The 115,343-nt window shown below is 59.8% G+C and carries 106 protein-coding genes and 5 tRNA genes (1 of these 111 running past the window's edge); 20 read left to right on the plus strand and 91 right to left on the minus strand.

Annotation, left to right across the window (positions count from 1 at the left end; translation table 11 throughout):
* The coding region (locus BMW49_RS02870) for a transposase (protein ID WP_139205691.1) at positions 1 to 202 on the plus strand (202 nt) is incomplete at its 5' end.
* Between the two features lie 659 nt (positions 203 to 861).
* Here BMW49_RS02870 and BMW49_RS02875 read toward each other — a convergent pair.
* From BMW49_RS02875 to BMW49_RS02885, 5 genes are read right to left on the minus strand one after another with little or no spacing between them, the layout of a single operon-like run.
* Positions 862 to 1,254 (minus strand): Imm50 family immunity protein, encoded by a 393-nt coding sequence (locus tag BMW49_RS02875; RefSeq protein WP_167362775.1) that lies wholly within the window; start codon positions 1,252 to 1,254, stop codon positions 862 to 864.
* Positions 1,255 to 1,261: 7 nt separating this feature from the next.
* Entirely contained in the window at positions 1,262 to 4,066 is a 2,805-nt protein-coding gene (locus BMW49_RS02880) for an HNH/endonuclease VII fold putative polymorphic toxin (RefSeq protein WP_083251823.1), read from the minus strand.
* A 22-nt stretch (positions 4,067 to 4,088) separates the two neighbouring features.
* Positions 4,089 to 5,381, minus strand: a complete 1,293-nt coding sequence (locus BMW49_RS24425; RefSeq protein ID WP_139133847.1) for a DUF6531 domain-containing protein — start codon at positions 5,379 to 5,381, stop codon at positions 4,089 to 4,091.
* The gene (locus BMW49_RS24430) at positions 5,375 to 6,028 is read right to left on the minus strand and encodes a hypothetical protein (protein WP_139133846.1); all 654 of its coding nucleotides are present in this window, start codon (positions 6,026 to 6,028) and stop codon (positions 5,375 to 5,377) included. Before BMW49_RS24430 ends, BMW49_RS24425 begins: the two co-directional genes overlap by 7 nt.
* Positions 6,025 to 6,339 (minus strand): 2Fe-2S iron-sulfur cluster-binding protein, encoded by a 315-nt coding sequence (locus tag BMW49_RS02885; RefSeq protein ID WP_069521352.1) that lies wholly within the window; start codon positions 6,337 to 6,339, stop codon positions 6,025 to 6,027. The genes BMW49_RS24430 and BMW49_RS02885 overlap by 4 nt, the downstream gene beginning before the upstream one ends.
* Before the next feature lie 811 nt (positions 6,340 to 7,150).
* Between BMW49_RS02885 and BMW49_RS02890 the strand changes: the two genes are divergently transcribed.
* A complete protein-coding gene (locus tag BMW49_RS02890; protein WP_069521349.1) occupies positions 7,151 to 7,795 on the plus strand; it encodes a type II secretion system protein N in 645 nt (214 codons plus the stop codon).
* 4 nt (positions 7,796 to 7,799) lie between these two features.
* Positions 7,800 to 9,758, plus strand: coding sequence for a type II secretion system secretin GspD (gene gspD / locus BMW49_RS02895; protein ID WP_069521347.1), 1,959 nt, complete (start codon positions 7,800 to 7,802; stop codon positions 9,756 to 9,758).
* 50 nt (positions 9,759 to 9,808) lie between these two features.
* On the opposite strand, the gene BMW49_RS02900 is transcribed toward gspD, so the two are convergent.
* The 15 genes from BMW49_RS02900 to leuC form a co-directional block, all read right to left on the minus strand.
* The gene (locus BMW49_RS02900) at positions 9,809 to 10,585 is read right to left on the minus strand and encodes an SDR family oxidoreductase (protein ID WP_069521359.1); all 777 of its coding nucleotides are present in this window, start codon (positions 10,583 to 10,585) and stop codon (positions 9,809 to 9,811) included.
* Positions 10,586 to 10,614: 29 nt separating this feature from the next.
* The gene (locus BMW49_RS02905; protein WP_069521345.1) at positions 10,615 to 11,826 is read right to left on the minus strand and encodes an O-succinylhomoserine sulfhydrylase; all 1,212 of its coding nucleotides are present in this window, start codon (positions 11,824 to 11,826) and stop codon (positions 10,615 to 10,617) included.
* 95 nt (positions 11,827 to 11,921) lie between these two features.
* Positions 11,922 to 13,430 carry an amidophosphoribosyltransferase gene (gene purF, locus BMW49_RS02910; RefSeq protein WP_069521343.1) on the minus strand — a complete coding sequence of 503 codons (1,509 nt, stop codon included), beginning with the start codon at positions 13,428 to 13,430 and terminating at the stop codon, positions 11,922 to 11,924.
* A 44-nt stretch (positions 13,431 to 13,474) separates the two neighbouring features.
* Positions 13,475 to 14,029, minus strand: a complete 555-nt coding sequence (locus tag BMW49_RS02915; protein WP_069521341.1) for a CvpA family protein — start codon at positions 14,027 to 14,029, stop codon at positions 13,475 to 13,477.
* A 111-nt stretch (positions 14,030 to 14,140) separates the two neighbouring features.
* Positions 14,141 to 14,788: an SPOR domain-containing protein gene (locus tag BMW49_RS02920; RefSeq protein WP_069521338.1), complete on the minus strand. Its 648-nt coding sequence runs from the start codon at positions 14,786 to 14,788 to the stop codon at positions 14,141 to 14,143.
* Positions 14,772 to 16,079: a bifunctional tetrahydrofolate synthase/dihydrofolate synthase gene (gene folC / locus BMW49_RS02925; protein WP_069521336.1), complete on the minus strand. Its 1,308-nt coding sequence runs from the start codon at positions 16,077 to 16,079 to the stop codon at positions 14,772 to 14,774. The genes BMW49_RS02920 and folC overlap by 17 nt, the downstream gene beginning before the upstream one ends.
* Positions 16,076 to 16,960, minus strand: a complete 885-nt coding sequence (gene accD, locus BMW49_RS02930) for an acetyl-CoA carboxylase, carboxyltransferase subunit beta (RefSeq protein WP_069521334.1) — start codon at positions 16,958 to 16,960, stop codon at positions 16,076 to 16,078. Before accD ends, folC begins: the two co-directional genes overlap by 4 nt.
* A gap of 190 nt (positions 16,961 to 17,150) precedes the next feature.
* Positions 17,151 to 17,771 carry a phosphoribosylanthranilate isomerase gene (locus tag BMW49_RS02935; RefSeq protein ID WP_069521332.1) on the minus strand — a complete coding sequence of 207 codons (621 nt, stop codon included), beginning with the start codon at positions 17,769 to 17,771 and terminating at the stop codon, positions 17,151 to 17,153.
* A gap of 45 nt (positions 17,772 to 17,816) precedes the next feature.
* Positions 17,817 to 18,686 (minus strand): tRNA pseudouridine(38-40) synthase TruA, encoded by an 870-nt coding sequence (gene truA / locus BMW49_RS02940; RefSeq protein WP_069521330.1) that lies wholly within the window; start codon positions 18,684 to 18,686, stop codon positions 17,817 to 17,819.
* A gap of 3 nt (positions 18,687 to 18,689) precedes the next feature.
* The gene (locus tag BMW49_RS02945) at positions 18,690 to 21,467 is read right to left on the minus strand and encodes a motility hub landmark protein FimV (protein WP_069521328.1); all 2,778 of its coding nucleotides are present in this window, start codon (positions 21,465 to 21,467) and stop codon (positions 18,690 to 18,692) included.
* A 152-nt stretch (positions 21,468 to 21,619) separates the two neighbouring features.
* Positions 21,620 to 22,630, minus strand: a complete 1,011-nt coding sequence (locus tag BMW49_RS02950; RefSeq protein WP_069521325.1) for an aspartate-semialdehyde dehydrogenase — start codon at positions 22,628 to 22,630, stop codon at positions 21,620 to 21,622.
* Positions 22,631 to 22,767: 137 nt separating this feature from the next.
* Entirely contained in the window at positions 22,768 to 23,880 is a 1,113-nt protein-coding gene (asd, locus tag BMW49_RS02955) for an aspartate-semialdehyde dehydrogenase (RefSeq protein ID WP_069521323.1), read from the minus strand.
* Between the two features lie 54 nt (positions 23,881 to 23,934).
* Positions 23,935 to 25,017, minus strand: coding sequence for a 3-isopropylmalate dehydrogenase (gene leuB, locus BMW49_RS02960; RefSeq protein WP_069521321.1), 1,083 nt, complete (start codon positions 25,015 to 25,017; stop codon positions 23,935 to 23,937).
* Between the two features lie 89 nt (positions 25,018 to 25,106).
* The gene (gene leuD, locus BMW49_RS02965; protein WP_069521319.1) at positions 25,107 to 25,754 is read right to left on the minus strand and encodes a 3-isopropylmalate dehydratase small subunit; all 648 of its coding nucleotides are present in this window, start codon (positions 25,752 to 25,754) and stop codon (positions 25,107 to 25,109) included.
* Between the two features lie 10 nt (positions 25,755 to 25,764).
* Positions 25,765 to 27,192 (minus strand): 3-isopropylmalate dehydratase large subunit, encoded by a 1,428-nt coding sequence (leuC, locus tag BMW49_RS02970; RefSeq protein ID WP_069521317.1) that lies wholly within the window; start codon positions 27,190 to 27,192, stop codon positions 25,765 to 25,767.
* Positions 27,193 to 27,350: 158 nt separating this feature from the next.
* On the opposite strand from leuC, the gene BMW49_RS02975 reads away from it, so the two are divergent.
* Both BMW49_RS02975 and BMW49_RS02980 read left to right on the plus strand, forming a co-directional pair.
* Positions 27,351 to 28,256 (plus strand): LysR family transcriptional regulator, encoded by a 906-nt coding sequence (locus BMW49_RS02975; RefSeq protein ID WP_069521315.1) that lies wholly within the window; start codon positions 27,351 to 27,353, stop codon positions 28,254 to 28,256.
* Between the two features lie 89 nt (positions 28,257 to 28,345).
* The gene (locus tag BMW49_RS02980; protein ID WP_069521358.1) at positions 28,346 to 32,023 is read left to right on the plus strand and encodes a bifunctional diguanylate cyclase/phosphodiesterase; all 3,678 of its coding nucleotides are present in this window, start codon (positions 28,346 to 28,348) and stop codon (positions 32,021 to 32,023) included.
* A gap of 23 nt (positions 32,024 to 32,046) precedes the next feature.
* On the opposite strand, the gene ampC is transcribed toward BMW49_RS02980, so the two are convergent.
* Positions 32,047 to 33,186, minus strand: a complete 1,140-nt coding sequence (gene ampC / locus BMW49_RS02985; protein WP_069521313.1) for a class C beta-lactamase — start codon at positions 33,184 to 33,186, stop codon at positions 32,047 to 32,049.
* Positions 33,187 to 33,378: 192 nt separating this feature from the next.
* Positions 33,379 to 33,825 carry an Hsp20 family protein gene (locus BMW49_RS02990; protein ID WP_069521311.1) on the minus strand — a complete coding sequence of 149 codons (447 nt, stop codon included), beginning with the start codon at positions 33,823 to 33,825 and terminating at the stop codon, positions 33,379 to 33,381.
* 124 nt (positions 33,826 to 33,949) lie between these two features.
* On the opposite strand from BMW49_RS02990, the gene BMW49_RS02995 reads away from it, so the two are divergent.
* A complete protein-coding gene (locus tag BMW49_RS02995; protein ID WP_069521309.1) occupies positions 33,950 to 34,696 on the plus strand; it encodes an SDR family oxidoreductase in 747 nt (248 codons plus the stop codon).
* 89 nt (positions 34,697 to 34,785) lie between these two features.
* Here BMW49_RS02995 and BMW49_RS03000 read toward each other — a convergent pair whose 3' ends face one another.
* Positions 34,786 to 35,766 (minus strand): tRNA dihydrouridine synthase, encoded by a 981-nt coding sequence (locus BMW49_RS03000; RefSeq protein ID WP_069521307.1) that lies wholly within the window; start codon positions 35,764 to 35,766, stop codon positions 34,786 to 34,788.
* 274 nt (positions 35,767 to 36,040) lie between these two features.
* On the opposite strand from BMW49_RS03000, the gene BMW49_RS03005 reads away from it, so the two are divergent.
* The gene (locus BMW49_RS03005; protein WP_139133845.1) at positions 36,041 to 36,337 is read left to right on the plus strand and encodes a hypothetical protein; all 297 of its coding nucleotides are present in this window, start codon (positions 36,041 to 36,043) and stop codon (positions 36,335 to 36,337) included.
* On the opposite strand, the gene BMW49_RS03010 is transcribed toward BMW49_RS03005, so the two are convergent.
* Positions 36,334 to 36,768 carry an acyl-CoA thioesterase gene (locus BMW49_RS03010; protein ID WP_069521303.1) on the minus strand — a complete coding sequence of 145 codons (435 nt, stop codon included), beginning with the start codon at positions 36,766 to 36,768 and terminating at the stop codon, positions 36,334 to 36,336. The genes BMW49_RS03005 and BMW49_RS03010 overlap by 4 nt on opposite strands.
* Before the next feature lie 199 nt (positions 36,769 to 36,967).
* Between BMW49_RS03010 and BMW49_RS03015 the strand changes: the two genes are divergently transcribed.
* Positions 36,968 to 38,830 (plus strand): diguanylate cyclase, encoded by a 1,863-nt coding sequence (locus BMW49_RS03015; protein WP_244168301.1) that lies wholly within the window; start codon positions 36,968 to 36,970, stop codon positions 38,828 to 38,830.
* A 90-nt stretch (positions 38,831 to 38,920) separates the two neighbouring features.
* Here BMW49_RS03015 and BMW49_RS03020 read toward each other — a convergent pair.
* The 6 genes from BMW49_RS03020 to BMW49_RS03045 all read right to left on the minus strand — a co-directional run bounded on the left by BMW49_RS03020 (position 38,921) and on the right by BMW49_RS03045 (position 42,089).
* A tRNA-Glu gene (locus tag BMW49_RS03020) sits at positions 38,921 to 38,996 on the minus strand.
* Positions 38,997 to 39,060: 64 nt separating this feature from the next.
* Positions 39,061 to 39,136: transfer RNA gene (locus tag BMW49_RS03025), tRNA-Ala, on the minus strand.
* Positions 39,137 to 39,187: 51 nt separating this feature from the next.
* Positions 39,188 to 39,263 (minus strand) — tRNA-Glu (locus tag BMW49_RS03030).
* Between the two features lie 63 nt (positions 39,264 to 39,326).
* Positions 39,327 to 39,402: transfer RNA gene (locus BMW49_RS03035), tRNA-Ala, on the minus strand.
* A gap of 145 nt (positions 39,403 to 39,547) precedes the next feature.
* On the minus strand, positions 39,548 to 41,029 hold the full coding sequence (gltX, locus tag BMW49_RS03040; protein WP_069521302.1) for a glutamate--tRNA ligase: 1,482 nt from the start codon (positions 41,027 to 41,029) through the stop codon (positions 39,548 to 39,550).
* Positions 41,030 to 41,168: 139 nt separating this feature from the next.
* Positions 41,169 to 42,089, minus strand: coding sequence for a LysR family transcriptional regulator (locus BMW49_RS03045; protein ID WP_069521300.1), 921 nt, complete (start codon positions 42,087 to 42,089; stop codon positions 41,169 to 41,171).
* Positions 42,090 to 42,198: 109 nt separating this feature from the next.
* On the opposite strand from BMW49_RS03045, the gene BMW49_RS03050 reads away from it, so the two are divergent.
* On the plus strand, positions 42,199 to 43,245 hold the full coding sequence (locus tag BMW49_RS03050; protein ID WP_069521298.1) for an HlyD family secretion protein: 1,047 nt from the start codon (positions 42,199 to 42,201) through the stop codon (positions 43,243 to 43,245).
* A complete protein-coding gene (locus tag BMW49_RS03055) occupies positions 43,235 to 44,785 on the plus strand; it encodes an MDR family MFS transporter (RefSeq protein ID WP_069521296.1) in 1,551 nt (516 codons plus the stop codon). The genes BMW49_RS03050 and BMW49_RS03055 overlap by 11 nt, the downstream gene beginning before the upstream one ends.
* A gap of 165 nt (positions 44,786 to 44,950) precedes the next feature.
* On the opposite strand, the gene uvrB is transcribed toward BMW49_RS03055, so the two are convergent.
* Positions 44,951 to 46,966, minus strand: a complete 2,016-nt coding sequence (gene uvrB, locus BMW49_RS03060; RefSeq protein ID WP_069521293.1) for an excinuclease ABC subunit UvrB — start codon at positions 46,964 to 46,966, stop codon at positions 44,951 to 44,953.
* 298 nt (positions 46,967 to 47,264) lie between these two features.
* Here uvrB and BMW49_RS03065 point away from each other — a divergent pair, with 298 nt between their 5' ends.
* Both BMW49_RS03065 and BMW49_RS03070 read left to right on the plus strand, forming a co-directional pair.
* The gene (locus BMW49_RS03065; protein ID WP_069521291.1) at positions 47,265 to 48,461 is read left to right on the plus strand and encodes an amino acid aminotransferase; all 1,197 of its coding nucleotides are present in this window, start codon (positions 47,265 to 47,267) and stop codon (positions 48,459 to 48,461) included.
* A gap of 67 nt (positions 48,462 to 48,528) precedes the next feature.
* Positions 48,529 to 48,604 (plus strand) — tRNA-Asn (locus BMW49_RS03070).
* A gap of 567 nt (positions 48,605 to 49,171) precedes the next feature.
* Here BMW49_RS03070 and BMW49_RS03075 read toward each other — a convergent pair.
* Positions 49,172 to 49,489: a ComEA family DNA-binding protein gene (locus BMW49_RS03075; protein WP_069515834.1), complete on the minus strand. Its 318-nt coding sequence runs from the start codon at positions 49,487 to 49,489 to the stop codon at positions 49,172 to 49,174.
* Positions 49,490 to 49,679: 190 nt separating this feature from the next.
* On the opposite strand from BMW49_RS03075, the gene BMW49_RS03080 reads away from it, so the two are divergent.
* Entirely contained in the window at positions 49,680 to 51,254 is a 1,575-nt protein-coding gene (locus BMW49_RS03080) for a glycoside hydrolase family 17 protein (RefSeq protein WP_069515835.1), read from the plus strand.
* On the opposite strand, the gene BMW49_RS03085 is transcribed toward BMW49_RS03080, so the two are convergent.
* Positions 51,229 to 51,600: a hypothetical protein gene (locus BMW49_RS03085; protein WP_069515836.1), complete on the minus strand. Its 372-nt coding sequence runs from the start codon at positions 51,598 to 51,600 to the stop codon at positions 51,229 to 51,231. The two genes, BMW49_RS03080 and BMW49_RS03085, sit on opposite strands and share 26 nt — an antisense overlap.
* A gap of 130 nt (positions 51,601 to 51,730) precedes the next feature.
* Here BMW49_RS03085 and BMW49_RS03090 point away from each other — a divergent pair, with 130 nt between their 5' ends.
* From BMW49_RS03090 to BMW49_RS03105, 4 genes are all read left to right on the plus strand, one after another.
* The gene (locus BMW49_RS03090; protein WP_069515837.1) at positions 51,731 to 52,237 is read left to right on the plus strand and encodes a GNAT family N-acetyltransferase; all 507 of its coding nucleotides are present in this window, start codon (positions 51,731 to 51,733) and stop codon (positions 52,235 to 52,237) included.
* Between the two features lie 46 nt (positions 52,238 to 52,283).
* Positions 52,284 to 53,582 (plus strand): alpha/beta hydrolase family protein, encoded by a 1,299-nt coding sequence (locus tag BMW49_RS03095; RefSeq protein ID WP_069515838.1) that lies wholly within the window; start codon positions 52,284 to 52,286, stop codon positions 53,580 to 53,582.
* Between the two features lies 1 nt (position 53,583).
* Positions 53,584 to 54,351 carry an MlaA family lipoprotein gene (locus BMW49_RS03100; protein ID WP_069516206.1) on the plus strand — a complete coding sequence of 256 codons (768 nt, stop codon included), beginning with the start codon at positions 53,584 to 53,586 and terminating at the stop codon, positions 54,349 to 54,351.
* 133 nt (positions 54,352 to 54,484) lie between these two features.
* On the plus strand, positions 54,485 to 55,339 hold the full coding sequence (locus tag BMW49_RS03105) for a pirin family protein (RefSeq protein WP_069515839.1): 855 nt from the start codon (positions 54,485 to 54,487) through the stop codon (positions 55,337 to 55,339).
* A gap of 14 nt (positions 55,340 to 55,353) precedes the next feature.
* Here BMW49_RS03105 and BMW49_RS03110 read toward each other — a convergent pair whose 3' ends face one another.
* The 10 genes from BMW49_RS03110 to ccmA all read right to left on the minus strand — a co-directional run bounded on the left by BMW49_RS03110 (position 55,354) and on the right by ccmA (position 62,595).
* Positions 55,354 to 55,677: a hypothetical protein gene (locus tag BMW49_RS03110; RefSeq protein WP_069515840.1), complete on the minus strand. Its 324-nt coding sequence runs from the start codon at positions 55,675 to 55,677 to the stop codon at positions 55,354 to 55,356.
* The gene (ccmI, locus tag BMW49_RS03115) at positions 55,674 to 56,873 is read right to left on the minus strand and encodes a c-type cytochrome biogenesis protein CcmI (RefSeq protein ID WP_069515841.1); all 1,200 of its coding nucleotides are present in this window, start codon (positions 56,871 to 56,873) and stop codon (positions 55,674 to 55,676) included. The genes BMW49_RS03110 and ccmI overlap by 4 nt, the downstream gene beginning before the upstream one ends.
* Entirely contained in the window at positions 56,873 to 57,355 is a 483-nt protein-coding gene (locus BMW49_RS03120; protein ID WP_069515842.1) for a cytochrome c-type biogenesis protein, read from the minus strand. The genes ccmI and BMW49_RS03120 overlap by 1 nt, the downstream gene beginning before the upstream one ends.
* Positions 57,352 to 57,888 (minus strand): DsbE family thiol:disulfide interchange protein, encoded by a 537-nt coding sequence (locus BMW49_RS03125; RefSeq protein WP_069515843.1) that lies wholly within the window; start codon positions 57,886 to 57,888, stop codon positions 57,352 to 57,354. The genes BMW49_RS03120 and BMW49_RS03125 overlap by 4 nt, the downstream gene beginning before the upstream one ends.
* Entirely contained in the window at positions 57,885 to 59,858 is a 1,974-nt protein-coding gene (locus BMW49_RS03130; protein ID WP_069515844.1) for a heme lyase CcmF/NrfE family subunit, read from the minus strand. Before BMW49_RS03130 ends, BMW49_RS03125 begins: the two co-directional genes overlap by 4 nt.
* A complete protein-coding gene (gene ccmE / locus BMW49_RS03135) occupies positions 59,855 to 60,343 on the minus strand; it encodes a cytochrome c maturation protein CcmE (protein ID WP_069515845.1) in 489 nt (162 codons plus the stop codon). Before ccmE ends, BMW49_RS03130 begins: the two co-directional genes overlap by 4 nt.
* The gene (gene ccmD / locus BMW49_RS03140) at positions 60,340 to 60,516 is read right to left on the minus strand and encodes a heme exporter protein CcmD (protein WP_069515846.1); all 177 of its coding nucleotides are present in this window, start codon (positions 60,514 to 60,516) and stop codon (positions 60,340 to 60,342) included. Before ccmD ends, ccmE begins: the two co-directional genes overlap by 4 nt.
* On the minus strand, positions 60,513 to 61,271 hold the full coding sequence (locus BMW49_RS03145) for a heme ABC transporter permease (RefSeq protein ID WP_170829025.1): 759 nt from the start codon (positions 61,269 to 61,271) through the stop codon (positions 60,513 to 60,515). The genes ccmD and BMW49_RS03145 overlap by 4 nt, the downstream gene beginning before the upstream one ends.
* A gap of 73 nt (positions 61,272 to 61,344) precedes the next feature.
* Positions 61,345 to 62,016, minus strand: coding sequence for a heme exporter protein CcmB (ccmB, locus tag BMW49_RS24955; protein ID WP_069515848.1), 672 nt, complete (start codon positions 62,014 to 62,016; stop codon positions 61,345 to 61,347).
* Complete coding sequence (gene ccmA, locus BMW49_RS24960) at positions 62,017 to 62,595, minus strand: cytochrome c biogenesis heme-transporting ATPase CcmA (protein ID WP_244168307.1); 579 nt, start codon at positions 62,593 to 62,595, stop codon at positions 62,017 to 62,019.
* A 192-nt stretch (positions 62,596 to 62,787) separates the two neighbouring features.
* Between ccmA and fliK the strand changes: the two genes are divergently transcribed.
* Both fliK and BMW49_RS03160 read left to right on the plus strand, forming a co-directional pair.
* A complete protein-coding gene (gene fliK, locus BMW49_RS03155) occupies positions 62,788 to 64,332 on the plus strand; it encodes a flagellar hook-length control protein FliK (protein WP_069515850.1) in 1,545 nt (514 codons plus the stop codon).
* Positions 64,329 to 64,652, plus strand: coding sequence for an EscU/YscU/HrcU family type III secretion system export apparatus switch protein (locus BMW49_RS03160; RefSeq protein WP_069515851.1), 324 nt, complete (start codon positions 64,329 to 64,331; stop codon positions 64,650 to 64,652). Before fliK ends, BMW49_RS03160 begins: the two co-directional genes overlap by 4 nt.
* Positions 64,653 to 64,662: 10 nt before the next feature.
* On the opposite strand, the gene BMW49_RS03165 is transcribed toward BMW49_RS03160, so the two are convergent.
* From BMW49_RS03165 to flhA, 14 genes are all read right to left on the minus strand, one after another.
* The gene (locus BMW49_RS03165; RefSeq protein ID WP_069516208.1) at positions 64,663 to 65,028 is read right to left on the minus strand and encodes a DUF2802 domain-containing protein; all 366 of its coding nucleotides are present in this window, start codon (positions 65,026 to 65,028) and stop codon (positions 64,663 to 64,665) included.
* Positions 65,029 to 65,107: 79 nt separating this feature from the next.
* Positions 65,108 to 65,587: a chemotaxis protein CheW gene (locus tag BMW49_RS03170; protein ID WP_069515852.1), complete on the minus strand. Its 480-nt coding sequence runs from the start codon at positions 65,585 to 65,587 to the stop codon at positions 65,108 to 65,110.
* 101 nt (positions 65,588 to 65,688) lie between these two features.
* Positions 65,689 to 66,522 carry a CheW domain-containing protein gene (locus BMW49_RS03175; RefSeq protein WP_069515853.1) on the minus strand — a complete coding sequence of 278 codons (834 nt, stop codon included), beginning with the start codon at positions 66,520 to 66,522 and terminating at the stop codon, positions 65,689 to 65,691.
* Between the two features lie 88 nt (positions 66,523 to 66,610).
* Positions 66,611 to 67,399 (minus strand): ParA family protein, encoded by a 789-nt coding sequence (locus tag BMW49_RS03180; RefSeq protein ID WP_069515854.1) that lies wholly within the window; start codon positions 67,397 to 67,399, stop codon positions 66,611 to 66,613.
* Between the two features lie 52 nt (positions 67,400 to 67,451).
* A complete protein-coding gene (gene motD, locus BMW49_RS03185; RefSeq protein ID WP_069515855.1) occupies positions 67,452 to 68,321 on the minus strand; it encodes a flagellar motor protein MotD in 870 nt (289 codons plus the stop codon).
* Positions 68,322 to 68,333: 12 nt separating this feature from the next.
* A complete protein-coding gene (locus BMW49_RS03190) occupies positions 68,334 to 69,074 on the minus strand; it encodes a flagellar motor protein (protein WP_069515856.1) in 741 nt (246 codons plus the stop codon).
* A complete protein-coding gene (locus BMW49_RS03195; RefSeq protein ID WP_069515857.1) occupies positions 69,074 to 70,198 on the minus strand; it encodes a protein-glutamate methylesterase/protein-glutamine glutaminase in 1,125 nt (374 codons plus the stop codon). The genes BMW49_RS03190 and BMW49_RS03195 overlap by 1 nt, the downstream gene beginning before the upstream one ends.
* Positions 70,199 to 70,249: 51 nt before the next feature.
* Entirely contained in the window at positions 70,250 to 72,469 is a 2,220-nt protein-coding gene (locus tag BMW49_RS03200) for a chemotaxis protein CheA (RefSeq protein ID WP_069515858.1), read from the minus strand.
* A 10-nt stretch (positions 72,470 to 72,479) separates the two neighbouring features.
* On the minus strand, positions 72,480 to 73,268 hold the full coding sequence (locus BMW49_RS03205; RefSeq protein ID WP_069515859.1) for a protein phosphatase CheZ: 789 nt from the start codon (positions 73,266 to 73,268) through the stop codon (positions 72,480 to 72,482).
* A 19-nt stretch (positions 73,269 to 73,287) separates the two neighbouring features.
* Entirely contained in the window at positions 73,288 to 73,662 is a 375-nt protein-coding gene (locus BMW49_RS03210) for a chemotaxis response regulator CheY (RefSeq protein WP_170829026.1), read from the minus strand.
* A 92-nt stretch (positions 73,663 to 73,754) separates the two neighbouring features.
* A complete protein-coding gene (gene fliA / locus BMW49_RS03215; RefSeq protein WP_083251637.1) occupies positions 73,755 to 74,501 on the minus strand; it encodes an RNA polymerase sigma factor FliA in 747 nt (248 codons plus the stop codon).
* Positions 74,498 to 75,328: a flagellar synthesis regulator FleN gene (gene fleN / locus BMW49_RS03220; protein ID WP_170829021.1), complete on the minus strand. Its 831-nt coding sequence runs from the start codon at positions 75,326 to 75,328 to the stop codon at positions 74,498 to 74,500. Before fleN ends, fliA begins: the two co-directional genes overlap by 4 nt.
* Before the next feature lie 88 nt (positions 75,329 to 75,416).
* A complete protein-coding gene (gene flhF / locus BMW49_RS03225) occupies positions 75,417 to 76,715 on the minus strand; it encodes a flagellar biosynthesis GTPase FlhF (protein WP_069515861.1) in 1,299 nt (432 codons plus the stop codon).
* Between the two features lie 15 nt (positions 76,716 to 76,730).
* On the minus strand, positions 76,731 to 78,860 hold the full coding sequence (gene flhA / locus BMW49_RS03230) for a flagellar biosynthesis protein FlhA (RefSeq protein WP_069515862.1): 2,130 nt from the start codon (positions 78,858 to 78,860) through the stop codon (positions 76,731 to 76,733).
* A gap of 239 nt (positions 78,861 to 79,099) precedes the next feature.
* Here flhA and sodC point away from each other — a divergent pair, with 239 nt between their 5' ends.
* Positions 79,100 to 79,621 (plus strand): superoxide dismutase family protein, encoded by a 522-nt coding sequence (gene sodC / locus BMW49_RS03235; RefSeq protein WP_069515863.1) that lies wholly within the window; start codon positions 79,100 to 79,102, stop codon positions 79,619 to 79,621.
* 56 nt (positions 79,622 to 79,677) lie between these two features.
* Here the strand turns inward: sodC and flhB are convergent, their stop codons facing one another.
* From flhB to BMW49_RS03405, 34 genes are all read right to left on the minus strand, one after another.
* Positions 79,678 to 80,814 (minus strand): flagellar biosynthesis protein FlhB, encoded by a 1,137-nt coding sequence (gene flhB / locus BMW49_RS03240; RefSeq protein WP_069515864.1) that lies wholly within the window; start codon positions 80,812 to 80,814, stop codon positions 79,678 to 79,680.
* A gap of 9 nt (positions 80,815 to 80,823) precedes the next feature.
* Positions 80,824 to 81,600 carry a flagellar biosynthetic protein FliR gene (fliR, locus tag BMW49_RS03245; RefSeq protein WP_069515865.1) on the minus strand — a complete coding sequence of 259 codons (777 nt, stop codon included), beginning with the start codon at positions 81,598 to 81,600 and terminating at the stop codon, positions 80,824 to 80,826.
* A 1-nt stretch (position 81,601) separates the two neighbouring features.
* Positions 81,602 to 81,871: a flagellar biosynthesis protein FliQ gene (fliQ, locus tag BMW49_RS03250; protein ID WP_069515866.1), complete on the minus strand. Its 270-nt coding sequence runs from the start codon at positions 81,869 to 81,871 to the stop codon at positions 81,602 to 81,604.
* Position 81,872: 1 nt separating this feature from the next.
* Positions 81,873 to 82,628, minus strand: a complete 756-nt coding sequence (gene fliP / locus BMW49_RS03255; RefSeq protein ID WP_069515867.1) for a flagellar type III secretion system pore protein FliP — start codon at positions 82,626 to 82,628, stop codon at positions 81,873 to 81,875.
* Complete coding sequence (gene fliO, locus BMW49_RS03260) at positions 82,628 to 83,071, minus strand: flagellar biosynthetic protein FliO (RefSeq protein ID WP_069515868.1); 444 nt, start codon at positions 83,069 to 83,071, stop codon at positions 82,628 to 82,630. The genes fliP and fliO overlap by 1 nt, the downstream gene beginning before the upstream one ends.
* Positions 83,072 to 83,088: 17 nt before the next feature.
* Positions 83,089 to 83,562, minus strand: a complete 474-nt coding sequence (gene fliN, locus BMW49_RS03265; RefSeq protein ID WP_069515869.1) for a flagellar motor switch protein FliN — start codon at positions 83,560 to 83,562, stop codon at positions 83,089 to 83,091.
* A gap of 54 nt (positions 83,563 to 83,616) precedes the next feature.
* Entirely contained in the window at positions 83,617 to 84,588 is a 972-nt protein-coding gene (gene fliM, locus BMW49_RS03270; RefSeq protein WP_069515870.1) for a flagellar motor switch protein FliM, read from the minus strand.
* A gap of 13 nt (positions 84,589 to 84,601) precedes the next feature.
* On the minus strand, positions 84,602 to 85,123 hold the full coding sequence (gene fliL, locus BMW49_RS03275; RefSeq protein WP_069515871.1) for a flagellar basal body-associated protein FliL: 522 nt from the start codon (positions 85,121 to 85,123) through the stop codon (positions 84,602 to 84,604).
* A gap of 222 nt (positions 85,124 to 85,345) precedes the next feature.
* Complete coding sequence (locus BMW49_RS03280) at positions 85,346 to 86,596, minus strand: flagellar hook-length control protein FliK (protein WP_069515872.1); 1,251 nt, start codon at positions 86,594 to 86,596, stop codon at positions 85,346 to 85,348.
* Between the two features lie 152 nt (positions 86,597 to 86,748).
* Positions 86,749 to 87,102 carry an Hpt domain-containing protein gene (locus tag BMW49_RS03285; RefSeq protein ID WP_069515873.1) on the minus strand — a complete coding sequence of 118 codons (354 nt, stop codon included), beginning with the start codon at positions 87,100 to 87,102 and terminating at the stop codon, positions 86,749 to 86,751.
* Positions 87,103 to 87,131: 29 nt separating this feature from the next.
* Positions 87,132 to 88,829: a fused response regulator/phosphatase gene (locus BMW49_RS03290; RefSeq protein WP_069515874.1), complete on the minus strand. Its 1,698-nt coding sequence runs from the start codon at positions 88,827 to 88,829 to the stop codon at positions 87,132 to 87,134.
* Positions 88,830 to 88,831: 2 nt separating this feature from the next.
* Complete coding sequence (locus BMW49_RS03295) at positions 88,832 to 89,137, minus strand: STAS domain-containing protein (protein WP_069515875.1); 306 nt, start codon at positions 89,135 to 89,137, stop codon at positions 88,832 to 88,834.
* 151 nt (positions 89,138 to 89,288) lie between these two features.
* A complete protein-coding gene (gene fliJ, locus BMW49_RS03300) occupies positions 89,289 to 89,732 on the minus strand; it encodes a flagellar export protein FliJ (RefSeq protein WP_069515876.1) in 444 nt (147 codons plus the stop codon).
* A gap of 3 nt (positions 89,733 to 89,735) precedes the next feature.
* Positions 89,736 to 91,091, minus strand: coding sequence for a flagellar protein export ATPase FliI (gene fliI / locus BMW49_RS03305; RefSeq protein WP_069515877.1), 1,356 nt, complete (start codon positions 91,089 to 91,091; stop codon positions 89,736 to 89,738).
* Positions 91,081 to 91,893 carry a flagellar assembly protein FliH gene (gene fliH, locus BMW49_RS03310; RefSeq protein WP_069515878.1) on the minus strand — a complete coding sequence of 271 codons (813 nt, stop codon included), beginning with the start codon at positions 91,891 to 91,893 and terminating at the stop codon, positions 91,081 to 91,083. The genes fliI and fliH overlap by 11 nt, the downstream gene beginning before the upstream one ends.
* A gap of 95 nt (positions 91,894 to 91,988) precedes the next feature.
* Positions 91,989 to 93,005, minus strand: a complete 1,017-nt coding sequence (gene fliG / locus BMW49_RS03315; protein WP_069515879.1) for a flagellar motor switch protein FliG — start codon at positions 93,003 to 93,005, stop codon at positions 91,989 to 91,991.
* On the minus strand, positions 92,998 to 94,800 hold the full coding sequence (gene fliF / locus BMW49_RS03320; RefSeq protein ID WP_069515880.1) for a flagellar basal-body MS-ring/collar protein FliF: 1,803 nt from the start codon (positions 94,798 to 94,800) through the stop codon (positions 92,998 to 93,000). Before fliF ends, fliG begins: the two co-directional genes overlap by 8 nt.
* Positions 94,801 to 94,818: 18 nt before the next feature.
* On the minus strand, positions 94,819 to 95,148 hold the full coding sequence (fliE, locus tag BMW49_RS03325; RefSeq protein WP_069515881.1) for a flagellar hook-basal body complex protein FliE: 330 nt from the start codon (positions 95,146 to 95,148) through the stop codon (positions 94,819 to 94,821).
* A gap of 177 nt (positions 95,149 to 95,325) precedes the next feature.
* A complete protein-coding gene (fleR, locus tag BMW49_RS03330) occupies positions 95,326 to 96,726 on the minus strand; it encodes a sigma-54-dependent response regulator transcription factor FleR (RefSeq protein ID WP_069515882.1) in 1,401 nt (466 codons plus the stop codon).
* Between the two features lie 5 nt (positions 96,727 to 96,731).
* Complete coding sequence (locus tag BMW49_RS03335; protein ID WP_069515883.1) at positions 96,732 to 97,946, minus strand: sensor histidine kinase; 1,215 nt, start codon at positions 97,944 to 97,946, stop codon at positions 96,732 to 96,734.
* Between the two features lie 171 nt (positions 97,947 to 98,117).
* The gene (locus BMW49_RS03340) at positions 98,118 to 99,593 is read right to left on the minus strand and encodes a sigma-54 dependent transcriptional regulator (protein WP_069515884.1); all 1,476 of its coding nucleotides are present in this window, start codon (positions 99,591 to 99,593) and stop codon (positions 98,118 to 98,120) included.
* Between the two features lie 239 nt (positions 99,594 to 99,832).
* The gene (locus tag BMW49_RS03345; RefSeq protein ID WP_069515885.1) at positions 99,833 to 100,126 is read right to left on the minus strand and encodes a flagellar protein FliT; all 294 of its coding nucleotides are present in this window, start codon (positions 100,124 to 100,126) and stop codon (positions 99,833 to 99,835) included.
* 28 nt (positions 100,127 to 100,154) lie between these two features.
* Positions 100,155 to 100,535: a flagellar export chaperone FliS gene (fliS, locus tag BMW49_RS03350; RefSeq protein WP_069515886.1), complete on the minus strand. Its 381-nt coding sequence runs from the start codon at positions 100,533 to 100,535 to the stop codon at positions 100,155 to 100,157.
* Between the two features lie 69 nt (positions 100,536 to 100,604).
* The gene (fliS, locus tag BMW49_RS03355) at positions 100,605 to 100,991 is read right to left on the minus strand and encodes a flagellar export chaperone FliS (protein ID WP_069515887.1); all 387 of its coding nucleotides are present in this window, start codon (positions 100,989 to 100,991) and stop codon (positions 100,605 to 100,607) included.
* Positions 100,992 to 100,994: 3 nt separating this feature from the next.
* Positions 100,995 to 102,377 carry a flagellar filament capping protein FliD gene (fliD, locus tag BMW49_RS03360; protein WP_069515888.1) on the minus strand — a complete coding sequence of 461 codons (1,383 nt, stop codon included), beginning with the start codon at positions 102,375 to 102,377 and terminating at the stop codon, positions 100,995 to 100,997.
* 73 nt (positions 102,378 to 102,450) lie between these two features.
* Positions 102,451 to 102,843, minus strand: coding sequence for a flagellar protein FlaG (locus BMW49_RS03365; RefSeq protein ID WP_069515889.1), 393 nt, complete (start codon positions 102,841 to 102,843; stop codon positions 102,451 to 102,453).
* 70 nt (positions 102,844 to 102,913) lie between these two features.
* Entirely contained in the window at positions 102,914 to 104,113 is a 1,200-nt protein-coding gene (locus BMW49_RS03370; RefSeq protein WP_069515890.1) for a flagellin, read from the minus strand.
* A gap of 270 nt (positions 104,114 to 104,383) precedes the next feature.
* On the minus strand, positions 104,384 to 107,908 hold the full coding sequence (locus tag BMW49_RS03375; RefSeq protein WP_069515891.1) for a glycosyltransferase: 3,525 nt from the start codon (positions 107,906 to 107,908) through the stop codon (positions 104,384 to 104,386).
* A gap of 12 nt (positions 107,909 to 107,920) precedes the next feature.
* Positions 107,921 to 109,210, minus strand: coding sequence for a CDP-glycerol glycerophosphotransferase family protein (locus tag BMW49_RS03380; protein ID WP_244168302.1), 1,290 nt, complete (start codon positions 109,208 to 109,210; stop codon positions 107,921 to 107,923).
* A 25-nt stretch (positions 109,211 to 109,235) separates the two neighbouring features.
* Entirely contained in the window at positions 109,236 to 110,348 is a 1,113-nt protein-coding gene (locus BMW49_RS03385) for a DegT/DnrJ/EryC1/StrS family aminotransferase (RefSeq protein WP_069515892.1), read from the minus strand.
* A gap of 137 nt (positions 110,349 to 110,485) precedes the next feature.
* Entirely contained in the window at positions 110,486 to 111,961 is a 1,476-nt protein-coding gene (locus BMW49_RS03390; protein ID WP_069515893.1) for a glycosyltransferase, read from the minus strand.
* Between the two features lie 20 nt (positions 111,962 to 111,981).
* Positions 111,982 to 113,268, minus strand: a complete 1,287-nt coding sequence (locus BMW49_RS03395; protein WP_069515894.1) for an ATP-grasp domain-containing protein — start codon at positions 113,266 to 113,268, stop codon at positions 111,982 to 111,984.
* A 171-nt stretch (positions 113,269 to 113,439) separates the two neighbouring features.
* On the minus strand, positions 113,440 to 115,059 hold the full coding sequence (locus tag BMW49_RS03400; RefSeq protein WP_139133779.1) for a hypothetical protein: 1,620 nt from the start codon (positions 115,057 to 115,059) through the stop codon (positions 113,440 to 113,442).
* 15 nt (positions 115,060 to 115,074) lie between these two features.
* Positions 115,075 to 115,343, minus strand: the 3' portion of a protein-coding gene (locus BMW49_RS03405) for an adenylyltransferase/cytidyltransferase family protein (RefSeq protein ID WP_069515896.1). The gene runs 190 nt beyond the window's last position; only the last 269 of its 459 coding nucleotides appear in the window; its start codon lies off the right edge, out of view — the gene reads right to left on this strand; the stop codon is at positions 115,075 to 115,077.

Below are 115,343 nucleotides of genomic sequence, written 5' to 3' on the forward strand. Positions count from 1 at the left end.
CAAAATCGAGAAGGCCAAAGCGCAGGTGCGCGCCAAGGTCGAGCACCCGTTCCGGGTGATCAAGCGCCAGTTCGGTTATGTGAAGACGCGCTTCCGTGGCTTGGTGAAGAACACGGCGCAGCTGGTGACGCTGTTCGCCCTGTCGAACCTGTGGATGGCGCGCAGACATTTACTGGCAACAGCAGGAGAGGTGCGTCTGTAATACGGGGGATAGCCGCCGTGAGGCTATCGCAGCGGCTAAGAACACAGAAATGAGCGGGTGATCTGATCGTTTTTGATCGATTTTCCGCTTTCAAAATCAGCGGAGGCTGAAGTCGGCCAGAAATGCATGGCTACTTCAGAGGATCCCTAGGTAAAATAATCCCAGATTGCGCTCAAAAAACTCTTCTGTGTTTACAGCAGGGTGTTCAGAGTTTTCCGGCCCAAGGTATCAATCTTAGCCAGCAGGCCGTATTAAATCTTCCGGCCCCCACACCTGTAGGGACTGCACCAACTTGAACACCCTGCTGGGCAAGGTTGATACTTAAAACCGAAAAAGTCTGAACACCCTGCTGGTGAAATTGATACACCTGAGGCGGATGGATACTCAGCCTCGGCATCCGACGAAACGCCAAGCTTATTAAGTATTGGAGCAGTTGTGCCAAGGGCCAAGAGTGGAGAATCATTGTGGGAATTTAAGTACAGAACTGTTCCGAGAGTGGTAAAGCTACGAAATACGCTTAAATTGTACTAACAAGAAAACACCGGCACGAGGCCGGTGTTAGAGGTATTCAGTTTCGGTACAAAACCGTAGCATACCCACTCAGATTATTTATTAACTAGATAATACCCCCAACTGAACCTGAGGAGTTTTAGTGAAGGCTACTCATCACAGTATGCACTTACACCGTCAATTATCAGATGCTCGGCAGCAATATCTATTTTCATAGCACCACTATCAGCACTTAGGCGAATAGTACCTTTTTCTTCGGTGATATTTAGATCAAGTATGCAATTTGACTGCAAGCCATTAATTTGCAATTCACTCACGCCTACGGCTAGCAACCTTAGTTGAACGCGATTAAACCCAGAGCTCTCCCACTTCTTGGGTGGCTGCTTGGGAAACTCACGTAGGTCAAACCTTAGAAGAACTCTTGGGCCATCACGCTGGATATCAATGCCATGCAGGTTGATACCTTCAAGTGAGGGCATGTCCTGCCCATAAATAGCTTTAAGCGCTGTCGCATCGACAAGATTTTCAGTCCAAATTTCCATTTTTACCTCACCAAGAGTAGTGATTTTGAGTCCCTGGGACAGAGCCAGTACGCGTGTTTTCTGGAGGGCGAACATTAAAGTGAGGCCCCTGATCTCCGACACCTTTCTGTCCAAATTGATGGCCTGCAGAGTGGTCTTGTATCACCACTTTTGTTCCATCTGGCCGTGTATAGGTGTATTCCCGAGTCATCACTGGCTTGCCATCTAAGCCGAGAACCGACGTCCCGCCACGATTAGTCATAGGCACCTTTGTAACTGCATCGGGGTGCTGTGCTCTAGGAATCCCAAGATCTCTTTTTGCCGACCCAAGAGCACCACTCCGACCTAACCCAGCTGGAACAGGGCAATACGCAAGCTCACCCTGTGGGCTAAGACCGCCCCTGAGTCCACCCATAGGACCGAAGCCACCAGCCCCACTAGGGCTGCAAATCATTGCCTCAAATCCCGGGACACACGGAGGGGCAATCGTGCCGCCAAGCTTGGCAAGCCCTAATGGATCGATAAAGTTAACGGGATTGCCTTCTACGTACCCGTAAGTATTGAGTCCGCCCTGCAGCCCAATCGGGTCACTTTCGACGTACCGCCCCGTCTCGGGGTCGTAATCGCGGAAGTAGTTGTAGTGCAGCCCGGTTTCTTGGTCGAAGTACTGACCAGGAAAACGCAAGTTTACGCTCAAACTACCGCTGGCCTGCCCAACACCAAACGCGTCCGACTGCCATTGCCAAACGCTTTGCTGGCTCTGGTTGGTGGCCAGTCGCGGAGTATTGAGGTGGTCGCTGTGCAGGTAGAACGGTGTGCTGCTGGCTATGGCGCCTTGTGCGTTATAAGTCACAGTAAGGCCGGCAATCGGCAGGTTATCCAACCAGATATAGAACTGGCTGCTTTGCCGCTGTCCCACAGGGCTTAGTAACCGCTCTTCCAGCAATTGGCCGTTAGAGCCGTATAAGAAAACTGTAGTGCCACCAGTCATAATCTTGTGTGTACGTTGCCCCAAGGCATTGTAGCGATATTCCGCAACCCTCACGCCGCCGATTTTTACGCGTGCTAGCCGGTTCTGCTGGTCGTATTCTAGTTGCCGCTCAGGACGATCCTGCGTCAGGTTACCAGCTGCATCACTGACTACAGACTTTTCGGCTATTTGAGAGAGTCGGTTGCTGCTGGCTGCATAGCTGTACTGAGTGACGGAGCTTGTTTGCGAGCTTCCATTAACTATGGGCGTCACCGTTTTGCTTATACGGTTACCTGCCGCGTCGTAGGCAAATTTTTGCTGCAAGTTAACTCGTTTTTCTGATGTGAGACGATCCAATGCATCGTAACCGTAGCTCAGATTACCGAAGAGATTGCTCTGCAGGCTTTCGATATTGCTATTGAAATCGTAGCTATAGGCGATATTCCAATTGGCTAACTGCTGACTAACCAATCGGTAATCCTGATCATAGGCTCTCAACAGGCTCAGGCCATTGGCCCAAGTCAGGCTTTTCAAGGGACCGAATGGAAGATACTGAATCTGGCTGGCAAGGGCTGCTGGCTTTCCGTTGCTAACTTGCAACTGAACTTGGCTTATTTGTCCAGCGCTGTTGCGAGCATACAGAATACGAAACCCCATGGGGTAAGTGATACTTACTAGCTGATTAGCATCATCATACTCATAAATCAAGCTATCGTAATAATCCGCCCCTGATAGCTGTACCGAACGTAACTGTTCGGTAAGGTTCCCTCTGCCGTCATAGTGGTAACCAATTACGCCACTAGCGTCTTGAATACCGGTCAATCGCCCCACACCATGGTTGCCTTCAGCTGTCATGTCATAGTGATACCGTACATTTAAGGATGGATTAGCCGGATACTGGCGTAAAACGAGGCGATTAAGCGCATCGTAGGTATAGGCAGTAACTACGCCTCGGGCATCGGTCGTATTGATGACGTTGCCAGCCGTATCGTGGACATAGGTTGTCGCGCCGCTATCAGGACTGATTAGTTTAGTCAGGTTACCCAGTCCGTCATACTCATATCGCGTGATAATACCGCGCGGATCACGTACCTGGGTCAGGTTATCCTGGCTATCGTAAGAAAGTTGAGTTGCGCCATTGAGTGGGTCGGTACTCGATACCAGACGATTGAGTGCGTCGAAGCCACTCGTCGTAGTTGTTTGTTTTGGCGTTTGGCTCATTGTCCGGTTGCTATTGACATCGTAACCATATTTATAAGTTTGCCCACCAGCTCCGACACTTCGCAAAAAGCGCCCTAACTCATCATAGACCCAGGCTTGTTGATGAGTAATATTATTACTGACATCACGTAGACGCTGAGCAGTTCGATTGCCCATGGCATCGTAGTAAAACTCAATTTTTTCCCCGAGCTTATTACTTACGGCTACTAGGCGGCGTGCCGCACTCCAAGTGTACTCCAACCAACTGCCATCACCTCGAGTGACTTTGGTGATCTGACCAATAGTGTCGTACTCGAAATGCGTAGTGCTGCCGACGGTACTGATGGAGGCAAGCCATCCTTGAGGCGTATAACTTAATACAGTAGTCACATTATTGGCATCCAACAGCGCTTGAGGATTGCCGTAAGTGTCAAAATTCGACAACTGGGTAGTATGACCAAGGGGGTTAGTAACCGAGATCAGATGGCCCTGAGCATCATAGCTGTAGGTAGTGATATCCGAGACATCGGACCGAGGGCCATCAACGCTTTTAATTAGACCTAAATCATTATAAGCATAACTCCAAATCTGCTGGGATGCAGATGCGAAGCTCACACATGGGAAAAACAAAAAAATATAAAAGAAATTTTTAAAATTAATCATCTTCTTCCTTGACCTTCAGAGACTATTGGGCCTGAACGATTTCTAGGGACTTCAACTGCCCATTATTCGTATAAAAATAATTAGTGATATTCGACTGAGTAATTATTTTGACAATTTTAGGTAGAGTCGCATGCCACTCATACTTAGTAGCCCTTGAAAGAGACGTTCCATGCGCCTCTGTCTTTAAGGTAAGCTGTGACTTATTATTATAAACATAAGTAGTCTTTAGCCCCCTACCATCAACACTCTCTACAAGATCACCAGAGGCATTATACGCATACTTCGAATTACTGTAGGGGCAGTTCGGGGATGGCTCGCCGATTATCTGAACTATCTTATACCCACCATTAAAAACATCATGAACATACTTTGTCTTCTTTCCCAACGGATTCGTGACAACTGTAGTCTTTGAGTCAACATATTCAACTGAAGTTAAATCCGCTCCACCATTATGCTCACTAGAAACAGCCCTTAGCCTTTCGTCATATTTCCAAGTCGCATATCTCTTACCGTTTTCGTCAATCAAACCTGTTAATAGCCAAGGAAATCTAGCATCTTCGTAGGCATACCTTCTTACCGCTCCATGCTTCGCAACAGACACAAGATTATTTTTAGAATATTCATAAGATATTAAAGTACCGCCTATTGCTGCCGACCTTAGCTGCCGGAAAACATCCTGCGTCAAAGTCATTTTCTTGCCAACCGCATTAGTTATAACTATCGAACTCACACCCGATGGACTATTTACTGCAGCCTGATGGACAAGTGAAACTTTCCGGCCAAAAACATCCGTATACGCCATCAAAACGCCATCCTTGCTAAATAAGTACAACTCACCCTCACCACTTTGATATAGCCAATTCGTACCGCTTCTTGTTAAGCGACCTTTGGCACCAGAATATGCTGTCAATGTTTTTTTTATAAATACGTATCGCTCTCCATTTTCTTTCTCAAAAGTTATAAACGAATCTCCGACATATAACGCGGAAGAGTAATTATGCCTCCACCCTCCATCTAAACTATTATATGTACGATACAATGAAAGAGTCCCATCTGACTGATAGGGTAAATCAACTTCCACCTGAATCTTACTACCATTAAAGATACTTATTGGATTCCCTACAAGGCCACATGGCTGTGGCCCATAGTTATTGTCAGGTGCTGGCATGCTTGGCGAGGGCGGGGGTGGCAATGATAAACTAGTGTCAATAGGCGTGACTTCAACCATCTCACACCCCAAAGAAAACGACGGGAACAATATGGCAAAAAAAAATGCAATTGAACCCTGCTCAATTTTTTTAAAATCTATCAGCATATAATGTCCACATCCGCACTTAAAACACCAACTGGAAATTCGCGTACAGCCACGGCCCCACCACTGAAGTCTTGCTGCCGCATCGATAATATCACTCTATCAAGAAGAGTTATACAACTTAGAGACTCATCACCCAACTCGGGCACCGATAATCTGCAGAGAGAGTCTTGCACCAAATGAATATATGTGAAGTAAATGTCTGATTTCGACAAAATGAATACGCCGTAGCCTTCATTTGGGCAAATCTCTAAAGATCTTGATTTAGAGCTCTTTTTTATTGCAGGTAACTGAAGCCCTAAATTTAGCACACCGTACCCCAATGGCGCTCTGGTTACAAGCAAGCTCTTTCCCGCCGCCCTCTTAAAAGTCTCGTTTTGGACTATTACTACATCACCAATTACCTCCACCCATCCTGAGCTTACAGATAATTTAATATTTATTTTTGAAGCCAATCCAGATTCCAAAGTATTATTATCGGACACCCATTTTGAAAAAAAATTATCGACCTGTTTTTTTATTGAACCAGATAACTTAACAGCCCTCACTTGCTTAACAACAACTTTTTCGCTCACTGCGAAAGCCAACACTGGAGCAAGCGCCACCCCCCCAAGCAAAGATAAAGAGAATTTTCTTCTAGTTATACTCATTTTTCAAATTCCACCTTAGTATCGATATAACAATCACCCAAAGGATATGCAACACAAAGCAGCACCCAACCTTGCACCATTTGATCATCATCAAGAAAGGATTGATCGCTCTGATCGACCGCCCCCGCCCGCACCATACACGCACAAGAGCTACAAGATCCCGCCCGACAACTATTACGAATATCAATGCCCTGCCTTTCTGCTGCTTCTAAAATATACTCATCACCACCACACAAGATGGCACACCCGTCAATACTAATCCTATAATATGGTGTTCCGACCACCACACCAGGCGGTAATTCTAATGGCATTATAATAACTCCTCATACTAACTATTACCTCCCCCTCCAAAATATACACTTCGCAACGGGAGATTGCTTTGTAACAAAGTTATTGTGTCAAATTAATATGAAACGTACAATACTTGACATTGACAAAACTTTATCAACAATAGAGACTCACGTCTCGCATGAGATATTTCTATATGCGTTGCTATAGCGAAACTCTCAACAAGGCCCTCTTTCTTTTATTTTTATTGCGCTGCCAGCCTCGTCTAAGGAAGGCCTTAAGTAGTCATGTGTTTCTTACTGACTTCAGCCGCTGCTTATTTTTGAAATGGGTAAACCGATCAAAAACGATCAGATCGCCGCTCAGTCCGGGTTTAATAGACCACTATAGTCAAACCTCAAGCCCCGGCTAAGCCGGGGGATTACCTTTTTTATTTATGCACATCGCTCAGGACTTATTAGGGAAACTCTGAAAAAGCCATATTTACGAACTGGCAGGTCTATAAGCCGCGTGATTACTTAGCCTTTCTTCATAGCTTCCCTAGATTTTTTGAGGTAGTAGATAAGACTAGCCTCCTAGGTTTTACGAAATTACTGCCATAGGCACTGTAGTTTAGCTACCGTCGCTATTTTAATTCTGTGCACAAATGAAAATTATCCCTTCATCTTCCACAGCCTCCTTGGCGATCGCTTAAGGCATCCATTTGGTGTTCAATGAGCAATGCACACACAGCCTTTGAAAACAGATGCTTTTTTTTGCTAGACACGCTATTGCCTAGCACAAACACTTGAGCTACCAATAAGCCCGCTTGACCTGTAGCTACGGAGCAATGCCTTGCCAGCACCACGCACTCAACGTTTGAAAAATGTGCTGCCCGGACTGATTAGCGCACTCATAGTGATAGCTCTAATAGTCAGCTTGGCCTGGCAGACCAATGATCTTTTGCGCCTAATACGCAGCCCTTTACCCCAGCCCGAAAACCAGATAGCAGTCACCCACAAACAACACGACCCTTCTGCAATCGCTAAGCTGTTCGGCACGCCTATGCAGGCTGAAAGCTACGTGCCACCTGCAACCTCGCTACGTCTAACCTTGCTTGGTAGCTTCGTGCATAGCGATCCTGCGCGATCCAGCGCCATCCTCCAGCAGGATGGCCGGCCAGCACAGCGTTATCTGGTAAACGCTGAACTTGAGTCAGGTGTGCACTTAGTAAAAGTGGATTCTGATCACGTCGAGGTGCTGCGCAACGGGCGACGTGAGCGTCTGAATTTCCCTCAGCGTCAATTGTCCGCTACCGCCGCACCCGCGACAGGCGATACGCTTGAACAACTCGACCAGCTTGAAGCCGATAACCTCGAGACGCTACGCGAACGTATGGAAGCCCTGCGCGAGCAAATGGAAGTCAGTGGGATGCCGAGTACCGATAGCGAACCAGTAGAAGTCGACCCTGCCAATGAATCGTCACCGGAAAGCGAATGACCTGATGCCCCAGATTCTCCCGCGCCTCAGCCTTGCCCTGCTTGCTGCCAGTTTCACGCTTTGCCCGCTGCCCAGTTACGCCGCCATCGAACCGGTGAGCCGCGACAGCCGTCAGGACGAGAGCTGGACCATAAATCTCAAGGGCGCCGACATCCGCGAGTTTATCGATCAGGTGGCGCAGATCAGCGGCCAGACCTTCGTCGTCGACCCGCGGGTCAAAGGCCAGGTCACCGTGGTATCGAGCACGCCCTTGGGCTTGAGCGAGGTTTATCAGCTATTTCTCTCGGTGATGGCGACCCACGGTTACAGCGTGATGGCGCAGGGTGAGCAGGCGCGCATCGTGCCCAATGCCGAAGCCAAGGCTGATGCGAGCCCATCTGGTGCCGGCGCATTCAGCGGGCCGGATCGCCTGGAAACCCGCCTGATTCAGGTGCAACACGGCCCGGCTGCCGAACTGATCCCGCTGATCCGTCCACTGGTGCCGCCCTATGGCCACCTGGCGGCAGTGACCTCGGCCAATGCCATCATCATCAGCGACCGCGCCGCCAATATCGCGCGCATCGAAGACCTGTTGCGTCAACTGGACCAGAAGGGTGAGCACGATTACAGCGTGGTCAACCTGCAGCACGCCTGGGTCATGGACACCGCCGAGGTGCTCAACAACAGCCTGACACGCGGCCAGGGCACAACGGCCGGCGGCGCCCAGGTGATTGCCGACGGCCGCACCAACCGCCTGATTCTCCTTGGCCCACCCGCGGCCCGCGAACGCCTCGCCGCCCTCGCCCGCTCGCTCGACACACCGGCCAGTCGCTCGGCCAATACCCGGGTGATTCGCCTGCGCCACAACGATGCCAAAGCCCTGGCGGAAACCCTGGGGGAAATATCCGAAAGCCTGAAGACTACGGAGGGCACGGCAACGTCTGGCGGCCCCCAGCAAAATGTGCTGATCCGCGCCGATGAAAGCCTCAATGCCCTGGTTATGCTGGCCGAGCCCGACACGGTGGCAATGCTCGAAGACATCGTCCGCCAGCTCGATGTGCCCCGCGCTCAGGTGATGGTCGAAGCGGCCATTGTCGAGGTCTCCGGTGATATCACCGATGCCCTTGGCGTGCAGTGGGCCGTGGATGCACGGGGCAGCACGGGCGGCCTCGGCGGCGTCAATTTCGGCAATACCGGGCTGTCGGTCGGCAGCGTGCTGCAAGCCATCCAGGATGGTGATGGTGACAGCAGCACCCTGAACAACCTGCCTGATGGGGCGATCATCGGCCTGGGCAGCGACAGCTTCGGTGTACTGATCACCGCGCTGTCGGCCAACGCCAAAAGCAACCTGCTGTCCACACCCAGCCTGCTGACCCTGGACAACCAGCAAGCGGAAATCCTCGTCGGCCAGAATGTGCCCTTCCAGACCGGCTCGTTCACCACCAGTTCCTCGGGCGCCGACAACCCCTTCACCACCATCGAGCGCCAGGACATCGGGGTTACGCTCAAAGTCACCCCGCATATCAACGATGGCGCAACCCTGCGCCTGGAGATCGAGCAGGAAATTTCCTCGATTGCGCCATCTACTCAGGGCGTCAACGCGGTAGACCTGATCACCAACAAGCGCTCGATCAAGAGCACCGTGCTCGCCGAGGATGGCCAGGTGATCGTCCTGGGCGGGCTGATCCAGGACGACGTCACCCAGACCGATTCCAAGGTGCCCTTGCTCGGCGATATACCACTGCTGGGACGGCTGTTCCGCTCAAGCCGTGACACCCGTACCAAGCGCAACCTGATGGTTTTTCTGCGGCCCACGGTCGTGCGAGACGGCGCCGGGCTGGCCGCGCTGTCGGGCAAGAAGTACAGCGATATCCGCGTACTCGGCGATGTCCGCGACGGTTATCGACCCGGCATCCTACCGCGCGATCCCAGCCGCCTGTTCGACAAGCAGGGCCCGTCAACCATCGACCTGCGCGAGCAATAACGCAATGACCCCGGCAAGCCGGGGTCATCGAGTCTTCCAGAATCTGGGGTTCAGTCGAGGTACTGCATCTTGCGGCTCATGCCGCCGTCGACCACGAACTCCTGCCCTGTGACGAAGCCGGCCCGTGGCGACAGCAACCAGGCGACCATCGCCGCGACGTCTTCCACCGTGCCCACACGCCCCACCGGGTGCTGGGTATGGTCTTCACTACGTAGCGGCGCGTCGCGCTGGGCACGGCGGTCGCGAGCATCAATCCAGCCCGGGCTGACCGCATTGACCCGTACTTCCGGACCAAGGCTGATCGACAGCGCGTGGGTCAGTGCGACCAGACCGCCCTTGCTCGCCGCATAGGCTTCGCAATCGGCCTCCGACTGGGAGGCACGGGTCGAGGCGATGTTGACGATGGCCCCGCGGTGCGCACGCAGGTATGGCACGCAATGCTTGGCCAGCAACAGGGCACCGGTGAGATTGACTGCCAGGGTGCGGTTCCAGCGCGCCAGGTCGAGGCGTTCGAGCGGCAGGTTGTGCGGCTCGGACAGGCCGGCGTTGCACACCAGCGCATCGAGCCGGCCAAACTGCCCCAGCACTTCGGCCACGGCGACTTGCACCTGACTCTCCTGGCTGACATCCAGGGCCACGAACCAGGCCTGCTCACCCAGCGCCTTGGCCACCCGCGTGCCACGGCTACGGTCGACGTCGGCAAGCACCACATGCCAACCTTCGGCGATCAACCAGGCACTGATGCCCAGACCGATACCCCGCGCCGCCCCCGTAACCAGCGCCACCTTGCCATTCGTGGCACCGGCACGAGTCGGTTGCCAGTCCAGCGCAGCCTGCTCGCCCACCTGGGACTCGCTCACAAGGCTGCCAGGCCGCGGGCCAGGTCGGCCTGCAGATCGGCAACGTCTTCCAGGCCCACAGCCACGCGAATCAGATTATCGCGAATCCCGGCATTGGCCCGCTCGGCCGGCGACAGGCGCCCGTGGGAGGTGGTCGCCGGGTGAGCGATGGTGGTCTTGGTGTCGCCCAGGTTGGTGGTGATCGAGACCACCCGCGTAGCGTCGATAAAGCGCCAGGCGGCTTCGCGCCCGCCCTTGACCTCGAAACTCACCACTGCGCCGAATGCGCTCTGCTGACGTTTGGCCAACTCATGCTGCGGATGGCTCGGCAAACCGGCGTAGTAAACATGCTCGACACCTGGCTGCTGCTCCAGCCACTGGGCCAGATGCAGGGCACTGGCGCAATGGGCCTGCATGCGCACGCGCAAGGTTTCCAGGCCCTTGAGGAAGATCCAGGCGTTGAACGGACTAAGGGTTGGACCGGCGGTGCGCAGGAAGCCGACCACTTCCTTCATCTGCTCGGCACGACCGGCGACCACGCCGCCCATGCTGCGGCCTTGCCCGTCGATGTACTTGGTCGCCGAGTGCATGATGATGTCCGCACCCAACGCCAGGGGCTGCTGCAGGGCTGGGGTGCAGAAGCAGTTGTCCACCGCCAGCAGCGCGCCCTTGGCATGGGCGATATCGGCCAGAGCGGCGATGTCCACCAACTCCGCCAAGGGGTTGGACGGCGACTCGACAAACAGCAGGCGGGTGTTGGGCTTGAATGCCCCACGCCAGGCGTCCAGATCCGCCAGCGGCACGTAGTCCACTTCCACACCAAAGCGCTTGAGGTACTTCTCGAACAGGCTGATGGTCGAGCCGAATACGCTGCGCGAAACCAGTACATGGTCACCGCCGCTGCACAGGCTCATGACAATCGACAGAATCGCCGACATGCCCGATGAGGTGGCCACCGCTTGTTCGGCGCCCTCCAGCGCGGCAATACGCTCCTCAAAGGCGCGCACCGTCGGGTTGGTGTAGCGCGAGTAGACGTTGCCCGGCACCTCGCCGGCGAAGCGCGCCGCAGCATCGGCTGCGGTGCGGAACACATAGCTGGAGGTGGGGTAGATCGCCTCGCTGTGCTCGCCTTCCGGTGAACGATGCTGACCGGCGCGCACCGCCAGGGTGTCGAAACCCACACCGTCGAGATCGCTGTCGAGCCTGCCGGCTTCCCATTCCAGTGTCATATCGCTACCTCATGCTGACCATGGCCCCGACATCCAGGGCTGGTCTTCGATAACATCCCGGATCACCTCCGGGCTACGGTCTTGCTGCTTGCAGCTCAGTTGTTATACAGATCAATGATCGCGCTGACCGCCTGGGACTTGGCCTTGGTCAGGTCATTGCGCGCCTGGTCGATCCTGTTCAGGTAGGCCTCATCGACGTCGCCGGTGACGTACTTGCCATCGAACACCGCGCAGTCGAAGTTGGCAATCTTGATCTTCTTGCTACCACTGACCGCTTCGATCAGGTCCGTCAGGTCCTGATAAATCAGCCAGTCGGCGCCAATCAGCTCGGCAACCTGCTCGGTGCTGCGGTTGTGGGCGATCAGCTCATGGGCGCTGGGCATGTCGATGCCGTACACGTTGGGGTAACGCACCGCCGGCGCAGCCGAGCAGAAATAGACATTCTTCGCCCCGGCTTCGCGGGCCATCTGGATGATCTGCTTACAGGTGGTGCCGCGTACGATGGAGTCATCCACCAGCATCACATTCTTGCCGCGGAATTCCAGTTCAATGGCGTTGAGCTTTTGCCGCACGGATTTCTTGCGCGCCGCCTGGCCCGGCATAATGAAGGTGCGGCCGATATAGCGATTCTTGACGAAGCCTTCGCGGAACTTCACGCCCAGGCGATTGGCCAGTTCCAGCGCGGCAGTACGGCTGGTATCGGGGATCGGGATGACCACATCGATGTCATGTTCCGGACGCTCACGGAGAATCTTGTCGGCCAGCTTCTCGCCCATGCGCAGGCGCGCCTTGTACACCGAGATGCCGTCCATGATCGAATCCGGGCGCGCCAGATAGACATGCTCGAAGATGCACGGCGAGTAGCTCGGGTTGCTCGCACACTGGCGGGTATGCAGCTGGCCGTCTTCGGTGATGTACACCGCTTCGCCCGGTGCCAGGTCACGGATCAGGGTGAAACCAAGCACGTCCAGGGACACGCTCTCGGAGGCGATCATGTACTCCACGCCTTCATCGGTGTGGCGCTGACCGAAGACGATCGGGCGAATACCGTGGGGGTCGCGGAAGCCGACGATGCCGTAGCCGGTGATCATCGCCACCACCGCATAACCGCCCAGGCAACGCTCGTGTACGTCGGTGACCGCGGCAAACACGTCTTCTTCGGTCGGCTGCAGCTTGCCGCGCTGGGCCAACTCGTGGGCGAACACGTTGAGCAGCACTTCCGAATCGGAGTTGGTGTTCACATGGCGCAGATCGGACTCGTAGATTTCCTTGGCCAACTGCTCGACGTTGGTCAGGTTGCCGTTGTGCGCCAGGGTGATGCCATAGGGCGAGTTGACGTAGAACGGCTGCGCCTCGGCCGAGCTGGAGCTACCGGCGGTTGGGTAGCGGACATGGCCAATGCCCATGTGGCCGACCAGACGCTGCATGTGGCGCTGCTGAAACACGTCGCGCACCAGGCCGTTGTCCTTGCGCAGGAACAGCCGGCCCTCATGGCTGGTGACGATACCGGCAGCATCCTGGCCGCGGTGCTGAAGAACGGTGAGCCCGTCATACAGCGCCTGATTGACGTTCGATTTACCGACGATACCGACAATGCCACACATGTGCCGCAACCCCTACTGAGTGAAACAAGCTTAATGCGCGCCGCTCAAGGCAACTTCGGCCCCAAGAGCGCTTCTTTGAACGGCAATTCAGCAGGAGCGCTGATACCGCTGGCGAGCCACTGACTGGACATCCCGAGAATCAGGTTTTTCGACCAGTCCGCAACCATGAGAAAGTGCGGCAGCAGCGTCGATTGCTGCCACCAGGCATCCTGTTGCACCGGCGCCAGGCTGGTCAGCCCGACCGCCACAACGACCAGCAAGGCGCCGCGCGCCGCACCGAACACCATGCCCAGGAAACGATCCGTGCCCGACAGCCCGGTGACGCGGATCAACTCCCCAATCAGGTAATTGATCAACGCACCCACCAGCAGGGTGAACACGAACAACAGTATGCAGGCGGCGATAACACGCGCCGACGGTGTTTCGATAAATTCGCTGAGGTGTACCGAAAGGGCGCCGCCGAACATCCAGGCGACCACCCCGGCAATGATCCAGGTGAGCAGCGACAAGGCCTCTTTGACGAAGCCACGGCTCAAGCTGATCAGGCTTGATACGGCGATGACGGCGATAATCGCCCAATCGACCCAGGTGAATGCCACGTTTCAGGCTACCGACGGAAAAGGCGCTGCATTTTAACAGAGCGCCGGGGTTCGGGTAAGCAAAGGATTGCAGTCATCAGACAAGCTTCTGCTGCAGGCTACCCGGGTGGCTTATCCCTGCTCGGGCTGGAAACGCACGACAAAACCGTTGAGTTTCTGCTGACGGTTAAGCAAGTCACGCAAGCGGTCGGCCTCGGCGCGCTCGATCAAGGGCCCGACGAACACTCGGTTCATCCCGTCGACACTGCGGATATAGGCGTTGTAGCCCTGGGTGCGCAGGGTCTTCTGCAGGGTTTCCGCGCCAGCGCGGCTGGACAGGCTCGCCAGCTGCACCGACCAGCTGACCGGCAGCTTGTTGGCATCCAGACGGCTAGGCGCAGCTACTGGAGCACTTGCAACAGGCGGCGCGGGCGTGGCGGCGGGTGCTGGCTGAGGCGCGGGGGCGGATTGGGAGGCTGGCGCTTCGGCAGCAAGGGCCGAAGTGTCGACCTCGGGGGTCTGCTCAAGCAAATCGCCAATGGGATCGGCGGGATCGGCCGGCACCGGCTCATCGGGCAGCGCCTGCGGGTCTGGCACTAGCGCAGGCTGCATCTCGATCTCAGGCATCGTCGGCACCTGAGGCACGGGCGGTGCATCGACCACCACGCGGCGCAGTTCATCCTCACGCGACAGCAGCATCGGCAGAAAAATCACCGCCAGCGCCACCAGTACCAAGGCACCGACAAAACGCTGCTTCAACCCGTTATCCAGCAAAGCCATCCTGCACGTCCCCTTGGGCATGGCGGGCCAGCCATTCCAGGGCCTCGGCCACGCAGTAGAAAGATCCAAACAGCACGATTTCATCGCCCTCGCCTGCATGCTCGCATTGAGCACGCAGGGCCTCACTTACCGAAGCCCAGGCACTCACTGTAGCGCCCTGCGCCTGCAGGTGAGCCTGCAACTGCTCAACCGGGCGACTCCGCACGGTTGCCAGCGGTACCACAGCCCAGTCGGCAAATACCGTCAGCAGCGGCGCAACCACACCTGCAAGATCCTTGTCAGCCAGCAAACCGAACACGGCATGACGGCGGACCGATTGCGATTGCCTCTGCAGACGTTGCGCCAAATAGTCGGCCGCGTGGGGATTATGCCCAACATCGAGCAGCAGCGTGAGACTCTTGCCCTGCCAATTGAGCGCTCGCCGATCCAGACGGCCAGTGACTCGCGTACTGAGCAAGGCGCGCTGCAAGGACGCTTGCGTCCAGGGCAGATCGAGCAGAGCGTAGGCCTGCAGAGCAAGGGCTGCGTTTTCCATGGGTAATTCGAGCAGCGGCAACCCATTAAGTTGCAGTACCTGCCCTTGCCCATCCAGACCGCGCCAGTCCCAGTGCTGCGTCTTTACATAAAGGTCGTAGTCACGGCCGCGCAGGAACAGGGGTGCATCCAGACTGGCCACGGCCTCGAAAATCGGCAACGGTGGATCGAGATCGCCACACAGCGCTGGCTTACCGGCCCGCAGAATGCCAGCCTTCTCGAAGGCCACCGACTCACGGGTGTCACCCAACCAGTCAGCATGGTCCAGGCCGATGCTGGTAATCAGGGCAAGGTCGGGGTCGAGCAGATTGACCGCATCCAGACGCCCGCCCAAGCCGACTTCCAGGACCACTGCATCCAGATCGGCCCGCTGAAACAGCCAGAAAGCGGCCAGCGTGCCCATCTCGAAATAGGTCAGGGACACCTCGGCACGCGCCGCCTCGACTGCAGCAAAGGCCTCGCACAGCTCAGCATCACTGGCTTCACGGCCATTGAGCATGACCCGCTCGTTGTAGCGCAGCAGGTGGGGCGAGGCATAAACGCCAACCTTGAGCCCCTGTTCACGCAGCAGCGCGGCGATAAACGCGCAGGTCGAGCCTTTGCCATTGGTGCCGGTCACAGTAATGATGCGTGGCGCCAGGCGTGGCAGCGCCAGGCGCTGCAGCACGCTATGCGAGCGTTCCAGCCCCATGTCGATGGCGCTGGGGTGCAACTGCTCCAGATAGGCCAGCCATTCGGCCAGGGAGCCTGGGGTCATGCGCTGACAGCAACAACAGACGGCGATGGCAGGTGCATGAACTGCGCCAGCACACGACCCAGACGGGTACGCAGCTCATGGCGCGGGATGATCATGTCGATGGCGCCGTGTTCAAGCAGGAACTCGCTGCGCTGGAAGCCTTCCGGCAGTTTTTCCCGCACGGTCTGCTCGATAACCCGCGGGCCGGCAAAACCGATCAGCGCCTTGGGCTCGGCCACGATAATGTCACCGAGCATCGCCAGGCTGGCCGAGACACCGCCATACACCGGATCGGTCAATACGGAAACGAAGGGAATGCCTTCCTCACGCAGACGGGCCAGCACTGCCGAGGTCTTGGCCATCTGCATCAGCGAGATCAGCGCTTCCTGCATGCGTGCACCACCCGAGGCGGAGAAACAAACGAACGGGCAACGACGCTCCAGCGCCACGTTAGCCGCCTGCACGAAACGCTCCCCGACGATGGCCCCCATCGAGCCGCCCATAAAGGAGAACTCAAAGGCACAGGCCACCACCGGCATGTTCTGCAAGGTGCCACTCATGGCAATCAAGGCATCCTTTTCACCGGTTTGCTTCTGCGCACCGGCCAGACGGTCCTTGTACTTTTTGCTATCGCGAAACTTCAGACGGTCGACAGGCTCCAGATCGGCGCCGATTTCCTCACGGCCTTCGGCATCGAGGAATATGTTCAGCCGCGCGCGCGCGTCGATACGCATGTGGTGGTTGCACTTCGGGCAGACATCCAGGGTCTTTTCCAGCTCGGGCTTGTAGAGCACCGCTTCACAGGACGGGCACTTGTGCCACAGGCCTTCCGGCACCGAGCTCTTCTTGATTTCGGAACGCATGATCGAGGGGATCAGTTTGTCTACCAACCAGTTGCTCATGCTCTTCATTCTCCAACGCTGGGGTCGACCGCTGACCCGGCGGGCCTTCGATCAGACGAATTCACAATAGCAGCCTTGTTGCGCAGGGACCGTACCTCCCACGCTCGCCACCTGGACTATTCCCGCCGTGCGGGCAACAGCTTAGTGGACGGCGCAGCAAGGGCAGCCGTCACATCGTCGCCGGCGCGACTCAGGCCGATCTCACCGCACGCACAAAAGCACGAATCTTCTCGGCATCCTTGATGCCCTTGCTCAGCTCGACACCGCCACTGACATCCACGCCATAGGGCCGGACCTGGGCAATGGCCACCGCCACGTTCGCCGCATCCAGACCGCCAGCGAGAATGATCGGCCGAGCACTGTCGCGCGGCACCAGCGACCAGTCGAATGCCTCACCGGTACCACCTGGCACCCCTTCAACATAGGTGTCGAGCAAAATACCGGCTGCATCCGCATAGCGCGCCATGGCAGCAGCCAGGTCATCGCCCGGCTTCACCCGCAAGGCCTTGAGGTAGGGCCGCGCGTAACGCGCACAGGTTTCTGGGGTTTCATCACCATGAAACTGCAGCAGATCCAGCGGCACGGCAGCCAGGATATCGCTGAGCTCGCGATGCGTAGCATCGACGAACAGCCCCACCGTGGTCACGAACGGCGGCAAGGCCGCGATAATCGCCTGCGCCTGTGCCACGGTCACGGCCCGCGGGCTCTTGGCATAGAACACCAGGCCGATGGCGTCAGCGCCCGCCTGAGCCGCTGCCAGTGCATCCTCTATACGGGTAATGCCACAGATCTTGCTGCGAACGACGGCCAAAACACAGTACCTACTGATAAAAAATCGATGGTAACAAACACCCGCTCAGGCGTCAGCCGCCACGTCGGGCAGGCCGGAAAGGAAATGCGGCCCGAGGTAACGGGTGGGCAGATCGAACTCGGCAGGATAGTCGACCTGTATCAGGTACAGGCCGTAAGGATGCGCCGTCACCCCACCGGTACGCCGCACCCCGGTTTCCAGCACCTCACGCGCCCACTCGACAGGGCGCTCGCCCGCCCCGATGGTCATCAGTACGCCGGCAATATTGCGCACCATGTGATGCAGAAAGGCGTTGGCGCGGATATCCAGCACGATAAAGCGGCCATGTTGCAGCAGCTCGAGGTGGTGCACGGTCTTGATCGGCGACTTGGCCTGGCACTGCCGCGCACGGAAGGCACTGAAGTCATGGGTGCCCAGAAACGCCTTGGCCGCTTCACGCATACGCGCAAGATCCAGCGGGCGATGGTTCCAGGTCACCTCTTCGGCCATGTGCGCAGGGCGGATCGGGTCGTTGTAGATCACGTAACGATAACGCCGCGCCATGGCGCAGAAGCGCGCATCGAAGTGCCGCGGCATAAAACGCGCCCAGGCCACGCTGATATCGCCCGGCAAATTCATATTGGTGCCCATGATCCAGGCATGCTCGGTGCGCTCGACAGTCGTGTCGAAATGCACGACCTGGCCACTGGCATGCACCAGCGCATCGGTGCGTCCGGCGCAACTGAGGGTGATGGCTGCGCCACCCGCCACCCGCGAGAGCGCTTTCTCCAGGGACTCCTGAATCGACGGCACGCCAGCGCGCTGACGCTGGAAGCCGCGATAGCGCGAGCCTTTGTATTCGATACCCAGGGCGACTTTATAAACGCCAACGGCAGCCGAATCGGCTGCCGCTGTAGAGGTTGTTGCATCAGACATTGATTAAACCAGTTTAGAAATCAGCTCACGTGCTTCCTGCTGCTGACCTTCGTCACCTTCACTGACCACCTCATCGAGGATGTCACGGGCACCTTCGGTGTCCCCCATATCGATGTAGGCACGGGCCAGATCGAGTTTGGTCGCGGTTTCGTCGGTCCCGGAGAGGAAGTCGAAATCATCGTCATCATCCGCATCCAGCCCGGCCGCATAGTCGACAGCTGGCGGCGGCGCATCGGCAGGCGAAGCATCAAGACTCTCGGACAACTGATCCAGCTCGGCGGTCACACTGTCGAGTTGTGCAGCGAAGCTGTCGGCCTTTGGAGCAGCCGGCTCATCATCACCCAGCGAGAGGTCGAAATCGGATGGCAGGTCAAACGCGTCCTCCTCGGCCAGAAGCGAAGGAGTCGGCTCGGCTGCAGCAGCCGGTGCCGGTTCATCATCAAGGCTGAGCAGGAAGTCGTCTTCCTCGGAGGTGTCACCGACACTGCTGTCAAGATCGAGGGTGAAGTCCGCCAGGTCATCGCTGAGTGCAGCATCGCCCTGTACTTCATCATCCAGGGCCAGATCGAAAGCCAGATCATCCGCTGCGGCGGCCGGAGTCGACGGAACCGACAGGTCCAGGTCCGAATCCAGGGACAAGCCATCCAGATCATCCAGCGCGGCATCCGCCGATTTCGGCTGATCGTCATCCAGATCGGATGACAGATCATCCAGACTCAGGTCGAAACCGTCATCCAGATCAGCCGGCGCATTACCGCCCCGAGGCTCATCGAGGGTCAGATCGTCCAGACTGAAGCTATCGAGATCGTCCTGGCTGACTGCGGCAGCAGCGAAGCCTGCGCCGAGCACTGCCATGGCCGGGTAGCGCGCCTTGAGCTGATCGACATCCGCCGCAGCACCACCAATTTCACGCAGCTCATTTTCTTGCCGGGCAAAACCTTCACGGTCGCCCAGCTCGGCATGCACTTCCATCAGTTTCAAACGCAGGTCCGCACGATGCGGCTCGTCGTTGATGGCGTTCTGCAGCAACTCGGCAGCCTGGTTGAAACGACCGTAGGCAATATAGATATCCGCCTCGCCCAGGGCATCGCCGGTTTGCGCTGTAACAGGCGCCTCACTCGACGGCTCGCTGCCCAGGTCATCACTCATACCCTCGAAACTGTCTGCTGGCAGTTCCAGGTCACTGTCATAGGGCGACGCATCACTGCCAGCAAGTTGGCGATCTTCGTGTGCTTCAGCTTCTTTCATGGCATTGCGGCGTGACACCATCATCAACGCGATAAGCAACGCCAACAGGGCAATACCACCGCCAATGCCAAGCAACATGGGGTTGGCAAACAGATCGTCGAGCATACCGCGCTCAGCAACCGGCTCGACTGGAGCGGCGGGCTTGGGCGGAACAACCGGATTAGCAGGCGCTGGCTCGGCAGGTTCTGCCTGTGCGGCAGGTGGTGTCGCAGCATCGGCTGGTGCCGGCGAAGCAGCCTCAGGCTCGGCGTAATTGTAATCCGGCTGCGCCTGCGGTTCTGCTTGCGGCGCCGCGGGGTCAGCAGGCATAGCAGCTTCAGGCTGAGCTTCAGCCGGCGCGGCAGGAGCCGCAGGTGCTTCAGCAGCACCTGCTGGCTCAGCGGTGCTGCCTGGCTGAGCCAGATCAGCCTGCAGCTTGGCGAGCTGATCATCCTTGAGCTGGATCAGGCGCTGCAGCTTATCAAGCTGCCCTTCCAGGTCACCGAGACGGCTCTTGAGTTCGTCATTCTCCCGACGCGTAGAATCCAGGCTCTCCTGAGTGACCGCCAGCTTATCGCTAAGGGCTTTGCTGCCAGCAGCACCGGTATCGCTACCACGAGTGGCGTCACCACTGTCGGCAGCCAGCAACTTGAGGCTGTCCTGAGTCTGAGCCTGAGCAGGAGCGGCCCCTGCTGCACTGCGGCGGGTAGCATCGAGCTGCCGAGCACTGGCCCCTACGGCACGACGCTCACGCCAGGCGGCGTTCTGCTCCGCAACTTGCGCCAGTGCCTCGCGCTGAGTGCGAGCAGTGATCTGTTCGCCCTCAGGCAGACGCAGCACCTGGCCGCTCTTCATCCGATTGATATTGCCGTCAATAAAGGCGCCCGGATTAAGGTCCTGAATCGCCAGCATGGTCTGGTGCACGCTGCCATTACCGCGCGCACGCTGGGCAATTTCCCAGAGTGTGTCGTTCGCAGTGGTCCGGTATTCGCCACCGGGCGCAGCGCTACGGGCTACTGGCGCCGCAGACGGTGCCGGCGCGCTTACAGGCGCACGACTCGCGGCAGGTGCAACCGGTGCAGAGACCGGCGCGCGCGGCGCAGGGGCAGCCACGGGCAACTGCGGCGCAGCAGCTGCTGCGGTCTGCGGGGAATACAACGGTGGATCGAGTAACAGGGTGTATTCACGCAGCAGGCGACCATTGGGCCAGAGCACTTCAACGAGAAAGTTCAAATAAGGTTCACGCACCGGCTTGCTGGACGTCACGCGAATAACGCTTTTGCCATTGGCCTTGATAATCGGTGTGAACTTGAGATCGGTCAGGAAATACTGACGGTCAACGCCCGCCTTGTTGAACTCATCCGGAGACGCCAGGTTAGGCAGCACTTCGTTGGTGGCAAGGTCACGAACCTCGAGCAACTCGATCTCCGCCACCAAGGGCTGGTTGAGAGCCGATTGCAAGGTAACCTCACCCAGCCCCAGCGCATGCGCCATGCCGGACGACAGCGCCGAAGCGGCGGCGATTGCCAGCACCAGTTTGCGAACCCGAACCATAGCGTTATCCCTTGTTTTATCTTTTCTCGAACAGCGAGAGGGGCCTATTGTTCGCTGCCTGTCTCCGTCCTCGGACGGCTCCCCATTCAGCAAACAACTCAGCCAGTATTGACAAGCTCGAAAGATTCTTCAAATTTCTAGGTAAGTATCTTTTACAGATAGTGTTTTATCAATAACTCAGCCAATTGCACAGCATTCAGCGCCGCGCCTTTTCTCACGTTATCAGACGTAATCCACAAATTGAGCTCTGTAGGATCATCAATACCGCCGCGTACCCGGCCAACATAGGGCACATCTTGGCCGACTGCATCGCCGACAACCGTGGGGAAATCCTTCGGTTCTACATATTCCAAAACCGTGGAAGAGGCCAGATGAGCTAACACTGCCTCCATATTCACAGGACCGGCTGCCTGCAGCGAAACACTGATGCTATCGCCAAAGAATACCGGCGCCTGCAAACAGGTGGTCGATACCGGCAGATCGGGCAGCGCCAGCAGTTGCTTGAGCTCCTCCCCCACGCGCCGCTCCAGCACACCATGGCCCTGCTCATCGGGCGCATCGACCTGGGCCAGCAGGTTGAAGGCCATCTGCTGTTCGAACAGACGCGGTTCAAGCGGCCGCCCATTAAGCAGCTCTGCGGTCTGCCGGGCCAGCTCGGCAACGCCTTCACGACCACGACTGGAGACGGCCAGACAGGCGGTAACGGTCAAGCGCCGAACCTCCACCTGCTCACGCAATGCTGCGAGAACAATGGCGACGGCAACGGCCGGCGCACAAGGGCTACTCAATTGATAAGGGGCAACCAACCCGTCGAGTACACTCGCATTGACCTCGGGCACCACCCGCGGCGCCTGTGTCGATGGCAAGGCACCGCTGAGGTCGATGACCTGGCAACCGGCCGCCAGGGCCTTGTCGATATGCGCCAGGGTCACGCTGGGATGGGCGGCGAAAAACACCAGACGCACCCGGGAAAAGTCGAACCCCTCAACGGCGGCGACGCGCAGGTTACGCTCTTTGAACGACAGCGTGCGCCCAGCGGATTCAGCGCCGGCCAGCACGTGTAGCTCGCCAACAGGAAATTCGCGCTCATCGAGCACCTGCACCAGGGTTTCGCCCACACTGCCGGTGGCGCCAATTATTGCGAGATCAAAACGGGGAGTCATGGGGACTTCATTTAGCAAGGAACCAGCTGTGCACTGTATAGAGCACGCCCCCAAATGCAAAGGAGCGGGGGCGTCGAGCAATGGTCAAACCACTCCTCGACACCACCCACCCCTGAGCAAGGCGCCTAGCCGATCATTTAACGCTCCAGCAGGATCCGCAGCATGCGCCGCAGCGGCTCGGCCGCACCCCATAGCAACTGGTCACCCACGGTGAACGCACCGAGGTACTGCGAGCCCATATTGAGTTTGCGCAGACGCCCGACCGGTACGCTCAGGGTCCCCGTCACAGCCGTCGGACCCAGCTCGCGGATGCTCGCTTCACGCTGGTTCGGCACCAGCTTGACCCAGGGGTTGTGCTGGCTGATCAAGCCTTCGATGTCCGACAGCGGCACATCCTTGTTCAGCTTGATGGTCAGCGCCTGGCTGTGGCAGCGCATGGCGCCGATGCGCACGCACAGGCCGTCGACCGGGATCGGGTTCTTGAAGCGGCCGAGGATCTTGTTGGTTTCCGCCTGCCCTTTCCACTCTTCACGGCTCTGGCCGTTCGGCAGTTCCTTGTCGATATAAGGAATCAGGCTGCCAGCCAGGGGCACGCCGAAGTTGTCGACTGGGAACGACTCACCGCGCATGGCTTCGGCTACTTTGCGGTCGATATCCAGAATGGCGCTGGCCGGGTCAGCCAGTTCATCGGCTACCGAGGCGTTGATCGCGCCCATCTGCTTGATCAGCTCGCGCATGTTCTGCGCGCCGGCACCAGAAGCCGCCTGATAGGTCATGGCACTCATCCACTCGACCAGACCAGCCTCGTACAGACCGCCCAGGGCCATCAGCATCAGGCTGACGGTGCAGTTGCCGCCGATATAGTTCTTGGTGCCGGCATCGAGCTGCTGATCGATCACCTTGCGGTTGACCGGATCAAGCACGATGACCGAGCTGTCGTCCATGCGCAGCGACGAGGCGGCGTCGATCCAGTAACCCTGCCAGCCGGCTTCGCGCAGCTTGGGGAAGACTTCGCTGGTGTAGTCGCCACCTTGGCAGGTGAGAATAACGTCCAGGCTTTTCAGCTCGTCAATGCTGTAGGCGTCCTTCAAAGGCGCCGTTTCCTTGCCAATCGCAGGGCCTTGGCCGCCAACATTGGAGGTGGTGAAGAACACCGGCTCGATCAAGTCGAAGTCCTGCTCTTCCAGCATGCGTTGCATCAGCACGGAACCGACCATGCCGCGCCAACCGATCAGACCTACACGTTTCATAACCACTACACCTATATAAGCTGACCGCCGGAACCCTCCGGCGGGCCAAGAAGATTACAGACTACGCAACGCTTCGACTACTGCATCGCCCATCGCCGCCGTGCCGACCTTGGTCGTACCGGCGCTATAGATGTCGCCGGTACGCAGGCCTTGATCCAGCACCTTGCTCACGGCCAGTTCGATAGCATCGGCTGCAGCCGTCTGATTGAAGCTGTAACGCAACATCATCGATACCGACAGAATGGTCGCCAGCGGGTTGGCAATGCCTTGCCCGGCAATATCCGGCGCGCTGCCGTGGCACGGCTCGTACATGCCTTTGTTGTTGGCATCCAGGGACGCCGACGGCAGCATGCCGATGGAGCCGGTGAGCATCGAGGCCTCATCCGAAAGAATGTCGCCGAACATATTGTCGGTGACCATCACGTCGAACTGCTTCGGCGCGCGCACCAGTTGCATGGCGGCGTTGTCGACGTACATGTGGCTCAGTTCGACGTCCGGGTAGTCCTTGGCCACTTCGATCACCACGGCGCGCCACAGCTGGCTGGAGGCCAGGACGTTGGCTTTGTCCACCGAGCAGAGCTTCTTGCCGCGCACGCGGGCCATGTCGAAGCCGACACGGGCGATACGGCGAATTTCACTCTCGCTGTACGGCAGGGTGTCGTAGGCCATGCGCTCGCCGTTTTCCAGCACCTTGCTCTCGCGCGGCTGGCCGAAATAGATGCCGCCGGTCAGCTCACGCACGATCAGAATGTCCAGACCCGCGACGATTTCGCGTTTGAGGCTGGAGGCATCGGCCAGTTGCGGGTAGAGAATCGCCGGACGCAGGTTGCCGAACAGCCCCAGCTGCGAGCGAATCTTCAGCAGGCCGCGCTCCGGACGGATCGCTGGGTCAATGGCGTCCCACTTAGGGCCACCGACAGCGCCGAGTAGAATGGCATCGGCGGCCTTGGCACGGGCCAGAGTTTCATCGGCCAGCGGCACGCCATAACGGTCGATGGCCGCACCACCGAGGTCATCGAAGCTCAGCTCGAAACCCAGGTTGTACTTATCATTGGCCAGGTTCAGCACCTTGACCGCTTCGGCCATGATTTCCGGGCCAATACCGTCGCCGGGGAGAATCAGAATCTGCTTACTCATTGCATCCTCATCAAACCGTAGGGTGCGCCGTGCGCACCAATTAAATAGTGAGTCGTTCGGTGCGCACAGCCTAGGCGGGCCCGCACACCCTACTTGATTGCGCCGAACAGCCAGGGGCTGCGCTGCTGATAGGTGGTTTCAAAGGTCTTGATCGCGTCGCTGTCCTGCAGGGTCAGGCCGATATCGTCCAGGCCATTGAGCAGGCAGTGCTTGCGGAAAGCATCGACCTCGAAGCTGTACTGCACGCCATCCGGGCGGGTCACGGTTTGCCCGGCCAGGTCGACAGTCAGCTGGTAGCCAACCGTGGCTTCGGCCTGCTGAAACAGCGCATCGACCTCGTCTTCGTTGAGGATGATCGGCAGCAGACCATTCTTGAAGCTGTTGTTGAAGAAGATATCGGCAAAGCTCGGCGCGATGATCGTACGAAAACCGTACTCCTCAAGCGCCCAGGGCGCGTGCTCGCGGGATGAACCACAACCGAAGTTTTCCCGCGCCAGCAGCACGCTGGCGCCCTGATAACGCGGGAAGTTGAGTACGAAGTCCTGGTTCACCGGACGCTTGGAGTTGTCCTGATTGGGCTGGCCGACATCATGGTAGCGCCACTCATCGAACAGGTTCGGGCCAAAGCCGGTGCGCTTGATCGACTTCAAGAACTGCTTGGGGATGATCTGGTCCGTGTCGACGTTGGCCCGATCCAGTGGAGCGACCAGGCCGGTGTGTTGAGTAAAGGCTTTCATCGTCAGCTCCTTAGGCCTGGATCAATTCGCGCACATCGATAAAGCGACCGGTCACCGCCGCGGCGGCGGCCATCGCCGGGCTGACCAGGTGAGTACGCCCACCGGCGCCCTGGCGGCCCTCGAAGTTGCGGTTGGAGGTGGAGGCGCAATGCTCGCCACTGCCGAGTTTGTCCGGGTTCATCGCCAGGCACATGGAGCAGCCCGGCTCGCGCCATTCAAAACCGGCTTCAATAAAGATGTGGTGCAAACCTTCTTTCTCCGCCTGGGCTTTGACCAAGCCGGAGCCCGGCACCACCATTGCCTGCTTGATGGTGCTGGCGACCTTGCGGCCCTTGGCCACTTCAGCGGCGGCGCGCAAATCTTCGATGCGCGAGTTGGTGCAGGAGCCGATAAATACCCGATCCAGCTGGATATCGGTGATCGCCTGATTGGCCTGCAAGCCCATGTATTTCAGGGCGCGGGTAATCGAATCCTTCTTCACCGGGTCGTTTTCGGCGGCCGGATCCGGCACATTCTGGTCAACCGCCAGAACCATTTCAGGCGAAGTGCCCCAGCTAACCTGCGGCTTGATGTCTTCGGCGCGCAGCTCAACCACGGTGTCGAAATGCGCATCGGCGTCGGACACCAGATCTTGCCACTGCGCCACAGCCTTGGCCCAATCTGCGCCCTTGGGTGCGAACGGGCGGCCTTCGACGTAGGCGATGGTTTTCTCATCTACCGCCACCAGGCCAACACGGGCACCGGCTTCGATGGACATGTTGCAGATGGTCATGCGCCCTTCCAGGGACAGTTCGCGGATCGCACTACCGGCGAACTCCAACGCGTGACCGTTGCCACCGGCAGTACCGATCTTGCCAATTATCGCAAGGACGATGTCCTTGGCTGTGACGCCGAACGGCAGCTTGCCTTCAACACGCACTTGCATGTTCTTCATTTTCTTCGCCACCAGACACTGGGTGGCGAGCACGTGCTCGACCTCCGAGGTGCCGATGCCATGGGCCAGCGCACCGAATGCACCATGGGTCGAAGTGTGCGAATCGCCGCAGACCACGGTCATGCCCGGCAGGGTGGCGCCCTGCTCCGGGCCGACGACGTGGACGATGCCCTGGCGGATATCGTTCATCTTGAACTCAAGGATGCCGAAGTCATCGCAGTTCTCGTCCAGGGTTTGCACCTGAATGCGCGACACTTCATCGGCGATGGCTTCCAGGCCACCCTGACGCTCGGCCTTGGTGGTCGGCACGTTGTGATCCGGGGTGGCGATGTTGGCGTCGATGCGCCAAGGCTTGCGACCCGCCAGGCGCAGCCCTTCGAAAGCCTGGGGCGAGGTCACTTCGTGAAGGATATGCCGGTCGATGTAGATCAGCGACGAGCCATCGTCGCGGCGCTTCACTTCGTGCATTTCCCAGAGCTTGTCGTACAGCGTTTTGCCGGCCATCAGCGGGTCCTCATCAGCGTATTTCTATGCCTGGGCGAATAGCCCTTTGGCTTATGGGGTAATCCTATGGGTGCTAGTGAAATTACTCAAATTCATATTTTTTATTCAAAGGATTCCTGGTAGGAATAGAGCACCTTCATCACAGCGCGCACTCGACCATGGACCTCGCCACACTCAAAGCCTTTATCGCCATCGCCGAGCTGGGCAGTTTTTCCGAGGCAGCTGAACGTCTGCACCTGACCCAGCCGGCCGTCAGCAAACGCATCGCCAGCCTGGAGCAGCAACTTGATGTGCGCCTGTTCGACCGCCTGGGCCGCGAGGTGGGCTTGACCGAGGCCGGCCGCGCCCTGCAGCCGCGGGCTTACCAGATTCTCAATGTGCTCGATGATACGCGCCGTGCACTGACCAACCTGAATGGCGAGATCAGCGGTCGCCTGACATTGGCCACCAGCCACCATATTGGCCTGCACCGCTTGCCACCGTTGCTGCGCGCCTTCACCCGGGCGCACCCGCAAGTGGCGCTGGATATCCAGTTCCTCGACTCCGAGGTGGCTTATGAAGAAGTCCTGCATGGCCGCGCCGAGCTGGCGGTGATCACCTTGGCTCCGGAAACCCGCGAGCCGGTGCATGCGGTGGCCGTGTGGGACGACCCCCTGGATTTCGTCGCTGCCCCCGAACATCCGCTGGCCCGCGCCGCCTCGATCAGCCTGGCCGATGTCGCCCAACACCCGGCCGTATTTCCCGGTGGCAACACCTTCACCCACCATATCGTTCGGCGCCTGTTCGAGGCTCAGGGCCTGAGCCCGAATATCGCCATGAGCACCAATTACCTGGAGACCATCAAGATGATGGTTTCCATTGGCCTGGCCTGGAGTGTGCTGCCGCGCACCATGCTCGATGAACAAGTCGCGCGTCTGCCTCTACCCGGCATCCAGTTGCGGCGGCAACTGGGCTACATTTCGCATACCGAGCGAACCCTGTCGAATGCAGCTCGCGCATTTATGCGCTTGCTCGATGAGCATGCCGATTGTCTTGCACAGGCGCCGACACCGGGGCTAACGTGAGGCCATAACGATAAGAAAGGCCCCCACGATGCATGCACACTTTCCCTATGCCCGGGTTCGACAGCCACTGCGCGCAGAAAGGTATGGCCATGGCCAATTCCAGTGACACCCCACCACTGCCCCATATTCCCGCGCTCGACCCTGCGGCATTCGAGCAAAGCTGGGGGGACGCCCCTCGCCTGCTGGCGGCGCTCAATGGCGCCCACCTGGGCGCCTGGTTCTGGGATGTGGACAGCGGCCGGGTAAGCTGGTCCCGTGGCGCGCAGGCGCTTTTCGGGCTGGATGCTGCACAGCCGCTGACCGAGACGGTCGATTATATCGCCCTTATTCCGGAAGACGAGCGCACCGAAGTCCTGGAGAAATTCCAGGCAGTGCTGCGGGGTGAACCCACGCCAATTCCCCTGCAGCATCGCATTCGCTGGCCCGACGGTAGCCTGCATTGGCTGGAAATCAGCGGCAGCCTGCAAACGATGCAAGACGGCAAGGCGCAGATGTTCGGGGTAATCCGCGACATCACCGCACAGCAAGAACGCGCCCAGGCGCTGCAGAACTCCGAGCAACGCTTTGCTGACCTGTTCAATCTGAGCCCCGACGTGATGCTTCTGGTGAAGTACGACTCCGGGGTTATCGTTGAGGCCAACCGTAACTTCAGCAGCACATTTGGCTGGTCGACCCAAGAGGTCCTCGGTCGCACCACGCTGGAGCTGGATATCTGGGTGCATACGTCACAGCGTGACCAGTTACGACGAACCATTCTCGACAGCGCAGAACCCGTACTGCAGGAAGTGCAACTGCGCGCCAAAGACCAGCGCGTGCTGGACGGGGTAATGTCCAGCCAATACATCACCCTCGATGGCCAGGGCCATATTCTCAGCTCGTTTCTCGACACCACTGAGCGTAAGCGCGCCGAAGAAGCCCTGCGCATCAGTGAGGAAAAATTCTGCCAGGCGTTCAAGCATACTCCCGATGCAGTGGTGATCACGGAAAAGGCCACGGGGCGCTTCATCGAGATCAACGCCGGTTTCGAGCGACAATTCGGTTGGAGCAGCGCCGAAACACTGGGCCGCACATCCCTGGAAATGGGCTTATGGACGGACCCTGGCGACCGCCTGCGCATGCTCGACGCCATCGACCGAGACGCTCTGGACGCGCTCGAAGTGCGCATGTTCAGGCGCGATGGCAGCCTGAGCAGCAACCTTATGGCAGGGGGTGAGATCGAACTGGACGGGCGCACTTGCCTGGTCCTGACGGTACGCGACATCACCCGTCAGCGCGCTCAGGAGCGCGCTCTACAGGAGAGCCAGGAGCGCCTCACCCTGGCCCTGGAGTCCGCCGACCTGGGCACCTGGGAATGGCATATCCCCAGCGATCAACTATTCGCCTCAGCGCGCGCCTCGTGCCTGCACGGCTTGGCCCAAACGCCCTATAACGGCGACTTTCGAACCTTCTTCGCCAATGTACCCATGGCCGATCGGCACGCCCTGCGCCAAGCCTACGACGAGTTGGTTCAGGGGGTTCGCCAGGATTACCAGGTGACCTACCGCACGCTGGATAACGAGCAGCACAGCCATTACTTGGAAAGCACGGCCAAACTGTATTGCGATGGCCAGGGCCAGCCTTTGCGCATGGCCGGCATTCTTACCGACATCACCGAGAGAGTGATTCGTCAGCAGCGTCTGAAGGACTCCGAAGAGAAGTTCATCACCCTGTTCCAGGCCAGCCCCGACCCAATTGCCGTTACCACTATCGATCAGGGCCAAATCCTGGAAATCAACCCGAGCTTCACCCAGGCCTTTGGCTGGCAACCTGCCGAGGCGATCGGGCGTAGCGTGCTGGACCTGAATTTCTGGGCAGACTTGCAGCAGCGCCCTGCACTCTACGCAAAATTCAAAGCCTGCCAGGGGCTCGACAATGAAGTGGCAGAATTTCGTGATCGCCAGGGTCGCACCTTTACCTGCGTGGTGTCCTGTCGACCGATCGAGGTCGCGGGCCAATCGTGCATTCTGACCACCTTTCGCGATATCACTGAGCGCCAACGAGCGGAGGCAGCGCTCAAGGCCAGTCAGGAGAAATTCTTCAAGGCCTTTCAGTCCAGCCCGGACGCCATCACCATTACCGAGCGTGATACCGGCCACTACCTGGAGGTCAACGAAGGCTTCACGCGACTGACCGGCTACTGCGCCGATGAAGTGCTCGGACGGACAGTCCACGAGTTGAATATCTGGGCCGATCCAAACCAACGCCAGTTGATCCTCGACACCCTGCAACGCGACGGCCGTGTCCATCACTTGGAAGTTATGGGCCGTGACCGTCATGGCGGTCTCCTGCACGTCGAGGTCTCGGTGGAGCAGATCGAACTCGACAACCAGGCCTGCCTGCTGCTGACCGCACGGGATATCAGCGCACTCAAGGCTGCCCAGGCTCAGGTGCAACATCTGGCCTATCACGATTCACTGACCAACCTGCCCAACCGCGCCCTGCTGATGGACCGCCTGACCCAGCAGATCTCCCTGCTCAAGCGTCATGAACTGCGCGGTGCCCTGCTATTTCTGGACCTGGACCATTTCAAACACATCAACGACTCGCTGGGTCATCCGGTCGGCGATGCCGTGCTCAAGCTGGTCACCGCACGCCTGGAAGCCAGCGTTCGCCTGGAAGACACGGTGGCCCGCCTGGGCGGCGATGAGTTCGTGGTGCTGCTCTCCGGCCTGGAAGGCCGGCGGGCCGATGTCACCCGCCAGGCCCGCAGCGTCGCGGAAAAACTGCGCAAGCTGCTGGCCGAACCCATGCTGTTTGACGGTCATCGCCTACAAGTGACGCCCAGCATCGGTATTGCCCTGATCCCCGACCACGGCGCCACTCCGGCCGACCTGCTCAAGCGCGCCGACATCGCGCTCTACCGCGCCAAGGACTCAGGCCGCAATACCATCGAGGTCTTTCGCAGCACCATGCAGGAAGCGGCCAGCGAACGCTTGCGCCTGGAGAACGACCTGCGTCTAGCCCTGGCCCGCGGTGAGTTCGAGCTGTATTTCCAGCCCCAGGTTGATGCCCGCAGTGGCCAGGTGATCGGCGCCGAAGCCCTGCTGCGCTGGCAGCACCCGAGCCTGGGGCAGCAGTCACCAGCCTCGTTCATTCACGTGCTCGAAGAAAGCGGGCTGATCCTGGAAGTGGGCGGCTGGGTCCTGGCCGAGGCCTGCCACGCCTGCGCAGAGTTGATTGGCGCGGGCCTGATCCATAAAACTGATTTCAGCCTCTGCGTGAACATCAGCCCGCGACAGTTCCGCCAGAGCGACTTCGTCGAGCGGGTCGAAAACAGCCTGCGCAGCAGCGCACTGCCGCCGGCCATGCTGAAACTGGAAATCACCGAAGGCATCGTCATTCAGAACATCGACGACACCATCGCCAAAATGAACCGCCTGAAGAAAGTGGGCGTCAGTTTCGCCATGGATGACTTCGGCACCGGTTACAGCTCGCTGACCTATCTCAAGCGCTTGCCGGTGGATGTATTGAAGATCGACCAGTCCTTCGTTCGCGATGCCACCCACGACGCCAACGATGCCGAGATCATCCGCGCCATCGTCGCCATGGCGCGCAGCCTCGGGCTATCGATGATTGCCGAAGGCGTGGAGCAGCAGGACCAACTGGACTTTCTCGAACAGCAAGGCTGCCATCTCTACCAGGGCTACCTGTTCAGCAAACCCCTGCCCCTGGGCGAGTTTCACGCATTGCTCGCGCATATGCGCCAGCGGCCGAGGCGGGACGGCTGAAACCAACGCGCCCCGCTCGATCTTCAGCGCTGCAGCGCCTCGACGATCTGCAGCGCGAGCCGCACCCGCTCGGCATTCGGGTAATTGCGATTGGCAAGTAGCACCAGACCGATGTCACGCGCCGGCAACAGCAGAACATAAGCAGCAAAACCATTGGTCGAACCGGTCTTGTTCAGGAGCAGATCACCTGCGGCCGGCATCGGCGTGGCGAAAGGTTCCACTGCCTGGGGCTGCAATGCCATCTCCGTGGAATTTCCGGCTTGCAGCTGCTGCAGACTGATGGGGTAGTCATAGCGCTCCCAACCCAGCGCCTGAGTCATGTCGCCAACCCGGTAATAACCTCGATGAGTGGCACTGATGGCCTGCGCCAACGGCCCAGCCAATCGGCTCGGCTGCAGGTTGGCCTCGATAAAACGCAGCATGTCGGCGCTGCTGGATTTCACCCCATAGGCCTCGCCATCAAGCATGCCCGGCTGCACGCGCACGGCCATGTTCTCGCGATAGCCCCAGGCATAGCGCGCCATCTGCTGCGGCGGCACCTGCACATAGCTTTCATTCATAGCCAATGGCGCGAGCACCTGCTCCTGCAATACCTGCGCAAAGGGCGCGCCGAGGCTGGCAGCCGCCAGATGACCGAACAGCCCAATGCTGGGGTTGGAATACAGCCGCTGGCTGCCGGCGGCGTAGGCTGGCTGCCAGTTCCGGTAGTAATCGAACATCTGTTGTCGACTGCTCACGCCATCCGGGAATTGCAGGGGCAAGCCCCCTGCGGTGTAAGTGGCCAACGCCAACAGGCTGATACGGTCGAAGGCGCTGCCGGACAAGGCTGGCAGGTGCTGACTGGCGGTATCGCTCAGGCGCAGCGCACCACTGGCTTGTGCATAGGCACCGAGGGTCGCGGTAAGCAGTTTACTGACCGAGCCCAGCTCGAACAGCGTGTGACGGTCTACGGGCGCGCCGCTTTCGAGGGAGGCAACGCCATACTCAAAGAAGTGCTGCTGCCCAGCGTGACTGATGGCCACAGCCATGCCGGGAATTGCATAGGTCTGCATAAGCGGGCGGATACGGCTATCGAGCTGGTCCTGCAGTGGGCTGGCAACGGCAGCTTGACTAGCAAGCCCCAGGCTAAGGGCAGCCAGCAGCAGGCGACGCGAAAAAGACATGATTATTCCTGGTCATTTTATCGGTGGCAGGCAGGCTGGGCGCTAGCGCTCCTGGCTCCGCATAGCGAAAGGGTACCAGCCAGTTGCCTGATTACGAACCCTGGGCATTTAGGTTTACCCCATAGGCCTGACCATCTGCGCAAACGAAAACGGCACCCCGTGGGGTGCCGCTTTCAATCGCCTGGAAGCGCTTTAGCCCTGCAGGGCCGGCCGGGCGCCTTCGATGGGAATGCGCTTGGCCTTGGCCTCTTCCGGTACGATCCGCACCAGGTCGATATTCAGCAGGCCATTGACCAGGCTGGCGGATTTGACCTCGATATGGTCCGCGAGGCGGAACGACAGCTTGAACGCACGCTGGGCGATGCCCTGGTACAGGTAAGTGACGTTTTCGCTCGCGTCACTGCGCTTGCCGCCAGTAACGGTCAGTACACCGCGCTCGACCTGCAGGTCCAGGTCGTCGTCCTGGAAGCCAGCGGCAGCTACGACAATCCGGTACTGGTCGTCAGCATGCTTCTCGACGTTGTAGGGTGGGTAGCTGCTGCCGCTTTCATTGCGCATGGCCGACTCGAACAGGTCATTGAAACGGTCGAAGCCAATCGACTGGCGGAACAGCGGGGTCATGGAAAATGCAGTGCTCATGATGTTCTCCTGGTTTCTCAGCGAGTGATTAGGGGACCCGACTTCGGCATCCCACAGCAGTGAAAATGTGGACCGCGAAGCACATTTCAAGCGCCTGAAAAAATTTCTTACAGGGAGCGATTCGATGCACAAGGTCATGCTGATTACCGGCGCCAGTCGCGGCATTGGTGCCGCCACCGCCAGGCTGGCAGCAGCCCAGGGCTATGCGCTGTGCCTGAACTACCAACGGCAACAGGCGGCGGCCGAGGCGCTGGTGAGCGAGATCACCCAGGCCGGCGGCCAGGCCATTGCCGTACAGGCCGATGTAGCCGATGAAGATCAGGTGAAGCGGCTATTTGCCCGCCTTGATCAACACTTTGGCCGCCTTGATGTGCTGGTCAACAACGCCGGAATCCTGGAAACCCAAATGCGCCTGGAGCAGATGGACCTGGCGCGCTGGCAGCGAGTATTCGCCACCAATGTATTTGGCAGCTTTCTCTGCTGCCGTGAGGCGATCAAGCGCATGTCGGCTCGTCAGGGCGGTAACGGCGGCGCTATCGTCAATGTCTCATCGATTGCCGCACGGCTCGGCGCGCCAGGGGAATATATCGACTACGCCGCCGCCAAAGGCGCAATTGACAGTATGACCCTGGGTCTGGCCAAGGAAACCGCCGCCGAAGGGATCAGGGTCAACGCGGTGCGCCCAGGCGTGATCGACACCGAAATTCATACCAGCGGCGGTGAACCAGGGCGGGTTGCCCGCGTCAGCCAGAACGTCCCCATGGGTCGTGGCGGCCTGACCAGCGAAGTGGCCGAGGCCATTCTCTGGCTCGCCAGCGAGCAGGCGTCCTATACCAGCGGGGCGCTGCTGGATGTCGGCGGCGGGCGCTGAAACACGTAGGGTGGATGACGCTTTTTCATCCACCATGTGTCGAGGTCATGGTGGATCGGTACAGCGTGATCCACCCTACGAACTACTTGCTAGGCGCTCGCCTGCTCGGCGCGCTCAGAGCCGATAAAGTCGATGCCGAGCAAGCTGTCAATGCGCAGGCAGTCGTTTTCGCGGCGTAACAGGTTGAACAGCTCGGTGGCCTCGGGGTAGCTGCGGGTCAGCATGGCCAGCCACTGTTTGAGACGACCGGGCGCATAACGCGGCGAGATCTTGCGCCGTGCCTGCAACCAGAAGTCTGCCAGCAGGGGCTGCAGCTCGGCCCAGGTCATCGGCACAACGGGCTGCCCTGCCCGCGCGACTGCGATCTGTCGGGCCAGATCCGGCCGGGCGACCAAACCACGCCCAAGCATGAAGTCGTCAACACCACTGACCTCACGGCACCGTCGCCAGTCATCCAGTGTCCAGACCTCACCATTGGCATACACAGGCACCTTCACCACCTCCTGCACCCGCGCCACCCACTCCCAATGAGCCGGTGGCTTGTAGCCTTCGACCTTGGTCCGCGCGTGCACGACGATTTGCGCTGCGCCGCCTTCGGCCAGCGCCTGGGCACAGGCCAGGGCGTAGTCCTTGTGATCGAAACCCAGGCGCATCTTCGCCGTTACCGGCACCTGAGCAGGCACCGCACGGCGCACTTCACGAACGATGGCATGGAGCAGTTCGGGCTCCTTGAGCAACACCGCGCCGCCCCGCGACTTGTTGACCGTTTTCGCCGGGCAGCCGAAGTTGAGATCGATCACCGGTGCCCCAAGGGTGCAGGCGTAGGCCGCGTTATCGGCCAGGCAGGCGGGGTCAGAACCGAGAAACTGCACCCGCACCGGCGTGCCGGCGGCGGTTTGCGCACCACTGAACAACTCGGGAGCGAGCTTCTGGTAACTGCTGGCCGGCAGCACCCGCTCGGTGACACGAATGAACTCGGTGACACACCAATCGATGCCGCCCACCCGGGTCAGCACATCGCGCAGGATTTCATCGACCAACCCTTCCATGGGGGCCAAGGCGATCTGCATACAGAAGTCTCTCGAAGGGGTTGAAGCGCGGGGAACGCAAAGGGGGTTGGGGTCTGTTGCCGTTTCGTCACAAGCCGCGAACGAAACGGTAACAGACCCTAGTGTAAACACCGCACTGTCAGCAGGGAACGCCCAAAGTGGGTATGGGTCAAAGCCGTATCCAGCCAGGAGAGCAACCGCCATGCTCCGTACCGCTTTGTCCTGCTGCCTGCTGATAGCAGCCACCTGTAGCGCTGCGAGCGAGCCGCCACCTATACCTTTAGCCCAAGACCCCGTGCCTGCTCAGAGCGCTCGCCTGCTGCTCAGCCGCGACGCCAACGCCCCCACTGCCTGCGATGTCGAAGTGTTGCTGGGAGAGCGGCAAATCGTGACCCTGGCCTTGGATACGCACACCGAACTGGAGTTGCCGCCAGGCGAATATGCCACTCAACTGCGTCTGTCACGCGCGGGCTACTGCGGCACCCTGAACCTGGGTAGCAATCAGTCGATCCTGATCAACCCAGGCGAGCGCCGCCACCTGCAGGTAATCTACAACGACGATGGACTGTTCCTCGCCCCGGCCGACGGTTAGCTCGGTTGTAGCGCCCGACCGTACCCCTCGACAAACTCGGCGGGCATGCGCTTCGGTCGGCCGCTCGATAATTCGATGCAGACAAAGGTCGTCCTGGCCCGCAGTAGAGTCACGCCATCCTCGGGGCGCACTAACTGAAAACAGCGATCCATTTTCAGACGCTGATCCGATTCGACGATCCAGGTCGCCATCTGCAGCGCCTGCCCCTCATAGGCACTAGCCAGGTAGTCGATCTCGTGACGCACTACGGCCATCGCCCGGTCAAGACGTCGGTACTCGGCCAGGTCCAGCCCTAGAAACTGCGAATGACGCCAGGCGCAGCGCTCCAGCCAACTGACATAGACCGCGTTGTTGGCGTGGCCAAGGCCGTCGATGTCATCGGCAGTCACCTCAATATCGATGACGAAAGGTGTGGCGAGGTCCCAGTTCATGCAGGCTCCGTTGGCTCACCAACAAGCAGGCGAGCAAAAAAGATAAGGTCGTCGTCAAAGCGCCATGCCGTGATTAAACCAGCCCAGCCAAGGCTTGTCGGCCCCTTATGGTATTGGCGCAGCCTATAGCTATCGCGCGCGCCAGATGCGGGCGATAATGTTTATCAACGACATGTCGCCTTCCGCTTGAGAATACCCTGTGCATGTAGCCGTCCGCATTCTGCTGCTGGTATGCCTGCCCCTGCTCGCCCAGGCGGGGCAACTGAGCGCACCACTGGCCGGAGAGCGCCTACTACCTGGTCCGTTTATGCAGGTGTGGGAAGACCGTAGCGGCCAAGCAGAAATGCCTCAGGTGCGCGCCCTGCCCGCATCGGCCTGGCAACCGGTAGCACGCCGCGATGCCAGCTTTGGCTATAGCAGAAGCGCCTTCTGGCTGCGGCTGAACGTGCACAATCCAGCCCCACAGGCGGGTGACTGGATACTGCTGGTCGGCAACCCACTCCTCGACCAACTTGATGTCTATGGCCTCGACGACACACGCGTGTACCGCGCTGGCGACCAGCGCCCATTCGCCGAACGCTGGATTGCCCACCGTCAATTGGCTCTACCCCTGCACCTGCAAGCAGGCGAAACTCGCGAACTGCTGCTGCGCATGCGCAGCGAAGGCTCGGCCAACCTGAGCGCCAGCCTGATGAGCCGCGCCACCTTCGAACACCACGAACAGCGCCATTTACTGTTACAGGGGCTGTTCTTCGGCGCGCTGGCGGTGATGGTCATTTACAACCTGTCGATCTTCGTCATCACCCGCGACCGCAACTACCTCTGGTACAGCCTGTTCGTCAGCAGCTTCGCCCTCTATCAATTCATTCAGCTCGGCTTTGCCCTGCAGTGGCTGTGGCCAAACGCCCTGGCCTGGCACCAATTGAGCTTCCCGCTGAGCTCAGCCTTGGCGACCCTGATGGCGATCATCTTCACTTACGGCGTACTCGATCTGAAGCATTGCCATCGCCTGTACAGCTATACCTGCTGGGTGCTGACCATCGCCGCTGTGCTGGTGATCGGCATGGCGCTCATAGGCCCTTATCGGCTTGCCTTGATGGGCAGTTTCGCCTTGCTCGGAGCCTGTTCTATAGCCGCCTGGGGCGTGACTCTGCTGCGCTGGCGAGCGGGTTATCGACCGGCGCGCTTATTCGCACTTGGCTGGTCGATGCTGATCATTGCCAGCCTGTTCAGCATCCTCAGCGGCACTGGCATCCTGCCCTACTCGCTGGTCACCCTGCAGGCACAGCAGATCGGCAGTCTGGTGGAGTTGGTGATCTTCTCCATCGCCCTGGCCAGCCGCATTCGCGAAAGCCAGCAAGCCCAGGCTCTGGCTCAGGCCCAGTTGTTCGATAAGGAGCGCCAATTACGCCAGGAACAGGAGCGCAGCCTGTCCCTGCAGCGGCGCACCAACGAACAGCTGGAGCAGCGCGTTACCGAGCGCACCCGCGAGCTGGAACAGGCCATGCAAGCACTGGCCAGCGCCAATCAACAGCTCAATGAGCAGAACCGTCGCGACAGCCTGACCGGCCTGCTCAACCGCATGACCTTCAACAACGAACTCGACCGCGCTCTGGCCCGCGCCACCCGCAGCCAAACCTCGGTCGCCATCCTGATGATGGATCTGGACTTCTTCAAACAGGTCAATGACCACTACGGTCACCTGGCTGGCGACGCCTGTTTGCAGCACACCGCCTGGCGACTGGAGCAACGCCTGCGTACAGGGGATTTGCTGGCACGCTTTGGCGGCGAGGAATTCGTCGCGCTGCTCGACCATACCAGTGCAGCGGGGGCCCAGGCACTTGCCGAGCAACTCTGCGAAGACCTGGCCGCACACCCCTGCCTGTATGACGGGCAGAGCATCGCCCTGAGCCTGAGCATTGGTGTCTGCGCCGGTATTCCGCGTAGTGCAACGCAGCGTGACCTGTACCTGCGCCGCGCCGACCAGGCCCTGTATCAAGCCAAAAGCGCTGGCCGTAACCGGGTCGAGCGTGCGCCCGCCCCGGCCCTGAACGAGACCTGAGCGCCGCAGGCAGCGGAAAAGAGGAACCCTGAAAAAACAAAAGGGCTATTCCGAAGAATGACCCTTTAAAAACCCGCAGAGCGGGTAAACTGGCGTCCCCTAGGGGACTCGAACCCCTGTTACCGCCGTGAAAGGGCGGTGTCCTAGGCCACTAGACGAAGGGGACGAAACCTTCGAGAAACAAAGCCAGCTTTACGCTGGCCCCGTGGCAGTTGTTACTGCTACAAAATTGGTGGAGATAAACGGGATCGAACCGTTGACCTCTTGCATGCCATGCAAGCGCTCTCCCAGCTGAGCTATACCCCCAGATTTATCGCCTCTCGGCTCACAACCCAAACCAGCGCTGCTTTTTGAAACTGGCGTCCCCTAGGGGACTCGAACCCCTGTTACCGCCGTGAAAGGGCGGTGTCCTAGGCCACTAGACGAAGGGGACGTAACCCTTCTACAACCAACCAGCTGCTGGAGCTGATTGTGGCAAGCCTTGCGGCTTTGAAGATGGTGGAGCTAAACGGGATCGAACCGTTGACCTCTTGCATGCCATGCAAGCGCTCTCCCAGCTGAGCTATAGCCCCATCTCAAGGACGGGGCGCATGTTAAGAGCGCGCCCCACTGCTGTCAACATTATTTTTACTTACACCCTCATTTTTTATGCTGACAGAACAACCACTTACCCCATTGCGGCGCACTAAAACGACGGCCGGACGGGCGTTCGACCGCTTAGCCAATGGCCGGCAGCAGCTTTTCCCACTCCTTGTTTTCCTTCTTCGACACGCCACCGAGCAGCTCGATAGCCTGACGCAGGCGGAAACGGGTCAGGTCCGGACCGAGGATTTCCATGGCATCGAGTACCGAGACCGAACTGGCCTGCCCGGTGATGGCGGCAAACATCAGCGGCATGGCATCGCGCAGCTTCAGCTCCAGGTGTTCGACCACGGCCTGGATGCAGGCGGTGATCTTGTCCTTTTCCCACTGCCGCAGGGCTTCAAGCTTCCACAGGATCAATTGCATGACCTGGCGTACCTGATCGGCCGATAGCTTCTTGTGCTCGAAAAGCGTGGCATCCAGGACCAGGCCACCAGCAAAGAAGAAGCTGGCCAAAGGTGCAATCTGGCTGAAGGTTTCCACCCGCCCCTGCACGTGCGGAGCGATCTGCATCAGGTAGTTGCTGTTGAACGCCCACTTCTGCGCCCCGGCAGCAAACTCCTCGACACTCAGTTCACGCATCCACTGGCCGTTGAGCCAGGACAGCTTCTCCAGGTCGAAGATCGGCCCGCCAAGGGATACACGGTTGATGTCGAAATGCTCGACCATCTCATCGAGGCTGAATTTCTCGCGTTCATCCGGCATCGACCAGCCCATGCGCCCGAGGTAGTTGAGCATGGCCTGCGGCAGGAAGCCCATGCGCTCGTAGAACGTGATGCTGGTGGGGTTCTTGCGCTTGGACAGCTTGCTCTTGTCCGGGTTACGCAGCAGCGGCATATAGCACAGCTGCGGCTTGTCCCAGCCGAAGTACTCGTACAGCAGGATCAGCTTGGGCGCCGACGGCAGCCACTCTTCACCACGCAGCACATGGGTGATGCCCATCAGATGATCATCGACCACGTTGGCCAGGAAGTAGGTCGGCAGGCCATCGGTCTTCATCAGCACCTGCATGTCCATGCGATCCCAGGGGATCTCCACTTCGCCACGCAGCATATCCGGCACCACACAGACGCCTTCGGTCGGCACCTTCATACGCACTACATTCGGTTCGCCAGCCGCCAGGCGCTGCTGCACTTCTTCAGCGGACAGGTGCATGCAATGGCCGTCGTAACGCGGCGTCTGCTTGGCTTCGGTCTGCTCGGCGCGCAGCTTGTCCAGGCGTTCTGCACTGCAGAAGCAATGGAAGGCATGGCCCTTGTCGACCAGCTCGGCCGTGTACTGCTTGTAGATATGCCCACGCTCGCTCTGCCGATACGGACCGTGCGGGCCGCCCACATCGGGGCCTTCACTCCACTCGATACCCAGCCAGCGCAGGGCATCGAAAATCTGCTGCTCAGACTCACGGGTAGAACGGACCTGGTCGGTGTCCTCGATGCGCAGGATAAATTCACCCCCGTGCTGACGGGCAAAACACAGGTTGAACAGGGCGATATAGGCAGTGCCTACATGGGGGTCGCCGGTTGGCGAAGGAGCGATACGGGTACGGACGGTGGTCATCAAGACTCTCGGCAAAAGGAGGCAGAGCAAAACCGGACCTGCCATCGGCTGACGGGCAGACTGCCGGCCTGGCACCCACGGTTACCACAGCATCGCGCGGCAAGCGCGCAGTACCGGGCGTCGGTGGGCGACACAGACGTTAGGGCACAGATATTAACAGGCCGGCGGCACTCGGCTCCAGCAACCGGCCCTCCTCCACAGGCATGGCCTGCATGAGAAAGTCGAGGAAGGTCTTCACTTTCATGGCTTGAAAACGCCTAGAGGGATAAACCGCATACACCTCACCAATGGGCATGCGCGCCCCAGGCAATAACTCAATCAGCCTGCCGTCACGAATCGCTTCCTCGCTGATCATCACCGGCAGGCTGGCAATCCCGGCGCCGGCCAGCGCCGCCTCCCGCGCAAAGGTGATGTTGTTGCTGGTCAATACGCGGCGGCAGGCAATCTGGGCATCGAGCAACGGCCAATGGCGCGGCGAATCGTTCGGCAACAGGATCGCCCGGTGCCCGGCCAGTTCACTTACCTGTCGTGGTGTGCCGTGGCGTTTCAAGTAATCAGGGCTGGCACACAAGCGCCGAGCGGTCTGGAACAGACGACGGGCAATCAGCGTGGAATCCTGGGGCGCACCCACCAAAATGGCGATATCTACGCCCTCCTCTACCGGATCGACATGCCGCGATGTCAATTCGACCTCGGCATCAATCTGCGGGTACTGGCGCATAAACGCGCCCAACACCCGACCAAGAAACAACTGGCCGAATTCGATGGGTGCGGTGATGCGCAGTAAACCGGAGGGCGCCTGCTGCAATTGCATGACGGCCTGCTCGGCCTCGGCAAAGTCCAGCATGATCTGCCGGCAGCGCTCGTAGTAGGCCTGCCCGACTTCCGTCAGGCGCAGTTTGCGGGTCGTGCGGTTAAGCAGGCGCACCCCCAAGCGCTCCTCGAGCAAGGCGATGCGCCGGCTGACCGTGGATTTCTGCATCCCCAAGCCTTGAGCCGCGAGCGTGAAGCTGTGGCACTCAACCACCCGGGTAAAGATCAGCGCGTCATCCAGCCCCATGATTGTTCCCCTCAAGCAACAAAGTTTCCGAATTCTAAAGGCTGCAGGCGCGCAAGGAACACTGATAAGTTTACTTACATTTTAGCCATCTGCGACGAGCCACCCATTCATGCCCGCCCAACTCCGCCGCCGCTTATTCCTGTTCTTCGCCGTCATCGGCTTACTGGCCGCCGCGCTTTTTATCCACTGGTATCTGGTCGATCGCCTGATCGAGGACACCGACAACGCCTATGTGCAGGGCGAGATTACCCGTGTCTCCAGCCAGTTGGGCGCGCGTATCGACAAGGTCCTGGTCGGCGACAACCAGCATGTCGAGCAAGGTGAGTTGCTTGTGGTGCTCGAAGCCGGTGACTTCCAGCTTGCTGTCGAGCGGGCTCAGGCCACCCTGGAAACCCGCGAGGCCGAGCACTTGCAGGCGCAGAGCAAACTCGACCAGCAGGCCAGCCTGATTGCCGCGAGCCAGGCCGATGTCGCCGCCAGCCAGGCCACCCTGGGCCGCTCCCAGGTGGACCTGTCCCGCGCGCAGACCCTGCGCAAACCCGGCTACGTCTCCGAGGAGCGTGTTACCACCCTGACTGCCGACAGCCGGGTGGCGCGCTCCCAAGTGGCCAAGGCCGAAGCTGATCTGCAGGCTCAACGCCAACAGATCGGCAGCTTGCAAGCCGAACTCAAGCGCCTCGATGCCCAAGTGCGCAGCGCCCGTGTCGACCTGGCCCAGGCCCGACTGAACCTTGAACGCAGCGAAATCCGTGCGCCGATCAGTGGTTTTATTGGCCAACGCGCTGCGCGTCCGGGCCAGTACGTCCAGGCAGGCGCCTACCTGTTGTCGGTGGTACCGGATCAGGACATCTGGATTCAGGCCAACTTCAAGGAAACCCAGATCGGCCACATGCACGCTGGGCAGCGTGCCGAACTGACCTTCGACAGCTTCCCCGATACCCCCATCGAAGGCCGAGTAGACAGCCTGTTCGCGGCTTCAGGCGCGCAGTTCAGCCTGCTGCCGCCGGACAATGCCACCGGCAACTTCACCAAGGTGGTACAACGCATTCCGGTCAAGTTGACCTTTGCTGCCGACAACCCGCTCAAGGGCCTGATTCGTCCGGGCATGTCGGTCGAGGTAGCGATCACTATCGGCGCTGATGCCAATGGCGGCTGACGCATTACGGCGCCCTACCGGCGAGCCCAGCCTGCGCGACTGGATCGCGGTAATGAGCGCCATGCTCGGCGCGTTTATGGCCGTGCTGGATATTCAGATCACCAACTCCTCGCTCAAGGATATCCAGGGGGCACTGGCAGCCACGCTGGAGGAAGGCTCGTGGATTTCCACCTCCTACCTGGTGGCGGAGATCATCATGATCCCGCTGACCGCCTGGCTGGTGCAGCTGCTCTCGGCCCGCCGATTGGCGACCTGGGTATCCATCGGCTTTCTTCTTTCGTCACTGCTGTGCTCGATGGCCTGGAGCCTGGAGAGCATGATCGTGTTCCGCGCGATGCAGGGTTTTACCGGCGGTGCACTGATCCCGCTGGCCTTCACCCTGACCCTTATCAAGCTGCCGGAGCATCATCGCGCCAAAGGCATGGCGCTGTTCGCCCTGACCGCGACCTTCGCCCCCTCGATTGGCCCAACCCTGGGCGGCTGGCTGACAGAGAATTTCGGCTGGGAATATATCTTCTACATCAATGTACCGCCCGGCCTGCTGATGATCGCCGGCATGCTCTATGGCCTGGAGAAGAAACCGCCACACTGGGACATGCTCAAGCGTACGGATTATGCCGGCATCCTGACCATGGCTGTGGGGCTGGGGTGCCTGCAGGTATTTCTTGAGGAAGGGCACCGCAAGGACTGGCTGGAGTCCAGCCTGATCGCCGGCCTGGGCAGTATCGCCAGCATCAGCCTGGGGCTGTTCGTCATCCTTCAGCTGTCGCGCCCCAACCCGTTGATCAACCTGGGCGTACTGCGCGAGCGCAATTTCGGCCTGTCGAGTATCTCCAGCCTGGGGCTGGGCATGGGCCTGTACGGCTCGATCTATGTATTGCCGCTGTACCTGGCGCAGATCCAGGGTTACAACGCCCTGCAGATCGGCGAAGTGATCATGTGGATGGGCGTACCTCAGCTGTTCCTGATCCCGCTGGTGCCGCTGATGATGAAAAAGGTCTCACCGAAATGGCTGTGCGCCCTGGGCTTTGGCCTGTTCGGCCTGGCGAGCTTCCTGTCCGGCGTGCTCAACCCGGACTTTGCCGGTGAGCAGTTCAAGCATATCCAGATCATCCGCGCCCTGGGTCAGCCGCTGGTGATGGTGACCATCTCGCTGATCGCCACAGCGTATATCCTGCCCCAAGATGCCGGCTCAGCCTCGAGCCTGTTCAATATCCTGCGCAACCTCGGCGGTGCCATTGGTATCGCCCTGCTCTCAACCCTGCTCGACGCACGGGCCAAGGTGTATTTCGACTACCTGCGCGAAGCGCTGGTACCGACCAACCCCCAGGTGGCCGAGCGCCTCGCCAGCCTGACCAACAGCTTGGGCAGCGAACAGGCCGCCCTGGCCCGACTCAGCGAGATCACCCACCAGCAGGCCTCGATCATGGCCTATAACGATGCCTTCCACTGCATCGGCATCGTCCTTGGTGTGAGCATGCTCGCGGTGCTGCTGACCCGACGCCTGCCCAGCAACGCTTCGGGCACCGCCGCGCACTAGGAGCCGGTACCGAACAATGCCCCAACTAGCTGACGCGTCCTGTAGGAGCGAAGGGGGCGCCTAGCCTTTATTCGCGATAAATCGTTAAAGCGCTACGGGTTTCGCGGCTAAAGCGGAGCGCCACCCCCCCCTCCTGCGCATCGACATTTCATGGTTGACGTGACACTAGACCTGCAGCAAGCGGTCGCGCAGCTTCTGGATCTCATCTCGCAACTGAGCCGCGGCCTCGAACTCCAGGTCCCGCGCCAGCTGGTACATCTTCTCTTCGAGCTGGCGGATACGCTTGGTGATCTCGCTGGGCGAACGCAGTTCGTTCTCGTAGCGCGCGCTTTCCTCGGCGGCCTGGGCCATGCCTTTGCGCTTCTTGCTGCGCGAGCCGGGCACGGTGGCGCCCTCGAGGATGTCCTGAACATCCTTGAACACGCCTTTTGGGGTGATGCCATTGGCTTCGTTGAAGGCAATTTGCTTGTTACGCCGGCGCTCGGTCTCACCCATGGCGCGCTCCATCGAACCAGTCATGCGGTCGGCATAGAGAATCGCTCGGCCGTTGAGGTTGCGCGCGGCGCGGCCGATGGTCTGGATCAGCGAACGCTCGCTACGCAGAAAACCTTCCTTGTCCGCATCGAGAATCGCCACCAGCGACACCTCCGGCATATCCAGGCCTTCACGCAGCAGGTTGATGCCCACCAGCACATCGAAGGCTCCGATGCGCAGGTCGCGGATGATCTCTACCCGCTCCACGGTGTCGATGTCCGAGTGCAGGTAACGCACCTTGACCCCGTGATCGCTCAGGTAATCGGTGAGGTCTTCGGCCATGCGCTTGGTCAGGGTGGTGACCAGCACCCGCTCCTCCAGCGCCACGCGCTTGGCGATTTCTGACAGCAAATCATCGACCTGGGTCCGCGCGGGGCGCACTTCGATCTGCGGGTCGACCAGCCCCGTGGGCCGCACCACCTGCTCGACCACACGGCCAGCGTGATCAGCCTCGTAAGGCCCCGGCGTAGCGGAGACAAAAATGGTCTGTGGGCTCGCCGACTCCCACTCCTCGAAGCGCATCGGTCGGTTATCCAGTGCCGAGGGCAGGCGAAAGCCGTACTCGACCAGGGTTTCCTTGCGTGAACGGTCGCCCTTGTACATGGCGCCAACCTGCGGCACCGATACGTGGGACTCGTCGATCACCAGCAGCGCCTGGTCCGGCAGGTAGTCATACAGCGTCGGTGGCGGCTGACCGGAATCACGCCCGGACAGATAACGCGAGTAGTTTTCGATGCCGTTGCAGTAACCCAGCTCGAGAATCATCTCCAGATCGAAGCGGGTGCGCTGCTCCAAACGCTGCGCCTCCACCAGCTTGTTGTTACTGCGCAGGTACTCCAGGCGCTCGACCAACTCGACCTTGATCTTCTCGATCGCCTCCAGCAGCACCTCACGCGGCGTCACGTAATGGCTCTTGGGGTAAAAGGTGAAACGCGGCAGTTTGCGAATCACCTCGCCGGTCAGCGGGTCGAAGGCCGAGAGGCTTTCCACCTCGTCATCGAAGAGTTCGATGCGAACCGCTTCCAGGTCCGATTCGGCCGGGAAGATGTCGATCACATCGCCACGCACACGGAAGGTGGCGCGGGCAAAGTCCATGTCGTTACGGGTGTATTGCAGGTCGGCCAGGCGCCGCAGCAGCGCGCGCTGGTCCATCTTGTCGCCGCGATCGACGTGCAGGACCATCTTCAGGTACGACTCGGGGCTACCCAGGCCGTAGATGCACGAGACCGTGGTGACGATGATCGCATCGGGTCGCTCCAGCAGCGCCTTGGTCGCCGACAAGCGCATCTGCTCGATATGGTCGTTGATCGACGCATCCTTCTCGATAAAGGTGTCGGACGACGGCACATAGGCTTCCGGCTGGTAATAGTCGTAGTAGGAAACAAAGTACTCGACTGCATTGTTCGGGAAGAACGCCTTGAACTCGCCGTACAACTGAGCGGCCAGGGTCTTGTTCGGCGCCAGCACCAGGGTCGGGCGCTGCACCTGGGCGATCACATTGGCGATGCTGAACGTCTTGCCGGAGCCAGTCACGCCCAGCAGGGTCTGGTGCGACAGCCCCGCCTCCAGGCCCTCGACCAGTTGCCGGATCGCCTCTGGCTGATCGCCAGCCGGCTGAAAACGCGTGACCAGTTGAAACTGCGACATAAGTACCTCGACAAACGGCTGTGACGCCCCGAACAAGTCGGCGTCAAACCTGGCGAAAAGCATGCGCCCGCTGTCGCGGCGCACGATCCGGGCCGTTATACTACCGGGCCATTTACGCAACCCCTAGCACGCATTGAGCGCGGGCGGTGGTGTAGCGTCGCAGCCGGGCTTGCCGCCATAGGCGGACAAATCCCGTTTTCCGGCGTATCACTGTGCCTGTCCTGATTCGATGAGCATGCCGCGCCATAGTTGCAGGGATTGTTTGCCACTCACCTCCTCTCCTCGAGCTGCCGCATCCATGAGTCTGTTCTCTGCCGTCGAAATGGCTCCGCGCGACCCCATCCTGGGCCTCAACGAAGCATTCAACGCCGACCCCCGCACGACCAAGGTCAACCTTGGCGTGGGCGTCTACACCAATGAAGAAGGCCGCATCCCGCTGATGCGCGCGGTGGCTGCAGCAGAGACGACCCTGACGGCGGCCCATGCCCCGCGCGGTTATCTGCCGATCGAAGGCATCGCAGCCTATGACCAGGCCGTGCAGACCCTGCTGTTCGGGCGTCAGTCCAGCCTGATTGCCGATGGCCGAGTGATCACCACCCAGGCCCTGGGCGGCACTGGCGCGCTGAAAATCGGCGCTGACTTCCTCAAGCGCCTGCTGCCCGATGCCGTGGTGGCGATCAGCGACCCGAGCTGGGAAAACCACCGCGCGCTGTTCGAGTCCGCCGGCTTCCCGGTGCACAACTACCGTTATTACGACGCCTTCAGTAACGGCGTGAACCGCGGCGGTCTGCTCGAAGACCTGCGCAACCTGCCCGCCCGCTCGATCGTCGTGCTGCACGCCTGCTGCCACAACCCGACCGGTGTCGACCTGCAACCGGAAGACTGGGCCGCGGTACTGGACGTGCTGCGCGAGCGCGAGCATGTGCCCTTCCTGGATATCGCCTATCAGGGCTTCGGCGATGGCATCGAAGAGGACGCCGCCGCTGTGCGCCTGTTCGCCGAGTCGGAGCTGACCTTCTTTGTCTCCAGCTCCTTCTCCAAATCCTTTTCGCTGTATGGCGAGCGGGTCGGCGCCCTGTCCATCGTCACCGGCTCGCGCGAAGAGACCGGCCGCGTGCTGTCGCAGGTCAAGCGGGTCATTCGCACCAACTACTCCAACCCACCGACCCACGGCGCCAGCGTTGTCGCAACCATCCTCAACAGCCCGGAACTGCGGGCGATGTGGGAAGCCGAGCTGGGTGAAATGCGCGAGCGCATCCGCACCATGCGCCTGGCCATGGTCGCGCAACTCGGCGAGCTCGGTGCGCGCCGCGACTTCGGTTTCGTGGCGCAGCAACGCGGTATGTTTTCCTACTCGGGCCTGACGACTGAACAGGTCGAACGCCTGAAAAGCGAATTCGGCATCTACGCCGTGGGCACCGGTCGCATCTGCGTCGCCGCGCTCAACCAGCGCAACCTGCCCTTCGTCACCCAGGCGATTGCCGAGGTGATCTGAGACGGCTCAGGGGAAGTCTTGCGCAGCTTGACTTCCCCTTCTTAATCAGTAGGATACGCGTCGTTGTTCCGCGATAGCTCAGTCGGTAGAGCAAATGACTGTTAATCATTGGGTCCCAGGTTCGAGTCCTGGTCGCGGAGCCAAATTCAAGAACCCAGCCTAACCGCTGGGTTTTTTATTGCCTGCGGACTCTCACCTGGGACTACGTCCCAGTTTATTCGCTACGCTCACCCCTTCGGGGCCGCGCTGAAGCGCGTTCAGCTGCGCTGTCGAGTCCTGGTCGCGGAGCCAAATTCAAAGCCTCGGTACATACCGGGGCTTTTTTGTATACGCCGGACTCTCACCTGGGACTGCGTCCCAGGTTATTCGCTACGCTCACCCCTTCGGGGCCGCGCTGAAGCGCGTTCAGCTGCGCTGTCGAGTCCTGGTCGCGGAGCCAAATTCAAAGCCTCGGTACATACCGGGGCTTTTTTGTATACGCCGGACTCTCACCTGGGACTACGTCCCAGGTTATTCGCTACGCTCACCCCTTCGGGGCTGCTGCTCCGTAGGGTGCGCTGTGCGCACCAAGCATCTACCAGGCGCCAGTGGTGCGCACGGCGCACCCTACCCGCCCCATGTAAGACTTAACAAAAAGCCCAGCCTTACGGCTGGGCTTGCAGGTTTCGGTGTAAAGGCATCGCCTTGACGGCGATGCCATCTGCTTATTATCAGTTGACGCTAAGCTTGTCGCGGTTGCGTTCCAGGATCGACTCACCGATCCCTTTTACTTCCAGCAACTCGTCCACCGACACGAAAGTGCCATTGGCTTCGCGGTAGTCAACGATGGCTTGTGCCTTCTTCTCACCCACACCGCTGAGCTCGCGCTGCAGAGTAGGTGCATCGGCCGTATTGAGGTTGACCTTGGTCGTTACAGCTTGCGTCTGTTCAACAGACGTCGAAGGCGGGGTCGCTGCTTCTGCAGAAACGGCCACAGAAGCGCCGGCGAGCAGAGCAAAAAGTACGGAGGGAAAAACGGAAGTACGCATGGGTTAAGTCCTTTTATCGAGTCGAAAACGCGCCACCACGTCGCTCGCGGTGGCGTCCTTGCACCGCACTTGTAAAATTAACCAACTTGCCGCGCTTGTCAAATAACGCAGCCGGACGGTCCAGCAGAGCACTCACAGACGCCTGCGAATCCGCTAAGATGCAGCCCCCGCCCACCACGTCCGATGACCTATGCCCAGCCTTTCCCGTGCAGCCCTGCTCACTTATTTCTGTGCCTGCCTGACAGCTCTCGCGCTGCTCGGTGCGCTTTGGTACGGCATTGGTAAACCGGTTCAGTTGGCGGATGCCGCGACACCGACGCACAAACTGCAGTGCGCCTCCTATACGCCGTTCGACAAAGACCAGTCACCCTTCGACCAGCCCCTGCAGATCCGCCCAGAGCGAATGGATGCGGACCTGGCGCAACTGGCAGAACGCTTTACCTGCCTGCGGACTTACTCGGTTACCGGGCTTGAACCGCTGCCGGAACTGGCACGCAAGCATGGCCTGACCCTGATGATCGGCGCCTGGGTAAGCCGTAACCCGCAGGATACGGCGATCGAAATCGCCGGAGCGATCAAGGCCGCCAACACTTATCCGGATATCGTCACCCAGGTGATCGTCGGTAACGAGGCGCTGCTGCGCAAGGAAGTAACCGCTCAGCAACTGGTGGCCTTGATCGAGCAGGTCAAGGCCGCTGTCGCCCAACCGGTGACTTACGCCGATGTCTGGGAGTTCTGGCTCAAGCATCCCGAAGTCGCCCCTGCAGTGGACTTTCTCACCATTCACCTGTTGCCTTACTGGGAAGACAATCCGGCGGGTATCGACAGTGCCCTGCATGAGGTGCAGCAGGTGCGCCAGGTATTCGGTACGCGCTTCGCACCCAAGGACATCCTGATTGGCGAAACCGGCTGGCCCAGCGAAGGGCGTCAGCGTGAAACCGCGGTGCCGAGCCGCGTCAATCAAGCCACCTTTATTCGTGGCTTCGTTGCCATGGCCGAGGCGAATGGCTGGCGGTATAACCTGATCGAAGCCTACGACCAGCCGTGGAAGCGCGTCAGCGAGGGTGCGGTGGGCGGTTTCTGGGGGCTTTACGATGCCGATCGCGAGGATAAATCGATCCTGGCCGGCCCGGTGTCCAACCTCCCCCACTGGCCGCGCTGGCTGATACTCAGTGCTGCACTCTTCGTGTTGACCCTGGCGCTGGCCGGACGTCCCACCTCAGTGCGCAGTGCCTGGCAGACGCCCGCCCTCGCGGCACTGACTGCTGCCAGCATTGGCGTATGGAGTGAACTGGCCTGGGTCACCAGCCGCTTTGTCGGTGAATGGGCCTGGGCGGCAGCGCTGCTGAGTCTGAACCTGATCGTACTGGCCCACAGCAGCCTCGCCCTGCAGGCCCAGCAGGGCTGGCGCCAGCGCCTGTACGACTGGTTGCAAGCGCGTGCCGGCTGGTGGTTGCTGGCCGCCGGGTTTGCCGGCGCGGTGATGATGCTCGCACTGGTAGTCGATGCACGCTACCGCAGCTTCCCTAGCGCTGCCCTGCTGCTGCCGGCGCTGGTCTACGCCTTGCGCCCAGTCAACGCGGCGCGACGGGAGACTGCGTTGCTGGCTCTGCTGATCGGTGCAGGAATCCCGTTGCAGCTGTATGTCGAGACCCTGGAAAACCTGCAGGCCCTTGGCTGGGCGCTGGTCAGTGCCATTCTGGTAAGCGCTTTGTGGCGCAGCTTGCGCAAAGCGCCTTTCACGCCTGTACGCGAGGCGCTCTGACCAGGCGCAACAGCGCCAGTACCACAGCGAACACCGCCATGCTGGCGGTGTACAGCACCATAGCGGGCAGGCTAGCCAGCAAGGCCGGCACTGCCAGTGCGCGGCCTAACCGGCCTGGCAGGACGAACGCCAACACGGCCAGGACCAGCGCTGTCCAGGCCAGGACGCGCAAATGGATCAGCCAGCCGAAGGTCGCGCGCACCTGACAGGCCAGCGTAGCGGGGTCAGTCACACACAGACCGACCCAGCGGTCCTCTTCCATCAAGCCGTAACGCAAGCCATAGCTGGCAGCCAGACACAGGGCGACAGCCACGGACAACAGAATCAGGGACAGACGGCGAGACATGCGGCACTCCAGGAGCGGAAAAAGTTGCCCAGAGTAAACGCCTGCCCTCATGAAGCAAACCCTCTTGCACGACTTGCTCCGCTTACCTGTGCGGGGCATGCTCACAGCGCCCACAAACCAAGGACTTACCATGCCTCGCCTCAGCATCCGCCCCGCTACGCCCGACGATGTCGCCCTGATCCTGACATTTATTCAGGAGCTGGCCGACTACGAGAGACTCAGCGATCAGGTCGTGGCCACACCCGAGCAGTTGCATAACCATCTGTTCGGCACGCGTCCCTTCGCCGAAGTGCTGATCGGCGAAGTAGATGGCAATCCGAGCGGTTTCGCCCTGTTCTTCCACAACTACTCGACCTTTCTCAGCAAACCGGGTATCTACCTTGAGGATCTGTTCGTGCGCGAGTCGGCGCGTGGGTCAGGCCTTGGCAAGGCGCTGCTGATCCACTTGGCCGCACTGGCGTTGGCACGGGGCTGTGGCCGCCTGGAATGGTCGGTGCTGGACTGGAACGAACCCGCCATCGGCTTCTATGAACGCCTGGGGGCATGTGCCCAGGATGGGTGGACGGTCTATCGACTGACCGGTGAGGCTTTAGAAAATGCTGGCCAAATGGCACTCCGCTCGCCGGACGCTGTCTGATTTGCGCTGACCCACCCGTACGCTCCTGTCTCGAAGGGACTTCCCCATGCAGTACTTCTCCCGTCTCGCCCTGTTGCTCGGCGGCTTGCTACTCGGTACGCCATTATTGGCGGCGGATATCGATGCCGAAACCTATGGCTATCCGATAACCAATCCGTTTGAAGCGACCATCGCCACGACGCCTCCTGAGCTGCGCCCCACGCTACCGGCCGATGCCGATATTCGTCAGGACGACTATCAGTTACGCCTGCGCCCGGAACGCGAGTTCGAGCTGCCGGAAAACTTCTGGCCGGTTACCCGTATGCGCTACCGCCTCGCCGAGCAGAAGGGAGAAGCACCGCTTATTTTCCTTATCGCCGGTACCGGTGCGCATTACGCCAGTAGCACCAACGAATACCTGAAAAAGCTGTTCTACGGCGCGGGTTACCATGTTGTGCAACTGTCCTCACCGACCAGCTATGACTTCATGGCCTCCGCCTCGCGTTTCGCCACACCGGGCCTGAGCAGCGACGATGCCGATGACCTCTACCGTGCCATGCAAGCCGTGCGAGCCAACCATCCAAGCTTGCAGGTCAGTGACTACTACCTGAGTGGTTACAGCCTGGGCGCCCTGCATGCTGCCTTTGTCAGCAAGCTCGATGAAACCCGGCGTAGCTTCAACTTCAAGCGCGTACTGCTGCTCAACCCACCGGTGAACCTGTACACCTCGATCAGCAACCTCGACCGCCTGGTGCAGACCCAGGTTGAAGGCATCAGCAACAGCACCACCTTCTATGAGTTGGTACTGGGCAAACTGACCCGTTACTTCCGCGAAAAGGGTTACGTCGACATCAACGACGCCCTGCTTTATGACTTTCAGCAATCGCCACAGCAGCTCTCCGACGAGCAGATGGCCATGCTGATTGGCACCTCATTCCGCTTTTCCTCCGCCGATATCGCCTTCACTTCGGACCTGATCAACCGCCGCGGCCTGATCACCCCGGTCAACTACCCGATCGAGCAAGGTACCAGCCTGACACCCTTCTTCGAGCGGGCGCTGCAGTGCGACTTCGACTGCTACATGACCGAACAGCTGATCCCCATGTGGCGCGCACGCTATGACGGCGGCACGCTCAACCAGTTGATCAACCAGGTGAGCCTGTATGGTCTCGAGGACTACCTGAAAACCAGCAGCAAGATCGCCGTGATGCACAACGCCGACGACGTCATTCTCGGCCCAGGCGATATCGGCTTTTTGCGTAATACCTTTGGTGACCGCCTGACGCTTTACCCCTTGGGCGGCCATTGCGGCAACCTCAACTATCGCGTCAACAGCGACGCCATGCTGGAGTTCTTCCGTGGCTAAGATCGACAAGAAAGCACTCTGGCTGACCCTGCTACTGGTCAGCGGTTTTGCCCAGGCCGAGCAAGAGGTAGACCCGGACGGCTTCAAGCAGCCGCTGAAGAACCTGACATTCAACCCCGGCCTTGATCAGCGCGAGTTCGAGCGCTCGACCTTTGGCGCCCTGAATGTCTACGACCCGCTGGAGTCCTGGAACCGCCGCGTCTACCACTTCAACTACCGCTTTGACGAGTGGGTTTTCTTGCCAGTGGTCGATGGCTATCGCTACGTCACGCCAACCCTGGTGCAGAAAGGCGTGAGTAATTTCTTCAGCAACCTGGGCGATGTGCCGAACCTGCTCAACAGCTTGCTGCAACTCAAAGGCAAGCGTGCCCTCGATACCACCGGACGCCTGCTGATCAACACCACCCTCGGCGTGGCAGGCCTGTGGGACCCGGCTACACGCATGGGGCTGATGAAGCAGGATGAAGACTTCGGGCAGACCCTCGGTCACTACGGCGTCGGTGACGGCCCTTACCTGATGCTGCCCCTGCTCGGCCCCTCCAACCTGCGCGACACCGGCGGTTTGGTGGTGGATTTCTCTGCCGAAAACCAGGTCAACCTGCTTAATGTGGCCGAGGCCAGTCGCAACCATCCGGAAATTACCCTGCTGGAAGTGGTCGACCAGCGCTCGACGGTCAACTTCCGCTATGGCCAACTCAACTCGCCGTTCGAGTACGAGAAGATCCGCTTCTTCTATACCGAATCGCGCAAGCTGCGCATCGCTGATTGAAACCTTGACGGCAAGCCGAGCTGATCGGCCTGCCGTCAACTTCGATCCATTCGATAGTATTGCCCAGCATTCAGCATCAATTGATCCAACTACCTGGTTTAGGATGGCCTCTGACTGATTCTGGAGGCTTCTCATGAACACCTTGCGCCATGTTCTGGCCATACAAGCGGGCCAACCTGCATCCGACGGTGCAGGCGTACGCCTGAATCGGGTGATCGGCGCTGCCGGCCTGGAACGCTTCGATCCCTTTCTGATGCTCGACGAGTTTTCCAGTGACGACCCGGACGACTACATTGCCGGGTTCCCGTCGCACCCTCACCGCGGCTTCGAGACTGTCACCTATATGCTCGAAGGGCGCATGCGCCATCAGGATCACCTGGGCAATGTCGGTGAGCTGGAGCCCGGTGGCGTGCAATGGATGACCGCTGCACGCGGCATCATCCACAGCGAAATGCCCATGCAGGAACAAGGTGCGATGCGTGGCTTTCAGCTGTGGCTGAACCTGCCGGCTCAGGACAAACTCGACGAGCCGGGCTATCGCGATATCCCCGCGGCGCAGATTCCCGAGGTACGCACCCAGCACGGCGTCACGGCGCGCGTCATCGCCGGGCACTTCGACGATGGCCAAGAGTCCATCGCCGGTGCCGTGCAGCGCCCATACACCGAGCCGCAGCTGTTCGATCTGCAGATGAGTGCCGGCAGCCAGTTGGCCCCACGTCTGGCCCAGGGTCTGCGGGTCATGCTCTACGTCTACGAAGGCCAGTTGCAATTACCCGGTCACCACGCCCAAGCGATTCCCGCAGGGCGTCTGGTACGGCTGTCCGACAGTGGCGAGTTGCACCTGGCCAGTAGCGAAGGTGCACGCGTGCTGCTGATTGCCGGGCGCCCGCTGCACGAGCCCATCGTGCAGTACGGCCCCTTTGTGATGAACACCCGCGAAGAAGTGGAACAGGCGCTGCGGGATTTCCGCGATGGGGTGTTGGCCTGAAGGCCGACCCCAAATTAACGCGCGTAGCGGCGATAAAGCCCTGGCGGAATGGCGGTACTGTCAGTCGCCTGCCAGGGCCCGGTGGCCTGGGTGGACCAGTACCAGCCGCTATCCCAGCGGTAATAGGTGCGCTCGCGGTAGAACAGATCCGGGTAGCCGTCGATCACATACACCGTCAATGCCCCATCCCAATGGCTCTGCACGCCGGGCGGCGGGGCAAAGCGCGGATGCGACTTGCTTGCGGGCGGCACAGGTACCTCAGGCGTCGGAGCCTGCACTGCGCAGCCGGCAACCCCGAGCAGGGTAGCAATCAGTACAAGCGCCTTGGCAGAGGTCATGGTGTGTCTGCTGTATCAATGATCAAGGTCGGTGCCTGGCCCGCATCGCTGGCCAGGGGCTCACTGCGGCCGACCCACTCGCCGCGGGTCGCATCGCCACTGCGCGAAATACGCGCCACCAGTTCGACCTGGGGAAAGCCGGACAGTTTCAACTGCGGCATCATCGCATCGGCATCCGACAGGCTGACCTCGGCCGGCAGTTCGGCGACACTCAGGCGCTTGACCGCCAGCGGCATCGGCGGGCCGGACAGTGCGCGGGCGAAGACAAACACACTGTCACCCGGCTGCACCTGCGCACGCACGGCATCACCCAACTCGACCCGCACCCGCAGCGCGGCCGCTTCGGCCTGCGGAGCTTGCTCGGCCGACGCTGGAGCCAAGCGTTCACGGGCACGGGCAATGCCGCCCTGAATCGCCATGCGCGAAGGGTCCTGCTCCGGCAGCGCAGCGACCAACTGCTCCCAGTAGTCGATGGCCGCGGCAAACTGCTCGCTTTCGTAAGCCACGATCCCCAGCAGGCCGAGACTGGTCACTTCTGCCGGGTCGGCCTTCAGCGCCTCATCGGTCAGGGCCTTCAGCTGCGGCGTCCATTGCTTGTCGCCAGCGAAATACAGCGCCTGCGCCCACTGCCCCAGCAATTCGGGCTCACGCCCTGCCAGGGCGACGGCTTTCTCGAAGGCGCTGGCCGCTTCGGCGGAACGCTCCTGAGCCATATAGGTGCGACCGAGGAAATACCAGCCTTCGGCGGACTCCGGGTTGCTCTTCACCGACTCTTCCAGACGCGCCGTCATTTCCTCGATCGACTTCGGCTGGGCAGCCAGGGTTTGCGCCCGCTCGACCTGATCAATCGCCCCCCAATGCATGTACAGGCCATAGCCAAGCAGCGGCATGGCCAGCGCCACGATCAGCGGAACGGTGGCCCCCAGCACGCCCACACGCGCTTTGCTCTCGGCGCCCTCGGTGTCGGCCAACAGTTCACGGGCCGCTTCATCACGCCCGCTGGTGTATTGCGCCTCGCTGAGCACACCGGCATCGCGCTGGCTTTGCAGCTCGCGCAGGCGCTCCTGGTAAAGGGTCACGTTGAGGGCGGTACGGTCTTCCTCAGCCTGGACACCGCGCCCACGCACCACAGGAAGCAACAGAAACGCCAGGGCTGTCAGCAACAGCAAACCGGCGCACAACCAGAATTCGATCATCAGTCTTTCTTATCCGAAGGCGTGGGATTGAGCAGCGAGGCCAGGCGATCCTGTTCATCCTGCGACAGGCCAACGTCTACTTCGCCGCGGGCACGACGGCGACGCAGCACGATGACCCCGAGCAGCACAAAACCGCCGAGCAGTAAGGCACCCGGGCCGTACCAGAGCAGTAGAGTGCGTGCCGTGACTGGCGGCTTGTAGAGCACGAAGTCGCCATAGCGCGAGACCAGGTAATCGATGATCTGCGCATCACTCTGCCCTTCTTCGAGCTTGGCGTAGACCTGAGCACGCAGGTCCATGGCAATGGGCGCATCGGAGTCGGCAATGTTCTGGTTCTGACACTTGGGGCAGCGCAGCTCTTCGACCAGGGTGCGATAACGCTGGCGATCAGCCTCGCTGGCGAACTCGAACGTATCGATTGCCGCATGCGCCACACCGAGCGCGGCCAAGCCAAGCAGCAGGGCTGCTGCAAAACGCTTCATGGGGTGACCTCATCGACCAGCGCCTGATACAGCGGCGCCAGTTTCTCGCGCCAGACCCGCTCGTCAATCACGCCGACGAACTTGTGGCGAATGATGCCGTCCTTGTCGATCAGGAAGGTTTCCGGCGCGCCGTACACCCCCAGATCCAGCCCCAGAGAGCCGCGGGCATCCTCGATATTCAACTGATAGGGGTCGTGAAACTCGGCCAGCCACTTACGGGCGCTGGCGTTGTCATCCTTGTAATTCACCCCGTAGATGCGCACCCCGGCTTCGGCCAGCTTGTTCAGCACTGGATGCTCCACCCGGCAAGCAACACACCAGGTTGCCCAGACATTGACCAAGGCGGGCTGGCCGATGATGTCGCGCTGGGTCAGGGTCCGATCACCCTCCACCGCTGGCAGGGAGAATGCCGGAAAGGGTTTATCGATCAGCGCCGACGGCAGCTCGGACGGGTCCATAAACAGGCCACGGTAGAGAAACACTGCCACACCGAGAAACAGCACCAGGGGCAGCAGCAGAATCAGGCGTCTCATGCGCGTGCCCCCTCAAGGTTAAGCGCGTCACGCACCCGTGTGCGCACCTTCATGCGGTAGCGTTTGTCTGCCGCGGCCAGCAGCCCGCCGAAGCCCATCAGCAAGGCACCGAACCAGATCCAACGGACAAACGGTTTGATATGCACGCGCACCGCCCAGGCACCGTTATCCAGCGGCTCGCCAAGGGCGACGAACAGGTCACGGGTGATGCCGGCATCGATGCCAGCCTCGGTCATCATCGACTGCTGCACGGTGTACAAGCGCTTCTCGGGGTGCAGCACGGCAATCTGCCGACCGTCTTCGAGGATCCGCACGGTGCCTTTGTCCGAGGTGAAGTTGGGCCCTTCATGGTGCTCGGCACCTTCAAATACGAAGCTGTAGCCACCAATATCCACCGAGTCACCCGGTGCCATGCGCATATCGCGCTCGAAGCTGCCAAGGCTGGTCAGCACCACACCCAGGGCGCAAATGGCCATACCCAAATGCGCCATCTGCATGCCCCAGTAGCTGCGCGTCAGGCTCGGCAAGCCTTTGCGCAAACCTTTATGGCGCGTCTTGTCGTGAATATCGCGCACACCCGCCAACACCACCCACCCTGCCAGCAACCAGACGGCCAAGGCAGCCCAGTGGAAGTCTCCAGCCAACAGGGTCGCGACCACGGCCAGCGCCACACTGGCGATCAGCACCGGGCTGAGCATGCCGAGCAGCCAGCGCACTGGCGTGTCCTTCCAGCGCACCAGCACGCCTACGCCAATCATGGCCATCAGCAGGCCCATCAGCGGCACGAACAGCGCGTTGAAGTATGGCGGGCCGACGGACAGCTTGGTCCCGCTCAAGGCATCGAGCGCCAGCGGGTAGAGCGTGCCGAGCAGAATCATCGCCGCCGCCACCACGAGAATCAGGTTATTGACCAGCAACAGTGTCTCGCGCGACCACAGGGCAAAGCCCACCTGGCTTTTTACGATAGGTGCACGCAAGGCGAACAGCGCCAGCGAGCTACCGACCACAATCAGCAGGAAGGCGAGAATAAACACGCCACGCTCGGGATCGCTGGCGAACGCATGCACCGAGGTCAGCACGCCGGAGCGCACCAGGAAGGTCCCGAGCAGGCTCAGGCTGAAGGCGGCAATCGCCAGCAGCACGGTCCAGCTCTTGAACACCCCACGCTTCTCGGTCACGGCCAGGGAGTGGATCAGCGCGGTGCCAACCAGCCAGGGCATGAAGGAAGCGTTTTCCACCGGGTCCCAGAACCACCAGCCGCCCCAGCCGAGCTCGTAATAGGCCCACCAGGAGCCCAGGGCGATACCGATGCCGAGGAAGGCCCAGGCCACCGTGGTCCAGGGCCGCGACCAGCGCGCCCAGGCCGCATCCAGCTTGCCGCCGAGCAGTGCGGCAATGGCAAAGGCGAAGGCGACCGAGAAGCCCACGTAGCCCATATAGAGCATCGGCGGGTGGACGATCAGGCCAAAGTCCTGCAACAGCGGATTGAGGTCGCGGCCATCCACCGGGGTGTTGAACAGCAGACGCTCGAAGGGGTTGGAAGTGACGATCAGAAACAGCAGGAAGCCGATGCTGATCATGCCCATCACACCCAGCACCCGCGCCAGCATCTCCTCGGGCAACTGCCGCGAGAAGATCGCCACTGCAAAAGTCCAGCCGGCCAGGATCAAGCCCCAGAGCAGCAGCGAGCCTTCATGGGCACCCCATACGGCGCTGAACTTGTAGTACCAGGGCAAGGCACTGTTGGAGTTGTTGGCCACATAGGCCACGGAGAAATCGTCGACCATAAAGGCATAGGTCAGGCAGGCAAAGGAGAACAGCAGGAAGCTGAACTGCCCCCAGGCCGCCGGCTGCGCCAGGCCCATCCACTGCCGGTCGCCACGCCAGGCGCCGATCATCGGCAGGGTCGCCTGTACCAGCGCCATGCACAGCGCCAGGATCATCGCCAGGTGGCCGAGTTCGGGAATCATTGTGCGTACCCCTGCTTGGCCGAGTCTTGCGCGGCCTTGGCTGCATCGTGTTGTTGCTTCATGCCGCTTTTTTCCAGCGCCTGCATGACTTCAGGAGGCATGTAGTTCTCGTCATGCTTGGCCAGCACCTCATCGGCGATCAGCACGTTCTGGCTGTCCAGCTTACCCATGGCGACAATGCCCTGCCCTTCACGGAACAGGTCCGGGAGGATGCCGCTGTAACGGATGGTCACGCGTTGCGCACCGTCGGTGACGACGAAATCGGTATCCAGCGAATTGCCGGAGCGCTTCACCGAGCCCTCCTCCACCAGACCACCGGCACGGATGCGCGTGTCCTGCGGCGCTTCGCCTGTGGCGATCTGGGTCGGTGTGTAGAACAGGTTGATGTTCTGCTGCAGGGCACTCAGCGCAAGGGCGACGGCAATGCCGACACCAGCGAGAATCGCCAGCACGATATACAGGCGTTTCTTGCGGACAGGGTTCACTTCGACTCCTCCCGGCGCAAACGACGCGCCTCGTCTTGCAGATAACGACGCCGCGCCATAATCGGCAGCGCCACATTCAACCCTAATACTGCGAGGCTGATGGCATAAGCACTCCACACGTACAGGCCGTGATTGCCCATGGCGAGAAACTCGCCGAACGATGCGAAACTCATGGGGTTTTCTCCAACTGCGCGCGGATCTCGGCCTGCGCCCAACTGCTGCGTGCCTCGCGCTTGAGCACCTCGAGTCGCATGCGCAGCAGCAGCACCGCGCCAAACAGGCAGTAGAAGCCGAGAACCATGATCAGCAGCGGCATCCACATCTCGAACGGCATCGCCGGCTTGGCCACCACGCTGAACGTGGCCGGCTGGTGCAGGGTGTTCCACCACTCCACCGAGTATTTGATGATCGGAATATTCACCACCCCGACGATGGCCAGGACCGCGCAAGCCTTGGCCGCGCTGTCGCGGTTGGTGATGGCGTTGCCCAGGGCAATCACGCCGAAATACAAAAACAGCAGGATCAGCATCGAGGTCAGGCGAGCGTCCCATACCCAGTAGGTGCCCCAGGTCGGCTTGCCCCAGATGGCACCGGTCAGTAGCGCGATAAAGGTCATCCAGGCCCCGAACGGCGCCGCCTGCTGCAAGGCGACATCGGCCAGCTTCATCTTCCAGACCAGGCCGACCAGCCCAGCAACGGCCAGCATCACGTAGATCGACTGGGCGAGAAAGGCTGCCGGAACGTGGATATAGATAATGCGAAAGCTATTGCCCTGCTGATAATCCGGCGGCGCGAATGCCAGCCCCCAGACCAGGCCAACAGCGATCAGCAATACCGCAGCAACGGCCAGCCAGGGCAGCCAACGGCCGCTGATCTGGTAAAACCATTTGGGCGAGCCCAGTTTGTGAAACCACGTCCAGTTCATCAGGTCACTCATCAGTGCATGGTCGAACGTCACTGCGCGTTGCGCGATGCGTCCACTGGCCTTGTCGGCCTATTGTCTACTCTGCGACGCTGATCGTCAGACCGGCGCCGATTGCAAAAGGTGTCAGGGTTACCGCCAGCGCGGCCAGACTGGCCAGCCACAGCAGGTAACCGCTGGTCGGCAATCCCTGCAGACTGGCTTGCAGCGCCCCACTGCCGAGAATCAGCACCGGGATGTACAGCGGTAGGATCAACAGCGCGAGGAGCAAGCCGCCGCGTTTGAGGCCGACCGTAAGCGCCGCACCGACGGCCCCCAGCAGGCTCAGCACAGGGGTGCCCAGCAGCAGCGAGAGCAGTAGCACCGGCAGGCAGCGCACCGGCAGGCCGAGCATCAACGCCAGCAAAGGTGCCAGCAGCACCAGCGCCAACCCCGAGAAAAGCCAGTGTGCCAGCACTTTAGCCAACACCAGAAGAGGCAGAGGGTGCGACGAAAGGACCCACTGCTCGAGCGAGCCGTCCTCGAAATCACTGCGGAAAAGCCCGTCCAGCGAGAGCAGCACGGCCAATAGCGCCGCCACCCAGATCAGCCCTGGCGACAGGGTTTGCAACAATTGCTTTTCCGGACCGACCGCCAGCGGGAACAGCGCGATGACAATCGAGAAGAACACCAGGGGGTTGGCCAACTCAGCCGGACGGCGGAACAACAGGCGTGCCTCACGGCGCATCAACAGAAAAAATACACCACTCATTCAGGCCACCCGCCCCAGATCCAGTTCGCGGTAGCCAGCAGGCTTCAGGGTCAGGCTGTGGTGGGTCGTCAACACCACACTGCCGCCTGCCTCGCAATGCGCGGCCAGGTGCTGTTCAAGCTGCGCCACAGCCGCTTTGTCCAGCGCCGTAAAAGGCTCATCGAGCACCCACAAACGCGGCCCATCCAGGTACAGTCGAGCCAGGGCCACACGGCGCTGCTGACCGGCCGACAGGGTATGACAGGGAACATCCTCGAAACCTTTCAGGCCGATTGCCGCCAACGCCTGCCAGATAGCACTGCGCGTGGCAGGGTGATGCAGGGCACACAACCAGGCGAGATTTTCTTCCGCGCTTAACAAACCTTTGATACCTGGCGCATGTCCGATCCATAGAAGATTGCGCGCCAGTTCGCTACGCTGACCAGCCAGTGGCTGCCCATTTAGAAGAATGTCCCCGCTGGTGGGTTGCATCAGCCCCGCCAGAAGGCGCAGCAGGCTGGTCTTGCCGCTGCCATTGGGCCCACTGACCTGAAGCATTTCACCGGCGCCGAGACGCAGGTCGAGGTTCTCGAACAGCATCCGCCAGTCCCGCTCGCAGGCAAGGGCGGCCGCTTCAAGAAGGGGGATGGTCAAGGCATGGGTACCTTATGCTGTTCAAGTCGGCAGAGTCTTGGCCGCTATACTGACGCATGCTGACCCGGACGGGGCGGCATTATACATGCCGTACCCTGTGCCCCGCAGTGGCCTTTTTCGACAGGTTGTAACCCGCCGATGAGTGAAATCAGCACACCGCGCGCCCTACCGCCGGTCTCCCCGAGCAATCGTCCGAACCCGGTTGCCAACGAGCTTGCGGTGAAGTTGCTGCAGCCCCTCGATGGCCTTATGGCCAGCGGTGAGAGCGCCAAGGCAGAAGTCGTCGGCCTCAAGGAAGTGGCGCAGAACTTCCAGTTGCTGCTGCGCCTGACCCTGGACAGTGGCCGCCAGGCGACCCTCACCGCCACCAGCACTCGACCACTCTTCGAAGGCACCACCCTGGCGGTTACCGCCCTCTCCGACACGCGCCTGGCGGTCAGCCTGTTGGCCGGCGGCGACCCGGCGCTGACCCGGCTCGACCTGAGCCAGCTGCCCAGCGGCACGCTGCTGCAGGCCAAGGTACTGAGCAGCGAGCTGGCCAACCCTGGGACTGCAGGTCAAGCGATCTACAAGGTGCTGGCCAACCTGCTTAACACCCCACTGGCCGGCAGCAAGCTTGCCCTGGAAACCCCACTGGCACTGGTCCCCGGCAGCCTGCTCAGCGCACGGGTAGATGACAGCCAGGCACTCACCTTTCTGCCCCTGAGCAGCCGCCTGGGCCAGCTCGAACTCAGCCAGCAGCTCGGCGGCCAACTGGCGCGCCAAGGCTCGCTCGACGGCTTGTTCAAGGCATTGCAGAGCATAGGTAACCAGAACGGTCTACCCGATGGTTTGCGCGGCAGTATCGACAAGCTTCTCGGCGCCCTGCCCGACGCGGGCCAATTGAGCACGGCCAAGGGCCTGGGCAAGGCACTCGAAGACAGCGGCCTGCTGCTCGAGCAAAAACTTCTCGGCGGGCAGAGCGCCAGCCTGCCAACCGACCTCAAGGCCAACCTGCTGCGCCTGATCGGCCAACTGATGCCCAACCTGGGCAGCGCCTCGCCGTTGGCGCCGGGCAACCTGGGCGGCACCCTGGCTCAGGCGCTGCCGGTGTTTGCCCGCAATGCCCTGGGAGCTCTCGGCCAGGGGACGCCACGCCAGCAAGCGCTGAGTTTCCCCCTGCCCTCTCGGCTGCTAGCCGACCTGGAAGGCGAAGCCGATCTGGAAACCCTGCTCAAACTGGCCGCCGCCGCCGTCTCACGTCTGCAGACCCACCAGCTGTCCAGCCTGGCACAGACCCAGGTCGGCCCCGATGGCAATCTGTTGACCACCTGGCAACTGGAGTTGCCCATGCGCAATCAGCAGGAACTGGTGCCGATCCAGTTGAAAATCCAGCGCGACGAGCCCCAGGAGAGCACCAAGGATGAACCTCGTGAAGCGTTCTGGCGTGTCGAGCTGGCCTTTGACCTCGACCCGCTCGGCCCCCTGCAGGTCCAGGTGCAGTTGATGCGTGGCAACCTGTCCAGCCAGTTGTGGGCCGAACGGGCGAGCACGGCACGGCTGATTGATGCTGAACTGGATAACCTGCGCGAGCGTTTCACCAGCGCCGGGCTCACGGTCAGTGAACTGGCCTGCCGCCAGGGCGTGCCCCCCCAAGGTCCCCGCACGACCCTGGAACAACGCTGGGTGGATGAAACCGCATGAAACAGCCGACACCACGCCAGGCCATTGCCCTCAATTACGACGGGCAGAACGCTCCGGTGCTCAGCGCAAAGGGCGATGACGAACTGGCCGAAGCGATCCTCGCGATCGCCCGTGAGTACGAAGTGCCGATCTATGAGAATGCCGACCTGGTGCGTCTGCTGGCGCGGCTGGAATTGGGCGAAGCGATTCCCGAACAGCTCTACCGCTGCATCGCTGAAATCATTGCCTTTGCCTGGTATTTGAAGGGCAAGTCGCCCAAGGGTTTTACCGGGGAGCGCGACGTCGCCCCGCCCCTGCGACGCTTGAAGGCACCGCAGTAAAGAGCAAGACTCAGGATTTTTGCAGGCGTGACTGGTGTAACCGGCTAATGAGTTCGGCCTCGGCCTTGCTCAGGCCACAGGACTGGGTCAGGTCGTCGACACTGGCCCCCAGGCCAACCAGCCGCGCAGCCTGGGTAAAGGACAGGCTGCTGGGGTCACGCTGCTCAATCTGGTTGAGCTTGTCCGGTAGCGGCGCGACGGTGCGGCGCAACTCATACAACTCCTCACCCATGCGCACACTGCCTGTGAGATAGGTATCCAGGCGCTTGGCCAGATCCTTGATGCGCTGGTCGCGCTGAGCATCGCGCTCAGCCTGCAAACGCGCGGCGAGGCGTTGCTGTTGCATCAACCAGACACAAGCCATCGCCAGCCCCATGCAGACCAGGCCCAGCGCCACGAGTGCAATAACCAGCGGGATCACGCGCGCGCCCCCACAGCCTGCACTCGTGCCGGCATCAGATGCTCTCCAGCTCGGACCACTCTTCCTCGCTCATCATCTTGTCCAACTCAACCAGAATCAGCAGCTCGCCGTTCTTGTTGCACACGCCCTGAATGAACTTGGCCGACTCATCGTTACCGACGTTAGGCGCGGTTTCGACTTCGGACTGCCGCAGATAGACCACTTCGGCGACGCTGTCGACCAGGATGCCGACCACCTGCTTGTCCGCCTCGATGATCACGATACGGGTGTTGTCGGTCACATCCGCCGAGTCCAGACCAAAGCGCTGACGGGTGTCGATCACCGTGACTACGTTACCGCGCAGGTTGATGATACCCAGCACATAACTCGGCGCCCCAGGCACCGGCGCGATCTCGGTGTAGCGCAGCACTTCCTGTACCTGCATCACGTTGATGCCATAGGTTTCATTGTCCAGGCGGAAGGTGACCCATTGCAGAATCGGATCTTCAGCGCCTTGAGCAGAACTTTTCTTCATGTCCCTAGCCTCGTCATTGACCGCATGGTGCGGCGTGAGCGGGTTGGCCCGCTGTCTTTACCTGTTCTATACCACGCGAGCCGCTAAGGCGCGCGCATCATTCAATGCAGCTGTCCCTTAGCCATACGCTTGGCCGCGCCGCTGGCGATCAGCTCGGCCAGAGCAGCGACGTCGAGTAATGCACACATGTGCTCGATTACCGTACCGGCCAACCAGGGGCGCTGGGTACGCTGGCTGCGCCACTTGATCTCAGCAGGGTCCAGACGAATCGAACGACTGACCTGATGCACGGCCAGCCCCCACTCGTAGCCTTGCACGGAGATCACGTACTGCAAACCTTCGCGGAAATCATCACGATAACGATCCGGCATGACCCAACGGGCCGTGTCCAGCACTTTCAGATTTCCGCTCTGCGACGGCAGTATGCCGAGAAACCAGTCCGGCTGACCAAACAGTGGGGTCAGGTCCTGGCCAGCCAACGGATAGATCGAGCCGAGGCATACCAGCGGCACCGCCAGGGTCAGGCCAGCGACATCGAATAGCAGGCACTCGAAAGGCTCTTGCGCCCACTCGGGGCGACCGTCGAGACGCAACGGAGCCGCAACCGTGCCCTCAACCGGCAGCGGGCTCAACTGTACCAAGGGCTCAATCAGAGGCGTAGCCGCGGCCGAGGCTTGCACCTCTACCGCGATGCGTGCGACCGGGCTTGGCGGCTGCAGCGTAACAACCTGAGCGGACGGTGCTGGGGCGGGCACAACTATTTGTGGGTGAGCCTCCATATGCGCATCACGCACTTGTTCTTCAAGCACCGCCGCCTCGAACTCATCCAGGCCGACACTTTCAGCCAGCTCAATGGCGGCCTCCTGCAGCAAACCGTCAAGGTAGGACTGCAGTGCCAGTTGCGGGCGTGTAGCGGTGGCAAGGGGACGACTCATTGGGGCATTCCGCGCGAAGTTTCTGTACAGGCTATCGGCCAGAGTCCCTCGAGACTTGAGGACCCAATATCAGCATAGACGCTCATGCTCAGGCTACCTGCGCCGATGGCTGTTGTGCCACTAGGTGCTTGAGCAATGCCCGATAGGCGATAACGCCACGGCTGTTGCTATCGAAACGTGAAGGCGTAACACCGGCCCGGCTGGCATCGCGCAACCGCGTATCCACAGGGATGTAGGCCGGCCACAGGTGCTCGGGATAGGCCGCACGCAACGCTCGCAACGTGCTCATGGATGCCTGGGTACGGCGATCGAAGAGTGTCGGCACAATGGTGTAGGGCAGTGCCTGCTTGCGCGAACGGTTGATCATCGCCAGCGTGCTGACCATTCGCTCCAGCCCCTTGACCGCCAGAAACTCGGTCTGCACCGGGATCACCAACTGCTGGCTGGCCGCCAGGGCATTGACCATCAACACCCCGAGCAGCGGAGGACTGTCGATAACCGCGTGATCAAAGTCCTGCCACAGCTGCGCCAGGCTTTTCGCGATCACTAGCCCCAGACCACTCTGACCGGGCGACTGACGCTCAAGAGTAGCCAGCGCAGTACTTGATGGCAGCAGCGAGATCCGCTCGTGACTGGTGGGCAACAACAATTGCCCAGGTAAACCCTGCGGTACCGCGCCCTGGTGCTGAAAAAGGTCGAAACAGCTATTTTCCAGAGCATCCGGGTCATGCCCAAAGTAGCTGGTCATCGACCCGTGGGGGTCCAGATCGACCACGACCACGCGCTTGCCAGCATCGGCCAGCAATCCGGCAAGGGCAATGGTACTGGTGGTTTTGCCGACTCCACCTTTTTGATTGGCTACAGCCCAGACTCTCATGATTTCATCCTCCCGGACGGAACAACCCCGACCGAGACATGGCGCCAGCCCTTCATGGAACTGGTGACGGGGGATTGACGGTACCCGCTTGCGGGACCTGTGCGTCAGGCGTCGCTGCAGGTTGTGTGCCAGCGCGCCGCAGTGCCGCATCCGGCTGCGCGTTACCACTGCCGACGCCACTCACACTGCGCCGTATATCCAGGTTACGCGATACCACTAAAACCACTCGACGGTTGCGTGCCCGGCCTTCAGCGGTGGCGTTGTCAGCAACCGGCTGAAACTCACCATACCCCACTGCCGCCATGCGACTGGGTTTAACCCCGTCCAGGGTGAGCATACGCACGATACTCGCCGCCCGCGCCGTCGACAGCTCCCAGTTGGTTGGAAACTGCGCGGTCTGAATGGGCAGGTTATCGGTGAAACCCTCTACATGCACCGGATTTTCATAAGGTGCCAGAATTTTGGCTATCTTTTCGATAATGTCGAATGCCGCATTGTTCGGCAAGGCATCACCACTGGAAAACAGCAAACTGGAACTGAGCTCGATCTCGATCCACAACTCATTGCCGCGCACGGTCAACTGATCGCTGGCGATCAGATCGCCGAAGGCTTCTCGAACACTGTCAGCGATGTTCTGCAGAGTGTCGGAAGCAGCGCCCTGACTCTGTTCCTCGACCAGCGAACGGTCAGGCTCGGTAGTGCGCGGGCGCTCTTCGCCGATCGGGATCGGCTTGATCGCACGGTCCGGCTGGTTGAAAACGCCCGTCAGGCTTTCCGAGAGAATTTTATATTTGCCGTCATTGATCGAGGAAATCGAGTACATGACAACGAAAAAAGCGAATAGCAGCGTGATGAAGTCAGCGTAGGACACCAGCCAACGCTCGTGGTTTTCATGCTCTTCCTGGTGACGGCGACGGGCCATGTTTCACTCCATTCAATCCATGAAACCTTGCAGTTTCAATTCAATGGAGCGCGGGTTCTCGCCTTCGGCAATCGACAGAATGCCTTCGAGGAGCATTTCCCGGTAGCAGGACTGACGCAGGGCCAGCGCCTTGAGCTTGCTGCCAATCGGTAACAGCAGCAAGTTCGCAAAACCGACACCGTAAATGGTCGCGACGAAGGCCACGGCGATACCACTGCCAAGCATGCTCGGATCAGCCAGGTTACCCATCACGTGAATCAAACCCATCACCGCACCGATGATGCCAATGGTCGGCGCATAGCCGCCCATGCATTCAAAGACCTTGGCGGCCTGGATATCACGGCTTTCCTGAGTGTACATATCAACCTCAAGGATGCTGCGAATGGCTTCAGGCTCGGCGCCATCGACCAGCAACTGAAGCCCTTTGCGCGCATAGGGATCGGCCTCGACATCGGCGACGGCCTCAAGGCCAAGCAAGCCCTCCTTTCGCGCAGTCATGCTCCAGGCAACCACTCGATTGATCCCGCCCTGCAGGTCGACCCGCGGCGGAAAGAAAATCCAGCGCAAGATCGCCAGCGCGCGCTTGAACGCACTGATGGGTGTTTGCAGAAAAGCAGCACCCAAGGTGCCGCCAATCACGATGAGCGCCGCTGGGCCATTGAGCAGTGCACCAACATGGCCGCCCTCAAGGTAATTGCCTCCCAGGATCGCCACGAACGCGAGTATGACCCCGATGAGACTCAGTACATCCATCAGATACAGGTCTCAGCCAGGTGCCGGCCGATGTGATCGAGAGGATAGACCGCATCAGCCAGATTGGCCTTCACCACGGCCATCGGCATGCCGTAGATCACACAACTGGCTTCGTCCTGCGCCCACACCTGACTGCCGCCCTGCTTGAGCAAGCGCGCACCTTCACGTCCGTCAGCGCCCATGCCGGTCAGCACCACGGCGAGCACCTTGTCGTTATACGACTTGGCAGCCGAACCGAAGGTGATATCAACGCAGGGCTTGTAATTCAGCCGCTCGTCACCGGGAAGAATTTTGATCACGCCACGTCCATCGATCATCATCTGCTTACCGCCCGGGGCCAGCAGCGCCAGACCAGGCCGCAGCACATCACCGTCTTCAGCCTCCTTGACACTGATACGGCAGAGCTTGTCCAGACGCTCAGCAAAGGCCTTGGTAAAGGCGGCAGGCATGTGCTGGATCAGCACGATGGGCGCAGGAAAATTCGCCGGCAATTGGGTCAGTACCCGCTGCAAGGCAACCGGCCCACCAGTCGAGGTGCCGATAGCGACCAGCTTATAGGCCTTGCGTTTGGGGGCTGGGCTGGTGCTGGAAGAGGCTGAACTCGAGGGTGCGGGCGCAGCAGCATTAGTCGGGCTGCTGACAGGGCGTGTCAGCGCCGCAGGCGCTGGCGGCTTTCCCACGACGGGCGCGCTCGACGGCATCGGCGCACTGCTGATACTGCGTCTGTTGCTACGGGCAATGCTGTGGACCTTCTCGCACAACAGCTGTTTGACCTTCTCCGGGTTGCGCGAAATATCCTCGAAATTCTTCGGCAGGAAATCCACGGCACCGGCATCCAGCGCATCCAGGGTCACTCGAGCGCCTTCATGGGTCAGCGAGGAAAACATCAACACCGGGGTCGGGCAACGCTGCATGATCGTCCGCACGGCCGTGATGCCATCCATCATGGGCATCTCGTAATCCATGGTAATCACATCGGGCTTGAGTGCGAGGGCCTGGTCAATGGCCTCGCGCCCGTTGGTAGCAGTGCCCACGACCTGGATATTCGGATCGGCGGAGAGAATTTCCGAGACGCGCCGGCGAAAGAAGCCCGAATCGTCCACCACCAGAACCTTGACAGCCATAAACACTCCTAAAGCGCACCTGGCTGATACCAGGCACGCGAACAATCACAATCAGATACGTCGCGCCGCGTAGCGCTTGAGCATGCTCGGTACGTCGAGAATCAAAGCAATGCGACCATCACCGGTAATAGTAGCGCCCGACATCCCTGGCGTGCCCTGCAGCATCTTGCCAAGCGGCTTGATCACCACCTCCTCCTGGCCGACCAACTGGTCGACCACGAAGCCGATGCGCTGGCTGCCGACAGTCAGAATCACCACATGGCCTTCGTGCTGTTCCTCGTGGGCAGCGCCACTGACCAGCCAGCGCTTGAGGTAGAACAGTGGCAGAGCCTTGTCGCGCACGATCACCACTTCCTGGCCATCGACCACGTTGGTACGCGACAGATCCAGATGGAAAATCTCGTTGACGTTGACCAGCGGGAAGGCGAACGCCTGGTTAGCCAGCATGACCATCAGGGTCGGCATGATCGCCAGGGTCAGCGGCACCTTGATGATGATCTTCGAGCCCTGGCCCTTGACCGAGAACACATTGACCGTGCCATTGAGCTGGGAAATCTTGGTCTTGACCACATCCATGCCGACGCCGCGCCCCGACACATCTGAAATCTCGGTCTTGGTCGAGAAGCCCGGCGCGAAAATCAGGTTGTAGCACTCGAACTCATTCAGCCGATCGGCCGCATCCTTGTCGAGCAGGCCTTTCTCCACCGCCTTGGCACGCAACACATCAGCGTTCATCCCCTTGCCGTCATCGGAAATCGACAACAGGATGTGGTCACCTTCCTGCTCGGCCGAAAGAATCACACGCCCGCCCCGGGATTTGCCGGAGGCTTCGCGTTCTTCAGGTGTTTCGATGCCATGGTCGACGGCGTTGCGCACCAAGTGGACCAAGGGGTCGGCCAGCGCTTCGACCAGGTTCTTGTCGAGGTCGGTTTCTTCGCCAACCAGCTCCAGATTGATCTCTTTCTTGAGCTGGCGCGCCAGATCGCGAACCAGTCGTGGGAATCGACCGAAAACCTTCTTGATCGGCTGCATGCGGGTCTTCATCACCGCCGTTTGCAGATCGGCGGTTACCACATCGAGGTTGGACACAGCCTTGGACATGGCCTCGTCGCCATTATTGGCGCCAAGACGTACCAGCCGATTACGCACCAGGACCAGCTCGCCCACCATGTTCATGATTTCATCGAGGCGCGCCGTATCGACCCTTACCGTGGTTTCCGCTTCACTGGCTACCGGTTTCTCGGCAGGCGCAGCGGCTGCGGGAGCCCGAGCAGGTTCAGGACGGGGCTCTGCCTTGGCCGCAGGACGTGCGACCGCTTTGGCCGAAACAGGCGCAGGCGCGACTTCGATCGGCTTGATGGCTTCGGGCTCGACAAACTTGCCCTTGCCATGCAACTGGTCGAGGAGTGACTCGAACTCGTCGTCGGTAATTTCGTCAGTCGCGCCGGCAGTTGCTACTGCACTCACAGCCGGCTCAGTTGGCGACGTGACCTCGGGAACTACGAACTGCCCCTTGCCATGCAACTGATCAAGTAACGATTCAAATTCATCATCGGTGATTTCATCGCCGCCAGCCCCCGCAGCAGCAGGCGCTGCAACGACAGGTTCGGGCACCACCGACGATTCAGCAGAGGCGGTAGCAAACTGGCCTTTACCATGCAACTGATCGAGCAACGACTCAAACTCATCGTCGGTGATCTCATCGCCCGCGGCTGCGGGGGCCTCGGCAGGCACCGCCGCAGGCGTATCGCCCAGGGCATCGAGCAGTTTCTCGAATTCGTTGTCTGTGATATCCGCACTGGCTTCAGCTGTCTCGACGACCGGAGCAGCCGCTACAGGTGCCGGAGTCGCTGCCACGGGCGCCGCAGGTGCTGCAGCGCTTGCCGGCTCCGCGAACCGCGCCAGGGCCGCCAACAGCTCAGGAGTAGCCGGTGTCGGCTCAACCCGCTCACGGACTTCGGTAAACATACTGTTGACTGCATCCAGCGCTTCGAGCACGACGTCCATCAGCTCGGAGTCAACACGCCGCTCACCCTTGCGCAGGATGTCGAAGACATTTTCAGCAATGTGGCAACACTCGACCAGCTCATTGAGCTGCAAGAACCCGGCACCACCCTTGACGGTATGAAAACCACGAAAGATGGCGTTCAACAGGTTCATGTCATCCGGGCGGTTTTCCAACTCCACCAACTGCTCGGATAACAGTTCGAGAATCTCGCCGGCCTCCACCAGGAAGTCCTGGAGAATCTCTTCATCGGCGCCGAAGCTCATAGACGTGCTCCTAAAATCCTAGGCTGGACAGCAGATCATCGACGTCGTCTTGATTGGATGCGACGTCATCACGCTTATCGGCATGAATCTGCGGACCTTCACCATGAGACGGCTGTTTTTCTTTTACTTGTTCGGCACGCAAAATGGAGTGGTCATGCTTGATGCCGGCAAAACGATCGACCTGACTGGCCATCAGCACCAGCTTCAGCAGGTTGCTTTCCACATCGGTGACCAACTGAGTGACACGCTTGATCACCTGGCCGGTAAGGTCCTGGTAGTCCTGAGCCAGCAAGATATCGTTCAGGTGCCCAGACAGCTTGGCGCCATCACGCTCACTGCGCGCCAGGAATAACTCCATACGCTTGGCCAGCTCGCGAAACGCTTCGGCACTCAGTTCGCGCCGCATAAAACGCCCCCAGTCAGCACTCAGGCTGCTGGCCTCGCTGCTCAGGTCGTTAACCAGCGGGGCACTCTGCTCAACCAGGTCCATGGTTCGATTGGCCGCTTTCTCGGTCATCGTCACCACATAGTTCAAGCGTTCGGTAGCGTCGGATATCTGCGACACTTCTTTGGCATGCGGCACACGAGGATCAAGTTGGAAATTGACGATGGCGCTGTGCAGCTCGCGCGTCAGCTTACCGACTTCAAGGTACAAGCCATGGTCGCGTGCTTTGTTGAGCTCATTGATCATCTGCACCGCTTCGCCAAAGTTACCCCTCTCGAGGCTATCGACTAGCTGGCGTGCATTGTTTTTCAGGGTCGACTCAAGGTCGTCCTGGGGGAAAGCATCGTGTTCCATAGCAACCTCGCGGCGAACATCAGCCGTTGACCCGCTCGAAGATTTTCTCGATCTTTTCCTTCAACACCTGAGCGGTGAAGGGCTTGACCACGTAACCATTCACCCCGGCTTGAGCCGCCTCGATGATCTGATCACGCTTGGCTTCGGCGGTCACCATCAGCACCGGCAGGTGCTTCAGACGCTCGTCGGCGCGCACTGCGCGCAGCAGGTCTATGCCTGTCATGCCAGGCATGTTCCAGTCCGTCACCAGAAAATCGAAACTGCCGCTTTGCAGCATTGGCAGTGCCGTGGTGCCGTCATCGGCTTCCGCCGTATTGGTGAACCCCAAGTCACGCAAGAGGTTCTTGATGATCCGTCGCATCGTTGAAAAGTCATCAACGATGAGGATTTTCATGTTCTTGTCCAAGTCGACCTCCGTACAGTCCCAAACGCAGCCAGCAGCCTGGCGACGCCCTTAATCGTGAAACCGGCCTGCAATATAGCTGTTCAGCGCGCCCGCCACTCGCCGAGCCGTGCACGCAAGCGCGCGGCGCATTGACTGTGTAACTGACTGACCCGCGATTCGCTGACCCCCAGTACCTCGCCGATTTCCTTGAGGTTCAGCTCTTCGTCGTAATACAGCGACAACACCAGTTGCTCACGCTCCGGCAGATTGGCAATCGCATCGACCAGTGCAGCCTGGAAGCGCTGGTCTTCCAGCTCCCGCGCCGGTTCGAGTTGATTGCTGCTGGCGTCTTCACGCAAACCCGTGTGCTCGCCATCCTGTAGCAAGTCGTCGAAACTGAACAACCGACTGCCCAAAGTGTCGCCAAGAATGCCGTAGTAATCTTCGAGACTCAATTGGAGTTCGGCCGCAACCTCTTGATCTTTAGCGTCTCGACCGGTTCTGGCCTCAATTATTCTGATCGCATCACTGACCATGCGGCTGTTTCGATGCACCGAACGAGGGGCCCAGTCACCTTTGCGCACCTCATCAAGCATAGACCCACGAATACGGATACCGGCAAAGGTTTCGAAACTGGCGCCCTTTCCAGCGTCATATTTCTTTGAAGCTTCAAGCAAGCCGATCATGCCGGCCTGGATCAAATCATCCACCTGCACACTGGCTGGCAAGCGCGCCAGCAGGTGATAGGCAATGCGTTTGACCAGCGGCCCGTAGCGCTCGATCAACTGGTGCTGCGAATCCTGCGCCTGCGCCTTGCTGTACATACGGAGTCCAGAAGCTGGGGTCATACAGCCGTGTCTGCTGCCGGTTGCTGCACCAGGCGTTCAACGAAAAATTCCAGGTGGCCGCGCGGGTTGGCCGGAAGGGGCCAGGCGTCGACTTTCTGGGCAATCGCCTTGAAGGCCAATGCACATTTGGAACGTGGAAATGCTTCATACACTGCACGCTGCTTCTGCACCGCCTTACGCACCGACTCGTCGTAAGGAACAGCACCGACATACTGCAGCGCCACATCGAGGAAGCGGTCAGTCACTTTAGTCAGCTTAGCAAAGAGATTGCGACCTTCCTGCGGACTGTGCGCCATATTCGCCAGTACCCGAAAACGGCTCATGCCATGGTCGCGGTTGAGCAGCTTGATCAGGGCGTAGGCGTCGGTGATCGAGGTGGGCTCATCGCACACTACCACCAGTACCTCCTGGGCCGCGCGCACGAAGCTGACGACCGAGTCGCCGATACCAGCGGCGGTGTCGATGATCAGCACGTCGATGTTGTCACTCAGATCGCTGAACGCCTGAATCAGCCCGGCATGCTGCATGGGCGACAACTGCACCATGCTTTGTGTGCCCGAGGCGGCAGGGACAATACGGATACCGCCAGGCCCCTGCAGAATCACGTCACGCAGCTCACACTCGCCACTGATGACATCCGCCAGGGTGCGCTTGGCGCTCAGCCCCAGCAGCACGTCGACGTTAGCCAAGCCAAGGTCGGCGTCCATCAGCATCACGCGCCGGCCGAGTTCAGCCAGAGCCAGCGACAGATTCACCGACACATTGGTCTTGCCGACGCCACCCTTGCCGCCGGTCACCGCAATCACCTGTACGGGATGCATACCCATGTTATCTACACACCTTGTCTAACTTCGACTGGAACCATGGAACAGACAACCCTGCCCACCCCATGCCACGGAAAAGCCGCAGCAGCCATCAACCGGCGCGGCGCGCCGGATTCTGGTACAGACCGGCAAACATGTCGGCCATTGTATCTTCACTTGGCGCTTCAGCACTCTGCAGACCTACCGCGCGACTGACCAATTGGTGGCTGCGTGGCAGATGCAGGTCATCCGGAATTCGCGGACCATCTGCCAGATAGGCTACCGGTAGACGCTGACCGATAGCCAGACTTAATACCTCGCCCAGGCTACTGGCTTCGTCCAGCTTGGTCAGGATGCAACCGCTCAAGCCACAGCGCTTGTAACTATGGTAGGCGGCTTTGAGCACCTGGCTCTGGCTGGTTGCAGCCAAAACCAGATAATTTTTCGCATTGATACCGCGGCTGGCCAGCGCCTCGAGCTGCAGACGCAACGCCGGATCATTGGCCGGCAGCCCGGCGGTGTCGATCAGCACCACACGCTTGCGCGCCAGCGGTGCCAGGGCCTGGGTCAGGGACTGGCCAGGGTCGACCAGGGTCACGGGGACATCCAGGATACGCCCCAGGGTCTTGATTTGCTCCTGGGCGCCGATGCGGTAGCTGTCCATGCTGACCAGGGCAATGTTGTGAGCACCGAACTTGAGTACATAACGGGCTGCCATCTTGGCCAAGGTGGTGGTCTTGCCCATGCCGGCCGGGCCAACCAGAGCGATCACACCACCCGCCTCCAGCGGCTCCTCCTTCTGCACCTGAATGGCATGCGCCAGATGGGCCAGCACCATGCGCCAGGCCTGGCGCGGCTCACTGATGCGTGCAACGCGTTCAAGCAATACGCGCGACAGCTCAGCGGGCAAGCCCATACGCTGCAGGCGACGCCAGAGATTGGCCTGTTGCGGACGCCGGGTCTGCAACTGCCCCCAGGCCATCGAGCCCAGCTGGACTTCAATCAGCTCGCGCAGGCCGTGCAGCTCACTGCGCATGGCATCCAAAGCACCCTGGTCGGCCGCGCCTGCGGCTGACTTCGGCGAGCACATGGCAGCGGCCAGCGGCTCAAGCGGCAGGCTGGGCTCTGCGCCAAACAGTTGGCGGTCCTTACCGGCATGGCTCTGCGCACGGGTCGCCAGTTCAGCCTGGGCCGTGGCGATACGCGATTGGGTCTTGCGCAACTCAGCCTCGAGTGCCGGATTCGGCTCGCGACTGGGGGCAGCAGGCACCTGGTAATCGAGGGCAGCCGTCAGCTCGACGCCGCCGGCAACCCGGCGATTGCCGATGATCGAGGCGTCGGCACCCAATTCATCGCGCACCAGCTTCATGGCGATCCGCATATCGGCAGCGAAAAAGCGTTTGACCTGCATGGCCTGTGACCTCGGTTAGTTCTGGCCCACCGTCGCAACGATGGTGACCTGCTTGTTGTCCGGAATTTCCTGGTACGCCAATACGTGCATGCTCGGCACCGCAAGACGCGCAAACCGCGAGAGCATCGCCCGGACCGGACCGGCTACCAGCAGGATCACTGGTTTGCCGAGCATCTCCTGACGCTGCGCCGCTTCCACCAGGGAACGCTGCAGCTTCTCGGCCATGCCGGGCTCCAGGAGAATCCCCTCCTCAGCGCCCTGACCGGCCTTCTGAATACTATTGAGCAATATCTGTTCCAACCTGGGTTCCAGGGTGATCACAGGCAGCTCCGGCTCTAGTCCCACAATGCTTTGCACAATTGCGCGGGCCAGCGACACACGCACCACAGCGACCATCGCGGCGGGATCTTGACTCTTGGGCGCTACGTTGGCGATGGCTTCGGCGATGGTGCGAATATCGCGTACCGGCACCTGCTCCTGCAGCAAGGCTTGCAGCACCTTGAGCAGGGTCGACAGCGAGACCAGCCCCGGCACCAGCTCATCAGCCAGCTTCGGCGAGCTCTTGGCCAGCAGCTGCATCAGTTGCTGAACCTCTTCATGGCCCAGCAGTTCGTGGGCGTGTTTGTGCAGAATCTGATTGAGATGAGTGGCTACCACCGTACTGGCGTCGACCACGGTATAACCGAGCGACTGCGCCTGATCACGCTGCGAGGCGTCGATCCATACTGCGTCCAGGCCGAAGGCAGGGTCCTTGGCGGCAACACCATTGAGCGTGCCAAACACCTGACCGGGGTTGATCGCCAGCTCGCGGTCCGGGAACACCTCGGCCTCAGCCACGCTGACGCCCATCAGGGTCAGGCGGTAGGCGTTGGGCTGCAGGTCGAGGTTGTCACGGATGTGTACCGAGGGCATGAGAAAGCCCATTTCCTGGGACAGTTTCTTGCGTACCCCTTTGATCCGCGCCAGCAGCTGCCCACCCTGGTTACGATCGACCAGCGGGATCAGGCGATAGCCCACCTCGAGGCCGACCATATCGACCGGCACCACATCATCCCAGCCCAGTTCCTTGACCTCTTGCGCACGCTGCGCCGGTAGCAGGTCCTGCTGACGCTGAACTTCCTTGACCTCTTCTTCCTTGCCCTTGCGCTGCTTGTTGGCGATCCAGTAAGCCGCACCGGCAGCCACCAGCCCGAGGCTGATGAACGAGAAATGCGGCATGCCCGGCACCAGGCCCATGGCGATCATGATCGAGGCCGTTACTGCCAACGCACGCGGCGACGCGAACATCTGGCGGTTGACTTGCGCGCCCATGTCTTCGGAGCTGGATACCCGCGTCACCATGATCGCAGCAGCCGTGGACAGCAGCAGCGAAGGAATTTGCGCCACCAGCCCGTCACCGATGGTCAGCAGCGTGTAGATGCGCCCGGCGTCGGCAAAACTCAGGTCGTGCTGCATGATGCCGATGAGGATGCCGCCGATCAGGTTGATGAACAGGATCAACAGACCCGCCACGGCATCGCCGCGCACGAACTTGCTGGCACCGTCCATGGAACCGTAGAAATCGGCTTCCTGGGAGACTTCGCTGCGACGCTTCTTGGCTTCTGCCTGATCGATAAGGCCGGCATTGAGGTCGGCATCGATGGCCATCTGCTTGCCTGGCATGGCGTCCAGGGTAAAGCGTGCGCTGACTTCGGAGATGCGCCCGGCGCCTTTGGTGACCACCACGAAGTTGATGATCATGAGGATCGCGAACACCACGATACCAACCACGTAGTTGCCGCCGATCACCACCTCACCGAAGGCCTGAATGACCTTGCCCGCGGCGTCGTGACCATCCTGACCATTGAGCAATACCACCCGTGTCGAGGCCACGTTGAGCGCCAGGCGCAGCAAGGTGGCGGCGAGCAGGATGGTGGGGAATACCGCGAAATCCAGCGGCCGCAGCGCATAGATACTGACCAGCAGGACGACGATCGACAGCGCAATGCTGAAGGTGAAGAGTACGTCGAGCAGAAACGGCGGAATCGGCAGCATGACCATGCCGAGCATGACCAGCAGCATCAGCGGAATGCCGAGGTTACCGTCGCGCAACCCGGACAGGTTACTGCGTACGTTTCCGACCAATTGCGTGCGATCTACTGCCACGTGCTACCCCGGTATCCATTCAAACTTTTGACGCCTTAAGCGCCCTTGCCCGGAGGTTTGCAAGAAGCTGTCCAAGTTTGCCTTGAGCGGCGGATGCCATTGCCACGAATGAGGCGAACCCTCAGACGCGCTGAAAGTCCGAGACCTAGGGTCTGTCCCGTTTCGTCGCAAGCCGCGTTGCCGCGAACGAAACGGGAACAGACCCTAAGACGTGTCATTCATCAACGCAGGAGATCCCCATGCAACCTTGGATCATCGCAGCATTCGCCGGTCTCACCACTCTCAGCGCCCAGGCCGCCAGCCTGGATGTCACCCTGCACCGGGTCAGCGCGGAGGGCCAAGGGCCTTCGGTAGGCACCCTGCATATCGAACAGAGTCCCTACGGGCTGGTCTTCACCCCTAAGCTGCATGACCTGGAGCCCGGCGTGCATGGTTTCCATCTGCATGCACAACCGAGCTGCGAGGCGGCGGAGAAAGACGGTCAACTGTCAGCAGCCGAAGCCGCTGGAGGGCACTGGGACCCGCAGGCGACCGGGAAACACGACGAGCCCTGGGGTGACGGCCACCTCGGCGACCTGCCTGCCCTTCTGGTAAGCGCAGATGACAACGCCACTCAACCGGTGCTGGCACCACGCATCAAGACACTGGATGAGGTACGCAATCTGGCGGTGATGGTGCACGCCGGCGGCGACAATCATGCCGACCACCCCAAGCCCCTGGGCGGTGGAGGCGCGCGCGTTGCCTGCGGGGTGATTCGATAGGGTCTGTTGCCGTTTCGTCGCAAGCCGCGTTGCCGGGAACGAAATGGCAACAGACCCTACTCGTCGCGGCGTAAATCCGGCGGAATTGGCAGGTCGGGCAAGGGACCGGGACGCTTGGCCTTGCCTGCCTGGTACTGACGAATCTGATAGACGTATGCCAGCACCTGCGCCACGGCCAGGTACAGGCCTGCAGGAATCTCCTGGTCCAGCTCCGTGGAATAGAACACCGCCCGCGCCAGGGCTGGAGACTCCAGTAGCATCACCTTGTGCTCCTGGCCAATCTCACGAATTTTCAGGGCGGTGAAGTCACTGCCCTTGGCCAGCAGCACCGGCGCATTGCCTTTTGTCGGGTCATATTTCAGGGCCACGGCAAAGTGGGTCGGGTTGGTGATGATCACGTCAGCCTCGGGCACGGCCTGCATCATGCGCCGGTCGGCCATTTCACGCTGCAACTGACGGATACGCTGTTTGACCTCCGGCTTGCCCTCGCTGTCCTTGTACTCGTCACGCACTTCCTGCTTGGTCATCATCAGCTTCTGTTTGTTGTCCCAGAGCTGAAACGGCACATCGACTGCTGCGATAAGAATCAGCCCCAGGGATATCCACAGAGCACTCCAGCCAACCACCTGAGCAGCGTGCATGATCGCTGACTCGAGTGGCTCATGGGCGATAGCCAGCAAGTCGTCGCGGTCCATCGCCAGCACCACCAGCGCGACCACAAGGATGACCGTGAACTTGCCCAGGGCCTTGAGCAACTCCACCAACGCCTTGACCGAGAACATGCGCTTGAGCCCGGCCAACGGGTTCATACGGCTGAATTTCGGCGCCATGGCCTTGGCCGAGAACAGCCAGCCACCCAAGCCGATAGGGCCGATGATCGAGGCGATGAACAGCACAACGATCAAGGGGGCAATGGCTTCCAGCGCCATGTAACTGGCCCCCAGCAAGCCGGTGGTCATGCTGCTCTCGTCCATGATCGCGCTGCGGGTAAGCGAGAAGCTGCCGCGCATGATTTCCAGCATCGAATTGCCCAGGCTGCCGCCGGTGGCGAGCAGCGCGCCCACACCAGCCAAGGTCACGACCAGTGTGTTGAGCTCACGCGAACGGGCGATCTGGCCCTTGTCACGCGACTCGCGCAGGCGTTTCTCTGTGGGTTCCTCGCTTTTGTCTGCACCACTTTCCGACTCTGCCATGGCTGGCTCCTATGGAATCCGCGCCATCTCGCGCAGCAGTTGCAAGGCTTCGGTGGCGAAGACCTGATACTGGGAGAGGATATCGGCCATACCAATCCAGACAATGACCAGCCCGAGCACCAGAGTCAGTGGAAAACCGATGGAAAAGATATTCAGCTGGGGCGCGGCGCGGGTCATCACGCCGAAGGCAATGTTGACGATCAGCAATGCCGTCACGGCCGGCAGCACCAGAATCAACGCAACACCGAACACCCAACCCAGCTTGGTGGCGATCTCCCAGTAATGCTCGACCATCAGCCCACTGCCGACCGGCAGCGTGACGAAACTCTCGGCCAGTATCTCGAACACCACCAGATGACCGTTCATCGCCAGAAACAGCAAGGTCACCAGCATCAGAAAGAACTGCCCGATCACCGCCACAGAAACGCCGTTGGCCGGGTCGACCATGGAGGCAAAACCCAGCCCCATCTGCATGGCCACGATCTGCCCGGCAACCACGAAGGTCTGGAAGAACAACTGCAGAACAAAGCCGAACATCACCCCTATGAGAATCTCCTGGGCGATCATCAGGAACGTCTGCAGGTTGATCGCATCCACCACCGGCATCGGCGGCAGATTGGGCACCAGCACCACGCAGATGGCCAGGGCAAAATACATGCGCACGCGCATTGGCACCAGTTGAGTACCGATGATCGGCATCACCATAAGCATCGCGGCGATGCGAAACAGGGGCAGCATGAACGCACCGACCCAGCCGCCAATCTGGGTATTGCTGAGCTCGAACATGTCAGCCGATCAGCATGGGGATATTCATGATCAGGCCTCGCGTGTACTCGATCATCGTCGCCGCCAACCAGGGCCCGGCGACGATCAAGGTAACCAGGATCACCAGCAAACGCGGCAAAAAGCTCAAGGTCTGCTCGTTGATCTGTGTGGCGGCCTGGAACATGGCCACCATCAGGCCAACCAGCAGGCTGGGCATCACCATCAAGGCAACGATGACTGCGGTCAGCCAGAGGGCTTCACGAAACAGGTCAACGGCGACTTCCGGGGTCATCTCAGATACCTCCGAAACTGGCGGCGAGCGTGCCCATGATCAGCGCCCAACCATCGATAAGCACGAACAGCATGATCTTGAACGGCAGCGACACGATCAGCGGCGACAGCATCATCATACCCATCGCCATGAGAATACTGGCCACCACCAGGTCGATCACCAGAAACGGAATGAAGATCATGAAGCCGATCTGAAACGCCGTCTTTAACTCCGAGGTCACGAATGACGGAATCAGGATGGTCAGCGGCGTGTCCTCCGGGCGAAGAATATCGGTGCGTTTGGACAGCCGCACGAACAACTCCAGATCGCTTTCTCGGGTTTGCGCCAGCATGAAGTTCTTGATCGGCCCCTCGGCGCGGGTGATCGCCTCCTGCGCCGGCAACTGCTCGTTCAGGTATGGCTGCAACGCCTCGCGGTTAATCTGATCGAACACCGGGGCCATGATGAACATCGTCAGAAACAGGGCCAGGCCAATGAGAATCTGGTTCGACGGTGTCTGCTGCAGCCCGAGTGCCTGACGCAGAATGGAAAAGACGATGATGATGCGGGTAAAACTGGTCATCAGCATGACGAATGCCGGGATGAACCCCAGCGCGGTCATGATCAGCAGAATCTGCAGACTGACCGAATACTCCTGCTGCCCCTCGGTATCGGTACTCAGGGTGATGGCCGGAATCGACAGCGGGTTGTCTGCGCTGAACGCCAGTGTCGGCACCAGCAGCAACAGAGCAGGCAGCAGCAGGCGCAACCAAGGCATCACGATTTATCCTTCTGATCCTTGCCCAGCAACTCCATCAGACGCTGAGCGAATTCGGTCGAGGCGGGCTCCGCATCGGGTAGGTGCACCGGCTCTGCCATAACGTGCAATGGGCTGATACGCCCGGCGGTCAACCCAAGCAACACCTGCTCATGACCGACCTGCACCAGCAGCAGTCGCTCGCGTGGACCAAGGGCCTGGCTGGCGACAATCTTGATGACCTGCCCGCCCCGTGGGGTGATCTGCTGCACGCGGCGCATCAGCCACGCCAACAAGAAGATCAGCCCCACCACCAACCCCAGCCCCAACAACAATTGGAGCAACTGGCCGGTAATACCGCTGCCAACCGACGGCAACGTCTGCGCAGCCTGGGTAACCGGCTCGGCGGCGAAGCTCTGCAGGGATACGAACGACAACGGGATAGCAGTGAGGCGTTTGAACATGGCGGGCTCGGTTGGCGTTAGCGCAGTTTCTTGATGCGTTCACTCGGGCTGATGACATCGGTCAGGCGGATGCCGAACTTCTCGTTGACCACGACCACCTCACCATGGGCGATCAGCGTGCCGTTGACCAGCACGTCGAGCGGTTCACCGGCCAGACGGTCGAGCTCGACCACCGATCCCTGATTGAGCTGCAGCAGGTTGCGAATGGTGATGTTGGTGTTGCCGACTTCCATCGAGATCGACACCGGGATGTCCAGAATGACGTCCAGGTTAGGGCCGTCCAGGCTTACCGGCTGATTGAATTTCGGCGCACTGCCGAACTCCTCCATGGGTGCGCGGGGCGCTGCTGGCGCCGCGGCTTCGCCGGCAGCGAGCATGGCGTCGATATCGTCCTGGCCTGCCGCGTCATCACCTGCCTCAGAGAGTGCCGCAGCCCACTCATCGGCGAGCGCCTGCTCCTCGGGGGAGGTGTTTTCGTTTTCGTCTGCCATCGTCGTTCCTCGGCTGGCGGGTAGCGGTTTCAGTAGGCGCGGATGCGCCTGTAATTAGCGGTGGCGATCAATCGGCTCGAGCACCTGGAGCGCCAGGTTGCCCTTGTGTGCGCCGAGCTTGACCTTGAAGGTGGGAACACCGTTGGCCCGCATGATCACATCCTCAGGCAGCTCTACCGGGATCACATCCCCGGGCTGCATATGCAGAATGTCGCGCAGCCTGAGCTGGCGTCTGACCACGGTGGCGCCCAGAGGTACGCTGACGTCCAAAATGTCTTCACGCAGCGCCTTGATCCAACGCTCGTCCTGGTCATCCACATCGGACTGAAAGCCGGCGTCGAGCATCTCGCGGATGGGTTCGATCATCGAATAAGGCATGGTTACATGGAGGTCGCCACCGCCACCATCGAGTTCGATGTGAAAGGTCGACACCACAATCACTTCGCTGGGGCTGACGATGTTGGCCAACGCAGGGTTGACCTCAGAACCCACGTACTCGAAGTTGATATCCATCACGGCGGCCCAGGCTTCCTTCAGGTCGATAAACGCCTGATCGAGCACCATACGCACTACTCGCAGCTCGGTGGGCGTGAACTCCCGCCCCTCGATCTTCGCGTGGCGCCCATCGCCGCCAAAAAAGTTGTCCACCAGCTTGAACACCAGCTTGGCATCGAGAATGAACAGCCCGGTGCCGCGCAACGGCTTCATCTTCACCAGGTTAAGGCTGGTGGGCACGTACAGCGAGTGTACGTACTCGCCGAATTTCATGACCTGCACACCACCGACGGCGACATCAGCCGAGCGCCGCAGCAGGTTGAACATGCTGATACGGGTGTAGCGGGCGAAGCGTTCGTTGATCATCTCCAGGGTCGGCATGCGCCCACGGACGATGCGGTCCTGGCTGGTCAGGTCGTACTGTTTGACCGAGCCAGGTTCAGCGGCCTCCTCAGGCTCGACCAGGCCATCGTCCACCCCATGCAGCAGCGCGTCGATTTCGTCCTGGGAAAGCAGGTCTTGCACAGCCATGTTCGACCCTCGCCTACTGCAACACTAGATTGGTGAACAGTACCTGCTCGACCGCCAGCTTGCCGGTTTCCTTCTGCGCCAGCTCCTGCACGCTGGCGGTGGCTTGCTGACGTAGCATTTCCTTGCCGACAGGGGTGATCAGTGATTCGAAATCCTGGCTGGAAAACAGCATCACCAGGCGGTTGCGCAGCACCGGCATATGCACCTTGAGTGCGTCCAGGGCAGCCTGGTCACGGGCCATCAAGGCCACACTGACTTGCATGTAACGCGCCCGCCCCTTGTGGTTGAAGTTGACCACGAAGGCCGGCACCAGCTCTTCATAGATGGCAGTCTGTTTGACCGGCTCCTGACTTTCGACCGCTTCCGGTACTTCGGCCTCAGGCGCCGACTTGTTCAAAAAGAACCAGGTAGCCCCCACCGAAATACCGATTGCCAGCAAAAGACCGACGACGATCAGAATGATGAGTTTCATCTTGCCCGCAGGTTTGCCCTCGGCAGCCGCTGCCGGGTCTTGCGGTGCACTTTTCTTAGCCATGCCAATAATCCGTCACTGATCGGAGTTCGATCGGTTTTCAAAGGGTCAGGAGCAAGGGTTGTGCCAGCTCTTCGACGCATGCATCAGGCTCTCACAACGCCGCGGCGGCGCGCAGCCAGATCAACACATCCATACCGCCTGAACGCATTCGCCCGGCGCTCTTGCGAGGCCGGGCGAATGCAGTTTAGAACAGAGCGACGATGGACTACAGAAGGTTCTGTCTCAAGCGTAAAAGTCCACCATGCCGCGACCGCCGCTGATGCTCGAACGCATCTCCGCCAGCGGCCCCAGGCTGTCATCTTCAAGTTGCACCAACCCATCGCCGCCGCCATTGCGCTGCCCCTTGCCCGAGTCGCCTTCCTGCCCTTGCCAACCGCGGTTGAGCGACTGGTCAGAAACGTTGACGTCCGCCAGGTTCATACCCTGCTGGGTAAAGAGCTCACGCAGGCGATGCATCTGGCTGTCGAGCGCTTCACGCACGCCGGCATGGGCACTGGCAAAGGTCACCTGGGTCTGGTCCTGATTGACGCTGATACGCACCTCCAGGCGCCCCAGCTCCTGCGGATCAAGCTGGATCTCGGCAGACTTGAGGTTCTGGCTCGACATCAGCATCACCCGGTCGACCACCGCCTCACTCCAGCCTGTCTGCTGCATCGGCACAGGCTGCCCGGCCAGCGGTACGCGAGGCGTTTGGGTCACCTGCTGATTCACTGCCTGACTCAGGGCACTGAGCTTGCTGACGAAATTTTCCGGCGCCGTATCGACCGAGCTCTCCTTGAGCGCCTCAAGCCCCACCGCGCTCAGTTCCAGAGCCGGCTCTTCGAGCACATTGGCGACATCGCTGGTTTTTTGCGCCCCCATCGCGGCCATGGCCGAGGCGAAGCCCTGACCAGTGGTCAAGGTGGTCTGCTTGGCAGACTCGCCACTGCCCTCTTTGGCCAACGCCTCTGCCGCCCTGGCCTTGGCGCCCTGCTCAAGCGCCATCTGCACAGCAGGCAGCTGATTGAGCGCATCGATTTCCGGATCGAAGCTGGCTTCGGTGAGACTGGCCGGCCCACTGCTGGCGAGCGTACCCGGCTGGGTGGACAGCATGCCTTCTTCCGTCAGTGTCGTCGCAGGGTCGACATCGACCGCCGGCGTCTGCCCCAACAAGCTCAACAGTAACGCGGGGTCTTCGACCACGGGGTCCGGCTGCAGCTCACTCGGCAAGGCATTGCCGCTATCGGCAAGTACCGGCTCCTCGGCGGCAGGGTCGGCTGGGGCGGCCTCTTCGGCCGCGCTGTCGCGCGACTCGGCCTTGGCGGCATCATCATTGCGCTGCGCCGCCTTGGCCTGACGCTCCTTGGCATACACATCAGCAAAGCTGGAAGACTCGTTCTTACGGGGCTCGGGCGCTTTGGCGGCGTTGTTGGGCGCTGCCGGACGCGGTTTTATTTCGGGCGCCGACTTGAGCAGCAGATCGGGGACGGACATGGACACTCTCCACACGGGGCTCGGTTCGTGCGGAGGGTTTTGCAAAGGGCGGGCCAACTTGCCGGGAGCCAATCTGATGGTTGGCAGCGCTGCAGCATTGCGGGAGGTCTTGAGTGTTTGCCGCCTACCCGGCGGCCCACTGTCACAGGCTATCAGTGGCGATAACGCTGGCGCTCGGATTTGAAAAGAATCCGCACGATGGCGAATTCTCGCTCGATTTGTTCGAGCAGTGCAGGCGCCACACTCAACTCCTCACAGCGACCGGCTTCCTCGAGCTGGCGGCACAAACCCGCCAGCAAGGTAGCACCCATGTTGCTGCAGCTACCCTTGAAGCTATGCGCCGCCAAGCGGATCGCCTGGGGATCACTGGCCTGCTGTGCCTCACGCAATACGCGCAGACGTTCCTCGGAGTCGGCCAGAAAGGTATCGAGCAGAACCGGGTACTCGTCTTCCATCACGTCCTGCAAGGCAACCAGCACGTCGCTGTCGAGGTGGGGATCAGACACCAGGTCACTCCATGAGCCAAGGGTCTGGATTATGCCTCAAGCCGCCAGGAAAACTCCACGCTCACACCGCGGCCACCGGCAGGCCAGGTGCAGCGCTCGCTGAGCTGACGAACCAGGGCCAGCCCACGACCACTGAAGCGCTCCGGCTGCGCCTGGCGAGCCATAACAGCCTGGCCGTCGAAACCCGGACCACTGTCGTCGACCAGTAGCGTCAGACGACCACCACCCGGCTCGGGACAAATCCGCAGATCAAACCGCACATAGCCCTCGACCAGTTCGGCCAGACGCTCCGTGCGCAGCCGGTAGTAATCGGCAAACCCACGGGCATCGGCTTTCATCGCAGAGTCCAGACCCAGCACTCCATGCTCCAGGGCATTGGCATAGAGCTCGGTCAACACACTGAAAAGCGCGCCAGCCTGCAGCCGCAGGCCGGGCACTTCGAGCAGTAACTGCAAAACCTGAGGTACCGGATTGTGGCGGCGCAAGGTTGCCCCCCGGTACTCGAAGGTAGCCGACCAGTCCAACGGCGCATTTTCTACGCTGCCGCCCTGGGGTACGGGCGGACGCCCCAGACTCGAGGACTCGACCACGCCAATCTCGACCAGGCTGATATCGTCTTGCTGGGTACCGCGAAAACGGATGAGCGCTGCCTGGATTTCGTCAAAGAGGGCCTGGTCATCACGGTTAGCGGCAAGCACCTCGAGCAGGCGCTGCTCGCCAAATAGCTCACCCTCGGCGTTGCTGCCCTCCAGCACACCATCGGACAACAGCAGCACCCGGTCGCCCATCTCGAGCGGATAGACCTCCAGCGCATCATTGAAAGAGCGCGCATCGCGCACCCCTAGAGGCAGATGCCGCGACACCAGAGGCGTGTGCTCACGGCCATCGCCGCGCAGCAGATAACCATCCGGCAAGCCGCCCGCCCAGACCTCCACGACCTTGCGCTGAAAACTGATGTTGAGCAGGGTCGCACAGCAGAACATGCCCATCGGCAGAATGCGCTTGAGCTTGGCATTGACCTCGCGTAGCACCTCGCGCAGTGAGTGCCCCTTGGCCGTCATGCCATAGAACGCCTCGGCCAGCGGCATGGCACCAATGGCCGCTGGCAAGCCATGGCCGGTGAAATCGCCCAGCAGCACGTGCATATCGCCAGACGGCTGAAAGGCGGCCAGCAGCAGGTCACCGTTGAACAGTGCGTAAGGCGACTGCAGGTAACGCACATTGGGCGCATCCAGACAGCCGGCATGCGCCACCTTGTCGAATACCGCTTTGGCTGCACGCTGCTCATCGAGTAGAAACGCATTGTTGCGGGCAATCAGATCGCGCTGCTGCAGCACGGTCTCCTGCAGCCGCCGCAAGCGATCCATGGCGTTGATCTTGGCCTCCAGGATCACCCGGTTGTAGGGCTTTGCCAGGAAATCATCGCCGCCAGCTTCCAGACAGCGCACCAGCGCTTCACCTTCGGTCAGCGAGGTGAGAAAGATGATCGGCACCAGCGCTTCGCCGGCCAATAGTTTGATCCGCCGAGCCGCCTCAAAACCGTCCATGATGGGCATCAACGCGTCCATCAGAACCAACTGCGGCCGCTCCTGCTCGAACAGCGCCAGTGCTTCCAGGCCATTGGCTACCGTCAGCACGCGATGGCCCTGACGACTGACGATGGTCGAAAGCAGCATGCGGTCAGCGGCGCTGTCCTCGGCGATGAGGATAGACAAACGCGCAGACACGATCAGGCGATCTTGAATAGCTGTTCGAAGTTGGAAATGGCGAGAATCTTGCGGACATCAGGGTTGCAGTGCTCCAGACGAATCTGCGCATGGTCACCGCCGGCATGGTCACGCAGCAGGAGCAGCATGCCCAATGCGGAGCTGTCGAGATAGGTCGTGCCCTTGAGATCAACCACGTAGCGCTTGGGGCGCTGGTTGATACGCTCGTAGGCATCGCGAAACTCTTGGTGGGCACCAAAATCGAAACGTCCCTGAATCACAATGGTCAGCTCTTGCCCATCTGCCGAGGGCTGCGAGGTGATGGCCATACACACTCCTTAATCTGTTCTATTCAACCGTCAATGGCGGGGCGCATGGAGCAGCGCCGTGGTTGCAGTGTAGCGCGGCCAATGACTGTCGGCGCGCTTGAAGATTTAGCACCCCATAGCCAGGAGGGCAAACGCTTTTAAGCATAGGCTCCTAATAGCGCGGGGGCAGGCGCTGCGCCAACTCATCAAGCAGCTTCTGCTCGCGCTTGTCTTCCGCGATACGCGCCTCGTCCCGGTAGCGCTGCACCAGCTTGCGCAACCCCTCCAGCCGCGCATACTGCTGCTGCCACTGCGCACGCGCTTTCTCCAGATTGCCACGGTGCCAGGCCAGGGTGCGCCGCTGCTGACCGATGGCGACTTCCAGTTGCGAAAGAAAACGCTGGTAGTTGATCAGCCACTCGCCGGACACCCCACGCTGACCTTCATTGATCCACTGCTGCTGATAGTCGCCGCGAAAGCGCTCCAACTCGCCCAGCTTGCCTTCGGCCTGACCAACCAGGCCCTGGTGATGGCCCAGCTGCAGGGCCGCTTCGCGCTCGGCACGCTCAGCCATATCGACCACAGGTGCCAAACGCGCGGCACGACTCTGCGCCATGGCTTAAGCCGCGCCGCCGGTAACGGTTGCCGCCAGCAGTGCACTGCTCTGCTCAAGGCTTTCGCTCTCATGCAGGCCCTGGCGCAGATAGCGCACCATGCTCGGCATGCGCGCAATGGCCAGGTCGGTGTCGGCATCACCACCCGGTACATAGGCGCCAACGCTGATCAGGTCGCGACTCTGCTGATAGCGCGACCACAGCTGCTTGAAACGCTGCGAATGCTTGAGGTGATCGGCACTGACGACCTGCGGCATGACCCGGCTGATCGAGGCTTCGATATCGATGGCCGGGTAATGCCCCTCCTCGGCCAGCCGCCGCGACAGCACGATGTGCCCGTCGAGCACCCCGCGCGCCGCATCGGCAATCGGATCCTGCTGGTCATCACCCTCACTGAGCACGGTGTAAAACGCGGTGATCGAGCCACCGCCCTGCTCCGCATTGCCGGCGCGCTCGACCAGCTTTGGCAGCCGCGCGAACACCGAAGGTGGATAACCCTTGGTCGCTGGCGGCTCGCCGATGGCCAGGGCAATCTCTCGCTGCGCCTGGGCAAAGCGGGTGAGCGAATCCATCAGCAACAGCACATTGAGACCCTTGTCGCGGAAATACTCGGCGATGCGTGTGCAGTACATGGCCGCGCGCAAGCGCATCAGTGGCGCATCGTCAGCTGGCGAGGCAACCACCACCGAACGGGTGAGGCCTTCCTCACCGAGAATCTCGTCGATGAACTCCTTGACCTCACGGCCCCGCTCACCGATCAGCCCCACCACGATGATGTCGGCGTCGGTGAAGCGCGTCATCATGCCAAGCAACACACTCTTGCCCACCCCGGTACCGGCGAACAGACCCAGGCGCTGGCCGCGGCCGACGGTCAGCAGACCATTGATGCTGCGAATACCGACATTGAGCGGTTCGCTGATCGGGTTGCGCTTCAGCGGGTTGATGGTTGGACCATCCATCGGCACCCAGTCCTCGGCCTTCATACCGCCCTTACCATCGAGCGCACGCCCGGTGCCATCAAGCACCCGACCGAGCATGGAGCGGCCCATGGGCAGGCGCCCGGTATCCGGCAACGGCACCACGCGGGCGCCAGGGGCGATACCGGCGAGACTGCCCACCGGCATCAGGAAGATCTTGCCATTGGAAAAGCCCATCACCTCGGCCTCGACCTGCACCGGGTGATAGCTATCATCGTTGATCACCAGGCAGCGACTGCCCAAGGCGGCGCGCAGGCCTTCAGCCTCCAGGGTAAGGCCCACCATACGCAGCAGGCGGCCTTCGACCACGGGCTGGCCGGGCAGGCTGATGCTGTCACGGTAGACCGAAAGGCGCTTGGCGAAGCTGGTGCGTTCAAGGCGCATCGGCAGGCTCGGCGGCTGGGGCGTCGAGATCGACCTGCAGATCGGCATCTGGCGGCGCCGTGGCATGTTCGCGCTGCTGATCGAACAGTTGCTTGAGCGCTTGGGTCAGGCGGGTTTCGACACTGGCATCGATGCGGCTGTGTTCACTCTCCACGCGGCATCCGCCAGGCAGCAAGCTGTCATCCTCAAGGATGCGCCAGCTTTCTTCGTGGCGCTCACGCAGCGCCTTGACCCGCTCGAAGTCCTGGGGATTGAGGTGGATACGCACATTTTCTGCGCCCATGGGCAACAGCTTCAGGGCTTCGCGCAACACTTGGCGGATTTGACTGGAGTCGATGACCAGCTCGCGCTGGATCACTTCGCGGGTCATGTGGCCCACCAGCTCGACCAATGAGGCTTCAAGCTGGCGGTCCTGCTCGGCGATTGGCTCGAACAGTTGGCGCATCAGGGTTTCCAAGGCTGTCAGGCGCGGTGCCAGAGCCGCCTCGCCTTCCTGACGGGCCTTGAGCTGGCCGGCATGGAAGCCGTCCTTCTCGCCGGCGGCGAAACCTTCGTTGTAAGCATCCTGGCGGATCGCTTCAAGCTCATCGAGTGTCAGCGGTTTGACATCTTCGAGCTGCACCTCCTCGCTGTCGGCTGGCCGCTCGGGCTGTGGCTCCTCGGGGGCGGCATCGACCTGCAGCGGTGCGTCATCCGGCGGCGCTTCACCGCTGTCGGCGTCGAAGCTGGGCAGCGCCCAACGGTCAAAACCGGCGATGTCCTTGGCGCGAATCAGGTCGCTGGACGCGTCCTTGGAAGCCATGTCGGGGATCCCCCAGGGTCAGTAAAAACGGTCGGGGCAAGCAGTCTGCCGGGGCGCCATTGTGCCAGAGCAACCGGCGCCGTGGCAGCGCCAGGTCAGACCATCTCCTCGCCGCCCTTGCCGCCCAGAACGATCTCGCCCGCCTCGGCCATGCGCCGGGCGATGGTGAGGATTTCCTTCTGCGCCGTTTCCACGTCGCTGACCCGCACCGGGCCTTTGGCTTCGAGGTCGTCGCGCAGCAACTCGGCAGCGCGCTTGGACATGTTCTTGAAGACCTTCTCCTTGATCGCTTCGTCCGCCCCCTTGAGAGCCAGCACCAGCACGTCGGAGGAGACTTCGCGCAACAGCGCCTGGATGCCGCGGTCGTCGACATCGGCCAGGTTGTCGAAGACGAACATCAGGTCCTCGATTTGCGACGACAGGTCGGCATCCACTTCGCGGATCGAGTCCATCAACTGGCCTTCAACCGAGCTGTCGAGGTAGTTCATGATGTCAGCGGCGCGCTTGACCCCGCCCATAGTCGCCCGGGTGGTACTGGCACTACCGGAGAACTGTTTCTCGAGGATCTGGTTGAGTTCCTTGAGCGCCGCCGGTTGCACGGTATTGAGCGATGACACACGCAGAACGATGTCCAGGCGCACCTTATGGTCGAAATGGCCGAGCACTTCACCGGCCTGATCCGGGTCCAGGTAAGCCACGACGATGGCCTGAATTTGCGGGTGTTCGTAACGGATGACATCGGCCACGGCGCGCGGCTCCATCCATTTGAGGCTGTCCAGGCCGCTGGTGCTGCCGCCGAGCAGGATGCGGTCGATCAGGTTGCCGGCTTTGTCCTCGCCCAGGGCCTGGGTGAGCATCTTGCGGATGTAGCCATCGGCCCCGACACCCAGGCTGGTCTGATCGCCGACGATTTCGACGAACTCGCCCATGACCTGCTCGACCTGCTCGCGGTGAATGTTGCGCATGCCGGCCATGGCCACGCCTACGCGCTGCACTTCCTTTGGCCCGAGATGGCGCAGGACCTGCGCGGCGTCGGTTTCACCGAGCGAAAGCAGGAGGATGGCGGCCTTTTCGACCTTGCTCATCTTGGCAACAGTGCGGTTATCACTCATCGGCGTTGATCCACTCTTTCACGACCTGGGCCACGCGGCCCGGATCTTCGGCGACCAGGCTCTTGATCGCGTTCAATTGGGCATCATACCCCTCGCTCGGGCTCGGGAGCAGGATGTTTTGCGGGCCGCCGAGGCTGACGCGATCAGCTGACAGTTCGCCGTCCAGACCACCCATTTCACCCAGATCGATATCGCCATCACGCCCACCTGCCGCCAGCTCTTTGCCGCCACCAGGATTGGCGATGTTCTTCATCACCGGGCGCAACACGAACCATACCAGAATGAAGATTAGCAGCGCCGGCACCAATTGCTTCAGCCCGCCCATGGCCATCAGGAACAGCTCATTCTGGTACCAGGGCAGGTCAAGAAACTCTTCGCCGCGCTCGGCCGAGAATGGCGTATTGATCACGCTGACGCTGTCGCCACGGCTGGCATCGAAGCCGACCGAGTCCTGCACCAGACGGGTGAAGCGGGCAAGATCATCACTGCTCCAGGGCGCACGAGTCGCCTCCCCTGTGGCCGGGTCGACACGTACCTGGTCATCGACCACCACCGCCACTGACAGGCGACGCAGGCGGCCTTGCTGCTGGCGGGTGTAGCTGATCGAACGATCCAGCTCAAAGTTGCGCGTGGACTGGTCGCGTTTGTCTGCCGGATACGGCGCGAGCATCGGCTGGCCAGTGGCCGGATCGACCACCTGCGCGCCGTTGGCATCAAGCAACGGCTGGCCCGGGGCAATCGCGCCAGGGGGCGCTGCGGCTGCACCGGCCTGTTGCGGCGCGGCTGCAGCACCCGGTGGCTGGTTAGCAAGCGCTCCGGGCACACCCTGGGGCGGCTGGCTGCTGGTACGCTGCTCGGTAACCTGCTGCTCGCTGCGCAGCGCCGGCTGATCAGGGTTGAAGCTCTCGGAGGTGGACTCCACGGCGCTGAAATCGACATCCGCCGAGACCTCAGCTTTGTAGCGGCCGCTGCCCAGCACCGGCTGCAGAATGTTGTGTACGCGCTGGGTGAACAGGCTCTCCATACGGCGGCTGTAATCGAACTGCTTGCCGGCCATGGTCAGCTCGGACAGCTCCTGTTGATCGGACAGCAGGTTGCCTTTCTGATCGACCACCGTGACCTGGGACTTTTCCAGTTCAGGCACGCTGGTGGCCACCAGGTTGACGATGGCCATCACCTGACTGGGCTCCAGGCCACGACCGGCATACAGCTCGACCAGCACCGAGGCGCTCGGTTTGCGCTCATCGCGCACAAACACCGAACTTTTCGGAATGGCCAGGTGCACACGGGCACCCTTGACGTTGTTCAAACTCGATACGGTGCGCGCTAACTCACCTTCGAGACCACGACGGTAGCGGGTCGCCTCCATGAACTGGCTGGTGCCCAGACCCTGCTCCTGGTCGAGGATCTCGAAGCCGACGGTCTTGTCGCTGGGCGCAACGCCGGCTGCTGCCAGGCGCATCCGCGCACGGGCTAGGTCATCGGCCTTGACCAGCAATGCCCCGGAATTGGGTTCGACGGTGTAGGTAATGTCGGCTGCCTGCAGGGTCTGCATCACCTGAGATGCATCCATGCCATCGAGACTGCCGTATAGCGGTCGGTAGTCCGGCTGCTGCGACCAGAGCACCACAGCGAAACCGATCGCCACGCTGGCAGCCAGGCCAACCAGCAGGCCGATCTGGCGCAGCATCGACATGTCGGACAGGTTCTCGAGGAACGTCAGCCCGAACAACGGCTTCTTCGGTTGGTCGTTACCGGTAGTAGCCGGCATGTTGGCGGCGAGTGCGTCAGCCATGATTGAAAACCCCTACCCTTAAACCGGCATCTGCATAATGTCTTGGTACGCCTGGACCAGCTTGTTGCGCACCTGGGTCATGGCCTGCATCGACACGCTGGCTTTCTGCGAAGCAATCATAACGTCGGTCAGGTCGATGCCGCTGTTGCCCATCTCGAATGCCTTGGCCAGTTCACCGGAGGCCTGCTGGGTTTCATGCACCTTGTTCACCGCCTGCCCGAGCATGTCGGAGAAGCTCGGAGCACCAGGCTCAGGCGCGCTCACGGCAGGCGTATGACGCGCCATGGCATCGGCCTGCATGGAGCGCATCTCCAGCATCAGACGATTGAATTCAATACCTTGGCTCATGACCTTTCCTCCACTGGCCGCAGTTTTTTGACGCAGTGCGGCGCGATAAGTGGATATTTGCAACAAGGGTGCCAGATACGCGAAAGCCCCGCAGTGCGGGGCTTTCGTCAATTAGCAGAAAAAACCTTGGAACCTCAGGGAATCACCCGCAGTCTGCCGCGCCTGACTTCCGTCACCTCAGCTGGCGTAGAGGTAAGCCTCGACATCCATCCCGGCATCACGCATCTGCGCCAGCTTGTAACGCAGGGTACGCGGGCTGATACCCAGCCGCTCAGCAGCCTCCTTGCGCCGGCCGCGCTCGGCCCGCAAGGTATCAACGATCATCTGAAACTCATGCCGGCGCAGGTCTTCGCCAAGGGCGCCGGCCTCCATCACAGCCGCACTATCAGCACTTGGCACGCTCGCCACAGCCGTCAAAAGTGGCGTGACTGGTGCACAGGCAAAACCGATGGGCGCAGTCAGGCATAGATCCTCAGGCTGAATCAGGCCACCCTGCTGCAGAATCAAGGCCCGCTGAATGGCGTTATCCAACTCACGCACGTTGCCCGGCCAGGCGTAGGCGACCAGGCTGGCCTGGGCTTGTGGCGACAGGCGAATCGGCGCGTGATTCATCTTGCGCGCATGCTTGGCCAGCAGTCGCTCGGCCAGCGGTACGATATCCGCCGGGCGCTCCCGCAGCGGTCGCCAGGCCAGAGGGAACACCGACAAGCGATAGAACAGGTCCTCCCGGAAGCGCCCTGCTGCGACCTCGGCAGCCAGGTCACGGTTGCTGGTCGCCAGCACACGGATATCCAGGCTGATCGGCTTGCGTGCGCCCACCCGCTCCACTTCACGCTCTTGCAACACGCGCAATAGCTTGGCCTGCAGGCCAAGGGGCATTTCGGAAATCTCATCGAGCAGCAACGTGCCGCCATCGGCCAGTTCGAACTTGCCCGGCGCACTGGCGATGGCCCCGGTAAAGGCGCCCTTCTCATGACCGAACAGCGTCGCTTCGAGCATATTGTCGGGAATCGCCGCGCAATTGATCGCAATGAAGGGCCCACCGGTGCGCGGCGATTGCTCATGGATAAAGCGCGCCAGCACTTCCTTGCCAGTCCCGGACTCGCCAGTAATCAGCACAGTGGAATCGCTTTGCGCCACACGGCTGGCCAACGCCAACAACTGCTGACTGGCGAGCTCACAGGCCACCGGCCCTTCCAGCTCACCCTGCGGCAAGCGACCCAGGGCGTGGCGGTCCACCAGCGCCAGCAGCGCCTTGGGCTCGAACGGCTTGACCAGGTAATCCGCAGCGCCTTGGCGTATCGCATCCACCGCTCGCTCGACTGCACCGAACGCCGTCATCAGCAGCACTGGTAATTGCGGCTGGCGCCGGCGAATCAGCCCCAACAACTGGTGACCGTCCATGCCGGGCATATTGACGTCACTGATCACCAGGCTGAACACCTCTTCACCCAGCGCCAGCAAAGCGGCTTCTGCACAATCCACCGCACGGTAGGCATGCCCACCCAGCGACAGGGTGTCGCCAAGCGCTTCGCGCAGCGCGCGGTCATCTTCGACCAGCAAGACTTTGGCAGCCATGACGGTTACTCCGGATTAATCAATGAGGCCGCGTCAAGCAGCGGCAGAGTCAACAGGGCGCAGGTACCACGCCCCGGCCGGGACTGCAGATGCAGCTCGCCGCGGTGAGCGCGGGCGACGGCCTTGACCACCGCCAGTCCCAGACCGGTCCCGGTGGCGCGAGTGGTGAAAAAGGGCTCGCCGAGGCGCGCCAACGTAGCCGCATCCATCCCCGGGCCGTTGTCGCTGATGCAGATACGCAAGTTGTCGCCACGCCGATAGAGGTGCACCTTGAGCCCGACCTGAGGGCCACCGGCCTGGATGGCATTCTCCAAGAGGTTCAGCAAGGTGCCGACCAGGGTGTCGCGATTGCACAACAGCCCGCCATCGCGCACGTCGCACTGCCAGCGCACCGGCAGGCCGGCCACATGGGTTTCCGCGGCTGAGCGCAAGGCATCGCACAAGGCCGAAGGCGTTAAGCGATCCGGCAGCGGCAGGTCACCGCGGGCGAACACCAGCATGTCGCGGACCTGGTGCTCAAGTTCGTGCAAACGCTCTTTGAGACGCCCGGCAAAGCGTTGCTGTTGTTCGACCGGCAATGCCTGCTCATGCAGGTGGCTGGCGTAAAGCATGGCCGCCGACAGCGGTGTGCGAATCTGATGAGCTAAAGAGGCCACCATGCGCCCCAGCGCAGATAAGCGCTCATGGCGCGACAACTGATCCTGCAGGCGACGGGTTTCCGTCAGGTCATTGAGCAGAATCAACTGACCCGGCTCGCCATGCAGCGAGCGCGTAGCGATTGACAGTCGACGCCCATCTTTCAGTGACACCTCATGACCATCGTCATCGCGTGGGGCGAAATTACGGGCAATCACTTCACGCCAGAGCATGCCGACCAGGGGCCGGCCGAGTAGCTGACAGGCAACCGGGTTGGCCTCGCGCACCACACCCTGCCCATCGATCACGATAACCCCGCCTGGCAACAGGTCCAGCAGGCTCTGCAGGCGATGGGCAATGCGCTCCTTCTCCGCCAGCTCCTGCATGCGCTGGGCACTCACCAGCGCCAGTTGCCCCTTGAGCTCGGACACCCGCGACTCAAGCAGGCTGTAAGACTCGCTGAGCTGCGTGGACATCTGACTGAACCGCGCAAAGGCATGCTCCAGATGAACACGCTCGCCCGACTCGGCCGGTGGCACAGGTAATGGCGTGGGAACAGCGCTGGGTAGGGCGTGGCGGGTCATGGCATCTCTCTCGCGCAGCGAGCCGTCAGGGGACAGTCAGTTGCTAGAGAGATAGCAATACCCGTGCCTAAAAAATAATTCTTATTTTTCAGTATCTTAATAAAAAAGCCGGGACTTTCGTCAAAGTCCCGGCTCTTTTCCAGCAGTCGGCGCCAAGGCACTGACTCGCGATCAGTCGTCGAACTGCCCTTCTTCGTCACGCCGGCTCATGCCGTACTTGCGCATCTTCTCCACCAGCGTGGTGCGGCGAATCCGCAGGCGCTCTGCTGCACGAGCGACCACGCCGCCGGCATCGTCAAGTGCTTGTTGAATCAACCCCTGCTCCAGCCCACCCAGGTAGTCTTTCAGGTCCAGCCCTTCGGGTGGCAGCATTGCCGGCGTGTCGATGCCTGGCAGGCCGGCGACGATGGCCGCACGCTCTTCCAGCTCATCACGCAGGCTGGCAGCCAGGTGTTCATCTTCGTCATCGACATGGCGGAATTTCTTCGGCAACTCGCCGACGCCAATCACCCCGTAGGGATGCATGATCGCCATGCGTTCCACCAGGTTGGCCAGCTCACGGACGTTACCGGCCCAGTCGTGGCGGCACAGCGACATGATGGCCGCCGAATTGAAGCGGATGGAGCCACGCTTTTCATGCTCCATGCGCGAGATCAGTTCGTTCATCAACAGCGGAATGTCTTCGATACGCTCGCGCAGCGGCGCCATCTCGATGGGGAAAACGTTGAGGCGGTAGTACAGGTCCTCGCGGAAGCTGCCATCCTCAATCATCTTCTCCAGGTCTTTATGGGTCGCGGCGATGATGCGCACGTCGGCACTCTGGGTCTTGTTGCTGCCCACCCGCTCGAACGTCCGCTCTTGCAGCACGCGCAGCAGCTTGACCTGCATCGGCAGCGGCATGTCACCAATTTCGTCGAGAAACAGGGTACCGCCATTGGCCAGCTCAAAGCGTCCAGCGCGACTGGTGATGGCACCGGTAAACGCACCTTTCTCATGACCGAACAGCTCGCTTTCCAGCAACTCCGCGGGAATCGCCCCGCAGTTGACCGGCACAAAAGGCGCTTCACGGCGCTTGGAGTGATAGTGCAGGTTGCGCGCCACCACTTCCTTGCCAGTTCCCGACTCCCCAAGAATCAGTACGCTGGCGTCGGTATCGGCGACCTGCTGCATCATCTGCCGCACGTGCTGAATCGCACGGCTGGTGCCGACCAGACTGCGAAACAGATTGGGCTCACGATGGCGGCCGCGCTCACGGGCCTGGTCGTACATCTCCCGGTAAACCTGGGCGCGATGCAGGGAGTCGAGGAGTTTGTTGTAACTGGGCGGCATGTCCAGGCTGGCCAGCACACGCCGACGGATGTCTTCCGGCCATTCTGCGGCCGCTTGCATGTCCATCATCAGTATCGGGAGGAACTCATCCCAGGCACCGATCTGCTTGATCAGCTCCAGCGCGCCACCGCGCAGTTGCACATCGCCTAGCAATACGCTGAGCACGCCGCGGCTGGACGGCAAGTCTGCAGTGGCCTCATGCCAATCCTCACTCCCGCATGCTAGATATTCTTCGCCAAGAAAATTCAAAATGACCGTCAGATCACGACGGCGCTCACGGTTGTCGTCAATCAGTAGGATTTTGGTTTCACGCCACATAATGTCTGGTCTATCCGGGGGGCTGAACGAAGGTCTGCGAAGTCATGGGACTGCTGCGCCGGCATTTAGCCAGTAGTAAAGTCAATTTTTTGGACGCAGTCAAATTTATGGCGTGCTTTGGTTTCACCATTTTGCTTGATCGCTAGGCGTATCCACAAAAAATTGGGGATGAGGCACAAGAAAGATGGCAGACGAATCAGCGAGCCCGACGAGCGCGGGCCGGGAACTGACCACGCGACTCAACCGAATAGTTGGTAGACCTTGGCACCCTGCTGCGCCTGATTAAGCTGCACCAACTCACCCGCCAGGCGTTGTTGTTCAGACTGGCACAGAGTCACCAGCTCACGATAAAGATCGAGCAACTCCTGCATCCGGGCACGCAGCGCAATCTCATCGGCAGGATCAATCATCGACTCATCAATCGCCTGGCGGCACTGCACGTCCAACTCGGCAATCGCTGCCCAATCTCGGCTAGCCAGGGCATCACGCAGTGCAGTACCGGTATCTTGCAAACGCTGGACAGAGGTTGTCATCGAAAAGCTCCCAAATGGCTCTGGCGACTTATTGGCTAATAGCGTCCCAGCCGGATTTTACATCGCGCAGCAGGTCCGCAACTTCGTCGAGCGGCTCAGGCACATTCTTCACATTGGCTTCGATCAGGCGGGACACCATGTACTCGTACAAGCTGTCCAGATTAGCCGCCAACTCGCCTCCAGCATTGAGATCCAGGCCATTGCGCAGACCACCGATAATACCAATGGCTTTACCAATCAGCTCACCCTTGAGGGCAATCTGACCGCGCTCCATAGCACCGCGAGCCTGGGCCAGCCGTGTCAGGCCACCCTCCATGAGCATTTGAATCAGACGGTGCGGGGTCGCCTCAACGGCCTGGGCGTGGGTGTTCACATGCTGGTATTGGCGCAGGGCTGTCATTGCGTTCATTGTCACGTCTCGCTGTGCTGGGCTGCTGATACTGGTGTATCGACGCCCAGCCAGGAAACTTTAGCGCATTCAGCTCGCAGATGGCTCTACTTCGGCCTCTATCGCCGTCCACGCTTCCTGGAGTTGAACCAGCAGGGCTTCGACTTCTTCAAGACTGCCTGCCTCGCGCTCAATCGCCACGCCTGCCAGACAACGGGTCATGTAGGCATAGAGCGCATCGAGATTCTCGGCAATCTCACCACCAAGCTGCTTGTCCAGGCTGGCCTGCAATACGCCAAGAATCGTGATGGTGGTACCCACCGCCAGCCCGCGCACCTCGCTGTTGCCCTCGGCTTGCGCCTGACGCGCCAGCTTGACACGCTCAATGGCGCCGTCGAGCAGCAATGCAACGGCACGGTACTGCGAGACATCCTGGCTGGTTTTGACTTTCTTGTAGGTATCGATCGGCTTATTCATGAATCAGCTCCTCTCTCTCACGACACCTGGCAGATTGGACAATGCGCTGCCCAACGAGTCGCTGGTTCGGGTCAATTGCCCGATCAAGCTATCCATGGCGTTATATTGCGAATAGAGGCGCGCCTGAATCGCGGCCACGCGAGTTTCCAGATCGGCTTTCTGTTCTTTGATATCAGCATCAGTTTTTTGCAGGCCGCTGATGCGCTGCTCTAAAACACCACCACTCTTGACATAACCATCAACACGATCACTGAGGCGATTCATCAGCCCGTTATCACCAGTGATAAATGACCCAACCGCATCAAAGTTATCCTCAAGAGCCGCGGTGAGCTTGGTATCGTCGATGGCCAGCTTGCCGTCTTTTTGCGTGGTAATGCCCAGATCGGCCAGCGCACGGAACGGATCGCCGCCTTGGCCTGCAGCAGTATTGCTTAGCTCAGAACGCAACCCATTGAGCACATTACGCACCGTAGAGTCGCCAAGCAGGGCACCTGTCAACGGCTCGCCACTCTCACCAACCTTGGTGAAGCTGGTCAGGCTATTGGTCGTTGTGATGAGCTTGTTGTAGGCGTCAACGAACTTCTTCAGGCTGTCCTTGACCGCTGTTGTATTCTCACCCACGGTCAGGGTCGTACTCACCCCTTCCTCAGCTTTGACCAATGTGAAGGTCACCCCCTCGATCGCGCCACTGACCGCATTGGTAGCGCTTTCCAGAGACAAACCATCGATCTTGAACTTGGCGTTCTGCGCCTCGCTGAGCGCAGCCGGCCTATTGGTCACCAGCCCTTGCAGGTCGGCACCCGACGCCGCCAGGGTCAGATCATTACCGGCGCCGGTCTTGTTGGACGAGAGCACCAACTGTGAGGTGCCATTAGCCGGATCGCTGATGATGTTGGCACTGATGCCCTTTTCATTGAGCTGGGTATTGATGGCATCGCGGACTTCCTTGAGCGTTGCGCCCGCAGCGACGTCGACATCAAAACTGTCAGCACCCAGACCGATAGTCAGCTTACCGCCAGAGGCAAAGGCGAGGTTCGAATCCCCAGTGAGACTGCCAGAAGCAATCTTGGACGCACTGGCAAGCTGCTCAACCTCGACTCGATAAGTTCCGGTGAGCGCAGTTTTTTCGGCACTTGCAGTAAGACGGGTCGCGTCAGAGGACGAGGCCTTTCGGGTACCAAACAGACTGGCATCATTCAGACCATCGGCCGCTGTCTGAAACTCACTCAGGGCACTTTTGAAAGAGCCCAACGAGGTAATCTGCGTTGTCGTCTTGGTTGTCAGTCGCGCCAGCTGCGCATCTTTAGGCGCGCGCTCGGCCGCCACGGACGCCTTGACGATCGAGTCAATATCGATGCCCGATCCTATACCTGTGATACCAGCCATGTTAGTTGCCTCGCCAAAGGGTTGACACCCTATTCCTGTTACCTAACGGTAAACAAGTTTCATGCCATTGCACTCACGCCTCAGCCTTGAACAGCAGGCTGCGGACCTCCGTGAGGTTCTCGGCCAGCTTGAGCGCTTCCTCCGATGGAATCTGGCGAATCACATCACCCGAGTTTGCATCGGTCACTTTGACCACGACCCGGCCATTGCCATCGTCGAGGGAAAAATTGAGATCGCGTCGCACAGACTGCACGAACTCCTGGATGTTGTTCATGGCCGTTTCCAGCTCAGCCCGGGTCGCCGGCTGTTCAGCCTGCTCCTTATCGGCTGCAACTTTGGCCTGCGCAGTGTCAGCATTTGCCGATAGAGCACTGCCTTTCTCAGCACTTTCCGATGATCGTGGTTTGACCGCTTCCGGCGCCAGGCCACTCTGTTTCATCGCATCACGTATCGAACCAATGTCCATAGTCTTTTCCTCAAAAAGAGGGAATGGGGAGGCAGGTTACCCTGGCTCCCCATCGATGCTACCCCGAAGCTTAGCCCAGCAGGCTAAGCACAGCCTGCGGCAACTGGTTGGCCTGGGCCAGGATCGCCGTACCTGCCTGCTGCAGGATCTGGTTCTTGGTCAGGTTAGCCGTTTCCGCTGCGAAGTCAGTATCCTGAATTCGACCGCGGGCTGCCGATACGTTTTCCGAGATATTCTGCAGGTTACCAATGGTGTTCTCGAAGCGGTTCTGTACCGCACCAAGATCAGCTCGCTGGGCATCGATCGCCTGGATGGCATCGTCGATTACGATGACCGCTTTCTGCGAACCGATCACGTCGGTGATGTCAATGTCGTCGACCAGGTTGCCGCTTGTCACTTCAGCGACATCAATATCAGTACCAGTGCCCGAGGCAGATGCAGTTTTCGCAGCATCTACGGTAGCGCCAGAACCGAAGCTCAGCGACTCAATTTGACCGGCTTCAGAACCGGAGCCCAACGAAGTTACCAGATCGATGCTGCCGCTTTCATTGACGAACGCACCAACCCCGATGTTTGCGTCGTTGATTACAGTTGCGAGAGCCTGAACTTGCTCGGCCTGAGTAGCACCACTGGCGAAGGTCGCACTGAAGGTGCGTGCCTCACCGCCGACCATGGTGATCGATACAGCGATGGCACCGGAAGCCGATGCAGTACCAGTAGCAACGCTGCTAGCAGTGATCGAACCCGAGCTGAAAGTACCTTCCAGCGACTCGGTGCTCATTTCGTCGATCTTGACGCTGATGGTTTCGTTCGCAGCACTACCAACCTGGAAGGTGGTGGTCTCGAAGGAACCGTCAAGCAACTTCTTGCCACCGAAGGTGGTGGTGTTGGAAATACGGTTCAGCTCTTTCTTCAGCTCGGTCACTTCCGAGTTCAGGGCTTTACGCTCTTCATCGCTGTTCGAGCCGTTGGCCGATTGCAGGGAGAGGTCACGCATACGCTGCAAAATGCTGGTGGACTGCTGAAGTGCGCCTTCCGCGGTCTGCGCCATCGAAATGCCGTCGTTGGAGTTCTTCACCGCAACGTTGAGGCCGTTGATCTGGCTGCTCAGGCGGTTGGAGATCTGCAGGCCGGCCGCATCGTCCTTGGCGCTGTTGATACGCGAACCGGTAGACAGACGCTGCAAGGAGGTGTCCAGGGCCTTGGAAGAAGTGTTCAGATTGCGCTGAGTGTTGAGGGACGCAATGTTCGTGTTGACTGTAAGAGCCATGATGTATGTCCTCCATCGGACCTAGCTTAGTTGCCTGAGGCTGCGAAACCCGGTCCTGCAGTTCTCAGGCAGCCATTGAGTTCGCGTTCGTATTACTTATCGGCTTGTGTGGCAGGAGCTTTAGGGCGGAGTGAAAATTTTTTTCTTCCCACCTTGACAGCGCCACCACCCCCTTAATCCACGTCAGCTCTATCGGCACAATCAGCCCTAGCTTTAGCCATTGCTTAAAACGCATCAGGCCGCTCGTAAGCGGCCTGATGCGTTTGCAGATCAATCGGGAAGCCAGGCCGTTCGCCAGACTTGCAGGCTATCGCCCTCAAGCATCCAGTCACGCTGCACTGCGCTGCGTAGCGCATCGCCCGCCTGTGCACAAGCGTCGAGGTCGGCCAGGTGCATACGTATGGCATCCACCCAATCACGGAAACGGTTCTTGACCCGCGTCACGGGTAATCCATCCTGATAACAGCGCACATCACTGCAGATCACCGGGAAACCGCAAGCCCCGTACTCCAGCAGACGCAGGTTACTTTTACATTCGTTGAACAGGTTCTGCTCTACAGGCGCCAAGGCCAGATCAAGATTCAGACTCGCCAGGGCCTGCGGGTAGCGGTTTATTTCAACCCCGGCATGCACTTCCTTCATATAGGGACGCAGTTTGTCAGGGCACATGCCGAAAAATACCCAGTCGACCTCGCCAGCCAGCTCACTGACCACGTCAGCAATCATCTCAAGATCGCCGGTATGACTCGAACCGCCCGCCCAGCCGACGCGCGGTCGCGCAGAAACCCGGCGCTTGCTCTGCAAACCACCCCACCACTGCACGGGCAGGCGGTTTTCGATCACCCGAATATCCGCATGTAAATCCGCGAACGCCTCGGCCAGAGGCGCGGTGGACACGACAAACCGATCGACATAGGCCAGGCCGCGACGCAAGGATTTGAGAATGTCCTTGGGCATATGTTGGCGGTGAGCATTTTTTAGCGGCAGGTTGGGCAGGTAATCGTCGAGCTCGTAAACCTTGAAGGCCTTGGAAAAGGCTTTCACCCGGCGCATCGCTTCCAAGCGCGCCTCACCGATCTGACGCTGCAGCAGCACTGCATCGGGCTCGTAGCGTTCCAGGTCAGCCACATGCAACAAGCCCACCGACAAGGCACCATCGATCAACCCCGCCTGCTTCATCGCCGAGAAGGGCTGGATAACCCGATAGTTGCCGCACCCGTAGAGATCCGCCGGGTGCGCAAGGATGGTCGGAACCGGCCGCCAGGCTTGTAGCGGTCGCCAGGCCAATTGGGGGTCGGCCAGCTTGAACCCTTGCTCGACTTGCAGGGAAAGCCCGGCATTGTAGGCAGGATCGCGCGCCAGAATGGGCAGCCAGCGAGCATACATCGCGTCTTCCTGCTCGTGGCTGGCGGATGCAGAACGCTCACTGTCGATCAATAGCTGCACCCGGGGCGTCCAGACATTCAGGTAGCCGGCCTGCCGCGCCTTGAGACACAGATCGACATCGCTCCAGCGCGCCATCAATGGATCTTGGTCAAAACCGCCCAGCTCGACAAAAAGCTCACGACGGATCATCAGGCACTCACCGCTCAGCGCCGAGTAATTCTGCTCGACCTGCAGCCGCTGCATGTAACCTGCTGCATCATGCTCCAAACCCTCAAATGCCCGCCCGGCAGGCCCGAGCAAGCCGAGCAGTAAACCAGCGTGATGAATACGTCCGTCTGCCGACAACAGTTTCGCCCCCACCGCACCGACCTCCGGCCGTAGCGCGTGATTGAGCAATTGCCGTAACCAGTCACCATCGACAACAGCAGACCCGGCATCCAGCCACAGCAACACCTCGCCACGGACATAATCAATCGCTGCATTGCACGCCAGTTGGCGTGATGTATCGCCACTGAACTGCAAGACGCGGATGCGCTCTTCGCCAATCTGCTCGATTGCCTTCAGCCACTCGAGCGTGGCCTGCTCCTCGCTGCCCAGATCCAGCAGGAGGATCTCGTAGTGCGGGTAATCGGTGTTCTCCAGCACGGTTTCCACACAGCGCTGCACCCGCACCAGCTGATCCTTGAGCGGGACCAGGATGCTGACCAGAGGGTGTTGATCGTGACCATATTCAAGCTGATAGCGCCCCGCTTGAGACGACGCCACCTGCGGCTGCTGATAACCACGGGCCTGCAGGTGACGCTCAATCACCTCACGCTCCTGCGGGCTGTCCCGTAGGGCAAACGCGTCAGCAGCCAGCAACGGCTCGCTGACATGGCCCAAGCCATTCAAGCCGCGCTGCTCAATCAAACGCAGGATGTATTCCAGCTCAAAAGCTTCGTCAAACTGCACATTGAAGCCGCCCAACGCCAGCAACTCATCCCGGCGAAACAGCCAGTGGCGCGCGGTACTGGCAGGAAAGCTCAGCAACAGATCAAGGTTGAAGTCAGGACGCAGGGCAACACCCACCTCGCCATCGTCCCCACGCACCAGCTCATCACCATAAAGCGCAACGCACGCTTCATTGCCAATCAGCTCCAGGGCCGTCATCAGCAAGCCACTGCTGGTGAACGTCACTCCGCTTTCAGCGAGCAGGCACCAGTGCACGGGTAGCGCTTGTATGACGCGGTTGAGCGTCTCGACCGTGGAAGCCGAGTTGGTAGGGATAATCGTAAGCGAACGACCAGGCAAGGCTGACAGGCCCGCCAGCGAGACAACCTGAACGTCGATATTGCGATAGAGATTGGACTCTTCGAGGCTGACCAGGCTGCGTTCCAGCGCCTGCGTATCACCAGTACGATCCAGCAAGAGCACACCAAAACGTGGGCCGCCGCCATGGGACTGCAGGCGCTGCTCGATCAATGGCATCTGTTCTGGTGACGGTTTGCGTGCGGCGAGCCAGGCACTCAGTGACGTACCGCTCTGCCCGGCCGCTTTGTATATTGCTGCGAGTATGTCCAGGGGTTTGAACACACGCGTTTTCAGCCGGGTGATAGGCGCCACCTGGACCATGCGTGTCTTGCTGCCGCTGCGGTACCAACCGAGGTCGCGAATACCCTGGCGAAAATCCTGGTGCCCCTTATCGCCGACACCAGGCTTGTCGCGGCCCAGCTGACTGAACTGATCACGGGATACGCGAAAGTCTGTCAGTGGCCGAGCGAGCATGGCCAAATGGCCGCGTTTGAATAGCTTTACATACAGCGCCAGGTCAGCGACCCAGGTCACCCGCACACCATTGAGCACCGACAGCTGATCACCGAAGTCGAGCAAGTCGTTACGGCGGCAGAGCACGGTGCTGGGCTCACCGATGAAGTTGATGGTGTGGTCGGCGAGAAAGGAAATCAGGTCTTCGCCATTGATGACGACATCGTCCCGAAAGGGATACACCGTCGCCAGGGTATCGGGCAATGGGTTGCCCTCTTCATCCACCCGGCGGCGGCGCGAGCTGGCGATAGCAATTCCCGGATCGTCCTGCATGACGGCGACCAGCGAGGCGATACAGTCAGGGTGCAGCATGTCGTCGTCGTGCAGAATCTTGACGTACTCACCGCTGGCCAGCGCGACTGCACGCGCCGTGCTACGGGTTTCCCACAACCGAGTTTCGTTACGTTGGTACTGAATGGGGAAGTCAGCAAAAGGCCGGAAAGCATCGACAACATCCTGCACTTCATCCGAGCGGGCATCGTCACAAATGATCAATTCAAGCGGCCGATACGTCTGCCGCTGAAGACTCTCAAGCGCCTCCGTCAGATAAATGCCCTTGTAGGCTGGCATGACGACGCTGACCAGCGGATTACCCGCGTTGCTCATGTTCTCTGCCACTTACTGCCCCTTTGCCGTTAGTGCTTTCAGGCGCTCCACCACTCGCGCGGAATTACGGTCATCCTGAAAGTTGAAGAATAGTTTCTTGATCATCTGATAGCGGTCGCTTTCGACCTGCTGTGCACAGGACAGCTCTCGGTCCAGTGCCTCAAGGAGGTGACTAAAATCACTGACCACAGGTCCTGGAAAGGCTATTGCCATGTCGTAGAGCAGGCCGTTCTGCTGGGTCTGGTAGTGCTCAAGGTCATAGGCAAAGCTCAGCACTGGTTTATCGATGTAAAGCGCATCGATATAGACAGACGAATAATCGGTCACCACCACATCCGACTCGCGCAGCACGGGCGCAATCTCCTGAATCGCCCCATGCCCCAAATCGATGATGGTCTCGGCATCGATAAAGCGCTCCATATTGAATAGCTGCTCACCTTTGCGGAAATAGTGCATACGAAAGCCGAAGATCGCATTGTGCTTGACCATCAAAGCACGTAACTGCGCGATCTCATCATCGCTGAACTGGTAGCACTGAGAGGCCGTCACCTCACTGTCGCGGAACGTCGGCGCATAGGTAATCAAGCGCCGGCTGCCTTTCCAACGACGTATGACGTCGACATCGTCACGCAGAAAGCCAGGCAAATCCGCATAGGCCATGCGCAGGAAATCATTGCGTGGAAGGCCGGTAATCCATAGGCGGGAATACTCGATGGGATAAAACATCGCTGCCATGGCATAACTGTCGACGTCTGACGAACAGACCAGTCCGTCATAGTGCGCACGCTCAAGGCGTCGATAGTTAGTGCGGTCGGCACGCTTCTGTAACTCGGGACTGACCAGGGCGAACAATCGTTTGAGCGGAATACCGTGCCAGAGATTAATCACTATTCGACGAGTGAGATTGGCCCTTAACACGGAGAAACCACCGTCGAGCCAGCGCCAGGAGATATCCATAGCAATAGAATTAGTCAGTACATAGACCCCGCAGCGTGACAATTGCAGCAAGCCGGACAGCGTCTGCAACTCGATCAAACGGGTATTAGGCCCCAACTCCAGTCGTAACGACGCAGCGTCACAGCCCCTGCAAAAAATCAGCTTGCAGATACCGGGATCGTTTTTCACTTCCTCGTAAACCGCTCGGGCATTTTCGACAAACTGATTTGTTTTCAGCGGATGAACAAAAAACGCCCACCGCTCACAACGCTTGGGTACAAATCTATCGAAAATAGCCCACAGAGGCAGAATAAGACGCTCGACCAATACCTTTGAAGCGATGACCTGACGCCAGAAACCACTCAACTGAACAGACACTCCATCGCGTGACTCATACCTCGCTTGCCGCAATGACAAGCTCACAAATCAGTCGTACGTCAGCCAGAGACAAATCCGGATAAATAGGCAAACAAAGCACACGTTGAGCCACATCGGAAGCCACAGGTAGATTGGCAGAAGCGGCCGAAGGTAAACCCCGGTACATCGGAAACTCGCTAATCAGCGGATAAAAATATCGACGAACCATGACACCCTGCGCGCGCAAACGCTGAAACAGCACGTCCCTCGTCTCAGGATAGTCATCATCAATCAGAACCGGAAAATAGGCATTGTTCGCAACCCCTTTGGTGAAGGGCGTAGGGCATCTGACGCCAACCACGGGATCTAACAGTGAGCGATAAAGCGCTGCGATGGCTCGCCTACGCTCTAGCGCCTGGTCGATGTGTTTGAGTTGAAGAAGGCCGAAGGCTGCGTTGATCTCACTCATCTTGCCGTTGATCCCTGGGGCAACGACTGTGGTTTCGTTGACGAATCCGAAGTTTTTCAAGTTATTGATGCGTTCACGCGTCTTGGCATCGGGGCAGATGATCGCCCCCCCTTCGAAGGTGTTGAATACTTTGGTCGCATGAAAGCTCAGTACGCTGAGGTCGCCATGCCGCAGAACGCTTCCTCCTTCGTCACGAACAGCAAAAGCATGGGCCGCATCGTAGATCACTCGCAGGTTGTATATGTCAGCGATGCGGGCTATCTCTTCGACATTACAAGGCGTGCCATAGCAATGCACCGGCATGATCGCAGTAGTCTGAGGCGTAATGGCTGCCTCGATCTTGGCAGGATCCAGGTTCATGGTGAGCGGATCAATGTCTACAAAAACGGGCTTTATGCCATTCCAAAGCAAAGAGTGCGCCGTTGCCACGAACGAATAAGGCGTGGTGATCACTTCTCCGCTGATACGCAATGCCTGCAACGCGGTAACAAGCCCCAAAGTGCCATTGGCAAACAACGCAATGTGCTCAACCCCAAGGTAATCGCAAAGTTCACGCTCCAGCGCCTTATGCATGCTGCCGCCATTGGTCAGAATGCGGCTGTGCCAGATTTCCTCCAGATAGGGAAGAAACTCCTCTAGCGGCGGTAACAATGGACTGGTGACGGGAATGCTTTTCATAGGCTGGCCATAAGACGTGGAGTCTTCAGTTGAAAAAACCTAGGGCTGGAAGGCGTCATAAAAATGACATCAGCTTCCCGGTAATTGCCCGATGTGGACTCTTGTGCAAGCAACATACCCACTCCTGCATTGACTGATCAGGGAGTGCGCAAGCTGACCCCCCCCATTGGCGCAGAATAGAGCAACTGATAGCCATTGTCGGCATTCAACGGTAGAACGGCCGCACCTGAATCGGTCAAAAGCTGCCCCCCGAGACGGTACTGACCATTACCGACGCTACTGCGGTAACGCAAAACAAGCCCGTATAAGGAACCACTTCGCGCGCTATTTAATTGCACACTAAATATGTACATGCCAGGCCCTTTGAGTCCACGGGATTGAAATGTAATTTCAGCGCTACCGTCTAATGACTGCATGGCAAACTCGACCTCACAATGCGCCATGATCGTATCGTGTATTTCCAGCTCAAGCGTCAATTGCGAGCTGTTCAGCGACCACCCCCCCACTCGAAAAAAACCGATCGTGGGAAAGTCTATGCGAGAGGTCTCAGGTGACAAGCCTAGCTCAGGATTATCGAGAAAGGGTTGTTGCCAGTAACCGTGGCCATCAATCGCCAGGACGTGACCATGGAACGGCAGAGCCAACAGATAACAGAGCCCAGCGACCTCATCACGCTTGATCAGCTCCAGATAGAGCACACGTCGAACACCTAATGCACGGTAATCGAGATCTCCGAACAGACTTAGCAAGCGCTGAATGGCGGTGATGAATACGCGACGAAACTCAGGTGAACGAATGATCGCATTGATGACTTGCAGCGCTCGCTGCAGATTAGTCACGGCGATCAACCGACGGTATGTCTCTGCGGCGGGTATGCCATCGAAGTCGTGCCACTCGATCTCCACAGAACGAATGCGATCAAGAAAGTTAGATACCTGCGTGGTGCTCTGGGTGATGGAAGCACCTGCACCGACAGGGCGAGTGCGCCACTTATAGACCAGTGCAGTAATGATTGAAGTCCTGCGACTATAAAAGTAGGCCTTGTGTACAAACTCGCGATCGGCATAGAGCAACCCCGGCACCATACCCAGACCGTATTCGCGCAGGAACGCCAGGCGAAAGATCTTGTTCCAGTAGAAGCCGTCATGCAGCAGTTCGGGGAACTCATCAACTGAGGAGATACGCCGATGCTGACTCCAGACCAAAGGCTCGTAAAGAAACCCGGCTGCAGAATGCTGGTCGTCGATCAAGCGCGTGGCCCGACCGATGACGATGTCCGCGCTACTGGCTAAGGCTTCGGCAATCAGCAGGCTATAGCCTTCCTCAGTAACCACATCGTCGGAATCGACCAGCGCCACATAATCGCCACGCGCCAGGGAAATCCCCAGATTGCCGACTACGGCTCCACCCCCATTGGTTTGAGTCAGGCAGCGGAAGTTTGCATGGCGCTGCTCATAGTGACGACAGATTGCAAGGCTATCATCGGTACTGCTGTCATCAATGGCGATGATCTCCACGTTTCGATAGTTCTGGCCAAGCAACGAATCGAAACAGGCCGGTAGATATTCAGCGGTGTTGTACACCAGTACTACGATGGAAAGCAGCGGTTGCATTGGGCTTCTCCAAGGACAGCTCAGGCACGCCAATCCAAGAGTTGTTCGACAGCATCCAGATCAAACACGGGAATGCCTACCTGGCGACTGACATCCAAGCGTTCCCGATAGGAGTCATCAATAAACAGAACGCCCTGGCGACGCTCAATCACATCACTCTTAGGTGAACCATCGACGATATGGATAATCTGGCTGAACAAGTGCTCACTGATTTTGTACTGCGCCAACGTAGCCCGCGGGCACTGGGCATGCCTGGTGATCAGGATGACAGAGACCTGTTGATTTACCCACTGATACAGTAATGCCATCAGTAGTGTATTCACCGATCCCTTGATGATCAGCGTGTCATCCAGATCGAGGTAAACGCAGTCATATTGCAGGCCCGTCCTGAAACGGCTCTGTAAGGCGCGATCCATCTCAAGAGGATAATCCTGGGGCAATACCTCAAATGCCAACCCGGCATAGGCGTAAACACTGAGTAGCGGATAGTTTATTCCTAGATTGCGAGATAGCCCCATCGAGCCAGCTATTCGCGGGGCGATTTCAAGTAATTTATAGCGCCCCTGCACATCGCACTTGATCTGGAAGAACCAAGCCCCTTTAAAACAAAAAGTACTCGCGATACTGTCGGCGATCCGTTCAACTGACTGCGCAAGTCGAACCGGACGCGTACGCACACTAATACCGGACTTGACACGACTCCGCTCGCGAGGTGAAAAGTGCAACAGGCGCCCCGCTGAATCACTAATACAATCGACCGTATACTCAGCCCCTGGCAGATACTCGGAGAACACATACTCGATGCCGCAATCCAGCAATTGCTGATGACGCTGATAGTCATGCACGACTTCAGCGCCTTGGGAGCCTTGCCCAACAGCTGGCTTGGCAAAAATGGGATAGGTATCGGAAAGGCCGCTAATGTCTGCTGGGATAAAATCAAACCCGGCCTCGCTCAATCGAGCATAGGTGCTGTTCTTATTTCGACAGACTCCTGCAACCGCAGCACTCGGCACAGCAGCCGTTGCCAACAGCGTATCGCGACACTCGGCCAACTTGAGAACCACACTGTCGTGAGCGGGTAGAATCATGTCGATCCCCCACTCCTGAATCAACTCATTCAACTGCTCAATGAAGTCCGGCGACTGTACGTGCGCATCAATCTGACGGTAGCGGAGGTAGGCGAACGCTCCGTGGTCGGACACCGATGAAGCGCCATACAGCTCTACGGCTTTGCTGTACTTCAGCGCAGCGTGAATCTCCAGGCCAATTTCCGAGCCGCAGGGGAAAACCAGAACTTTAATTGCCACACGCTTTACCTGTAGGGATGGTCTGAAAAATCCTTTCTCGAAAAATACAGCCCTGCAACCATCCAGGTCGCAGGGCGATGATTTCGCGCAGCAGAGACTTTTTCAGCGTTTCCTTAGAGTCCAAAAAGCAAACGACCCTCGAATGAGAAGAACAACGGTCCAGCGCATGCATCAATTGACAAACCGACTGTGCGACGCCCACAGGCGCGTCAGGTACTGCGCGGGCGTAAGCTGCAGGATCTCCGATAATACCGCATCCGTCTCCACGCCCCAGGCCGCGGCACACTTTTGCACGAAGACGAAGTTGCTGACCGGATCGTGGATGGAAAGCGCGGGGAAGATGTTGAAATCTTGACGACCATAGCCGCCGGCGTAGCCAATATTAAGGTAAAAGTTCATGTTGAAAACCTTAACCTGTCTCGGCTGAAAACGTAGGATATCCATCAGGGTACGCTGAATCGCACTAGGCGCACCGAACAAAAAGGGACTGTCGAAGCTCCAGGCACGCAAGTGCTCACGAATTGGCAATCGCACGTTTTTCAACCACTCGAAACGCGCTAGATCGAACTCCTCAACAACCATACATTGCAGACTGTTATCAGACTCAAGATAACGTTGATGCAAATTCAAAGTAGTGCTGCCGTAGTAACTGATATCGGTGCGCGACCCAAATTGAACGGGGTTCAACTGAAGCTCGGCACGATGGTTGAAACGAATGACCAGATCAAAACTGTCGATATCCTGGCCATTGTCGAGCCCGACATCAGCTGGCCCAACAATAGCAATACTCTTACCTGAGATCAGTGAAGCGAAAGCATGATTTTCATTAAGTCGAAGGTAAGCACTATCCATAGTGGGCTGACGGTAAAGCTCAGAAACAGCCAGGACTTTGCTCAGTGCACTGTTCGCACTCGCATCAACCTGCTCCAAGAGATCACGTACAAAAATTTCAACCTGTGTAGCATCACGCTCATTGTCGTGGGCAACCCTGAACAGCTGTTCGACCAAACTGGGAATACGCGAATCACCGAAAGCAGCTATGCGCGTGATGAACGCCTGACGGTAGTCGACGTACAGGTCGGTGAATCCATGCATGAGCAGCAGTCGAGCGTAGAAATGCAGGTAACCGGTGGGAATCTCATCAATCACAAACGGATGAATTCGCAAAAAACCTGCTAGCTTGCCGACAGCTGCGACCACAGGCTCTGTCCGCAATGCAGCGAGTTGCCGGTCATGATTCTTGAATACCTCAACCAGTTGCTGATGAACAAGCAGAAAATCATACTTGATCGAAGCATCCCAGCCAGACAGCCTTATGACCCATTCGAAGCCTGCCAGTTGACGGGAAAAAATACAGGCATTCTTAAAGAGGCTAGCCTCAGCAATCGCACAGCGCTGCAGTTGCTCGGTAGGCAACGCCGAGACTTGCATCATGAGCAGTGCTTGCCAACGATAGTAACTAAGGGCGAATGGCCACTCAGCTGGATTACAAGAACGCAGTTGCTCAAGGTGCTCGTACGCCGATGCCCAGCGCTCGGCCTGGTAAAGTTTTAGCGCTTGCCGATAACGATTACGCGCCTGCAAATCAGCGTTCTCTGCATAACGTCGCAACCCCTCTTCTATTACTGCTTCATGCTGATCCCACTCATCAAGCATTTCACAGCACTTGGCCAAGGCGTTGAGCTGCGCGCTCTGAAGCACAGCGCCCGATCGGTATGATGTTTGCCAGTAAGTGAAAGCCTCTCTCCAATGGTGGGCGTGCATTAGCTCGTAGGCCTGTTTATCCGTCACTACATACGCCCCCATTCAGTCCATACCTCGGCGCAGGGACTTGAGCAGCTCGAACATGTCCGCCAGGTCCTGTTCCTTTTCCAATACACGTTTGAGCGAGGTGCGCAGCTCGGTGGAGGACACGCCTTGGGTGCGCTCGAGATAGGCAACATCGCACAGCGTCTTCAGCTCATCGAAGCGTCCTGCCCAGTCGCCGCCCATGGCGAAGAGCCCCACAGCGTATTGTTCGATATCGGCGGCCTTTTGTCCCCAGGTGTGCTCAGGAATGACCAGGTCTACACACC

Origin of the sequence: Pseudomonas cuatrocienegasensis, from assembly GCF_900110925.1 — a bacterium.
Lineage (GTDB): Bacteria > Pseudomonadota > Gammaproteobacteria > Pseudomonadales > Pseudomonadaceae > Aquipseudomonas > Aquipseudomonas cuatrocienegasensis.

Bases quoted from the DNA above. Each gene is read 5' to 3' on its own strand.
- BMW49_RS03000 (WP_069521307.1), bottom strand. From the start codon at position 35,766: ATGCAGATCGCCTTGGCCCCCATGGAAGGGTTGGTCGATGAAATCCTG.
- BMW49_RS24425 (WP_139133847.1), bottom strand. From the start codon at position 5,381: ATGCTGATAGATTTTAAAAAAATTGAGCAGGGTTCAATTGCATTTTTT.
- BMW49_RS02990 (WP_069521311.1), bottom strand. From the start codon at position 33,825: ATGAGCACTGCATTTTCCATGACCCCGCTGTTCCGCCAGTCGATTGGC.
- fliE (WP_069515881.1), bottom strand. From the start codon at position 95,148: ATGAGCCAAGGTATTGAATTCAATCGTCTGATGCTGGAGATGCGCTCC.
- BMW49_RS03335 (WP_069515883.1), bottom strand. From the start codon at position 97,946: ATGACCCGCCACGCCCTACCCAGCGCTGTTCCCACGCCATTACCTGTG.
- flhF (WP_069515861.1), bottom strand. From the start codon at position 76,715: ATGCAGGTCAAACGCTTTTTCGCTGCCGATATGCGGATCGCCATGAAG.
- BMW49_RS03340 (WP_069515884.1), bottom strand. From the start codon at position 99,593: ATGTGGCGTGAAACCAAAATCCTACTGATTGACGACAACCGTGAGCGC.
- fliM (WP_069515870.1), bottom strand. From the start codon at position 84,588: ATGGCTGTGCAAGACCTGCTTTCCCAGGACGAAATCGACGCGCTGCTG.
- BMW49_RS03050 (WP_069521298.1), top strand. From the start codon at position 42,199: ATGCCCGCCCAACTCCGCCGCCGCTTATTCCTGTTCTTCGCCGTCATC.
- ccmA (WP_244168307.1), bottom strand. From the start codon at position 62,595: ATGCTGTTCGAGAACCTCGACCTGCGTCTCGGCGCCGGTGAAATGCTT.
- fliS (WP_069515886.1), bottom strand. From the start codon at position 100,535: ATGAACGCAATGACAGCCCTGCGCCAATACCAGCATGTGAACACCCAC.
- fliJ (WP_069515876.1), bottom strand. From the start codon at position 89,732: ATGGCGCAGAGTCGTGCCGCGCGTTTGGCACCTGTGGTCGATATGGCT.
- BMW49_RS03385 (WP_069515892.1), bottom strand. From the start codon at position 110,348: ATGAAAAGCATTCCCGTCACCAGTCCATTGTTACCGCCGCTAGAGGAG.
- gspD (WP_069521347.1), top strand. From the start codon at position 7,800: ATGCCCCAGATTCTCCCGCGCCTCAGCCTTGCCCTGCTTGCTGCCAGT.
- BMW49_RS03010 (WP_069521303.1), bottom strand. From the start codon at position 36,768: ATGAACTGGGACCTCGCCACACCTTTCGTCATCGATATTGAGGTGACT.
- ccmB (WP_069515848.1), bottom strand. From the start codon at position 62,016: ATGAGTGGTGTATTTTTTCTGTTGATGCGCCGTGAGGCACGCCTGTTG.
- BMW49_RS02975 (WP_069521315.1), top strand. From the start codon at position 27,351: ATGGACCTCGCCACACTCAAAGCCTTTATCGCCATCGCCGAGCTGGGC.
- BMW49_RS03200 (WP_069515858.1), bottom strand. From the start codon at position 72,469: ATGAGCTTCGGCGCCGATGAAGAGATTCTCCAGGACTTCCTGGTGGAG.
- fliK (WP_069515850.1), top strand. From the start codon at position 62,788: ATGAGTGAAATCAGCACACCGCGCGCCCTACCGCCGGTCTCCCCGAGC.
- fliO (WP_069515868.1), bottom strand. From the start codon at position 83,071: ATGTTCAAACGCCTCACTGCTATCCCGTTGTCGTTCGTATCCCTGCAG.
- BMW49_RS03090 (WP_069515837.1), top strand. From the start codon at position 51,731: ATGCCTCGCCTCAGCATCCGCCCCGCTACGCCCGACGATGTCGCCCTG.
- purF (WP_069521343.1), bottom strand. From the start codon at position 13,430: ATGTGTGGCATTGTCGGTATCGTCGGTAAATCGAACGTCAATCAGGCG.
- fliL (WP_069515871.1), bottom strand. From the start codon at position 85,123: ATGGCTAAGAAAAGTGCACCGCAAGACCCGGCAGCGGCTGCCGAGGGC.
- BMW49_RS03080 (WP_069515835.1), top strand. From the start codon at position 49,680: ATGCCCAGCCTTTCCCGTGCAGCCCTGCTCACTTATTTCTGTGCCTGC.
- uvrB (WP_069521293.1), bottom strand. From the start codon at position 46,966: ATGTCGCAGTTTCAACTGGTCACGCGTTTTCAGCCGGCTGGCGATCAG.
- fliA (WP_083251637.1), bottom strand. From the start codon at position 74,501: ATGACCCCAGCTTCTGGACTCCGTATGTACAGCAAGGCGCAGGCGCAG.
- BMW49_RS03370 (WP_069515890.1), bottom strand. From the start codon at position 104,113: ATGGCTCTTACAGTCAACACGAACATTGCGTCCCTCAACACTCAGCGC.
- BMW49_RS03375 (WP_069515891.1), bottom strand. From the start codon at position 107,908: ATGAGCAACGCGGGTAATCCGCTGGTCAGCGTCGTCATGCCAGCCTAC.
- BMW49_RS03205 (WP_069515859.1), bottom strand. From the start codon at position 73,268: ATGGAACACGATGCTTTCCCCCAGGACGACCTTGAGTCGACCCTGAAA.
- folC (WP_069521336.1), bottom strand. From the start codon at position 16,079: ATGACCCCAGGCTCCCTGGCCGAATGGCTGGCCTATCTGGAGCAGTTG.
- fliS (WP_069515887.1), bottom strand. From the start codon at position 100,991: ATGAATAAGCCGATCGATACCTACAAGAAAGTCAAAACCAGCCAGGAT.
- fliH (WP_069515878.1), bottom strand. From the start codon at position 91,893: ATGGCTTCCAAGGACGCGTCCAGCGACCTGATTCGCGCCAAGGACATC.
- truA (WP_069521330.1), bottom strand. From the start codon at position 18,686: ATGTCTGATGCAACAACCTCTACAGCGGCAGCCGATTCGGCTGCCGTT.
- BMW49_RS03295 (WP_069515875.1), bottom strand. From the start codon at position 89,137: ATGGCCATCACCTCGCAGCCCTCGGCAGATGGGCAAGAGCTGACCATT.
- ccmD (WP_069515846.1), bottom strand. From the start codon at position 60,516: ATGAGTTTCGCATCGTTCGGCGAGTTTCTCGCCATGGGCAATCACGGC.
- BMW49_RS03160 (WP_069515851.1), top strand. From the start codon at position 64,329: ATGAAACAGCCGACACCACGCCAGGCCATTGCCCTCAATTACGACGGG.
- BMW49_RS03055 (WP_069521296.1), top strand. From the start codon at position 43,235: ATGGCGGCTGACGCATTACGGCGCCCTACCGGCGAGCCCAGCCTGCGC.
- BMW49_RS03075 (WP_069515834.1), bottom strand. From the start codon at position 49,489: ATGCGTACTTCCGTTTTTCCCTCCGTACTTTTTGCTCTGCTCGCCGGC.
- BMW49_RS03045 (WP_069521300.1), bottom strand. From the start codon at position 42,089: ATGGGGCTGGATGACGCGCTGATCTTTACCCGGGTGGTTGAGTGCCAC.
- accD (WP_069521334.1), bottom strand. From the start codon at position 16,960: ATGAGCAACTGGTTGGTAGACAAACTGATCCCCTCGATCATGCGTTCC.
- BMW49_RS03105 (WP_069515839.1), top strand. From the start codon at position 54,485: ATGAACACCTTGCGCCATGTTCTGGCCATACAAGCGGGCCAACCTGCA.
- fliI (WP_069515877.1), bottom strand. From the start codon at position 91,091: ATGCGCCTTGAACGCACCAGCTTCGCCAAGCGCCTTTCGGTCTACCGT.
- fliG (WP_069515879.1), bottom strand. From the start codon at position 93,005: ATGAGTGATAACCGCACTGTTGCCAAGATGAGCAAGGTCGAAAAGGCC.
- BMW49_RS03345 (WP_069515885.1), bottom strand. From the start codon at position 100,126: ATGACAACCTCTGTCCAGCGTTTGCAAGATACCGGTACTGCACTGCGT.
- BMW49_RS03165 (WP_069516208.1), bottom strand. From the start codon at position 65,028: ATGGGGCTGGCGATGGCTTGTGTCTGGTTGATGCAACAGCAACGCCTC.
- BMW49_RS02880 (WP_083251823.1), bottom strand. From the start codon at position 4,066: ATGATTAATTTTAAAAATTTCTTTTATATTTTTTTGTTTTTCCCATGT.
- fliF (WP_069515880.1), bottom strand. From the start codon at position 94,800: ATGGCTGACGCACTCGCCGCCAACATGCCGGCTACTACCGGTAACGAC.
- fliN (WP_069515869.1), bottom strand. From the start codon at position 83,562: ATGGCAGACGAAAACGAAAACACCTCCCCCGAGGAGCAGGCGCTCGCC.
- leuD (WP_069521319.1), bottom strand. From the start codon at position 25,754: ATGAAAGCCTTTACTCAACACACCGGCCTGGTCGCTCCACTGGATCGG.
- BMW49_RS02905 (WP_069521345.1), bottom strand. From the start codon at position 11,826: ATGACACTGGAATGGGAAGCCGGCAGGCTCGACAGCGATCTCGACGGT.
- BMW49_RS03365 (WP_069515889.1), bottom strand. From the start codon at position 102,843: ATGGACATTGGTTCGATACGTGATGCGATGAAACAGAGTGGCCTGGCG.
- asd (WP_069521323.1), bottom strand. From the start codon at position 23,880: ATGAAACGTGTAGGTCTGATCGGTTGGCGCGGCATGGTCGGTTCCGTG.
- gltX (WP_069521302.1), bottom strand. From the start codon at position 41,029: ATGACCACCGTCCGTACCCGTATCGCTCCTTCGCCAACCGGCGACCCC.
- BMW49_RS02980 (WP_069521358.1), top strand. From the start codon at position 28,346: ATGGCCAATTCCAGTGACACCCCACCACTGCCCCATATTCCCGCGCTC.
- BMW49_RS02875 (WP_167362775.1), bottom strand. From the start codon at position 1,254: ATGGAAATTTGGACTGAAAATCTTGTCGATGCGACAGCGCTTAAAGCT.
- BMW49_RS03195 (WP_069515857.1), bottom strand. From the start codon at position 70,198: ATGGCTGTCAAGGTTCTGGTGGTGGACGATTCGGGCTTCTTTCGCCGG.
- BMW49_RS02885 (WP_069521352.1), bottom strand. From the start codon at position 6,339: ATGCCATTAGAATTACCGCCTGGTGTGGTGGTCGGAACACCATATTAT.
- fliQ (WP_069515866.1), bottom strand. From the start codon at position 81,871: ATGACCCCGGAAGTCGCCGTTGACCTGTTTCGTGAAGCCCTCTGGCTG.
- fleR (WP_069515882.1), bottom strand. From the start codon at position 96,726: ATGGCTGCCAAAGTCTTGCTGGTCGAAGATGACCGCGCGCTGCGCGAA.
- BMW49_RS03095 (WP_069515838.1), top strand. From the start codon at position 52,284: ATGCAGTACTTCTCCCGTCTCGCCCTGTTGCTCGGCGGCTTGCTACTC.
- BMW49_RS03130 (WP_069515844.1), bottom strand. From the start codon at position 59,858: ATGATTCCCGAACTCGGCCACCTGGCGATGATCCTGGCGCTGTGCATG.
- BMW49_RS03280 (WP_069515872.1), bottom strand. From the start codon at position 86,596: ATGTCCGTCCCCGATCTGCTGCTCAAGTCGGCGCCCGAAATAAAACCG.
- fliP (WP_069515867.1), bottom strand. From the start codon at position 82,628: ATGCCTTGGTTGCGCCTGCTGCTGCCTGCTCTGTTGCTGCTGGTGCCG.
- BMW49_RS03065 (WP_069521291.1), top strand. From the start codon at position 47,265: ATGAGTCTGTTCTCTGCCGTCGAAATGGCTCCGCGCGACCCCATCCTG.
- BMW49_RS02945 (WP_069521328.1), bottom strand. From the start codon at position 21,467: ATGGTTCGGGTTCGCAAACTGGTGCTGGCAATCGCCGCCGCTTCGGCG.
- BMW49_RS02995 (WP_069521309.1), top strand. From the start codon at position 33,950: ATGCACAAGGTCATGCTGATTACCGGCGCCAGTCGCGGCATTGGTGCC.
- motD (WP_069515855.1), bottom strand. From the start codon at position 68,321: ATGGCCCGTCGCCGTCACCAGGAAGAGCATGAAAACCACGAGCGTTGG.
- BMW49_RS03110 (WP_069515840.1), bottom strand. From the start codon at position 55,677: ATGACCTCTGCCAAGGCGCTTGTACTGATTGCTACCCTGCTCGGGGTT.
- BMW49_RS03180 (WP_069515854.1), bottom strand. From the start codon at position 67,399: ATGAGAGTCTGGGCTGTAGCCAATCAAAAAGGTGGAGTCGGCAAAACC.
- BMW49_RS02920 (WP_069521338.1), bottom strand. From the start codon at position 14,788: ATGGCTTTGCTGGATAACGGGTTGAAGCAGCGTTTTGTCGGTGCCTTG.
- flhB (WP_069515864.1), bottom strand. From the start codon at position 80,814: ATGGCAGAGTCGGAAAGTGGTGCAGACAAAAGCGAGGAACCCACAGAG.
- leuC (WP_069521317.1), bottom strand. From the start codon at position 27,192: ATGGCCGGCAAAACGCTGTACGACAAGCTCTGGGAAATGCACGAAGTG.
- fliD (WP_069515888.1), bottom strand. From the start codon at position 102,377: ATGGCTGGTATCACAGGTATAGGATCGGGCATCGATATTGACTCGATC.
- BMW49_RS03120 (WP_069515842.1), bottom strand. From the start codon at position 57,355: ATGAAGCGTTTTGCAGCAGCCCTGCTGCTTGGCTTGGCCGCGCTCGGT.
- BMW49_RS03390 (WP_069515893.1), bottom strand. From the start codon at position 111,961: ATGCAACCGCTGCTTTCCATCGTAGTACTGGTGTACAACACCGCTGAA.
- leuB (WP_069521321.1), bottom strand. From the start codon at position 25,017: ATGAGTAAGCAGATTCTGATTCTCCCCGGCGACGGTATTGGCCCGGAA.
- BMW49_RS03125 (WP_069515843.1), bottom strand. From the start codon at position 57,888: ATGAGACGCCTGATTCTGCTGCTGCCCCTGGTGCTGTTTCTCGGTGTG.
- ampC (WP_069521313.1), bottom strand. From the start codon at position 33,186: ATGTCTTTTTCGCGTCGCCTGCTGCTGGCTGCCCTTAGCCTGGGGCTT.
- sodC (WP_069515863.1), top strand. From the start codon at position 79,100: ATGCAACCTTGGATCATCGCAGCATTCGCCGGTCTCACCACTCTCAGC.
- ccmI (WP_069515841.1), bottom strand. From the start codon at position 56,873: ATGATCGAATTCTGGTTGTGCGCCGGTTTGCTGTTGCTGACAGCCCTG.
- BMW49_RS03085 (WP_069515836.1), bottom strand. From the start codon at position 51,600: ATGTCTCGCCGTCTGTCCCTGATTCTGTTGTCCGTGGCTGTCGCCCTG.
- BMW49_RS03170 (WP_069515852.1), bottom strand. From the start codon at position 65,587: ATGAAGAAAAGTTCTGCTCAAGGCGCTGAAGATCCGATTCTGCAATGG.
- BMW49_RS24430 (WP_139133846.1), bottom strand. From the start codon at position 6,028: ATGAGTATAACTAGAAGAAAATTCTCTTTATCTTTGCTTGGGGGGGTG.
- fleN (WP_170829021.1), bottom strand. From the start codon at position 75,328: ATGGGTATGCATCCCGTACAGGTGATTGCGGTGACCGGCGGCAAGGGT.
- BMW49_RS03210 (WP_170829026.1), bottom strand. From the start codon at position 73,662: ATGAAAATCCTCATCGTTGATGACTTTTCAACGATGCGACGGATCATC.
- BMW49_RS03190 (WP_069515856.1), bottom strand. From the start codon at position 69,074: ATGGATGTACTGAGTCTCATCGGGGTCATACTCGCGTTCGTGGCGATC.
- BMW49_RS03175 (WP_069515853.1), bottom strand. From the start codon at position 66,522: ATGAGTCGTCCCCTTGCCACCGCTACACGCCCGCAACTGGCACTGCAG.
- fliR (WP_069515865.1), bottom strand. From the start codon at position 81,600: ATGTTCGAGCTCAGCAATACCCAGATTGGCGGCTGGGTCGGTGCGTTC.
- BMW49_RS02950 (WP_069521325.1), bottom strand. From the start codon at position 22,630: ATGACTCCCCGTTTTGATCTCGCAATAATTGGCGCCACCGGCAGTGTG.